The 114,278-nt window shown below is 72.1% G+C and carries 89 protein-coding genes, 2 tRNA genes, 1 other RNA gene and 3 pseudogenes (2 of these 95 running past the window's edge); 40 read left to right on the plus strand and 55 right to left on the minus strand.

The features are described 5' to 3' along the window. From IF04_RS0102755 to IF04_RS0102770, 4 genes are all read left to right on the plus strand, one after another. Positions 1–1,358, plus strand: partial view of an MFS transporter gene (locus IF04_RS0102755; RefSeq protein WP_169746105.1) — the 3' portion only. 112 nt of this gene lie to the left of the window's left edge; only the last 1,358 of its 1,470 coding nucleotides appear in the window; its start codon lies off the left edge, out of view; the stop codon is at positions 1,356–1,358. Positions 1,359–1,513: 155 nt separating this feature from the next. Next, on the plus strand, positions 1,514–2,182 hold the full coding sequence (locus IF04_RS0102760; RefSeq protein WP_030250225.1) for an HNH endonuclease signature motif containing protein: 669 nt from the start codon (positions 1,514–1,516) through the stop codon (positions 2,180–2,182). Further along, entirely contained in the window at positions 2,179–2,835 is a 657-nt protein-coding gene (locus IF04_RS0102765; RefSeq protein ID WP_030250227.1) for an HNH endonuclease signature motif containing protein, read from the plus strand. The genes IF04_RS0102760 and IF04_RS0102765 overlap by 4 nt, the downstream gene beginning before the upstream one ends. 39 nt (positions 2,836–2,874) lie before the next feature. Further along, positions 2,875–2,949: transfer RNA gene (locus IF04_RS0102770), tRNA-Leu, on the plus strand. 67 nt (positions 2,950–3,016) lie between these two features. On the opposite strand, the gene rdgB is transcribed toward IF04_RS0102770, so the two are convergent. The 5 genes from rdgB to IF04_RS0102795 all read right to left on the minus strand — a co-directional run bounded on the left by rdgB (position 3,017) and on the right by IF04_RS0102795 (position 5,707). After that, the gene (gene rdgB, locus IF04_RS0102775; RefSeq protein WP_030250229.1) at positions 3,017–3,625 is read right to left on the minus strand and encodes an RdgB/HAM1 family non-canonical purine NTP pyrophosphatase; all 609 of its coding nucleotides are present in this window, start codon (positions 3,623–3,625) and stop codon (positions 3,017–3,019) included. 215 nt (positions 3,626–3,840) lie between these two features. Beyond that, on the minus strand, positions 3,841–4,248 hold the full coding sequence (locus IF04_RS0102780; protein WP_030250231.1) for a hypothetical protein: 408 nt from the start codon (positions 4,246–4,248) through the stop codon (positions 3,841–3,843). 92 nt (positions 4,249–4,340) lie between these two features. Continuing rightward, a complete protein-coding gene (locus IF04_RS38060) occupies positions 4,341–4,502 on the minus strand; it encodes an SCO1431 family membrane protein (RefSeq protein ID WP_106975513.1) in 162 nt (53 codons plus the stop codon). 151 nt (positions 4,503–4,653) lie between these two features. Beyond that, complete coding sequence (gene rph, locus IF04_RS0102790; RefSeq protein WP_030250233.1) at positions 4,654–5,385, minus strand: ribonuclease PH; 732 nt, start codon at positions 5,383–5,385, stop codon at positions 4,654–4,656. Positions 5,386–5,473: 88 nt separating this feature from the next. Then, positions 5,474–5,707, minus strand: coding sequence for a PTS sugar transporter subunit IIB (locus IF04_RS0102795; RefSeq protein ID WP_030250235.1), 234 nt, complete (start codon positions 5,705–5,707; stop codon positions 5,474–5,476). Positions 5,708–5,933: 226 nt separating this feature from the next. Here IF04_RS0102795 and IF04_RS0102800 point away from each other — a divergent pair, with 226 nt between their 5' ends. Then, positions 5,934–7,244, plus strand: coding sequence for a PTS transporter subunit EIIC (locus tag IF04_RS0102800; protein ID WP_030250237.1), 1,311 nt, complete (start codon positions 5,934–5,936; stop codon positions 7,242–7,244). Between the two features lie 231 nt (positions 7,245–7,475). Further along, positions 7,476–8,729: a PTS transporter subunit EIIC gene (locus tag IF04_RS0102805; protein WP_030250239.1), complete on the plus strand. Its 1,254-nt coding sequence runs from the start codon at positions 7,476–7,478 to the stop codon at positions 8,727–8,729. 66 nt (positions 8,730–8,795) lie between these two features. Here the strand turns inward: IF04_RS0102805 and IF04_RS0102810 are convergent, their stop codons facing one another. Further along, a complete protein-coding gene (locus tag IF04_RS0102810; protein ID WP_030250241.1) occupies positions 8,796–9,548 on the minus strand; it encodes an MBL fold metallo-hydrolase in 753 nt (250 codons plus the stop codon). A gap of 234 nt (positions 9,549–9,782) precedes the next feature. On the opposite strand from IF04_RS0102810, the pseudogene IF04_RS39465 reads away from it, so the two are divergent. Then, positions 9,783–10,310, plus strand: a pseudogene (locus tag IF04_RS39465) (type II toxin-antitoxin system PemK/MazF family toxin). An 81-nt stretch (positions 10,311–10,391) separates the two neighbouring features. Here the strand turns inward: IF04_RS39465 and IF04_RS0102820 are convergent. The 7 genes from IF04_RS0102820 to clpS all read right to left on the minus strand — a co-directional run bounded on the left by IF04_RS0102820 (position 10,392) and on the right by clpS (position 15,338). Further along, positions 10,392–11,342: a PLP-dependent cysteine synthase family protein gene (locus IF04_RS0102820; protein ID WP_030250243.1), complete on the minus strand. Its 951-nt coding sequence runs from the start codon at positions 11,340–11,342 to the stop codon at positions 10,392–10,394. Beyond that, positions 11,342–11,620: a MoaD/ThiS family protein gene (locus tag IF04_RS0102825; RefSeq protein WP_030250245.1), complete on the minus strand. Its 279-nt coding sequence runs from the start codon at positions 11,618–11,620 to the stop codon at positions 11,342–11,344. Before IF04_RS0102825 ends, IF04_RS0102820 begins: the two co-directional genes overlap by 1 nt. Positions 11,621–11,794: 174 nt before the next feature. Then, positions 11,795–11,908: a putative leader peptide gene (locus tag IF04_RS40205; RefSeq protein WP_342668106.1), complete on the minus strand. Its 114-nt coding sequence runs from the start codon at positions 11,906–11,908 to the stop codon at positions 11,795–11,797. 149 nt (positions 11,909–12,057) lie between these two features. Further along, positions 12,058–12,492, minus strand: coding sequence for a M67 family metallopeptidase (locus tag IF04_RS0102835; RefSeq protein ID WP_030250248.1), 435 nt, complete (start codon positions 12,490–12,492; stop codon positions 12,058–12,060). A 94-nt stretch (positions 12,493–12,586) separates the two neighbouring features. After that, complete coding sequence (locus IF04_RS0102840) at positions 12,587–14,038, minus strand: amino acid permease (protein ID WP_030250250.1); 1,452 nt, start codon at positions 14,036–14,038, stop codon at positions 12,587–12,589. 386 nt (positions 14,039–14,424) lie between these two features. Then, positions 14,425–15,027, minus strand: a complete 603-nt coding sequence (locus IF04_RS0102845) for a DUF2017 domain-containing protein (protein WP_030250253.1) — start codon at positions 15,025–15,027, stop codon at positions 14,425–14,427. Continuing rightward, the gene (gene clpS / locus IF04_RS0102850; protein WP_030250256.1) at positions 15,027–15,338 is read right to left on the minus strand and encodes an ATP-dependent Clp protease adapter ClpS; all 312 of its coding nucleotides are present in this window, start codon (positions 15,336–15,338) and stop codon (positions 15,027–15,029) included. The genes IF04_RS0102845 and clpS overlap by 1 nt, the downstream gene beginning before the upstream one ends. A gap of 81 nt (positions 15,339–15,419) precedes the next feature. Here clpS and IF04_RS0102855 point away from each other — a divergent pair, with 81 nt between their 5' ends. After that, entirely contained in the window at positions 15,420–16,748 is a 1,329-nt protein-coding gene (locus IF04_RS0102855) for a nicotinate phosphoribosyltransferase (RefSeq protein WP_030250261.1), read from the plus strand. Positions 16,749–17,019: 271 nt separating this feature from the next. Continuing rightward, positions 17,020–17,616: an isochorismatase family protein gene (locus IF04_RS0102860; protein ID WP_030250268.1), complete on the plus strand. Its 597-nt coding sequence runs from the start codon at positions 17,020–17,022 to the stop codon at positions 17,614–17,616. A gap of 20 nt (positions 17,617–17,636) precedes the next feature. Here IF04_RS0102860 and IF04_RS0102865 read toward each other — a convergent pair whose 3' ends face one another. Next, positions 17,637–17,972 carry a hypothetical protein gene (locus IF04_RS0102865; RefSeq protein ID WP_037957981.1) on the minus strand — a complete coding sequence of 112 codons (336 nt, stop codon included), beginning with the start codon at positions 17,970–17,972 and terminating at the stop codon, positions 17,637–17,639. 192 nt (positions 17,973–18,164) lie between these two features. Next, positions 18,165–20,558 (minus strand): immune inhibitor A domain-containing protein, encoded by a 2,394-nt coding sequence (locus IF04_RS0102870; protein ID WP_030250274.1) that lies wholly within the window; start codon positions 20,556–20,558, stop codon positions 18,165–18,167. A gap of 347 nt (positions 20,559–20,905) precedes the next feature. On the opposite strand from IF04_RS0102870, the gene IF04_RS0102875 reads away from it, so the two are divergent. Beyond that, on the plus strand, positions 20,906–21,196 hold the full coding sequence (locus IF04_RS0102875) for a hypothetical protein (RefSeq protein WP_030250278.1): 291 nt from the start codon (positions 20,906–20,908) through the stop codon (positions 21,194–21,196). Positions 21,197–21,210: 14 nt separating this feature from the next. On the opposite strand, the gene IF04_RS0102880 is transcribed toward IF04_RS0102875, so the two are convergent. Further along, complete coding sequence (locus tag IF04_RS0102880) at positions 21,211–21,858, minus strand: RDD family protein (RefSeq protein ID WP_030250281.1); 648 nt, start codon at positions 21,856–21,858, stop codon at positions 21,211–21,213. A gap of 161 nt (positions 21,859–22,019) precedes the next feature. Continuing rightward, positions 22,020–23,573: an RDD family protein gene (locus tag IF04_RS0102885; RefSeq protein ID WP_030250284.1), complete on the minus strand. Its 1,554-nt coding sequence runs from the start codon at positions 23,571–23,573 to the stop codon at positions 22,020–22,022. 254 nt (positions 23,574–23,827) lie between these two features. Here IF04_RS0102885 and IF04_RS0102890 point away from each other — a divergent pair, with 254 nt between their 5' ends. Together IF04_RS0102890 and IF04_RS0102895 are read left to right on the plus strand one after the other, a co-directional pair. Next, positions 23,828–24,304: an SsgA family sporulation/cell division regulator gene (locus IF04_RS0102890; protein WP_030250286.1), complete on the plus strand. Its 477-nt coding sequence runs from the start codon at positions 23,828–23,830 to the stop codon at positions 24,302–24,304. A gap of 64 nt (positions 24,305–24,368) precedes the next feature. Next, positions 24,369–24,719 (plus strand): tetratricopeptide repeat protein, encoded by a 351-nt coding sequence (locus tag IF04_RS0102895; protein WP_030250289.1) that lies wholly within the window; start codon positions 24,369–24,371, stop codon positions 24,717–24,719. A gap of 138 nt (positions 24,720–24,857) precedes the next feature. Here IF04_RS0102895 and IF04_RS0102900 read toward each other — a convergent pair whose 3' ends face one another. The 4 genes from IF04_RS0102900 to hppD all read right to left on the minus strand — a co-directional run bounded on the left by IF04_RS0102900 (position 24,858) and on the right by hppD (position 29,386). Continuing rightward, positions 24,858–26,303, minus strand: a complete 1,446-nt coding sequence (locus IF04_RS0102900; protein WP_030250292.1) for a dihydrolipoyl dehydrogenase family protein — start codon at positions 26,301–26,303, stop codon at positions 24,858–24,860. Positions 26,304–26,427: 124 nt separating this feature from the next. Further along, positions 26,428–26,715: a ribosomal protein L7/L12 gene (locus IF04_RS0102905; protein ID WP_030250296.1), complete on the minus strand. Its 288-nt coding sequence runs from the start codon at positions 26,713–26,715 to the stop codon at positions 26,428–26,430. A 47-nt stretch (positions 26,716–26,762) separates the two neighbouring features. Continuing rightward, positions 26,763–28,127 carry an FAD-binding oxidoreductase gene (locus IF04_RS0102910; RefSeq protein WP_030250298.1) on the minus strand — a complete coding sequence of 455 codons (1,365 nt, stop codon included), beginning with the start codon at positions 28,125–28,127 and terminating at the stop codon, positions 26,763–26,765. A gap of 113 nt (positions 28,128–28,240) precedes the next feature. After that, the gene (gene hppD, locus IF04_RS0102915) at positions 28,241–29,386 is read right to left on the minus strand and encodes a 4-hydroxyphenylpyruvate dioxygenase (protein WP_030250301.1); all 1,146 of its coding nucleotides are present in this window, start codon (positions 29,384–29,386) and stop codon (positions 28,241–28,243) included. Between the two features lie 122 nt (positions 29,387–29,508). Between hppD and IF04_RS0102920 the strand changes: the two genes are divergently transcribed. The 5 genes from IF04_RS0102920 to IF04_RS0102940 are packed head-to-tail and all read left to right on the plus strand — an operon-like array spanning position 29,509 to position 33,752. After that, entirely contained in the window at positions 29,509–29,976 is a 468-nt protein-coding gene (locus tag IF04_RS0102920; protein ID WP_030250303.1) for an Lrp/AsnC family transcriptional regulator, read from the plus strand. A 15-nt stretch (positions 29,977–29,991) separates the two neighbouring features. Continuing rightward, positions 29,992–30,639 carry an ABC transporter permease gene (locus IF04_RS0102925; protein ID WP_030250305.1) on the plus strand — a complete coding sequence of 216 codons (648 nt, stop codon included), beginning with the start codon at positions 29,992–29,994 and terminating at the stop codon, positions 30,637–30,639. After that, positions 30,632–31,876, plus strand: coding sequence for an ABC transporter ATP-binding protein (locus IF04_RS0102930; RefSeq protein WP_030250308.1), 1,245 nt, complete (start codon positions 30,632–30,634; stop codon positions 31,874–31,876). The genes IF04_RS0102925 and IF04_RS0102930 overlap by 8 nt, the downstream gene beginning before the upstream one ends. Then, positions 31,873–32,748 carry an ABC transporter permease gene (locus tag IF04_RS0102935; RefSeq protein WP_030250310.1) on the plus strand — a complete coding sequence of 292 codons (876 nt, stop codon included), beginning with the start codon at positions 31,873–31,875 and terminating at the stop codon, positions 32,746–32,748. Before IF04_RS0102930 ends, IF04_RS0102935 begins: the two co-directional genes overlap by 4 nt. Continuing rightward, positions 32,748–33,752: a glycine betaine ABC transporter substrate-binding protein gene (locus IF04_RS0102940; protein ID WP_030250313.1), complete on the plus strand. Its 1,005-nt coding sequence runs from the start codon at positions 32,748–32,750 to the stop codon at positions 33,750–33,752. Before IF04_RS0102935 ends, IF04_RS0102940 begins: the two co-directional genes overlap by 1 nt. A gap of 36 nt (positions 33,753–33,788) precedes the next feature. Here the strand turns inward: IF04_RS0102940 and IF04_RS0102945 are convergent, their stop codons facing one another. The 4 genes from IF04_RS0102945 to IF04_RS0102960 form a co-directional block, all read right to left on the minus strand. Then, a complete protein-coding gene (locus IF04_RS0102945) occupies positions 33,789–34,568 on the minus strand; it encodes a YlbL family protein (RefSeq protein ID WP_030250315.1) in 780 nt (259 codons plus the stop codon). A gap of 23 nt (positions 34,569–34,591) precedes the next feature. Continuing rightward, on the minus strand, positions 34,592–35,233 hold the full coding sequence (locus tag IF04_RS0102950) for an IclR family transcriptional regulator (RefSeq protein WP_030250318.1): 642 nt from the start codon (positions 35,231–35,233) through the stop codon (positions 34,592–34,594). Positions 35,234–35,498: 265 nt separating this feature from the next. Further along, positions 35,499–37,274, minus strand: a complete 1,776-nt coding sequence (locus IF04_RS0102955) for a DEAD/DEAH box helicase (protein ID WP_030250321.1) — start codon at positions 37,272–37,274, stop codon at positions 35,499–35,501. Between the two features lie 125 nt (positions 37,275–37,399). After that, positions 37,400–38,929 (minus strand): MFS transporter, encoded by a 1,530-nt coding sequence (locus IF04_RS0102960; RefSeq protein WP_051830599.1) that lies wholly within the window; start codon positions 38,927–38,929, stop codon positions 37,400–37,402. A gap of 115 nt (positions 38,930–39,044) precedes the next feature. On the opposite strand from IF04_RS0102960, the gene IF04_RS0102965 reads away from it, so the two are divergent. From IF04_RS0102965 to IF04_RS0102975, 4 genes and pseudogenes are all read left to right on the plus strand, one after another. Next, complete coding sequence (locus tag IF04_RS0102965; RefSeq protein WP_030250326.1) at positions 39,045–39,929, plus strand: alpha/beta fold hydrolase; 885 nt, start codon at positions 39,045–39,047, stop codon at positions 39,927–39,929. Positions 39,930–40,028: 99 nt separating this feature from the next. Next, positions 40,029–40,100: transfer RNA gene (locus IF04_RS0102970), tRNA-Cys, on the plus strand. 81 nt (positions 40,101–40,181) lie between these two features. Further along, a pseudogene (locus IF04_RS39470) lies at positions 40,182–40,327 on the plus strand (DNA mismatch repair protein MutT); the annotation flags it as partial. Positions 40,328–40,410: 83 nt separating this feature from the next. Then, the gene (locus IF04_RS0102975) at positions 40,411–40,602 is read left to right on the plus strand and encodes a hypothetical protein (protein WP_030250329.1); all 192 of its coding nucleotides are present in this window, start codon (positions 40,411–40,413) and stop codon (positions 40,600–40,602) included. A 25-nt stretch (positions 40,603–40,627) separates the two neighbouring features. Here the strand turns inward: IF04_RS0102975 and IF04_RS0102980 are convergent, their stop codons facing one another. The 3 genes from IF04_RS0102980 to IF04_RS0102995 form a co-directional block, all read right to left on the minus strand. Beyond that, on the minus strand, positions 40,628–42,961 hold the full coding sequence (locus IF04_RS0102980; protein WP_030250332.1) for a xanthine dehydrogenase family protein molybdopterin-binding subunit: 2,334 nt from the start codon (positions 42,959–42,961) through the stop codon (positions 40,628–40,630). Continuing rightward, positions 42,958–46,272, minus strand: a complete 3,315-nt coding sequence (locus tag IF04_RS40310) for a (2Fe-2S)-binding protein (RefSeq protein ID WP_051830602.1) — start codon at positions 46,270–46,272, stop codon at positions 42,958–42,960. Before IF04_RS40310 ends, IF04_RS0102980 begins: the two co-directional genes overlap by 4 nt. A gap of 85 nt (positions 46,273–46,357) precedes the next feature. Further along, the gene (locus IF04_RS0102995) at positions 46,358–47,254 is read right to left on the minus strand and encodes an FAD binding domain-containing protein (protein ID WP_030250335.1); all 897 of its coding nucleotides are present in this window, start codon (positions 47,252–47,254) and stop codon (positions 46,358–46,360) included. Between the two features lie 837 nt (positions 47,255–48,091). Between IF04_RS0102995 and IF04_RS0103000 the strand changes: the two genes are divergently transcribed. Further along, positions 48,092–48,526: an SSI family serine proteinase inhibitor gene (locus IF04_RS0103000; RefSeq protein ID WP_051830604.1), complete on the plus strand. Its 435-nt coding sequence runs from the start codon at positions 48,092–48,094 to the stop codon at positions 48,524–48,526. A gap of 105 nt (positions 48,527–48,631) precedes the next feature. Here the strand turns inward: IF04_RS0103000 and IF04_RS0103005 are convergent, their stop codons facing one another. Together IF04_RS0103005 and IF04_RS0103010 are read right to left on the minus strand one after the other, a co-directional pair. Beyond that, on the minus strand, positions 48,632–48,934 hold the full coding sequence (locus IF04_RS0103005) for a DUF3039 domain-containing protein (protein WP_030250340.1): 303 nt from the start codon (positions 48,932–48,934) through the stop codon (positions 48,632–48,634). 52 nt (positions 48,935–48,986) lie between these two features. Next, positions 48,987–49,631 carry a YqgE/AlgH family protein gene (locus IF04_RS0103010; RefSeq protein ID WP_030250343.1) on the minus strand — a complete coding sequence of 215 codons (645 nt, stop codon included), beginning with the start codon at positions 49,629–49,631 and terminating at the stop codon, positions 48,987–48,989. 272 nt (positions 49,632–49,903) lie between these two features. On the opposite strand from IF04_RS0103010, the gene murA reads away from it, so the two are divergent. Further along, positions 49,904–51,241, plus strand: a complete 1,338-nt coding sequence (gene murA / locus IF04_RS0103015) for a UDP-N-acetylglucosamine 1-carboxyvinyltransferase (RefSeq protein WP_030250345.1) — start codon at positions 49,904–49,906, stop codon at positions 51,239–51,241. Positions 51,242–51,492: 251 nt separating this feature from the next. Here the strand turns inward: murA and IF04_RS0103020 are convergent, their stop codons facing one another. Together IF04_RS0103020 and IF04_RS0103025 are read right to left on the minus strand one after the other, a co-directional pair. Beyond that, positions 51,493–51,774, minus strand: coding sequence for an HU family DNA-binding protein (locus IF04_RS0103020; protein ID WP_003954777.1), 282 nt, complete (start codon positions 51,772–51,774; stop codon positions 51,493–51,495). A gap of 339 nt (positions 51,775–52,113) precedes the next feature. Continuing rightward, entirely contained in the window at positions 52,114–53,544 is a 1,431-nt protein-coding gene (locus tag IF04_RS0103025; protein WP_030250353.1) for an NAD-dependent malic enzyme, read from the minus strand. Positions 53,545–53,812: 268 nt separating this feature from the next. Here IF04_RS0103025 and IF04_RS0103030 point away from each other — a divergent pair, with 268 nt between their 5' ends. After that, positions 53,813–54,019 carry a cold-shock protein gene (locus IF04_RS0103030; protein WP_030250355.1) on the plus strand — a complete coding sequence of 69 codons (207 nt, stop codon included), beginning with the start codon at positions 53,813–53,815 and terminating at the stop codon, positions 54,017–54,019. Between the two features lie 226 nt (positions 54,020–54,245). On the opposite strand, the gene IF04_RS0103035 is transcribed toward IF04_RS0103030, so the two are convergent. The 7 genes from IF04_RS0103035 to IF04_RS0103065 form a co-directional block, all read right to left on the minus strand. Continuing rightward, positions 54,246–56,690, minus strand: coding sequence for a HelD family protein (locus IF04_RS0103035; protein ID WP_030250358.1), 2,445 nt, complete (start codon positions 56,688–56,690; stop codon positions 54,246–54,248). Between the two features lie 89 nt (positions 56,691–56,779). Next, positions 56,780–57,541 carry a zf-HC2 domain-containing protein gene (locus IF04_RS0103040; protein ID WP_030250361.1) on the minus strand — a complete coding sequence of 254 codons (762 nt, stop codon included), beginning with the start codon at positions 57,539–57,541 and terminating at the stop codon, positions 56,780–56,782. Beyond that, entirely contained in the window at positions 57,538–58,026 is a 489-nt protein-coding gene (locus tag IF04_RS0103045; protein ID WP_245654258.1) for a sigma-70 family RNA polymerase sigma factor, read from the minus strand. The genes IF04_RS0103040 and IF04_RS0103045 overlap by 4 nt, the downstream gene beginning before the upstream one ends. Positions 58,027–58,226: 200 nt before the next feature. Continuing rightward, positions 58,227–58,820 carry a CGNR zinc finger domain-containing protein gene (locus IF04_RS0103050; protein ID WP_037957989.1) on the minus strand — a complete coding sequence of 198 codons (594 nt, stop codon included), beginning with the start codon at positions 58,818–58,820 and terminating at the stop codon, positions 58,227–58,229. Positions 58,821–58,941: 121 nt separating this feature from the next. Next, the gene (locus IF04_RS0103055; protein ID WP_030250368.1) at positions 58,942–60,138 is read right to left on the minus strand and encodes a uroporphyrinogen-III synthase; all 1,197 of its coding nucleotides are present in this window, start codon (positions 60,136–60,138) and stop codon (positions 58,942–58,944) included. A gap of 215 nt (positions 60,139–60,353) precedes the next feature. After that, positions 60,354–61,715 (minus strand): nitrate/nitrite transporter, encoded by a 1,362-nt coding sequence (locus IF04_RS0103060; protein ID WP_030250371.1) that lies wholly within the window; start codon positions 61,713–61,715, stop codon positions 60,354–60,356. 146 nt (positions 61,716–61,861) lie between these two features. Further along, positions 61,862–62,830: a LysR family transcriptional regulator gene (locus tag IF04_RS0103065; protein ID WP_030250373.1), complete on the minus strand. Its 969-nt coding sequence runs from the start codon at positions 62,828–62,830 to the stop codon at positions 61,862–61,864. A 129-nt stretch (positions 62,831–62,959) separates the two neighbouring features. On the opposite strand from IF04_RS0103065, the gene IF04_RS0103070 reads away from it, so the two are divergent. After that, positions 62,960–64,228 (plus strand): MFS transporter, encoded by a 1,269-nt coding sequence (locus IF04_RS0103070; protein ID WP_030250375.1) that lies wholly within the window; start codon positions 62,960–62,962, stop codon positions 64,226–64,228. A gap of 71 nt (positions 64,229–64,299) precedes the next feature. Here IF04_RS0103070 and ssrA read toward each other — a convergent pair. The 5 genes from ssrA to ftsE all read right to left on the minus strand — a co-directional run bounded on the left by ssrA (position 64,300) and on the right by ftsE (position 68,268). Beyond that, positions 64,300–64,670, minus strand: a transfer-messenger RNA (tmRNA) gene (gene ssrA, locus IF04_RS36895). Positions 64,671–64,812: 142 nt separating this feature from the next. After that, positions 64,813–65,328, minus strand: a complete 516-nt coding sequence (gene smpB / locus IF04_RS0103075) for an SsrA-binding protein SmpB (protein WP_030250378.1) — start codon at positions 65,326–65,328, stop codon at positions 64,813–64,815. Positions 65,329–65,346: 18 nt separating this feature from the next. Continuing rightward, positions 65,347–66,567: a S41 family peptidase gene (locus IF04_RS0103080; RefSeq protein WP_030250380.1), complete on the minus strand. Its 1,221-nt coding sequence runs from the start codon at positions 66,565–66,567 to the stop codon at positions 65,347–65,349. Positions 66,568–66,634: 67 nt separating this feature from the next. Then, positions 66,635–67,546, minus strand: coding sequence for a permease-like cell division protein FtsX (ftsX, locus tag IF04_RS0103085; RefSeq protein WP_030250383.1), 912 nt, complete (start codon positions 67,544–67,546; stop codon positions 66,635–66,637). Between the two features lie 32 nt (positions 67,547–67,578). Beyond that, on the minus strand, positions 67,579–68,268 hold the full coding sequence (gene ftsE, locus IF04_RS0103090) for a cell division ATP-binding protein FtsE (RefSeq protein WP_030250386.1): 690 nt from the start codon (positions 68,266–68,268) through the stop codon (positions 67,579–67,581). Between the two features lie 306 nt (positions 68,269–68,574). Between ftsE and IF04_RS0103095 the strand changes: the two genes are divergently transcribed. Then, positions 68,575–68,775: a hypothetical protein gene (locus IF04_RS0103095; protein WP_030250388.1), complete on the plus strand. Its 201-nt coding sequence runs from the start codon at positions 68,575–68,577 to the stop codon at positions 68,773–68,775. Positions 68,776–68,873: 98 nt separating this feature from the next. On the opposite strand, the gene IF04_RS0103100 is transcribed toward IF04_RS0103095, so the two are convergent. From IF04_RS0103100 to IF04_RS0103115, 4 genes are all read right to left on the minus strand, one after another. Further along, positions 68,874–69,722 (minus strand): hypothetical protein, encoded by an 849-nt coding sequence (locus tag IF04_RS0103100; RefSeq protein WP_030250391.1) that lies wholly within the window; start codon positions 69,720–69,722, stop codon positions 68,874–68,876. Between the two features lie 310 nt (positions 69,723–70,032). Further along, positions 70,033–71,145: a peptide chain release factor 2 gene (gene prfB, locus IF04_RS0103105; protein WP_030250393.1), complete on the minus strand. Its 1,113-nt coding sequence runs from the start codon at positions 71,143–71,145 to the stop codon at positions 70,033–70,035. Between the two features lie 137 nt (positions 71,146–71,282). Then, positions 71,283–72,539 (minus strand): serine/threonine-protein kinase, encoded by a 1,257-nt coding sequence (locus IF04_RS0103110; protein WP_030250396.1) that lies wholly within the window; start codon positions 72,537–72,539, stop codon positions 71,283–71,285. Between the two features lie 251 nt (positions 72,540–72,790). Beyond that, on the minus strand, positions 72,791–74,512 hold the full coding sequence (locus tag IF04_RS0103115) for a serine/threonine-protein kinase (RefSeq protein ID WP_030250398.1): 1,722 nt from the start codon (positions 74,510–74,512) through the stop codon (positions 72,791–72,793). Positions 74,513–75,049: 537 nt separating this feature from the next. Between IF04_RS0103115 and IF04_RS0103120 the strand changes: the two genes are divergently transcribed. From IF04_RS0103120 to IF04_RS0103145, 6 genes are all read left to right on the plus strand, one after another. Beyond that, on the plus strand, positions 75,050–78,664 hold the full coding sequence (locus IF04_RS0103120; RefSeq protein ID WP_030250400.1) for an FHA domain-containing protein: 3,615 nt from the start codon (positions 75,050–75,052) through the stop codon (positions 78,662–78,664). A gap of 167 nt (positions 78,665–78,831) precedes the next feature. Beyond that, positions 78,832–80,175, plus strand: a complete 1,344-nt coding sequence (locus tag IF04_RS0103125; RefSeq protein ID WP_030250401.1) for an ABC transporter substrate-binding protein — start codon at positions 78,832–78,834, stop codon at positions 80,173–80,175. 4 nt (positions 80,176–80,179) lie between these two features. Then, positions 80,180–81,529, plus strand: a complete 1,350-nt coding sequence (locus IF04_RS0103130; RefSeq protein WP_078599739.1) for a carbohydrate ABC transporter permease — start codon at positions 80,180–80,182, stop codon at positions 81,527–81,529. Next, complete coding sequence (locus IF04_RS0103135; RefSeq protein WP_030250405.1) at positions 81,526–82,410, plus strand: carbohydrate ABC transporter permease; 885 nt, start codon at positions 81,526–81,528, stop codon at positions 82,408–82,410. The genes IF04_RS0103130 and IF04_RS0103135 overlap by 4 nt, the downstream gene beginning before the upstream one ends. Positions 82,411–82,571: 161 nt before the next feature. Continuing rightward, positions 82,572–84,929 (plus strand): bifunctional glycosyltransferase/CDP-glycerol:glycerophosphate glycerophosphotransferase, encoded by a 2,358-nt coding sequence (locus IF04_RS0103140; protein ID WP_051830606.1) that lies wholly within the window; start codon positions 82,572–82,574, stop codon positions 84,927–84,929. Next, positions 84,926–85,849, plus strand: coding sequence for a class I SAM-dependent methyltransferase (locus IF04_RS0103145; RefSeq protein WP_030250408.1), 924 nt, complete (start codon positions 84,926–84,928; stop codon positions 85,847–85,849). The genes IF04_RS0103140 and IF04_RS0103145 overlap by 4 nt, the downstream gene beginning before the upstream one ends. On the opposite strand, the gene IF04_RS0103150 is transcribed toward IF04_RS0103145, so the two are convergent. Further along, positions 85,846–88,161: a bifunctional glycosyltransferase/CDP-glycerol:glycerophosphate glycerophosphotransferase gene (locus tag IF04_RS0103150; protein WP_342668107.1), complete on the minus strand. Its 2,316-nt coding sequence runs from the start codon at positions 88,159–88,161 to the stop codon at positions 85,846–85,848. The genes IF04_RS0103145 and IF04_RS0103150 overlap by 4 nt on opposite strands. Before the next feature lie 169 nt (positions 88,162–88,330). Here IF04_RS0103150 and IF04_RS0103155 point away from each other — a divergent pair, with 169 nt between their 5' ends. Continuing rightward, positions 88,331–91,951 carry a bifunctional glycosyltransferase/CDP-glycerol:glycerophosphate glycerophosphotransferase gene (locus IF04_RS0103155; protein WP_030250411.1) on the plus strand — a complete coding sequence of 1,207 codons (3,621 nt, stop codon included), beginning with the start codon at positions 88,331–88,333 and terminating at the stop codon, positions 91,949–91,951. Positions 91,952–91,979: 28 nt separating this feature from the next. Here the strand turns inward: IF04_RS0103155 and IF04_RS0103160 are convergent, their stop codons facing one another. From IF04_RS0103160 to IF04_RS0103170, 3 genes are all read right to left on the minus strand, one after another. After that, the gene (locus tag IF04_RS0103160; RefSeq protein ID WP_037958179.1) at positions 91,980–92,990 is read right to left on the minus strand and encodes a class I SAM-dependent methyltransferase; all 1,011 of its coding nucleotides are present in this window, start codon (positions 92,988–92,990) and stop codon (positions 91,980–91,982) included. Between the two features lie 124 nt (positions 92,991–93,114). After that, complete coding sequence (locus IF04_RS0103165; protein ID WP_051830608.1) at positions 93,115–94,692, minus strand: glycosyltransferase family 39 protein; 1,578 nt, start codon at positions 94,690–94,692, stop codon at positions 93,115–93,117. Next, a complete protein-coding gene (locus IF04_RS0103170; protein ID WP_051830609.1) occupies positions 94,689–96,512 on the minus strand; it encodes a stealth family protein in 1,824 nt (607 codons plus the stop codon). The genes IF04_RS0103165 and IF04_RS0103170 overlap by 4 nt, the downstream gene beginning before the upstream one ends. Positions 96,513–96,762: 250 nt before the next feature. Between IF04_RS0103170 and IF04_RS0103175 the strand changes: the two genes are divergently transcribed. The 4 genes from IF04_RS0103175 (at position 96,763) to IF04_RS0103190 (ending at position 104,078) form a co-directional block, all read left to right on the plus strand. After that, positions 96,763–97,794 carry a hypothetical protein gene (locus IF04_RS0103175; protein ID WP_051830611.1) on the plus strand — a complete coding sequence of 344 codons (1,032 nt, stop codon included), beginning with the start codon at positions 96,763–96,765 and terminating at the stop codon, positions 97,792–97,794. Then, entirely contained in the window at positions 97,791–100,610 is a 2,820-nt protein-coding gene (locus IF04_RS0103180) for a stealth conserved region 3 domain-containing protein (RefSeq protein WP_030250421.1), read from the plus strand. Before IF04_RS0103175 ends, IF04_RS0103180 begins: the two co-directional genes overlap by 4 nt. 25 nt (positions 100,611–100,635) lie before the next feature. Then, positions 100,636–101,622 carry a UDP-glucose 4-epimerase GalE gene (gene galE / locus IF04_RS0103185; protein WP_030250424.1) on the plus strand — a complete coding sequence of 329 codons (987 nt, stop codon included), beginning with the start codon at positions 100,636–100,638 and terminating at the stop codon, positions 101,620–101,622. Between the two features lie 134 nt (positions 101,623–101,756). Then, positions 101,757–104,078: a bifunctional glycosyltransferase/CDP-glycerol:glycerophosphate glycerophosphotransferase gene (locus tag IF04_RS0103190; RefSeq protein WP_030250426.1), complete on the plus strand. Its 2,322-nt coding sequence runs from the start codon at positions 101,757–101,759 to the stop codon at positions 104,076–104,078. A 93-nt stretch (positions 104,079–104,171) separates the two neighbouring features. Here the strand turns inward: IF04_RS0103190 and IF04_RS0103195 are convergent, their stop codons facing one another. After that, positions 104,172–104,843 (minus strand): TetR/AcrR family transcriptional regulator, encoded by a 672-nt coding sequence (locus IF04_RS0103195; RefSeq protein ID WP_078599788.1) that lies wholly within the window; start codon positions 104,841–104,843, stop codon positions 104,172–104,174. Positions 104,844–105,003: 160 nt separating this feature from the next. On the opposite strand from IF04_RS0103195, the gene IF04_RS0103200 reads away from it, so the two are divergent. Both IF04_RS0103200 and IF04_RS35435 read left to right on the plus strand, forming a co-directional pair. Further along, the gene (locus IF04_RS0103200) at positions 105,004–105,915 is read left to right on the plus strand and encodes an ABC transporter permease (protein WP_030250431.1); all 912 of its coding nucleotides are present in this window, start codon (positions 105,004–105,006) and stop codon (positions 105,913–105,915) included. A gap of 61 nt (positions 105,916–105,976) precedes the next feature. Then, a pseudogene (locus IF04_RS35435) lies at positions 105,977–106,724 on the plus strand (ABC transporter ATP-binding protein). Between the two features lie 27 nt (positions 106,725–106,751). Here the strand turns inward: IF04_RS35435 and IF04_RS0103210 are convergent. Continuing rightward, a complete protein-coding gene (locus IF04_RS0103210) occupies positions 106,752–111,716 on the minus strand; it encodes an NAD-glutamate dehydrogenase (RefSeq protein WP_030250434.1) in 4,965 nt (1,654 codons plus the stop codon). A gap of 493 nt (positions 111,717–112,209) precedes the next feature. On the opposite strand from IF04_RS0103210, the gene IF04_RS0103215 reads away from it, so the two are divergent. Beyond that, positions 112,210–112,776 carry a DJ-1/PfpI family protein gene (locus tag IF04_RS0103215; protein ID WP_030250437.1) on the plus strand — a complete coding sequence of 189 codons (567 nt, stop codon included), beginning with the start codon at positions 112,210–112,212 and terminating at the stop codon, positions 112,774–112,776. Between the two features lie 51 nt (positions 112,777–112,827). Here the strand turns inward: IF04_RS0103215 and IF04_RS0103220 are convergent, their stop codons facing one another. After that, a protein-coding gene (locus tag IF04_RS0103220) for a helix-turn-helix transcriptional regulator (protein WP_342668108.1) crosses the window boundary here: on the minus strand, positions 112,828–114,278 show its 3' portion. It continues 913 nt past the right edge of the window; the window shows 1,451 of its 2,364 coding nt (coding positions 914–2,364); the start codon falls outside the window, past its right edge; the stop codon is at positions 112,828–112,830.

The following is a 114,278-nucleotide window of genomic DNA, read 5'->3' on the forward strand; positions in this document are numbered from 1 at the left end:
ATGCGATGGAGTGGTTCGACTTCGGCATCTACAGCTACCTCGCGGTCACGATCGGCCACGTCTTCTTCCCCAGCGGCAGCGACACGGCGAGCCTGCTCTCCTCGTTCGCGACGTTCGCCGTGGCCTTCCTCGTACGGCCCATCGGCGGCGCGTACTTCGGCCCGCTCGGCGACCGCATCGGCCGCAAGAAGGTCCTCGCCTTCACCATGATCATGATGGCCATCGGCACCTTCGCCATCGGCCTCATCCCGTCGTACGCCACCATCGGCGTCTGGGCGCCGGTCCTGCTGATCCTCTTCCGGCTGGTCCAGGGCTTCTCCACGGGCGGCGAGTACGGCGGCGCCTCGACCTTCATCGCCGAATACGCCCCCGACAAGAAGCGCGGTTACTTCGGCAGCTTCCTGGAGTTCGGCACCCTCGCCGGATACACCGGCGCGGCCGGCCTGGTCCTGCTCCTGAACACCCTCCTCGGCTCCGAGACCATGAGCGACTGGGGCTGGCGCCTGCCCTTCCTGGTCGCGGGCCCCCTCGGCATCGTCGGCCTCTACCTGCGGATGAAGCTCGACGAGACCCCGGCCTTCCAGAAGCTCGAGGCCAGCGAGACGCACAGCCCGACGGGCTCCCTCTCCGAGGAAGAGGCCGAGTTCTCCCACCTCTCCGAGAACGCCCCCAAGAAGAAGCTCGGCGAGATCTTCTCCCAGCAGTGGCCCGCGCTCATCCTGTGCATCTGCCTGGTCGGCGCGTACAACATCACCGACTACATGCTGCTGTCGTACATGCCGACGTACCTGACCGACACCCTCCACTACAAGGAGTCGCACGGCCTGCTGGTGCTGCTCGGCACCATGGTGGTCCTGATGCTGGTCATCAACTACGTCGGCCGCCTCAACGACCGCTTCGGCCGCAAGCCGCTGCTCATGACCGGCATGCTCGGCTTCTTCGTCCTCTCCATCCCGTCCTTCCTGCTGGTCAAGGACGGCAGCCTGCTGTTCGTCTGCGTCGGCATGCTGCTGATGGGCTTCTCCCTGGTCTGCCTGCTCGGCACGATGTCGGCGGCCCTCCCGGCCCTCTTCCCGACCAACGTCCGCTACGGCTCCCTCTCCATCGGCTACAACCTCTCCACGTCCCTCTTCGGCGGCACGACCCCCCTGGTCATCACCGCCCTGATGGGCGCCTTCAACGGCAACGAGATGGTCCCGGCGTACTACGCCATGGGCGCGGCCCTCATCGGCGTCATCGCCGTCCTCTTCATGAAGGAAACCGCCCAACAGCCCCTGGAAGGCTCCCCACCCTCCGTAGCCACCCACGAAGAAGCAGTCGAACTGGTCTCGGCCCAGTCGCCGGACCCGCGCTTCTGACCACGGGCCGCCGTCCCCGAATCCCCCGATCACCCGATCGGGGGATTCTTCATTCCCGCCCCTCACCCTCCGTAACTCTCGCTACTGTCCAGCCGTTGACCCGTTCGACACCAGAACAACCGGCCCCATCAGATGGCCGTCGAACGGGGGACCCCATGCCCGCCAGCCCATACACCCACGCCCGCCTCTCCGAGGCCGCCGCTTCCTCCCGCACCCTCTCGGAAGCCTTACTCCGCCTCGGCGTGGACCCGAAAAGCGGCTCCCGCCGCTACATCCACACCCGCATGAAGTCGATGGGCATCGACATCTCGCACTTCGAGCGGGAGGACACCACGCGCTGGACGAAAGACATCCTGGAGTCGGCCGTAGCCATCTCGACCAACATGTGCGAGGTCCTCCGCCACCTCGGCCTCGACGTCGTCGGCGGCCATCACACCCACATCAGCCGCCGGATACGGGCCTTGGGGATCGACACCTCGCACTTCGGCGCAAAGCCGCTCCCCGGGTCGGATGCACGCCGACGTCGCGCTCGGGAAGAACTGCTGCGGAAGCAGGATCCTGCCGACGCCCGCCGTATCCCGGCACAGCGGCTGAGGCGCGCCCTGCTGGCCCGCGGCGCGGACGAGTACTGCGCCGTGTGCGGCATCGGCCCGACCTGGCAGGGCGAACCGCTGCCGCTGGAGGTGGATCACATCAACAGCGACTGGCGCGACAACCGCCCGGAGAACCTGCGCTTCCTGTGCCCGAACTGCCACTCCACGACGGACTCCTACCGGGGCCGCAACAAGGGCCGTCGAGCTGCGGGCCACGAGGTGTCGGCATGAGTAGCGGAATCAAGTACACCCGAGAGCAGATGGCTCAAGCGGCAGAGTCCTGCGCGGACATCGACGAAGTCATCGCCTTTTTCGGCTCTCGCCCTTATAAACGACTCCGAAGCTACCTGGTACAGCGCTTCGCCCATTTCGACATCGATGTCTCGCACTTCCGTCGCCACGCGTACGGGAGGCACAGCGCTACCGCCCCCGACACGCTGCCGCAGGTCGTCTCCACCTCGCGTTCCCTGGCAGACGCTCTGCGCAGGCTCGGCCTGCCCGACAACGCCACCACACGGAGACTGCTCCGTCGGTGGATCGCCGAAGGGACACTCGACACCTCACATTTCCTGGGGCAGGCCCATCAGCGGGGCAAGCCAGACTTCTTCAGGCTCCGCGCCGACGAGATCCTGGTGAAGCGCAACGCGGGTCGGCGGACCAATACGCCTCTGCTGCGCCGCGCACTGCGGGAGATCGGCGTGGCTGAGCAGTGCGCCACATGCGGCTCCGGCCCTTCGTGGCACGGGCGGCCAATGACGCTGGAGATCGATCACATCAACGGCGACTGGAGCGACGACCGGCGCGAGAACCTACGACTGCTGTGCCCCAACTGCCACGCGATCACCAGTACCTGGTGCAGAGGCGGTCGTCGGCGATCAGCCTAGGCAAGCCTCGCTCAACCGGTACCATGGCGGCGTACGCACGCGCCCGTACGCCAATAGGTTTGAGCGGCGATCTTTAGGTGGTCGTGTTTGTCGGTTCGAGTCCGGCCGGGCGTACCTTCGCCGAAGGCCCGGCTCGCGCACCCCGCGAGCCGGGCCTTCCGCATTTCTTGGCTGCGGCGGCTCAGCCCAGCAGCTCCCGGACCACCGGCGCCAAGGCGCGGAAGGCCTTGCCTCGGTGGCTGATGGCGTTCTTTTCGTCCGCCGTCAGTTCCGCGCAGGTGCGGGTTTCGCCTTCGGGCTGGAGGATCGGGTCGTAGCCGAAGCCGCCGGTGCCGGCGGGGGTGTGGCGGAGGGTGCCCTCCAGCTTGCCTTCGACGACGCGTTCGGTGCCGTCGGGGAGGGCGAGGGCCGCGGCGCAGGCGAAGTGGGCGGCGCGGTGTTCGTCGGCGATGTCGGAGAGCTGGGCGAGGAGCAGGTCCAGGTTGGCCTGGTCGTCGCCGTGGCGGCCGGCCCAGCGGGCGGAGAAGATGCCGGGGGCGCCGCCGAGTACGTCCACGCAGAGGCCGGAGTCGTCGGCGACGGCGGGGTGGCCGGTGGCCTGGGCGAGGGCGTGGGCCTTCAGGAGGGCGTTCTCGGCGAAGGTGACGCCGGTTTCCTTGACGTCGGGGACGTCCGGGTAGGCGTCGGCGCCCACCAGCTCGATGTCGAGGTCTGCCGCCGCGAGGATGGCGCGGAGTTCGGTGATTTTGCCGGCGTTGCGGGTGGCGAGGATCAGGCGCTGGTGCTTCATGGTGAGCGATTATCCCGGTCCGGGACCACGGTCCTGGCGGGCCCCGCCGCCCAGCGCCCGGTCGGACCGCATGGCATGAGCGGCCCCCGCCCGGCGCCCGATGCGGCCTCGCTCGCCGATCGGCCGCGCCCGCCTCGTCCGGCGGGCGGCCGCCGCCCCCCGCTCGGTAGGGCGGCCGACCCCCCTTAGGCGGGCCGCCCCACGTGCCCCCGCACTCAGCCCGGAGTGCAGATCTTGGTCAGTTCCGAGGCGGCGGATTCGATGGGGGCGGTGTCGGGGGTCTGGCCCTTGTCGAGGGACTGCTGGGCGTCCTTGACGCCGCGGGAGAGGTCGTCGACGGCCTTGCCGATGTCGGCGTTGTCGCTCTGGTCGCCGAGCTCGTCGAGGTTCTTGTCGATCTTGTCGAGGGCCTGCTGGGCCTCCGCGGGGTTTTCGGCCCCGCCGGAGAACGCCTGCTGGAGCTCGTCGACGTTCTTTCCGACGGCGGTGGCGGTCTGTGCGCAGTCCATGGCCGTCTGGACGGCCCCGCAGCCGGTGAGGACGGGCACGGCCAGGGCGACGACCGCCACGGCTGAGGCGGTGATCATGGCCTTACGGCGGCGGGCGAAGCGGTACGCGGACATGGGCAGGGCCCTCCCTATGCAATGAACAGGTAAAGGAAGGAACGCATGGCGTCCGGTTTTGGTTGCCGACGCCGCCGGATTGCGGCGGAAGGTCAGGTAAGTCCGGTGATGAGGCCGGTCTGGGTCAGGAACATCGCGAGGACGACCACGAGGGTCCAGCCGAGGACGTGTTCCATCCAGGGCGAGTGGTCGTTGGGGCCGCCCGTGCGGGCGGCGGGTGCGTCGAGGGCGGCGGCAGCGGCTTCAGCAGGCATGACGGTGTGGTTCCTCGTCGTGGGGTGCTGGTGGACGCGCACCCGGGTACCTCGCGGTACGGGTGCACGTCCCACCTTGCGCCTGCGGCTCGTGCATTCCTAGAGATGCACGCCCCACGAGGGGAACGTCACAGATCGCCAACAGGGCTCGTCAGAGCGTCGCGGCCAGGGCCTCGCGCTGGGCCTTGTCCAGGTCCGTGCAACCGGTGACGGCCAGGTCGAGGAGGGCGTTGAGCTCGTCGCGGGCGAAGGGCTCTGCCTCGGCGGTGCCCTGGACCTCGACGAAGCGGCCGTCGCCGGTGCAGACGACGTTCATGTCGGTCTCGGCGCGGACGTCCTCCTCGTAGCAGAGGTCGAGGAGCGGCGTGCCGTCGACGATGCCGACGGAGACGGCGGAGACGGTGCCGGTGAGCGGCTTGCGGCCGGCCTTGATGAGCTTCTTGCCCTGGGCCCAGGTGACGGCGTCGGCGAGGGCGACGTAGGCGCCGGTGATCGCCGCGGTACGGGTACCGCCGTCGGCCTGGAGGACGTCGCAGTCCAGGACGATGGTGTTCTCGCCGAGGGCCTTGTAGTCGATGACGGCGCGGAGCGAGCGGCCGATGAGGCGGGAGATCTCGTGGGTACGGCCGCCGATCTTGCCGCGGACGGATTCGCGGTCGCCGCGGGTGTTGGTGGAGCGCGGGAGCATGGAGTACTCGGCGGTGACCCAGCCCTCGCCGCTGCCCTTGCGCCAGCGCGGTACGCCTTCGGTGACGGAGGCGGTGCAGAAGACCTTGGTGTCGCCGAAGGAGATGAGGACGGAGCCCTCGGCGTGCTTGCTCCATCCGCGCTGGATGGTGACGGGGCGGAGCTGTTCGGGGGTGCGGCCGTCGATTCGAGACATGGGGACGACCCTATCGGGAATGCCGAAGGCCCCGTTCCGGTGCGTACGCGCGCACGAAAGGGGCCTCGGTGGGAGCCGGGGGCTCAGCTCACATCATGTCTTCGATGTCCGCCGCGATCGGGTCCGCGTCGGTGCCGATGACGACCTGGATCGCGGTGCCCATCTTCACGACGCCGTGCGCGCCGGCGGCCTTGAGGGCGGCCTCGTCGACGAGGGAGGGGTCGACGACCTCGGTGCGGAGACGGGTGATGCAGCCCTCGACCTCTTCGATGTTGTCGAGGCCGCCGAGCCCGGCGACGATCTTCTCAGCCTTGCTGGCCATGTCCACTCCTGCTTGTCTCGGCCGTCGGCGGTTGTGCCGAAGGATTCCACACGGTAACGCACGTTCAGCCCTGTTGGACGGGCGTATGTCCGTTGCCTGGCGAATGATGGCGACCACCTGGAGTTGCCTCCGGGAGGCCCCGTAGCGCCACTACGAATGGTCTACACCACCAGTATGCGGCAAGCACGAGTCGGCCGTCGTGGGGCCGGCGGCCGGGAGGATGCGGATGAGTTCGGACGCGGCGGCGGCGCCGAGGAAGAAGTGGGGCGGCGGGCTGTTCCAGGGCCTGCAGAAGATGGGGCGCAGCCTGCAGCTGCCGATCGCGGTGCTGCCGGCGGCGGGCATCCTGAACCGGTTGGGGCAGCCGGATGTGTTCGGCGCGGATGGTGCGGGCTGGGACGACGTGGCGAAGGTGTTCGCGGGTGCCGGTCAGGCGCTGCTGGACTCCTCGCTGGGGCTGCCGCTGCTGTTCTGTGTGGGCGTCGCGATCGGCATGGCGAAGAAGGCGGACGGGTCGACGGCGCTGGCGGCCGTGACGGGCTTCCTCGTGTACTACTACGTGCTGCATCAGTTCCCGGTGGACTGTGCGAGCGGCGCGACGTTCGTGAGCGGCGGGCCGCTGGGGGGCGCGTGCGTGGCGAAGGACGGGACGGGGACGCCGGCCGGGTATCAGAATCCGGGGGTGTTCGGCGGCATCGTGATCGGGCTGCTGTCGGCGTGGTTCTGGCAGCGGTATCACCGTACGAAGCTGGTGGACTGGCTGGGCTTCTTCAACGGCCGCCGGCTGGTGCCGATCATCATGTCGTTCGTGGCGCTGCTCTTCGCGGTGGTGTGCCTGTTCGTGTGGCCGCCGATCGGTGACGCGCTGACGAGTTTCAGCAAGTGGATGGTGGATCTGGGGGCGACGGGTTCCGGGATCTTCGGTGTGGCGAACCGTGCGCTGCTGGTGATCGGCATGCATCAGTTCCTGAATACGTTCATGTGGTTCCAGTTCGGTGACTTCACGAAGCCGGACGGGACGGTCGTGCACGGTGACATCAACCGGTTCCTGGCGGGTGATCCGAGTGCGGGTCAGTTCACGTCGGGGTTCTTCCCGATCATGATGTTCGCGCTGCCGGCGGCGGCGCTGGCGATCACGCACTGCGCGAAGCGGCATCGCCGCAAGGAGATCGCGGGCATGATGCTGTCGGTCGGCCTGACGTCGTTCGTCACGGGGATCACCGAGCCGATCGAGTACTCGTTCCTCTTCGTGGCGCCGGTGCTGTATGTGCTGCACGCGCTGCTGACGGGTGTGTCGATGGCGGTGACCTGGGCGCTGGGGGTGCACGACGGGTTCAGTTTCTCGGCGGGTCTGATCGACTACGTCATCAACTGGAGTCTGGCGACCAAGCCGTGGCTGATCATTCCGATCGGGCTGTGTTTCGCCGTGGTCTATTACGCGATCTTCCGCTTCGTGATCACCAAGTTCGATCTGGCGACTCCGGGGCGCGAGCCGGAGGAAGTGGGCGAGGCGATGGAGCAGCAGAACGTGAAGTAGGCGCTCCCCTGCGGTGCAGCGGAACGTGAAGCGGAGACTCCCCTGCGTGGTCGGAAAACGGCTCCGGAACAATAGGTTCCGGAGCCGTTCCGCGTGCCGCCGTAACGATCGGGAGGAACGGATTCCTTTATGCGGTGACGACATGCTAAGTATGGTCTAAACCACTCAGTGGTGTAGACCATACAAGCGGGCTGCCCTTTTCCCCGAGCCCGCCTCACCAGGAGGAATCCGATGAGTACGGCCACCGCCGGCAAGGCGGCACCCGCGAAGAAGCGGGGAGCGGGTCTCTTGCAGGGCCTGCAGAAGATCGGTCGCAGCCTCCAGCTGCCGATCGCCGTCCTGCCCGCCGCGGGCATCCTCAACCGGCTCGGCCAGCCCGATGTCTTCGGCAAGGACGGCCTGGGCTGGATCGATGTGTCGAAGGTCTTCGCCGCGGCGGGCGGCGCGGTCTTCGACAACCTGCCGCTGCTGTTCTGCATAGGCGTGGCCATCGGCTTCGCCAAGAAGGCCGATGGCTCCACCGCGCTGGCCGCCCTGGTCGGCTTCCTGGTCTACAGCAACGTCCTCAAGGCCTTCCCCGTCGAGGAAGGCCACATCGACAAGGGCAAGTGGGTCGAGCCGGTCGTCAACAACCCCGGCGTGCTCGGCGGCATCATCATGGGCCTGCTCGCCGCGGTCCTGTGGCAGCGCTTCCACCGCACCAAGCTGGTGGACTGGCTGGGCTTCTTCAACGGCCGCCGACTGGTCCCGATCATCATGGCCTTCGTCGGCACCGCGGTCGGCGTGCTCTTCACCCTGATCTGGGAGCCCATCGGCGAGGCGATCTCCAGCTTCGGCGAGTGGATGACCGGTCTCGGCGCGGTCGGTGCGGGCCTCTTCGGCCTGATCAACCGTGCGCTGATCCCGATCGGCATGCACCAGTTCGTGAACACCGTCTCGTGGTTCCAGCTCGGTGACTTCACCGACGCGGCCGGCAAGGTCGTGCACGGCGACATCGGCCGCTTCTTCGCGGGCGACCCGAGCGCCGGCCAGTTCATGTCCGGCTTCTTCCCGATCATGATGTTCGGCCTGCCGGCCGCCGCGCTGGCCATCGCGCACACCGCGCGCCCGGAGCGCCGCAAGGCCGTCCTGGGCATGATGATCTCGCTCGGCCTGACCTCGTTCGTCTGCGGTATCACCGAGCCGATCGAGTTCACGTTCATGTTCATCGCGCCGGTGCTGTACGCGATCCACGCGGTGCTGACCGCCGTGTCGATGGCCGTCACCTGGGCGCTCGGCGTGCACGACGGCTTCACGTTCTCCGCGGGCTTCATCGACTACGTACTGAACTGGAACCTCGCCACCAAGCCGTGGCTGATCATCCCGATCGGTCTGGTCTTCGCGGTGATCTACTACGTGCTCTTCCGCTTCGCGATCACGAAGTTCAACCTCACCACCCCGGGCCGCGAGCCCGAGGAGGAGGTCGAGGACCTCACCAAGGCGTGAGCCCGCAGTACTCATGGGGAAGGCCCCGGAACCGGCGTACGGTTCCGGGGCCTTCCCCATGGCGCGTCAGATCTCGTACACGGCGCCCGCCTTGGCGACCTCCACCGGGCCGTCGAAGACCTCCTGCGCGTCGCGGAGGTTGATGCCGGGGTCGGTCCACGGGGGGATGTGGGTGAGCACCAGCCGGCCGGCCCGGGCGCGGGCCGCGTGCTGCCCCGCCTCGCGGCCGTTGAGGTGCAGGTCGGGGATGTCTTCCTTGCCGTGCGTGAAGGACGCCTCGCAGAGGAAGAAGTCGGTGCCCTCGGCGAGGGTGTCCAGCGCCTCGCAGACCCCGGTGTCGCCGGAGTACGTCAGCGACCGGCCGCCGTGCTCGATGCGGAAGCCGTACGCCTCGACGGGGTGGCTGACCTGCTCCGTACGGATCGTGAAGGGGCCCACGGTGAAGGTGCCGGCGGCCAGCGTGCGGAAGTCGAAGACCTCGCTCATGGCGTGGTCATGGGGCAGGTCGGCGTGGGCGGCGGTGAGGCGCCGCTCCGTGCCGGCCGGGCCGTAGACCGGCATCGGGGCGCAGCGGCCGCCGTCGGGCCGGTAGTAGCGCACGACGAAGTATCCGCAGAGGTCGATGCAGTGGTCGGCGTGCAGATGGGACAGGAGTACCGCGTCGAGGTCGTAGAGACCGCAGTGGCGCTGCAGCTCGCCGAGGGCACCGTTGCCCATGTCGATGAGCAGCCTGAAGCCGTCGGCCTCCAAGAGGTAGCTCGAACAGGCCGATTCCGTCGAAGGGAACGACCCCGAGCAACCGACGACAGTGAGCTTCATAGGGGCGTGAACCTCCGTGGGCGGGGGGCGGTGCGGCGGGTCCATGCGGGGCTTGGGCCGTGCTCGGCCGGTCCGTACCAGTCGTTGCAGTGCCCACGAGGGTAAGGCGCGAAAGGGCCGGTGGCTCCTCCAGCGGGGCGAGCTGTGGGCGGAATCACCAGTCCGGGTGGGCCTTTGGGGCGGGTGCGGACGGTCCGGGGTACGGTCCGGTGGACGACGATCGAGGAGGCGGGCATGGACACCTCATGGTGGCCGGCGGTGCTGGCCGTGGTGGTACTGGCGCTGGTCGCGGCGGTCGTCGACGGGCGGGCCCGTTCGGACCGCGGTCCGCGGCGCGGCGGCCGGCGGCCCGGTCGCGGCCCGGGCCGGGACGGCGGACGCGGTACCGGGCGTACCTCGCGGCGCCCCGGTGACCTGCCGGTACGTACACGGCCCGGCTAGCGCGGCGGCGCCGCTCCGGAACCCGGCGAGATCTGGTGGGCGAAGGTGCCGTTCGAGGACGTCTCCGCCGCGAAGGACCGGCCGTGCCTGGTACTGGCCGTACGGGGCGGGTCCGCGCTGGTCGCGAAGATCACCAGCCGGTACCACGACGAGCGGCCCGGGGTGATCCCGCTGCGGCCCGGGACGGTGGGCGACGCGCAGGGCCGGCCGAGCTTCCTGGAGACGGACGAACTGCGGGAGGTCGCGGTGGCCGACTTCCGGCGCCGCGCGGGCACGGCGGACCCGCTGCTGTGGGACCAGGTCCGGCATCTGGCCCGGTAGGCGCCCCGATACGGCCCCGGACAGCGTGAAGGCGCCCGGCCGTACGGGCCGGGCGCCTTCACGAAGCGGTCGCGAACGGGCTCACGCCCACAGCTGGCCGTGCAGCGTCTCGATGGCCGCTTCGGTGCTCTCCGCGGTGTAGACGCCGGTGGAGAGGTACTTCCAGCCGCCGTCGGCGACGACGAACACCACGTCGGCGCTCTCGCCCGCCTTGAGGGCCTTCTTCGCGACGCCGATCGCGGCGTGCAGCGCGGCGCCGGTGGAGACGCCCGCGAAGATGCCTTCCTCGGCGAGGAGTTCACGGGTGCGGCGCACCGCGTCCGCCGAGCCGACGGAGTAACGGGTGGTCAGCACGGACTCGTCGTAGAGCTCCGGGATGAAGCCCTCGTCGAGGTTGCGCAGGCCGTAGACGACGTCGTCGTAGCGCGGCTCGGCAGCCACGATCTGTACGCCGGGGACCTGCTCGCGCAGGTAGCGGCCGACGCCCATGAGAGTGCCGGTGGTGCCCAGGCCCGCCACGAAGTGCGTGACGGAGGGCAGGTCGGCGAGGATCTCCGGGCCGGTGGTGGCGTAGTGCGCACCCGCGTTGTCCGGGTTGCCGTACTGGTACAGCATCACCCAGTCGGGGTGCTCGGCCGAGAGCTCCTTGGCGACCCGTACGGCGGTGTTGGAGCCGCCCGCCGCGGGGCTGGAGATGATCTCCGCGCCCCACATGGCGAGCAGCTCGCGGCGCTCCTGGGAGGTGTTCTCCGGCATGACGCACACGATGCGGTAGCCCTTGAGCTTGGCCGCCATGGCGAGCGAGATGCCGGTGTTGCCGCTGGTGGGCTCCAGGATCGTGCAGCCGGGGGTGAGCCGGCCGTCCTTCTCCGCCTGCTCGATCATGTGCAGCGCGGGGCGGTCCTTGACGGAGCCGGTGGGATTGCGGTCCTCCAGCTTGGCCCAGATCCGTACGTCGTCGGCGGGCGACAGCCGCGGCAGACGCACCAGGGGGGTGTTGCCGACCGCGGCGAGCGGGCTGTCGTACCGCATCAGCGAGAGCCACCGGCGACGGCGGGAAGGATCGTCACGCTGTCGCCGTCGGCGACCTTCGTGGTGATGCCGTCGAGGAAGCGGACGTCCTCGTCGTTCAGGTAGACGTTGACGAAGCGCCGCAGCTGCCCGCCCTCGACCAGGCGCTCCTTGATGCCGGCGTGCCGGGTCTCCAGGTCGTCGAAGAGCTCGCCGAGGGTGTCGCCGCTGCCTTCCACGGCCTTCTGGCCGTCGGTGTGGGTGCGCAGGATGGTCGGGATTCGGACCTCGATGGCCATGAGGATGCTCCTGTTTCGGCTGGCTGGGACGCTTCCCGGAAAGGGCCGGAGAGCGAGTCTGGAGTGCGCCGCTGCGGGGCGCGTCGGGCGAGGCGTCCTGGGACGCGGGCGGGTATGCGTTCAGCCCGCCGGCCGTCTCGGCCGGGCGCCTGTCGTGCGGGTAGGCGGAACCGGTCAGCCGGCTGCGCGGCGCGGACACATCGCGCTGGCGAGGCGGCACAGGTCGACGTGCAGCCGCGCAACGAGCAGCAAGCTCGGCGTCTTCTCGCTCACGTCGTGGTCAACCATGCGGTCATCGTATCGATTCCCGGTCCGGGTACTGGAACCCGGTCTCGGGATGCGGACGGGCGGTGCACACCATGTGGGATGGGGCCAATCGGGACGCCCCGGCGGGCCGTGCGCCGCCGGGGCCGAGCACGGGCAAGAAGTGACGGGCGTCACGCGTACGCGTCGACGACCTCGACCTCTTCTTCGGTGATCACACCGTCCACGATCCGGTAGGAGCGGAACTGGAACGGGCCCGCGTCGTCGGTGTCCGCGGTGGAGACCAGGACATAGTGCGCGTTCGGCTCGTTCGCGTACGAGACGTCCGTACGGGACGGGTACGCCTCGGTCGCGGTGTGCGAGTGGTAGATCACGACGGGCTCCTCGTCCCGGTCGTCCAGCTCGCGATAGAGCTTGAGCAGGTCGGTGGAGTCGAATTCGTAGAACGTGGGCGAGCGCGCCGCGTTCAGCATCGGAATGAACCGCTCGGGGCGGCCGTCGGCGGGCGCCGGCGTCGGGCCCGCCAGGACCCCGCACGCCTCGTCGGGGTGGTCCTTGCGGGCGTGCTCGACGATCTGGTCGTAGAGAGCCCGGGTGATGGTCAGCATGCCGACCAGAATAAGCATCGGGCCCGTACGTACCACCAAGTGATACGTACGGGCCCGGATGCTGGACAGCGGGCGCGGCAGTCGCCGCGTCGGGTCAGTCCTTCTTCGTGGTGTCGACGGGGCCGCGGGCCGCGAAGACGTTCGGGTCCCGGCGCTTGATGACCAGGTAACCGATGCCCATGATCGCGGCCCAGATGGGCGCCGCGTACAGCGAGATCCGGGTGTCCGGGTCGATGCCCATCATCACGATGACCATGGCGATGAAGGCCAGCGCGAAGATCGAGGTGTACGGCGCGCCGGGGGCCTTGAACTCCGACTGCGGCAGCAGGCCGCGCTTGGCCTTGGCCCGGTAGCGCAGCTGCGAGAGCAGGATGACGATCCAGGCCCACATGCCGGAGATGGTGGCGAAGGAGACGACGTAGTTGAACGCCTCACCCGGCCACTGGTAGTTGATCCAGACGCCGACCATCATCATGGCCACCGAGACCGCGGTGCCGCGGGTGGGCAGACCGTTCTTGCTGAGGTAGGTGAAGACCTTCGGCCCCTGCCCGTTGAGCGAGAGGTCGCGCAGCATCCGGCCCGTGGAGTACATGCCGGAGTTGCAGGAGGACAGCGCCGCGGTGAGCACGACGAAGTTCACGATGCCGGCGCCGGCCGGCAGGCCGATCTTGGCGAAGGCCGCGACGAACGGGCTGACGCCCGGCTCGAAGATGGACCAGGGAACGACCGACAGGATGATGATCAGCGAGCCGATGTAGAAGAGGCCGATCCGCCACGGCACGGTGTTGATGGCCTTGGGCAGGACCTTCTTCGGGTCGGTGGCCTCGCCCGCGGTGACGCCGACCAGCTCGACGGCGAGGAAGGCGAACATCACGATCTGCAGCGTCATCAGCGTGCCGCCGATGCCCTTGGGGAAGAACCCGCCCTCGGACCAGAGAAGCGTGAAGGAAGCGGTGTCGCCGGCATCGGAGAAGCCGAGGATGATCACGCCGAGGCCGATCAGGATCATGCCGACGATGGCGGTGACCTTGACCATGGAGAACCAGAACTCCAGCTCACCGAAGAGCTTGACGGAGATCAGGTTGATGCCGAAGAGCGCGATGGTGAAGACCAGGGCCGACAGCCATTGCGGGATGCCGTCGTTCCAGTAATGGACGTATGTCGCGGCCGCCGTGACTTCCGTGATGCCGGTGACGACCCAGAAGAGCCAGTACGTCCAGCCGGTCACAAAGCCCATGAAGGGGCCGAGGAACTCACGGGCGTACTCCGAGAAGGAGCCGGACACCGGGCGGTACATGAGCAGCTCGCCCAGGGCCCGCATGATGAAGAAGATGACGAGCCCGACGATGGCGTAGGCCAGGATGATGCTCGGCCCGGCCTTCGAGATCGCTTTGCCCGCCCCGAGGAACAGGCCCGTTCCGATGGCGCCACCAATGGCGATCATCTGGATCTGCCGGTTTCCCAGACCGCGCTGATAGCCCTCTTCCGGGGCAGATCCCGCGGCGTCGGTGACGCCGTGCTGATTGTCGACCTGCGCTGAGGTCATGTGTGGTGCGCCTTTCTCCATTCCGACCCGGTCTGTTCCGGATCGGGTCCCGATCCCCCCGGATGGAGTCCTGCATCGCCAACGGTCGGCCGGCGCAGCGCTCCCGCGGCGACAGGGGTGGCGTCACCTACGGCAGGTCGAGAGTTTTTACCACGACCACTTGGGATGTACTACCGGGACACCGTAGGGCACGACAGGGAAAAGAGGACAAAATTCAAAAGGCGCAGGAAGGCCGGGCGCAGCAGTAATGCGATCGTTATCCGGATTTGATCGTCCGTTGAGCGGACGCATCCCTGTACGTAATCGGGCGTACCGTCCGGGTCACAAAGCCGCCGGTCCGGGCCATGATCGCGGGGCGGCCGCCGATCCGGAAACCGGCCCGGCTCTCACTCCGGCATCAGCGTTTCGATCAGGCTCTCCTGGAGCCCGCCCAGCCAGAGGTACGCCATCGCCATCGGCTTGCGCGGGTCCTCGTCCGGCAGGCCGAGCAGCTCGCTGCCGTCGTCCTCGTCGCTGACCTCCAGCCGGGTGCCGATCGCCAGCCGCAGGTCGTTCAGCGCGCCCAGCCACTGCTGGGACTCGTCCGGCTTGAGCCGCAGCACCGCGCCCTCGGAGTCCTTGCCGCCCTCGGCGGACAGCGCGTCCAGGGAGCGGACCACCGCGAGCGCGTCCTCGCGCTTGCGGGTCCGCAGGTCGTTCTCCGTGAAGCGGCGGAACTCCGCCGAGGCCGCGCGCGCATCGTCGTCCGGCACGTGGTCCGGGCCGCCGTAGGCGTCGGGGAAGAGCCGGGCCAGCGCCGGGTCGGACGGCGGCTCGCTGGGCCCCTCGGCGAAGAGCGCGTCCAGCGGGTCCTCGCCCTCGGCGGGCTCGTCACCGGGACCCACCAGCTCCATGAGCTGGACGGCCAGGCTGCGCAGGATGGAGATCTCGACCTCGTCGAAGGCGGCCGCCGCGCCGCCGCCGGGCAGGGCTTCGAAGTGGCCGGCCATCAGCGGTCCTGCGTGAGGGTCGCCCAGAGGCCGTAGCCGTGCATCGCCTGCACGTCGCGCTCCATTTCTTCGCGGGTACCGCTGGACACGATCGCGCGGCCCTTCCGGTGGACGTCGAGCATGAGCTTGCGTGCCTTCTCCTTGGAGTACCCGAAGTACGCCTGGAACACGTAGGTCACGTAACTCATGAGATTGACGGGGTCATTGTGGACGACGGTGACCCAGGGGACGTCGGGCTCGGGCGCCTCGAAAGGCGCCTCGGTCGTTTCAGGACGTTCGATCTCCGTCGGTGCGACACTCACGGATCCCATGCTGCCACCCAGGAGGGGCGCGCGCACAAACGACCCGGGGAAATCGTCAATGTGACGAGTAAGGGAGGTAGCATCTTTCCTATGAACACAGCAGACCTGGGGCTGCCGGTGGCCGTGCCGTCGACTGCGCTCTTCACCGACCAGTACGAACTCACCATGGTGCAGGCCGCGCTGCGGTCCGGCACCGCCGACCGGCGCTCGGTCTTCGAGGTCTTCACCCGGCGGCTGCCCGAGGGCCGCCGGTACGGCGTGGTCGCGGGCACCGGACGGCTGCTGGACGCGGTGGAGAACTTCCGCTTCGACGCCACGATCCTGGACTTCCTCACCGAGCGCGGCATCCTCGACGACACCACCCGCGCGTGGCTCGCCGACTACCGCTTCAGCGGCGACATCTGGGGTTATCCGGAGGGCGAGGTCTACTTCCCCGGCTCCCCCATCCTGCGCGTCGAGGGCACCTTCGCCGAGGCGGTGCTGCTGGAGACGGTGATCCTCTCGATCCTCAACCACGACTCGGCGGTGGCGGCGGCCGCCTCCCGGATGTCCGTCGCGGCCGGCGACCGCCCGCTGATCGAGATGGGCGCCCGGCGCACCCACGAGCTGGCCGCGGTGGCCGCCTCCCGGGCCGCGTACGTGGGCGGCTTCCACACCACCTCCGACCTCGCGGCCGGCTTCCGGTACAACATCCCGACGGCCGGGACGAGCGCGCATTCCTTCACCCTGCTGCACGACAACGAGCGGGACGCGTTCACCGCGCAGGTCGACAGCCTCGGTGCAGGAACGACTCTGCTGGTGGACACCTACGACGTGGCGGAGGCGGTCCGTACCGCCGTGGAGGTGGCCGGGCCCGGCCTCGGCGCCGTCCGCATCGACTCCGGCGACCTGCTGCTGCTCGCCCACCGGGTGCGCCAGCAGCTGGACGAGCTGGGCGCGCGCGACACCAGGATCGTGGTTACCAGCGACCTGGACGAGTACGCCATCGCCTCGCTGGCCGCCGCGCCCGTGGACGCGTACGGCGTCGGTACCCAGCTCGTCACCGGCAGCGGCCACCCCACCTGCTCGATGGTCTACAAGCTGGTCGCGCGCGCCGACAGCGACGGCGACGGCGCGCCGCTGCGGCCGGTCGCGAAGAAGTCCATGGGCGGCAAGGCGTCCCACGGGGGCCGCAAGTGGGCCGCGCGGCGCCCGGACGCGGACGGCGTGGCGGAGGCCGAGGTCATCGGCACGGGGCCGGTGCCGGCCGAGCTCGCCGACCGGCAGCTCATGGTGCCGCTGGTGCGCGGCGGCGAGGTGATCGCCCGCGAGCCGCTGGACGCGGCGCGCGAGCGGCACATCGCGGCCCGCGCCGGGCTCCCGATGTCCGCGATGCAGCTCTCGCGCGGCGAGGCCGTGCTGCCCACGGAGTACGTCTGAGGGGCCACGGCCACGCCTCTGCGAGGGGCATGCACCCCGGTACCTCGGTACGTGGGTGTCCTCGTGCGGCCGAACGGGTGGCGCGGTACGGACGGGACTTCTCCGTGCGCCGTGCCGTGCCCCCTGGCCTGCCGCGGCGTGTCCCGAACCGCCGTACGGCGCCCACTCCCGCAGCGCCGGGCGAGTGGCTACCCTCGGTCACATCGGCGTTTGCCGTAGCCCCCACAGCCGCCACACCCTCCCCCCATTTCCCATCCGGAAGGCACGCACCATGCACCGGGCATTGATCGTCGTGGACGTCCAGAACGACTTCTGTGAGGGCGGCAGCCTCGCGGTAGCGGGCGGCTGTGACATCGCCGCAGCCATCACCGACCTGGTGGGCGAGGCGGCGGGCAGCGGATACCAGTACGTGGTCGCCACGCGCGATCACCACATCGACCCCGGCGACCACTTCTCGGTCCGGCCGGACTACCAGCACAGCTGGCCCGCGCACTGCGTGGCCGGCACCGAGGGCAGCGGCTTCCACCCCAATTTCGCGCCCGCGATCGTCTCAGGTGCGATCGACGCGGTCTTCTCCAAGGGCGAGCACGCCGCGGCGTCCAGCGGCTTCGAGGGCGTGGACGAGCACGGCGCCTCGATGGCGGAGTGGCTGCGCGCGCACGACGTGACCGAGGTCGACATCGCCGGCATCGCCACGGACCACTGCGTGCGGGCCACGGCGCTGGACGCGCTGCGCGAGGGGTTCCGCACCCGGGTCCTGCTGGACCTGACGGCGGGCGTGGCCGCGCACACGACGGAGGCGGCGGTCGCGGAGCTGCGGGAGGCGGGGGCCGAGCTGACGGGTAAGCCGGTGGTCAGCGCGGGCTGAGCCACCGGCGGCCGAGCACGTCAGCGCGGGCTGAGCTGCTCCGGTACGGACGGGCGCAGCAGCGCCCGTATCGGGTGCCAGGACTCCGTGTCGTCCTCCGGGGCGCCGCGCCAGACCAGCCCGTCGGGGTGGTGGAGTACGGCCGTGACCTCGTCCGGGGTGGGCGGCTCGGTGTTGCCGCGCAGGTAGACGGCGCGCAGTCCGAGGTTGCGCAGTCTGGTCAGGGCGCGCGAGCGGTTCGCGGCGTGGACGAGGACGCGTACGCGGTGGCCGCTGCCGCCCGGTCTGGGCAGCGAGAGGGCCACCACCACGCTTCCGCCCGGAAGCCTGATGAAGCCGGAGCCGGTCAGGGTCATGTTTCCCCCGTGCATGGTCGGTGCAGCGGTCGGTGCATGGTCGTGCGGCCGGCGCACGCTGGGTCGGGGCATGCGTCGGGAACCCCTCGTGAGACTACGTGTCAGCAAGAAGGCCGCAGGAGGCATCTAAACGCGATCGGCCGCCGCCCGCTAGGGGGCGGCGGCCGATACGTATCTGACCTGCGGCTTTACTTACTGCTTCGCCGCGGGCCCGACCTGGAGGACCACCGTGGAGCCATCGTGGGCCTCCTTCGCGATCTTGATCCGGGTGTTGGTGTCAGGGACGATCACGCCACCGGTCGGGTTGGTCTTGTCGTAGTAGACCCCGTTGCGGTCGTCGAAGACGGTCACGCCCTTCTGCGACGCGATCTTCGCGGCCTTGCCGTCCTTGTGCAGCGTGAGCGCGTCGGTACGGGCACGGGTGAAGGTCGAGTCGTAGGTCTGGAAGCGGTTGCGCATGAGCTTGCCGTCCGCCCACTTCGTGGCCTTCGGGTGCGCGTCGACCGGGAGGATCTGACCGGTGCCCGGGTGCTCACCGACGTTGTTGTCCGGCTGCGAGGTGTCCCAGAGCCAGATCAGCACGCCGTTCTGGAAGGGGAAGTGCTCGACCCAGTTCGGCCGGGTGGAGGGCCACCCGAAGTTGTACGGGCCGGTCTTCAGGGTCTTGTCGTACGAGACGTACTGGCGGTTCTCCGCGAGGTAGTACTGCGGGTAGTCCTTGGTGAAGGACTCGCCGATGCGCGAGAAGCCCTTGGCGGTCCAGCCGGCGTCGTCGCCCTCGGCACCGTCGGTGAAGAGCGGCTTGCCGTCGGCCACGATGCTCAAGCCGTCCGCCGCGAAGCCCTTCTGGGCCACGCCGCCGTCGGTCTGGTAGCGGAACCGCAGGTCGATCTTCTTGCCCGCGTACGCGTCCAGCGGGTAGACGAGGTCCTGGTACGCCTCGACGGTGCCGGTCAGCGCGGGCTTGTCGCCGGCGTCGCGCGGGATGGCCCGGCCGTTCGCGGTGCCGTCCACCGGCGTCCAGTTGGCGCCGCCGTCCGTGGAGACCTCGGCGTACAGGTAGTCGTACTCCGCCTCGATGTCCCACCAGCCCTTGAGGTTCAGGGACGCCTTGGTCGCTCCGGTGAGGTCGACGGACCGGGTGAGGGTGTTCTTCAGGTCGTCGCCCATGCCGCTCCACCACTGCTTGGCGCCCTCGGCGGGCTTCACGACCGAGGTGGTGACGGCCTTCTTCGGCAGCTCGACGACGAGCGCCTGCTTGTGCTTGGTGTTGTACTCCGCGACGCCCAGCTTGTGCGTGGAGGCCGTCGACGCCTTCGCGGTGTCGTAGTTGAGCCAGCCGAGCTGCAGCTTGTCCCAGGCGTTCATGTCACCGGGCAGATCGCCGATGGAGTCCTTGCCCTCGCCGAGCCAGGAGCCGGAGGACATCAGCGACCAGAAGTCCACGGAGGACTCGCCGGTGCCACTGGTGTCGTACTCGTCCGGCAGGCCCAGGTCGTGGCCGTACTCATGGGCGAAGACGCCGAGGCCGCCGTTCTCCGGCTGCATCGTGTAGTCGCCGACCCAGATGCCGGTGTCGCCGATCTGCGCGCCGCCGGCCCTGTTCTCCCCCGGGCCGGTCCGGCCGGCGTCCGTGCCGTACGCGTACCAGCGGTGCGCCCAGATGGCGTCGGTGCCCTGCGCGCCGCCGCCCGCGGACTCGTCCTCGCCGGCGTGCACGATCTGGAAGTGGTCGATGTAGCCGTCCGGCTCATTGAAGTTGCCGTCGGCGTCGTAGTCGTAACGGTCCCACTGGTCGTACTTGGCAAGGTCCGTCTTGATCTGCGCGTCCGTGCGGCCCTGGGCCTTCTGGCCCTTCGCCCACTGGTTCACGCCGTCGCGGATCAGGTCCCAGGCGTTGGAACAGTTGGTCTGGCCGCAGTAGTTGGAGCCGTAGCGGGCCTCGTTCCAGTCGACCTTGACCCAGTCGGATACCTCGCCCTCGACCGAGTAGCGGCCCGAGGACTGCTTCTCGTAGTACTTCGCCAGGGACTCCTTCTTCTTGTCGTGCGAGAAGTAGAGGTCCTGGTAGTGCTGCTGGTTGAAGTCGGGCTGCCAGTCCGTGCTGTTGTCCGTCGCACGGTCCGGCTCGGCTATCTCGTTGTGCGCGGGGCCGGCGTCGCCGCCGTACTTCTTCACCGGCGGCTTGGGGCCGTCGCCGTCCGGGTCGTACATCGTGGTGTCGTCGACCTTGGTGCCGAACTCCACCAGGATCGTGAAGATCTTGTCGGTCTTCTCCCGGCCCAGCTCGACGTACTTGCCCTTGTCCAGCTTCACGACCTGCGAGCCGCCGCGCTCGGTGGTCTCGGCGTCGCCGGATATGACCTGCCGGAGCGCTTCCTCGCGCTGCGCGTCCTGGCGGTCGCTGAAGGGGCCCTTGAGGTCGTGGTCCACCGACCGCTCGGCGGGCGCCGGGTCGTTGGACGGGCTCGCGGCCGGGTTACGGCCGTCGGCCTGTGCGGCCCCGGACGCGAAAACGGCCGCCCCGATCGCGGCGGTTGCCGTGGCCAGGGCGGCCGATCTGAACAGCAATCTCTGGGATCTCACGTTGCGCTGTCCTCCCCTGTGACGAACGGTCGTTGGAGGCATTGCACCGGAACGCCGGGGGAAAAGACAGACCTTGTTTTGAACACATCAGCGAAGTACGTTACTCGGCTCACGATGTACGGGTATCGGACGAGTATCGGATGATGTCCGGACCGCACGGAGCACCCAACGGGCGCGCCGCGGGGGGCGGTTCGCCGGGCACATGAATCGGTGCGCCCCCCATGCACCGGGCCAGTGGGTCAACTCACGCTTACCGGACGTTCCGCTCGGGCAGTAAGGACCGTAGAGTCTTTTGGCGGCGCGCCAAGTCGACTGACACCCCTGATGCTTCCGAGGACGGACCCGCCATGCCTCGACCGACTGCCGCACAGCTCGTCTACGGTTCGGCCACCGTCGTGCTCTCCACCCTCGCCATGCTGCTGCTCTCGCAGACCAGGACGGGCATCGCGGTCGCGGTCATCGCCATCGCCGGGCTCGGGCTCGGCCTCCTCGTCGCGGTCACGGCGCCGCTGCCGCGCTTCGCGCGCGCCCGCCGGACGCGCGTCGCCGCCCCACAGGTACGGCCCGAGGGCTTCGTGGGACGGCGTACGTCGCCGACCCGGCCTGCCGAGGCCCGGGTCGGCGAACACTCCCGTTAGCGGCTGCTTTCGCGTCAGCCGGCCGACACCACCACCGTGCGGGCCGCCTTGTCGTGCAGACACTGCTGGTACGGCTTGTCCCAGGTGCACCACAGGACGTTGACCAGCCAGAAGATGGCGCCGCAGCAGGGGATGACCTCCGGCAGCGTGTAGACAGCGGCGCGCACCCAGCCCGCCTGGGCGGTGGGGATCGCCCCGTTCTCCAGCATCGCCACCCTGATCTTCATGGCCATCTTGCCGACGGTCTGGCCGCGGGTGGTGAGCATCAGGCCCTCGTAGATCAGATAGGCCAGCATCGTGACGCCGGAGACCACGGTCTGCTTGCCGCTGTCATCGGTGGTGCCGGGGTAGTCCACGCCGCCGACGATGAACCACATGATCAGGCCGACCGGCACGCCGATGAGGATGCCGTCGATGATCCGCGCGAGCAGCCGCCGGCCACGGCCGGCGAGCGGCGGCATCCCGGCGAGCGGATCGGGGGCGCCGTACGGGCCCTGGGGGCCGCCTTGATAGGGGCCTTGGGGTCCGCCGTACGGACCCTGGGGCGCGCCGCCGTACGGGTCGCCGCTGTCGGGCGGCGGCTCCTGCGGGTGCTGCGGCTTCTTGAGGAACGGGTCCTCCGGCGGCTCACCGGATCCGGGCCTCGGCTGGTCGGTACTCATGGCCCGAGTCGACCGCGTACCACCGGTCGCCGCATCCGGCGTGCGCCGTTCGGAGGAAGTGCGGCGCCCCGGAGCGTGGCGCGCGCCGTGCGCGGGCGCGCCCCGGCACTCCGGGGCGCGCGCCTGCGAGCCGGCTCAGCGAACCGGCTCGCAGGACCGGCTCAGCCCTCGGCCACGAACGTGCGGGCCGCCTTGTCGTGCCAGCACTGCCGCCAGGGCCGGTCGATCAGGCACCACACGGCGTTCACCACGCCGATGACCAGCGCGCCGAGCAGGCCGTACACCAGCCAGCGCTTGGCCGCCGCGCCGAACCCCGGGGTGTCGTGCCCCTCGATGTCCAGCACCTGCACGCCGCAGACCTTCTTGCCCAGCGTGTGTCCCCACTTGGCGGTGGGCAGCGCTTCGACGAGCAGCCCGACGACCAGCAGCACCGCGATCACGATGGCCAGATAGCCGCCGGTCGTGCCGTCCAGGAGGTAGACCGTGGTCTGCACGCCGGACTGCTTCGCGGCCTCGACCTTGGCCCCGATGTGGTCGGCCGCCGCGCTCCACAGCGGCACGACGACCCCCGCGAGCAGCACGCACAGCACGAGCGTGTCGATCAGCCGGGCGGCGAGCCGGCGGCCGAGCGGCGCGGGCCGCCCCTGGGCCTGCGCGGCCGCGAAGGGGTTGTCGACCGGCGGCTTGAAGGGGATGACGCCCTCGGGCGCGCTGCCCTGTTGCGGGGCCGACGGGCTCGACTGCTGGGGGTAGCCGTAGCCTCCGGGACCGCCCTGCTGCGGGCCCACGGGGGCCTGCTGGGGGTAGCCGTACCCGCTCTGCTGGGGAGCCGCGGGGCCGGGCTGCGGGTAGCCGTAACCGTCCTGCCGGCCGGCCTGCTGCGGGTAGCCGTAACCGCCCTGGCCGGGGACGGAGGGACCGGACGGGCCGGTCTGCTGCGGGTAGCCGTAGCCGGGGGCGGACTGCGGCGGGGTGGCCGGCGGCTGCTGGGCCGCGGGGCCGGCCGTCGGCGCCGACCGGTCGCGGCCCGGCTGTGCGCCGCCGCGGTCGATCCGGATCGCCATCGTGCCGTCGGCGACGGGCGTGCCGGGGCCCACCGCGCGGATGGCCATGGTGCCGTCCTTGGGGGCATCGGCGGCGCCTTCCTTGCGCGGGCGTTCCTGACCGGAACCTTCCTGCGCGTCGCCCCACGGCTGGGCCTCGGCCGGTGCGCCCGGCGTCGCGCCCTCGCGCTGCGGCGGGACCGAGCCCCAGGACACCATCTGGTCCTGCTCGCCGCCGAAGCCGGCCTGGTGGGAGGCGTCGGCCTGCCAGGAGGCGCCCGCGTCGGGGCCCGTGCCGTGCAGCCGCTGCGGGTCGTCCCACGCGGTGGCGGCGGACGGCACGTCCATCTCGCCGCGGTCGCGCACCGCGAGGCCGGCGCCGTCGGGGGCCTCCCCGTCGACCTGTCCGGAGTTCTCTTCCTCGTCGAAGAAGACCGGGCCGGTCTCCTCGGCGGACGGCTGCCCGGCGGCGGACGACGCTGCCGGACCCGGCTCGGCCGCGGCACCCGCCGGCGGGGCCGGCATCTCCTCGCCGTCGGCCGGCGCCGGCCGGCTGGTGCCGGGCACCCAGGAGGCGCCGTTCCAGTACCGGATGTAGCCGGGGATGGACGGATCCGGGTAGTACCCAGGCGTGGGGCTGCCGCCGGCGGATCCTGACGAAGGCGCGCTCATGTCCAAATCCCGTATCTGTGTTCAGGCCGTGGAGGGGCTGACGATGGTGGAGCTAGTGCAGTCTGCCGCAACGCAGCGACCACATCTATCAGACGGGGGGTGATCGCCGGGTATGTCCGGGCGCCGGACCCCTCGGAAGGGGGTTTTGAAAAAAGTTGTACGAAGTCGCGTAATGGTCCGGGAGCTACGGCCTCTATCCCTGTGCGGGCGGTGTTCACGGGGTGCCCGCACCGGAACGTAGAGAGGCGTGACTCATGCACACCGTGGTGGAACGAGAGCTGGAACTGGGTCTGGTGCTGTCGCCGGAGCGCAGCGTCGCGGTGCCGGCCCGGCTGACCTACCGCACCGACGACCCCTATGCCGTCCACGTCGCCTTCCACATCGGCTCCGATTCCCCCGTCAACTGGACGTTCGCCCGCGAGTTGCTCGTGGAGGGCGTCTTCCGGCCGTGCGGCCACGGTGACGTGCGGGTGTGGCCGACCAAGCTCGACGGCCGCAGCCTGGTCTGCATGGCGCTGAGCTCGCCGGACGGTGACGCGCTGCTGGAGGCGCCGGCCACCGCGGTCTCGGCGTGGCTGGAGCGCACGCTGCGGCTGGTGCCGCCGGGCACCGAGGAGGACCACCTCGGGATCGACAAAGGGCTGAGCGAGCTGCTGGCGCCGGCCGCGCGCGACGAGCTGTGGCTGCGCGACCCGTGGCCGTCGGACGAGTCGCCGGAGAGCGGCGCGTAGTACGTGCGGAGCCGCCCCGGTGGCGTAGTGGAATGTTCAACCACTTCGGCGCGTTGCCGACACCATGACCGAGACCTACTACACGCACGGCTCCCCCGCCGAGCGCTGGGACCGTGCGGGCCTCTTCTTCGACGCCAAGGACTACACGACCGCGGCGCACATCCTCGAGGGCCTCGTCGACGAGGTGCCCGAGCTCGTCGCGCCGCGGCTGCTCCTCGCCCGTGCCTACTACCACTCCGCGCGGCTCTGGCGCGCGGAGGCGGAGCTGCGCGCGGTCCTGGAACGCGACCCCGTCGAGAGCTACGCCCAGCTGATGCTCGGGCGCACGCTCCAGCGGCAGGGCCGCGAGGCCGAGGCCGCGCCTTACCTGCGGATCGCCGCGGCGATGACGGGCGGCGACCCGGACGCCGTCTGACCGGCGGGTGACGCCCCCGCCGTCGGAGCGACGATGGTGCCCCGCGCGCGGCGCCGTCGTGGTTGCTCGCGCAGTTCCCCGCGCCCCTGAAGCAGCGCCCTGCGGGCGCATGCTTCCCCTCGGCCGGAACGGGCTCTGTCAGCCCCGGTACGTCTCCAGCAGTCGCAGCCACACCTCGCTGATCGTCGGGTAGGCGGGGACGGCGTGCCAGAGGCGGGAGACGGGGACCTCGCCGGCCACCGCGACCGTCGCGGAGTGCAGCAGTTCGCCGATGCCCGGGCCGACGAAGGTGGCGCCGAGCAGCACCTCGCGGTCCAGGTCGACGACCATCCGGGCGCGGCCGCGGTACCCGTCCGCGTACAGGCTCGCGCCCGCCACGCCGCCCAGGTCGACGTCGACGCTGCGGACGCGGCGGCCCGCGCGCTCGGCCTCCTCCGCGGTCAGCCCGACCGAGGCCGCCTCGGGGTCGGTGAAGACCACCTGCGGGACGGCGGCGGTGTCGGCGGTCGCGGCGTGCGCGCCCCACGGGTCGGTCTCCAGGAGGGGTACGCCCTGGGCGCGCGCCGCGATGGCCGCGCCCGCGATGCGGGCCTGGTACTTGCCCTGATGGGTGAGGAGGGCACGGTGGTTCACGTCCCCGACCGCGTACAGCCAGCCGCCGTCGACCGCCGTCACCCGGCAGCTCTCGTCCACCTCCAGCCAGCTCCCCGGCTCCAGGCCCACCGTCTCCAGCCCGAGATCGTCGGTGCGCGGCGCGCGTCCCGTGGCGAAGAGCACCTCGTCCGCCTCGATCCGCTCGCCGCCGCTGACGGTGAGGGTGACCGGGCCGTCCGGGTCGGGGCGGTGCACCTCCTCGACGGAGGTGCCCGTACGGATGTCGGCGCCGCCCTCCTTCAGGGCCTCGGCCACCAGCTCACCGGCGAACGCCTCCATCCGCTCCAGCAGGCCGGAGCCCCGTACGAGCATCGTGATCCGGGAGCCCAGCGCCTGGAAGGCGGTGGCCATCTCCACGGCGACCACGCCGCCGCCGACCACCGCGAGCCGCTCCGGCACCGACTGCGCGCTGGTCGCCTCGCGGCTGGTCCAGGGCTTGGCGGTGTCCAGGCCCGGCAGACCGGGGAGCGCCGCGCGGCTGCCCGTACAGACCGCGACGGCGTGCCGGGCGGTGAGTTCGGTGCCGTCGTCGACGATCACCCGCTTGGGCCCGGCCAGCCGGCCCCGGCCGCGCACGAGGTCGATGCCCGCCGAGTCCAGCCATTCGACCTGGCCGTCGTCCTTCCAGTTTGAGGTGAAGGCGTCGCGGTGGGCGAAGACGGCGCGGGCGTCGAGCGGCCCGGCCACGGCGTCCTGCAGGCCGGGCACCCGGCGGGCGTCGGCGCGGGCGGTGACCGGCCGCAGCAGCGCCTTGGACGGCATGCACGCCCAGTACGAGCATTCGCCGCCGACCAGCTCGTTCTCCACGATGACGGCGCTCAGGCCGAGGGCGTGCGCGCGGTCGGCGACGTTCTCCCCGACCGGGCCCGCGCCCAGCACCACGACGTCGTACTCCCTGCTCTTCGCTGCGGGTTCTGCGGTCTGTGCCATCGGCGCTCTCGCTCCCTGCGTCGGGCTGTTCCTGCGGTGTTTCCGGCGGTGTTTCCGGCGATGGACGGTCGTCGGGCCCATCCTCCGCCCGCGGGCCCGCCGGGGCCACAGGGCGACCGGCCGGTCAGCGTATTCGCGCCTCCACCGCTTCCTTGGCCTCGGCCAGCCCGGCGCCCGTCAGCTGCCTGTACCGCTTGATCGCCTCGATCTTGCGGTCACGGCGGAGCAGGTCGTCGACCTCGGCCAGCTCGGGGCGGTCGTCGGCGATGCCGTGGTGCGCCAGGAGGAGGTCCAGGCGGCGCTCGGTCTCCCGCAGGCGCCGTTCCAGGCGCTTGGTGCGGCTGTCGGAGAAGCTGCCGAGCAGCAGAAGCACGACGATGACCAGCGTCGCCGACGTCAATGCGTTGTCCATGGCAGGACTGTACGGGCTGCCACTGACAACGGCCCCAACTCCCCTGCTCAGAAGACCTTTCCGGGGTTCAACAGCCCGAGCGGGTCGAAGACCTGCTTGATGCCGCGGTGCAATTCCAGCGAGACCGGACCCAGTTCGCGGGCCAGCCAGTCCTTCTTCAGTATGCCCACGCCGTGTTCGCCGGTGATCGTGCCGCCCAGCTCCAGGCCGAGCCCCATGATCTCGTCGAAGGACTCGCGGGCCCGCCGGGACTCGTCGGGGTCGGCCGCGTCGAAGCAGACGGTGGGGTGGGTGTTGCCGTCGCCCGCGTGCGCGCAGACGCCGATGGTCAGGTCGTACTTCTCGGCGATGGCGGCACAGCCGTTGAGCAGGTCGGCGAGGCGGGAGCGGGGCACGCAGACATCGTCGATCATGGTGGCCGTCTTCACCGCTTCGAGGGCGGTGAGGGTGAGCCGGCGGGCCTGGAGCAGCAGGTCGGACTCGGCGGCGGTCTCGGCGGGGACGACCTCGGTGGCGCCCGCGGCCTCGCACAGCGCGCCGACGGCGGCCAGGTCGGCGGACGGGTCCGGGCTGTCGAAGGCCGCGAGCAGCAGCGCCTCGGTGGAGTCCGGCAGACCCATGTTGGCCATCGCGTTGACCGCGCGGATGCTCGTACGGTCCATCAGCTCCAGCAGCGAGGGGGCGTGGCCGCGGGCCATGATCTCGCAGACGGCCGCGCACGCGGCGTCCGTGGAGGGGAACTCCGCCGCCAGCGCGAGCTGCTGCGGCGGCTCGGGCCGCAGTCCGAGGACGGCGCGCACGACGACGCCGAGGCTGCCCTCGGAGCCGACGAAGAGCCGGGTGAGGTCGTAGCCGGCCACGCCCTTGGCGGTGCGCCGGCCGGTCTGCAGCAGCCGGCCGTCCGCGAGCACGACGTCCAGGCCGAGCACGTACTCGGCGGTGACGCCGTACTTCACGCAGCACAGGCCGCCGGACGCGGTGCCGATGTTGCCGCCGATGGAGCACATCTCCCAGCTGGAGGGGTCCGGCGGGTAGTACAGCCCGTGTTCGTTCACGGCCCGGGAGAGGGTGGCGTTGATGACGCCGGGCTCGACGACCGCGATCCGGTCGACGGGGTTGATCTCCAGGATGCGGTCCATCTTGGTGAGCGAGAGGACGATGCAGCCGTCGGAGGCGTTGGCGGCGCCGGACAGGCCGGTGCGGGAGCCCTGCGGGACGACGGGTACGCGCAGCGCGGTGGCGGTGCGCATGACGTGCTGGACCTGCTCGACGGTGCGCGGCAGGACGACGACGGCGGGGGTGCCCGCTTCGCAGAAGCTGGCCATGTCGTTGGCGTAGGAGCCGGTGACGTCAGGGTCGGTGAGGACGGCCTCTTCGGGGAGTCCGGCGCGCAGTTGTGCGATGAGGTCCATGGCGCCACCTTGGCATCCGTGCGGCCTACACGGAAGATCGCGGAGGAGGGTTTACGCCGGGATTCCGGGGGCCGTTCCGGGCCCGGAGGACGTCCGGGCCCGGCGGCGTGCGGTCACAGGTTCCCGCGCTTCTCCTGCTCGCGCTCGATCGCCTCGAAGAGGGCCTTGAAGTTGCCCTTGCCGAAGCCCATCGAGCCGTGCCGCTCGATCATCTCGAAGAAGACGGTCGGGCGGTCCTGGACCGGCTTGGTGAAGATCTGCAGCAGGTACCCGTCCTCGTCACGGTCGACGAGGATCTTCAGCTCGCGCAGCGTCTCCACGGGGACGCGGGTCTCGCCCGCCCAGTCGCCGAGGGTGTCGTAGTACGAGTCGGGGGTGTTCAGGAACTCCACGCCGGCGGCGCGCATCGCCCGGACCGTGGCGACGATGTCGTTGGTGGCGAGCGCGATGTGCTGGACGCCGGCGCCGCCGTAGAACTCCAGGTACTCGTCGATCTGCGACTTCTTCTTCGCGATCGCGGGCTCGTTGATCGGGAACTTGACCTTGCGGGTGCCGTCCGCGACGACCTTGGACATCAGCGCGGAGTACTCGGTGGCGATGTCGTCGCCGACGAACTCCTTCATGTTCGTGAAGCCCATGACCTTGTTGTAGAAGGCCACCCACTCGTTCATCCTGCCGAGTTCGACGTTGCCGACGCAGTGGTCGATGGCCTGGAAGAACCGTTTCGCCGGGGGCTCGACGATCGGGTCGGCCGCGACGAAGCCCGGCAGGTACGGGCCGTCGTAGCCGGACCGCTCGACCAGGGTGTGCCGGGTCTTGCCGTACGTCGCGATGACCGCGCGCACGACCGTGCCGTGCTCGTCCTTGGCCTCGTACGGCTCCTCGATGCCGCGCGCGCCGTGCTCGACCGCGTAGGCGTACGCGGCGCGGGCGTCGGGGACCTCGATGGCCAGGTCGATCACGCCGTCACCGTGCGCGGCGACGTGGTCGGCGAGGAAGCGGCCCCACTCGGTCGAGGGCTTGATGACGGAGGTGAAGACGAAGCGGGCGCCGCCGGACTCCAGGACGTAGGAGGCGGTCTCGCGGCTGCCGTTCTCCGGCCCTGAGTACGCGACGCGCTTCATGCCGAAGGCCGTGGAGTAGTAGTGCGCGGCCTGCTTGGCGTTGCCGACGGCGAAGACGACGGCGTCCATCCCCTTCACCGGGAAGGGGTCCGCCTGCGCTGCCGTACCGGGTGAATGATCGATGGTCTCAGTCATGGCGGCAGATTCCCTCCGAACCACAAGGTGCGCAACAGTTTGCGTTTCGTCTGCGCATATTGATCAGCGACCGGCCAGTACTCTCGGGCGATCTGTACAGCATGACCACCGGAAGGGGCCCTATGGCGATCGATCATCTGGACGGCCGGCTGATCCAGCTCCTCGCGGAGGAGCCGCGGATCGGCGTACTGGAGGCGTCCCGCCGGCTCGGCGTCGCGCGCGGCACGGTGCAGGCGCGGCTGGACCGTCTTCAGTCCAGTGGAGTGATTCGCGGCTTCGGGCCCGACGTGGATCCGGCGGCGCTGGGCTATCCGGTGACCGCTTTTGCCACCTTGGAGATCAAACAGGGCCAAGGGGCGGACGTTCGTAATCATTTGGCAACCGTCCCTGAGGTCCTTGAGCTGCATACAACGACTGGACATGGGGACATGCTCTGCAGATTGGTTGCACGTTCCAACGCCGATCTGCAACGTGTCATCGACCGGGTTGTCGGCTTTGATGGCATCATGCGCGCCTCGACCGCGATTGTCATGGAAAATCCGGTACGGCTGCGCATCATCCCCCTGGTGCAACAGGCGTCGGGGGACTGACCGAGGAGACGCCGAGTGAGCTTCTGGGAGTACGTCGCCGGCCGGCACACCCAGCTGCTGATCGACACATATCAGCACGCCAGCGCGGTGTTCCAGTGCATGGTCCTCGCCACCCTCATCGGGGTGCTCATCGGCGTCCTCACCTACCGCAGCGAGTGGGTGGGCAACCTCGCCACCACCGCGACCGCCACGATCCTGACCATCCCCTCGCTGGCCATGATCGGCCTGCTCATCCCGATCGTCGGCCTGGGCGTCGCGCCCACGGTCGTCGCCCTCACCCTGTACGGGCTGCTGCCGATCGTCCGTAACGCCGTCGTCGGCCTGCGCGGGGTGGACCCCACGCTGGTCGACGCGGCGAAGGGCATCGGCATGTCCCGGGCCGCCCGGCTGTTCAAGGTCGAACTGCCGCTCGCCTGGCCGCCCATCCTGACCGGCATCCGGGTCGCCACCCAGATGCTGATGGGCATCGCCGCGATCGCCGCGTTCGCCTCCGGCCCCGGCCTCGGCAACGAGATCTTCCGCGGCATCGCCTCCCTGGGCAGCGCCAACGCGCTGAACCAGGTCCTCGCGGGGACCCTCGGCATCGTGGTACTCGCGCTCCTCTTCGACGCCGCTTACGTCCTCATCGGACGCCTGACCATCCCGAGGGGGATCCGTGCCTGAGCAGACCACAACGGGCGCCGCCATCCAGCTGGAAGACCTCACCAAGCGCTATCCGGGCAGTGCGGTCCCGGCGGTGGACGACGTCACCATGGACATCAAGGCCGGCGAGATCGTGATCCTCGTCGGGCCGTCCGGGTGCGGCAAGTCCACCACCCTGAAGATGATCAACCGGCTGATCGAGCCCACCTCGGGCCGCATCAGAATCGGCGACGAGGACGTCACCGACATGGACCCGGTCCGGCTGCGCCGCAAGGTCGGCTACGCCATCCAGTCCTCCGGCCTCTTCCCGCACATGACGGTCGCCCAGAACATCGCGCTGGTGCCGAAGATGGTCGGCTGGTCCCGGGCGAAGATCAAGAACCGGGTCGAGGAGATGCTGGACCTGGTCGGCCTGGACCCCCGCGAGTTCCACGGCCGCTACCCGCGCCAGCTCTCCGGCGGCCAGCAGCAGCGCGTCGGCGTCGCCCGCGCGCTCGCCGCCGACCCGCCCGTACTCCTGATGGACGAGCCGTTCGGCGCGGTCGACCCGATCACCCGCGACCACCTCCAGGACGAGCTGATCCGGCTCCAGCACGAGCTGCACAAGACGATCGTCTTCGTCACCCACGACTTCGACGAGGCCATCAAGCTCGGCGACCGGATCGCCGTACTGCGCGAGCGCTCGCACATCGCCCAGTTCGACACCCCCGAGGCCATCCTCACCAACCCCACCGACGACTTCGTGTCCGGCTTCGTGGGCGCGGGCGCGGCCCTGAAGCGGCTGAACCTCACCCGCGTCCGCGACGTGGAGATCGTCGACTTCCCCACCGCCACCATCGAGGACCCGCTGCAGTCCATCTTCGACAAGCTGCGCGACGGCGCCAGCAACGAACTGCTGCTGCTGGACCGGCACAACCGGCCGTACAAGTGGCTGCGCCGCGGCGACCTCACGCTGGCCAAGGGCTCGCTCGCCCGGGCCGGCACGCTGGTGCACGACACGGTCACCCGGGACGCCACGCTGCGGGACGCGCTGGAGGCGGTACTCACCGACAACACCGGCCGGGTCGCGGTCACCGGGCGGCGCGGCGAGTACACCGGCGTCGTCGACATGGAGACGCTGATGAACAACGTCCACGAGCTGCTGGACGCCGACCGGCTGGACGCCATCGAGCACCGGCACGAGCTGGAGGAACAGCGCGCCCACCAGACCCACCGGGAGCAGGAGGGCACCGACAGCGCCCACGGGGCCTCGGCATGAGCCCCCGCGAGGAGCGGACCCCGCGGGACACCCGGCCGCCGGGCGAGCACGAGGTCATGGGGCTGGCCTTCCGGGACGAGGTGCGCGGCGGCGAGCGCGAGGAGGAGCCGCCGGCGCCGCCCGCACAGGAGCGGCGCCGGATCACCTGGCAGAAGGCCACGTTCCTGCCGTTCGTCCTGCTCGCCGCGCTGCTCGCCACCTGGCTGTGGTTCCGCGGCGCGCACCTGGACTCCATCGCCCACCAGGCCGTCGACGACGGAAAGGTGTGGCTGGCGCTGCGCCAGCACATCTGGCTGACCGCGGTCTCCACCTTCTTCGTACTGATCATCGCCATCCCGCTGGGCATCGCGCTGACCCGGGCGAAGCTGCGCAAGGCGACCCCCGCGGCGATGGGGCTGGCCAACCTGGGCCAGGCCATCCCGGCCCTCGGCCTGCTGGTGCTGCTGGTCATCTGGCTCGGCGTCGGTCCCAAGGCCGCGATCATCGGCATGATCATCTATGCCGTGCTGCCCGTACTGGCCAACACCATCGCCGGGCTGCAGGCCATCGATCCCACCCTCACCGAGGCGGCGCGGGGCGTCGGCATGTCGCCGCTGGGCGTGCTCACCAAGGTCGAACTGCCGCTGGCGGTACCGCTGATCCTGGCGGGCATCCGCAACGCGCTGGTACTGAACGTCGGCACCGCCACCCTCGCCACGTTCGGCGGCGGCGGGGGCCTGGGCGACCTGATCTCGGCCGGCATCGTCACCCAGCGCATGCCGGTGCTCGTCCTGGGTTCCGTACTGACCATTGCGCTGGCCCTGCTGGTCGACTGGCTGGCATCGCTCGTCGAAGTGCTGCTGCGGCCGCGCGGCCTGGAGGGGACGACCTGATGGGGAACCGGCGTACGTACCGGAGCACCGCCCTCGCGGCGGCCGGGGCGCTCCTCGCGACGCTCGCGCTGGGCGGCTGCGGCCTGGTCAGCGGCAGCCCGATGACGGACGAGGTCAAGCCCGGCAAGGACGCGGGCTATCAGGGGCAGCCGCTGAAGGGCGCGCAACTGACCGTGACCTCGAAGGAGTTCACCGAGCAGATCGTGCTCGGCCAGATCATGGGGCTGGCCCTGAAGGCGGCGGGCGCCACGGTCGTGGACAAGACCAACATCCAGGGCTCGATCGGCGCCCGCGAGGCGGTGACCTCCGGCACGGCCGACGGCAGTTACGAGTACACGGGCACGAGCTGGATCACCTACCTCGGCAACACCGAGCCCATCCCCGACGAGCGCAAGCAGTGGGAGGCGGTCAAGGCCGCCGACAAGAAGAAGAACCTGGTCTGGCTGCCGTACTCGGAGCTGAACAACACCTACGCGCTGGCGCTGCAGCCGTCCGACCAGAAGAAGTACGGCGTCTCGACCCTCTCGGACCTGGCCGGGCTGCTGAAGCGGAACCCGGACGCGGTCACGCTGTGCGTGGAGAACGAGTTCGCGACCCGTAACGACGGCCTGCCCGGCATGGTCAAGAAGTACGGCCTGAAGATCCCGTCCGGGAACGTCAAGCGGATGTCGGCCGGGGTCATCTACACCCAGGTCAAGAAGGGCGGCACCTGCACCTTCGGCGAGGTCTACACGACCGACGGGCGCATCGAGGCGATGGGCCTGAAGACGCTCGCGGACGACAAGCACTTCTTCCCGAACTACAACGCGGCGCCGCAGATGTACGCGCCGACGATGAAGAAGTACCCGGCCATCGCGGACGTGCTCGCGCCGATCACCAAGGCACTGAACAACAAGACGGCACAGCGGCTCAACGGCAAGGTCGACGTGGCCGGCGAGGACCCGCACGAGGTCGCGAAGGACTGGCTGGTGCAGGAGGGCTTCATCAAGGAGGGGACGGGCTGAGAGCTGTGACGGTACGAGGTGCCCGGCGCCGCGCTGTCAGCAGCCGGGCACCTTGCCGCCGGAGTTCAGCGCCTTCAGCGCGTCCACCGCGCCGGTCAGCGTGGTGACCGGGATCAGCCGCATGTCCTTCGCGAGGTTGGCGCGGGCGTCGGAGCACTCGGCGCGCGGCACGAGGAAGTACTTCGCGCCCTCGCGGTGCGCGGCCTGTGTCTTCAGCGCCACGCCACCGACCGGGCCGACCTTGCCGTCGGCGGTGATCGTGCCGGTACCGGCGATGGACCGGCCGCCGGTCAGGTCGTGGCCCGCGCCGTCCCCGTCGATCGTGTCGATGATCCCCAGCGTGAACATCAGGCCCGCGCTCGGGCCGCCCACGTCCGCCAGCTTCAGGTCGACCTGTACGTCCTTCGGGGAGCGGTGCAGATAGCGCAGGGCCGCGTCCACCGCCGCGTCCTGCGACTGCTTCATCTGCGCGGCGTTGTGCTTCGCGACCTCTTCGGTGCTGTCGCCGACCGGGTAGACCGCGTCGCGCGGCATCACGGCCTCGTCGCGGCGGAACCAGCCCTTGAGCACGTCCGTGACGTGCGCCGAGACCTGGGGGCCGGTGGCGACGATGGCCGTCATCCGCAGCTCGCCGCTGGTCTTCCGGGCCTTGGCGCCGTGCACGGTGATGACCGGTTCGCCCTTGTGCTTGCCGAGCACGTTCGCGGCCGGCCCCGGATAGGCGATCGAGAACGGCAGCGGCACGAAGGCGGCGACGGCGAGGAGCGCGATGACGAGGGCGGAGCAGACCGCCAGGGCGCGGGCGCGAGAAGACACCCCGCCACCCTAGATGACCACCGTCACCGCAGTGCCTCCGCCACCTCCTTGGCCGCCTCCACGACGCGGGCGCCGACCCGCTCCGGTACGACGTCGGCGAGGAGTACCACGCCGACGCTGCCCTCGATGCCGCTCACCCCGAGCAGCGGCGCCGCGGCGCCGCTCGCGCCGGCCTCCAGCTCGCCGTGGGTCAGCGCGAGCCCGTCGCCCTCCGTGCAGCCCTGCCGGGCGGCCAGGATGGCGCGGCCCGCGGCCCCGCGGTCCAGCGGGTGCCGGAACCCGGCCCGGTACGCCACGTGGTAGTCCGTCCAGGTCGGCTCGACGACGGCGACGGCCAGCGCTTCCATACCGTCGACGAGCGTGAGGTGGGCCGTGGCACCGAGATCCTCGGCCAGCGAGCGCAGCGCGGGCAGCGCGGCCTCGCGGACCAGGGGGTGCACCTGGCGGCCCAGGCGCAGTACGCCCAGCCCCACCCTGGCGCGGCCACCGATGTCGCGGCGGACCAGCGCATGCTGCTCCAGGGTGGCCAGCAGCCGGTAGACGACGGTCCTGTTGACGCCGAGCTTGTTGGAGAGCTCGGTGACGGTCAGGCCGTGATCGGTATCGGCGAGCAGCTTGAGGACACGCAGCCCTCGGTCCAGCGTCTGGGAGGTCTCCGCGGTCACGACGCCCCCTCCTCGGGTGAGTGGCGGCTCTAGGGGGAGGTCGCGCTGCCGGTCCCACGGCAGCGCTGACGAGGCCGCCGGTTCGGCACCGGCTGCGCTCCGCGGCGGCACTGCCACGGGGCGTGTTCGTGACGGGGACAGTAGCGATCCAGTCCGGTCAGCGGAAGAGTCCGTCCAGAATCCGGTCTCAGCTGACCGCTCTATCCCGATTGATCCCGCCGTGGGGGCGCCTCGATCCCGGGCTCGGGGCGCCCCGCGCCGGCCGTCACCGCATCCGCGTGGCCCACTCCTGGACCTTCTTGATCCGCTCCCGGATCTGCCCGGCGGTGGCCTCCGCGCTCGGCGGTCCGCCGCACACCCGGCGCAGCTCGTTGTGGATCACCCCGTGCGGCTTGCCGCTCTGGTGCACGTACGCGCTGACCAGCGTGTTGAGCTGCTTCCGCAGCTCCAGCAGCTCCTTGTGGGTGACCACGGGGCGCCGCTCGGCGGGCAGCTCCAGCAGGTCCGCCTCCTCGGCGGGCCGCTTCTTGCTGTGCGCGATCTGCCGGGCCTGCCGCTTCTGCAGCAGCATCTGCACCTGGTCCGGCTCCAGCAGCCCGGGGATGCCGAGGTAGTCCTGCTCCTCTTCACTCCCCGCGTGCGCCTGCATGCCGAACTCGGCGCTGTTGTACAGCACCCGGTCGAAGACCGCGTCGGACTCCAGCGCCTCGAAGGAGAACTGCTCCTGCTCGCCGGTGTCCTCGTCCTGCTCCTTGTTCGCCTCGTCCATCTCCTTCTCGGACTCGGCGTACGGGTCTTCCTCGCTGTCCTTCTTCGGCTTATCGAGCACGTGATCGCGCTCGACCTCCATCTCGTTCGCGAAGCCGAGCAGCATGGGCACGGTCGGCAGGAACACCGAGGCCGTCTCGCCGCGCCGCCGCGACCGTACGAAACGGCCCACGGCCTGCGCGAAGAACAGCGGCGTGGAGATCGTCGTGGCGTACACGCCGACCGCCAGCCGCGGCACGTCGACGCCCTCCGACACCATCCGCACCGCGACCATCCACCGGTCGTCGGAGTGCGAGAAGTCATCAATGCGCTTCGAGGCGCCGGTGTCGTCGGAGAGGACCAGCGTCGCCTTGTTCCCCGTTATCTCCCGGATCAGCTTCGCGTACGCCCGCGCCTGCTCCTGGTCGGAAGCGATCACGAGCGCGCCCGCGTCCGGGATGGACTTCCGTACCTCCGTCAGCCGCTGGTCCGCCGCGCGCAGCACGTTCGGCATCCACTCGCCGCGCGGGTCCAGCGCGGTGCGCCACGCCTGCGAGACGGCGTCCTTGGTCATCGGCTCGCCCAGCCGCGCCGCGATCTCGTCACCGGCCTTGGTCCGCCAGCGCATGTTGCCGCTGTAGGACATGAAGATGACGGGGCGGACGACGCCGTCGGCCAGCGCGTTCCCGTAGCCGTAGGTGTAATCCGCCGAGCTGCGCCGGATGCCGTCGTTCCCCTCCTCGTACGTCACGAAGGGGATCGGGTTGGTGTCCGACCGGAAGGGCGTACCGGTCAGCGCGAGCCGCCGCGTCGCCGGCTCGAACGCCTCCTGACATGCCTCGCCCCACGACCGGGAGTCACCGGCATGGTGAATCTCATCGAGAATCACCAGCGTCTTGCGCTGCTCGACGCGGTTGCGGTGCAGCATCGGCCGGACGCCCACGCCCGCGTACGTCACGGCCACGCCGTGGTACTCGCGGCTCAGCGGCCCGGCGCTGTACTCGGGGTCCAGCTTGATGCCCAGCCGGGCGGCCGCCTCCGCCCACTGCTTCTTCAGGTGCTCGGTGGGCGCCACCACGGTCACCTGCTGCACGACGTGGTGGTGCAGCAGCCACGAGGCGAGGGTGAGCGCGAAGGTCGTCTTGCCCGCGCCGGGGGTCGCGACCGCGAGGAAGTCCCGCGGCTGGGTCTCGATGTACTTGTCCATCGCGCCCTGCTGCCAGGCGCGCAGCTTGTTCGCGGTACCCCAGGGGGCCCGTCCCGGGAAGGCCGGGGACAGGTGCTGGTTGTTCATGGCGCTGGTGGTAGTACTCACGGTCTCCGTCGGCTGGCTCGGCGATCGGCAACCGCGTCAGCGTACCCGTGCCGTCTCGCCCGTCGCGGAATTCCGGCCGGGCGGCGGAGCGGGTGCGACTCAGCTCACACCGCCGGCTCCGTTGCCGGTCCCGGTTCCGGCCGCGTGTCCGGCGCGGGTCGCAGCCGGGTCGCCACGTACGCGCCGACCAGCGCGACCAGGGACATCGCGGCGAAGACGGCGGCGAAGGCGGCCGGATGCGCGGCCGGATGCACGGCGGCGGACGCACCGGCGTGCGCGCCGGATTGAGCGGTGGCGACCGCGCCGCCGCCGAAGGCGATGAAGAGGATGCCGCTGAGGCCGACGAAGGTGATGTTGCCCAGCGCGTCGGAGACCTGGAGCGAGGCGGAGTTGCGGCCCGCGTCCTCCGGCCGCGAGAGCTTGAGCAGCAGCACACTCCCGCTGGAGATCGTCAGCCCCATCCCGAACCCGGCGATGACCCAGGCACCCGCCACGACGGCCGCCGGGACGGTCTCGACGAGCGCCAGCGGTACCAGGGCGACCGCCAGGGCCATCAGCAGCATCCCGAGGCACATCAGCCGCTCCCGGTACGGCTCCAGCCGCGGACGGCTCTGCGTGTACGAGCCGAGCGCCCAGGTCAGCCCGCCGCCGGTGAGCGAGAGCCCGGCGAGCGTCGGGCTCAGCCCCCGCTGGGTCACCAGCATCAGCGGCACAAAGCTCTCCGCGGCGAGCAGCGCGCCCGCCGCGAGCCCGCGGATGAGGACGACGGAGGGCAGCCCGCGAGCGGCCCGGAACGTGCCCTTCGGAAGCAGCCGCAGCACGGACGGTACGAGCAGCGCGAGCCCGGCGGCAGCGGGCAGCAGCGCGAGCGGCCGCAGGTCCTGCCCGGCGTACTGCAGCAGCCCGGCACCGACGGCGACCGCGAGGGCGAGGAGGATACGGCGACGGTCGAGCGCCGCGACACCATCCGCCGTGCGGGGCAGCTTGCGCAGCGCCGGAAGCATGACGGCGAGCGGCAGCAGAATGAGCACAGGTATGGACAGAAAAACCCAACGCCACCCCACATGCTCGGTGGCCGTCCCCGAGACCACCGGCCCGACGATCACCGGCAACACCCAGGCCGCCGAGAACGACGCGAGCACGGCCGGTCGCAGCCGTTCCGGATACGCCCGGCTCACCACCACGTACAGCGCGACGATCACCAGCCCGCCGCCCAGCCCCTGCACCGCGCGCCCCGCCACGAACGTCCACATCGTCGGCGCGGCCCCCGCCAGCAGCAGCCCGCCCCCGAAGGTGAAGATGCCGCTGAACAGCGGCGCGAGCGGCCCGTTCCGGTCGCACCACGCACCCGACAGCGCCATCGAGAACAGACTCGCCGTGAAGTACGCGGAGAAGGCGAACGCGTACAGCTCGATCCCGTCCAGCGCCCGCGCGGCCACCGGCATCGCCGTGTTCACCGCGCTCGCCTCGAACGCGATCAGCGAGACGACGGAGATGATGCCGAGGGTGAGGGCGCGATGGGTACGGCCCAGCACGCCGCCTTCAGCCGGCGCGGGGTCCGACGGCACATCCGGGGAGTCCGACGGCACATCGGAGGCGGCGAGGTCACTGTCACGCGGCTCGGCGGTGGTCATCCCGCCACAGTAAGGGCCACCGACTGCCGACGCCCCTGTCATTCGCCCGATTCCCGCTCCGCCGCTGGACCTACGACATGCCGGTACGGGCCTCCCGATCCGGCACACTTCCCCCATGCCCCACTACCACTCGTACGACGGCACGGAACTGCACTACCGCGTGCTCGGCCCGGAGGAGTCCGAGTCCGGGCTTCCTCCCCTGATCTGCCTGGCCGGCGGCCCCGCCCGGGACGCCGGCTACCTCGGCGACCTGGGCGGCCTCGACGCCGCCCGGCAGCTGATCGTCCCGGACAGCCGCGGCACCGGCGACTCCCCGCCCGCCGAGGACCCCGCCGCGTACGCCTTCCCCCGCCTCGCCGAGGACCTGGAAGCGCTCCGCACCCACCTCGACCTGGAGCGCTTCGCCCTCCTCGCCCACAGCGCCGCAGCAGCCACCGCACAGGCATACGCGGCCACTCACCCCGACCGCCTGACGCGCCTCGTCCTGATCTCCCCCGGCTCCCGCCTCCAGGGCGAACTCCCCGACGACGCCCGCGAGATCTTCGAGTCGCGCGCCCACGAGGACTGGTGGCCGGACGCCTCCGTCGCCGTCCAGCGCCTCGCGGAGACCGGCGACATGGACGAGGTACGCGAACTCCTCCAACGCGCCGCCCCACTGGCCTACGCCCACTGGGACGAGCCCCAGCGCGCCCACGCCGCCACCGAGAGCACCCAGCTCAACCCCGTCCCCCGCGCCGGCTTCTGGCAGTCCATCGACGACCACACCCGCGAAACCCTGCTCACAGCCCTCCACGAAGTCACCTGCCCGGTCCTGGTCATCACCGGCGACCGCGACGCCCTCTCCGGCATGCGCGCCGGCGAACTGGTGGCCGCCTCGTTCCCCCACGCCCACCTCCGCCCCCTCCACCTGGTCGGCCACTACCCCTGGGTCGACGACCCGCCCCGCTTCCGCGCCCTGGTCGAAGGCTTCCTGCGAACGGGCGAGGCCCCGGCCTCGTGAACGCGGTGTTGCACCGCATGAAGGCCATATGGCACCACGCCCCGAACCCTTGCCCCCTCCCCCACCCCCCGGCCTAAGGTCAAGACATCGCTTCACCCCGGCCGTGTGCCCGAGTGGCTCAGGGGCTCGCCTGCAAAGCGAGTTACGCGGGTTCAATTCCCGCCACGGCCTCTTTCCCCGGGCAGCTACCCCTTCGGTAGCTGCCCGGACCCTTACCAAGGGAACGGCAGCTCCCGCCCGTGCTGCTCGCGCATCCGGACGTATACCGATCCGCGGCATGTGATCGCGTACAGCGATGGGGAGGTGCGGCGGCAGATTGCGGGGCCGGCCATGCACCATACGCAGCGGCTTCGGGTGGGCCACTATCTGGAGCAGCGGGGGCACCGTATCTGGGGTGAGCTCGAGTGCTCGGACATGATCGGGGGCGGGACGCGGTACCCAGCGGTTGGACGTTCTGTTTGCCGGTGGGAAGGAGTCCGCGATGGGTGAGACGTATGGGCCCGGTGGGTCCAGTAGTGATGCCGTCGAAGGTGTCGACGAGGACGATCTGGAGAGGCCGGAGAAGGATCGGCGGGAGGTGGAGGTCGCTCAGGAGGCCATTGGGGAGGATCCGCGTCATCCGGCGGGCCAAGAGGCCGCCGGGCCCGCCGAGGGCGAGGCGGAGGCCGGTTAGGCGCTCCGCCTCGGGGTGACCGCGGTCAGGTCAGTGGCGTGAGGGCCGCTGCCTGGGGGCGGATGGGGAGGCGGCCTATGGGGCGGCCGGTGGCGGCGCGGACGGCGGAGGCCACCGCGGCCGGGGCGGCGACCACGGGGGCCGCGGAGACCGGCTTGGCGCCGAAGGGGGCGACCACGTCGCGTTCCTCGACGAGTTTGACGATGCGGATGTCGGGGGCGTCGAGGGACGTGGGGAGCGGGTAGCCCGTCAGGTCGGGGTGGCGGACGAGGCCCCGGGTGGTGCGGAGGTTCTCCATGAGGGCCGCGCCCAGGCCCTGCGTGACGCCCGCTTCGATGCGGGCGCGGAGCTGGGCGGGGTTGAGGACCCGGCCGACGTCCTGGGCGACGGACATCTCGACGACGCGGATCGTGCCGAGCTCGATGTCGACATCGGCGACGCAGCGGATCGCGCAGAAGGCCAGGCCCACGAAGGCGTCGCCCTGCCCCGTGTCGTCGAGCGGCTCGGTCGGGTGCGGGCGGCACTGGGCGGTGGCCCAGAGCTCCTTGCCGTTCAGCGCCTCGGCGACCGTGGTGCTCAGTACGCCGTCGTACGAGGTGATCTTGCCGTCGGTGATCTGGAGCAGCTCGGTGGACATGCCGAACTTGTGGGCGAGGGGCTGGAGGAGCTGGGTGCGGACCATCTTGGCCGCGCGTTCCACGGCCCCGCCGGACACCCATGTATGACGGCTGTGGCAGGCGGCGCCGGCCGGCGGCTGGTCGGTGTCGACCGCCGCGACGTGCACCTCCTCGACGCCCAGGGTCTCCTGGACGATCTGGCGGGCGAGCGTGGAGAAGCCCGAACTGGTCTCCACCGCCGCGCAGATGACCGTCGCCACCGAGCCGTTGACCTTGACCGTGGCCGTGGAGACCTCGTCCGCGCCCTCCGCGCCGAGCATGTGGACCATGCCGACGCCGTACCCGACGCCACGCCGCACCGCGGACGGATCGCCCGCGCCCTCCGGACCGCCCGGCAGCAGCCACTCCTCCTGCGGCGCGTCCTTCGGCAGGTCGGGCAGCGGCGCTTCCTGCACGGCGCGCAGCAGTTCGGCGACCGGGGCCGGACAGGTGACGGTCTGGGACGTGGGGAGGATGTCGCCGGTGGCCATGGCGTTGCGCAGCCGGATCTCGGCGGGCTCCAGGCCCAGCTTCGCCGCCAGTTTGTCCATCTGGCCCTCGTACGCGGCACACACCTGCATCGCGCCCTCGCCGCGCAGATGCCCGGCCGGCGGGTTGTTCGTCCGTACCGCCCAGCCCTCCACGAAGGCGTGCGGCACGACGTACGGCCCGCAGGCGAAGGACACCGCGGCGGCCAGCGCGTCGGCCGAGGTGTCGGCGTACGCGCCCGCGTCCATCAGGATCTGCGCCTCGACCTTCACCAATGTGCCCTCGGAGTCGGCGTGGTGCCGGTACCGGAGGATCGTCGGGTGCCGGTGGGCGTGCGAGAGGAAGGACTCCTCGCGGGTGGCGGCGAGCTTGACCGGGCAGCCGGTACGCAACGCCAGCAGGCCGAGCGGGAGTTGGATGCCCGGGTCCTCGCGGTCGGCGGTCGCGCCCGGCACGCCCGTCACCACGACCTTGACCTTGTCCTGCGGCAGCCCGAAGCAGGCGGCGGCGAGGTCGCGGTCGGTGTGCGGGTCGGTGGCGGCGGTGTAGATCTCCACGCCGCCGTCGGGGCGCGGCACGGCCAGCCCGGCCTCGGCACCGATCGGCGCCGGGTCCTGGCGGCCGATCCGGTACAGCCCCTCGACGACGACGTCACCGGCCGCCTCCGGATCGCCGAAGCGCAGCGGGATGTGCCGTACGAGGTTGCCGTCCGGGTGCAACGGCTCGGCCTCGAAAGCGAGTTGGGGGTCGGTGACCGGTTCCAGCACCTCGTACTCGACGGCGATGGCGGCGGCCGCCAACCGGGCCGTGTCGGGGTGATCGGCGGCGATCGCGGCGATCGGCTCGCCGTGGTGGCGCACCTCGTCCTTGGCGAAGACCGGCCGGTCGGGGGTGCCGCGCCCGTGCCCGGCGTCCCCGGGGACGTCCTCGTGCGTGACGACGGCCCGTACGCCGGGCATCTCGGCGGCCTGCTTGGTGTCGATCGACAGGATGCGGGCGCGGGGGTGCGGGGACCGCAGGATCGCGGCCCACAGCAGGCCCTCGGCCCACAAGTCGGCGGCGTACGGGAAGGTGCCCTGGGTCTTGGCGGGGGCGTCGGCGGACGGCAGCGAGACGCCCAGGCCGTGCGGCAGCGGCTCGGCCTCGGCGGCCGGGGCGCTGCCGGGGGCGGGGCTGACGGTGACAGAGCCGGCGCCCTCGTGCGTGCCGGTCATGCGCGGCCTCCCGATTGCGGGTCGGCCCCCGGACCCTGGGTGTTCGGGTGGTGGGGGTGGTCTGGCTGGTGGGGCTGGTGGCTCTGGTGGTGCGAGTGGGGGTCGGCGTGCGGGTCGGTGCGCAGGCCGGACTGCGCACCGGGGTCCAGGTCCCCCAGGTCCTCGATCAACGCGTTCTGGCCGTACGAGTCGTGCCCGTGCTCGGGGGCGAGGGCGTCGCGACCGTACGAGTCGTGCTCGGAGGCGAGCGCGTCACGGCCGTACGAGTCGTGGTGCCCGGCGAGGGCGTCCTGACCGTAGGAGCCGTGCTCGGCCAGGGCGTCGCGGCCGTACGAGTCGTGGCCGGCGTACGGGTCGCCGTTGTAGGCGGGATCGGCGTACGGGTCGGGGGCCGCCGTGCCGTACGGGTCCGGGGCGGCGCCGTGCGGCTCGCCGCCGTAGGGGTCGCCGCCGTACGGATCGCCGGTGTACTCGGGAGCGGTGTACTGGTCGGGACCGGGAGCGGCGTACTCGTCGGGGGCGGTGTACTCGTCGGGAGTGGCGTACGGGTCGGGAGCGGGGGCGCCGCCATCGGGGTACGTGCCGTCGGAGTACTGACCGTCATCGGGGTACTGACCGTCACCGGAGTACTGACCGTCACCGGAGTACGGGCCTGCGGGGTCCGTGTGGCCGGCGGCGTGCGGATCCCCGGCGTAAGGCTGCTCGTACGCGGCCGGGTCGGCCGGGCCTGCCTGGTGCGGGATGCGGGCGGCCGGCTCGTGCTGGTCCTGCACCTGGTCCGGAGCCTGCGCCTCGCCCTGGCCCTGCGCCTGGTCGTGCTGCCGGTTGTGCTCCTGGTCGCGGTCGTCGGCGGCGGCCTGGGCGGCCTCGGTACGGGAACGGGCGACCTCCTGCACGGCGTCCAGGACGCCGCGGTACCCGGAGCAGCGGCAGAGGTTGCCGCACAGGGCCTGACGGGCCTGCAGCTCGGTGGGGGCGTGGTTGCCCTCCAGGAGGTCGTGCACGGTCATGGCCATGCCCGGTACGCAGAAGCCGCACTGCACCGCACCGGAGGCGGCCAGCGCACGCTGCACATCGGAAGGCGCGCCGTCCTTGGCCAGGCCCTCGACAGTACGGACCTCACTGCCGGCCGTGGTCGCGCCGGGCACCAGGCAGGACGCCACGAGGCGGCCGTCGACCTGTACGGAGCAGGCCCCGCACTCGCCCTGGGAGCAGCCGTCCTTGGCTCCCGCGAGGCCGAGCCGCTCGCGCAGCACGTAGAGCAGGGACTCGCCGATCCAGGCGTCCGTGACGGGGCGGTCGACGCCGTTCACGGTGAGGACGTAGGAAGCACGGGGGTGTTCGAGGTCGGCGTGCGGGGCCGGGTCCACGGGGGCAGCGGCGGGCGCCGCCTCCGCGGATTCCTCGGACACCTCGGACGCCACGGATGCTTCGGGCTTCTTGAGCTCGTCCGGGCCCTCGGGGTCGTCGGACTTCTCGGGGGCTTCGGGAGCTTCGGCCACGGCGGGCGCGGCGGGGGCCTCTTCGGGCTCCTCGGAGGCAGGGGCTTCTTCGGGCTCCTCGGCAGCGGGCGCCTCGGGCGCCGTCGCTTCGGGGGCTGCGGGCACGTCGGCGTCAGCGTCGACGTCGACGTTGACCTCGGCGTCCGTACTGGTGTCCGTGTCGGTGGCGGTACCGGGCTCGGCAGCCGTGTCGGTCTCCGCGCTCTCCGCGGCGGGCTCGGCGTCCTCCGCCGGGGCCGGGGAGTCGGCCTCGGCGGGCTCCGCCGGCACCTCGACCTCGACCTCGGCCTCGGCGTCTACCTCAGCCTCGGCAGCGGGAGCTGCCTCCTCAGGGGTACTCGCCTCCTCAGGCGCACTTGCCTCTTCGGAGGCAGCAACCGCAGGAGCGCTCACCTCGGGTGCCTGCGACTCTTCGGCAGGCGCCACCTCGGGCGCCACCTCGGGCACCGACTCGGCCGCAGCCTCAGGCGCGGGCTCGGCCATCGGCTCGGCAGCCGCCGCAGCCGCCGCCCGCTCCTCCTCCGCCTGCGCCGCCTCCGGGAGCGGCTTCGGCGTGGCCCTCGTACCCGACACGAGGGCGTCGGCCAGTGCGATGCCGTCCGCGATGCCGCCGCCACCCGGCGTGCTGAACAGGCTCTGGTACGACGGGGGTTGGCTGCTCTGGCCGGGGCTCGGCCACTGCTCACCCTGGACCGGGGGCACGCCGTGACCCGTGAAACCGGGGTGCGGGGCGTGCAGGTCGCCGGGCAGCGGCCACTGCACGCCCGTACCGGGCGCGCCCGGCGCGTCGCTCACCCCGGGCGCGCCCGACGGCGCCATGCCCTGCGCGGCGGGATGCGGCCCCACGTGGTACGGACCGACGTGCTGCGGAAGCATCTCCCCCGCGTGGAAGTCCCAGTGACCGGTGGCCTCCGGCGCCTCGGCCGCAGGCTGCTGAGCCTGCTGCGACTGCTGGGCCTGATGCGACTGTTGGGCCTGCTCGGCTTCGTACACCGGGTAACCGCCGTGCGGACCCTGGCGGTCGTCGCCGACCAGGTACTCGCCGGACTCCTCCAGCACCTCGTCACCGGCGGTGGGGATCGTCCACCGGCCCGCGCCGGGCGCGCCCGCGACCGGCCACTCCACGGTGTCCGGCCCGTCGCTGTCCTTGTTGTCCGCGGCGCCACCCTGCTCCGCGGCACCGCCATGCGCCGCGGAGCCACCGTGCTCAGCACCGCCGTACGGCATCGCCGCCGGCGCGCCCGCCGCCGGGTCCATGAACGGCATGGTCCACTGGCCGGTCGCCGCGGGGTCCATGCCCGCGCCGGCCACCGGGGCAGCGGCGTACGGCGAAGCCCCCGCACCGGCACCGGCGTCCGCGACACCCGCCGCGTCCCCCGCGGCCGCGTCACCGGCACCCGGCACCGAGCCGTGGCCCGCGCCCGGGAAGTGGTCCGGCGGGATGTACCCGTGGCCAGGGGCCGCGAGCGGGTCGGCACCGGGCTCGCCCTCCGGGCCGGAACCCGCGCCGTACCCGCCGTACGCGTCCCCGGCACCGTCGGCGCCCGGCGCGCCCTGGCCACCCGCCGCTCCGAGCGCACCCTGCGGACCGTGCGCGCCCGGCGTCCCGTAAATGGCCGCGCCGTACGCGCCGGAGGCGTAGCCGCCCGCGCCGTAGGCGCCCGCCCCGTACGCCCCGTTCAGCCCGTACGACTCCAGGTCATCGGGCAGCTGGACGAAGGCCGTGGCCTCCTGGTCGTACTCGCCCTGCGGCAGCGGCTCCCAGCCCTGTCCGTGCTGGGGCTGACGCGGGGTGTCCCCGTCACTCATGCGCCGGCCTCGCTTCGCTCGGCTCGCTCTGCGGGCACGCATGCCACATGCGCGCGCCTCTTGTCGGTTCGCTCGCTGCGCTCACTCACGAGAGCGCCCTCCCAAGTGCTCGGCGCGCCAGTGCTGCCACCGTACGGCGCAAGTGCAGGGCGGCGGGGGGCAGCGGGACCGCCTCCGTACCGTCCTCCGGCGGCGCGGGGTCCGGGATGCAGGCGGCGGCCACGTAGTCCCCGAAGGCGGTCAGCGCTTCGGGTGCCAGGCCGCGGTCGTTGTCCCAGTCGATGAGCGAGGCCACCCACTGCTCGGCGTCCAGCGGGCGCAGCGGCATCATCGCGACCGCGCCGACCGCGCAGCGCACGCCCCGGCGTGCGGGATCCAGTACCAGCGCGACGGATGCGGCCGCGCGCCCCGGCCCCGTCCGCCCGGTGGCCTTGAGGAACGTCTGCGGCGCATGCAGCAGCGGCACCCGCACAAAGCCGACGATCTCGCCGGGGCGCAGCATCTCCATGCCCGCGAGCAGGTGGCTGACCGGGACCTCGCGGCGGGCGCCGCCCGGGCCCGCGATGATCACGGTGGCTTCGAGGGCCGCCAGTACCGGCAGGGTGTCGCCGGTCGGCGCGGCCGTGACGATGTTGCCGCCGAGCGTCCCGGCATTGCGGATCTGCGGCGGCCCGGCGGCGCGCGCGGCCGCGGCGAGGCCCGGAATCAGGGCCGCGAAGTCGGGGCGCCCCATACGGGCGAGGGTGAGGCCGGCGCCGAGCAGCGCGTGGCCGTCCTGGTACTGCCAGCCGCGGATCTCGCTGATGCGGTTCAGGCCCACCAGCGCCGCCGGGCGCAGCAGCCCGGAGTTCACAGCGGCCATCAGATCGGTGCCGCCGGCCACAGGCACGGCGGCGGGCATGGCGGCCAGCGCCGCCACGGCCTCGTCGAGCGAGGCCGGCAACGTCACGGAATGCGACGCCTGCGGTGCGTGCGTGGTCAACCCAGCTGCCCCTTCCCCGGTGTCCCGGCTGTGCTGTTCCGCCTCGCCGTACGGTACGTGCTCACAGCCCGGACGTGGCAACTCTGGCACATCTTCGCAGGCCCGCGACGCGAGGGTCCATGAAGGCAGGTTCCGTCACCGACCTGCGGGTTGGCGCTGGTTGGTCCTGGCACGTCCCGGACCTCCGAAGAGAGCGTATTGACACCTTTCTCAAGCACTGTGCGTTACCGCACGTACCGCACATGCCGTGCGCTTGACGCCACTTGACGTCTTATGACTGCCCGCAGGCAGGTTCTGTGCGGGTGTTCGACATGCCGGGTCGACATACCGGGTCGGTGTACCGGAAAACCGGGCCGGCGCACCGGACCGGCATGCCGGCGCCACGGCGTGGGTACACGGTGCCAGGGTCCCGGCCACGCCGCGCCCGCCTTTCGGGGGGCTCACACGTTTGGGGGCGGTCCGTCGATCGGGCGTCCGAGGGCCGCCGCGCGCCGACCTCCCGTAACTCCTCGCCGCGCAGGCACGGTTACCCGCAGCAGCGACAGACGCCGGGGCCGGCCGCCCGACACGCCACCTGCGGACCACAATCAGCCGCGCGACACCCCGACAGGGCTATCCATAAGGCGAGATGTCCGTCTCACCCAACTTGCAGAGCCTGTGTCATGACCCCGGCCGGGCGCCCGCCGCCTGGCACGCACTCTCGCGGCGTTGCCAAACGGCCCTAGTAGCTCCGCTACGAGGACCCTCCGGCGCCTTGCGATAGCACGCACCAGACGACGTTCGCTGATCCGACCGGGGGCATGACACAGGCTCTCAGCCCATCGTAAGGAATCCGCCATGCGCAAGAGACGCGTCCGCGCCGCCCTGCTCTCCGTCGCCGCCCTCGGTCTGCTGCCCCTGTCGGCAGCCGCGGCGCCGGCCGCCGCCGCACCCCAGCGGGCGCCGATCGGCGAGGCCAGCATCGTCATCCACCAGGGCACGAGCACCGGCGGCCGGGTGATCGCCGCCGCGAACCTGCGCTGCTACCCCACCGGGGGCACCCACCCGCGCCCCTACTCGGCCTGCCGGGCCCTGACGCGCGCGGACGGCGACTTCCGGGCGCTGGAGCCGCTCCGCCGCTCCTGCCCGATGGTCTACCGGCCGGTGACGGTCGTCGCGAAGAGCTTCTGGCGGGGCAGCGCCTCGTTCGTCGTGCGCGACTACCCCAACCTGTGCGTGGCCGCCGCCGACAGCGCCGGCGTCTTCGACCTCAGCCGGCGCACGTACGGCTGACGCGGGGATCCGGCGCGGATACGGCCGGCCTGAGCAGCGCAACGCCCGGCCGGCTCCCCATGGGAGCGGGCCGGGCGTCACTGCACGGAGGACCGGGGCCGGGGCCTACTTCTTGCCGCCGCCCTTGCCGTCCTTGCCGCCCTTGTCCTTGTCGCCACCGGCGCCCATGGACTCGTAGATCTCCTTGCACATGGGACAGACCGGGTACTTCTTCGGGTCGCGGCCCGGGACCCAGACCTTGCCGCAGAGCGCGACGACGGGCGTGCCGTCCAGCGCGCTCGCCATGATCTTGTCCTTCTGGACGTAATGGGCGAAGCGCTCGTGGTCACCGTCGCCGTTCGACACCTGCGGCGTCGGCTCCACGAGGGTGCCTGTACCTGCCCCGCGCTCGGGCTCAAGAGTGCTCATAACTGCCAAGGGTACTCACGCGCGCGCCGAACCGGGCCCGGCGGCCCGCGGATCAGTTCAGCGAAGGATCATCCGGATACGTCGCCACCATCGCCAGTTCGTTGCGCTGACGGCGGAGGACGGCGCGCCAGAGGTGCTCGGGGGACGGGGAGGAGACGTCACCCGGCTCGGATTCGACGACGTACCAGGCGCCTTCGACCAGCTCCTCCTCCAGCTGGCCCGGGCCCCAGCCCGCGTATCCGGCGAAGATGCGCAGCGAGCCGAGCTCGGCGGAGAGCAGCTCGGGCGGGGCCTCCAGGTCGACCAGGCCGATCGCGCCGTGGACGCGGCGCCAGCCCAGGGGGCCGTCGCCGTCCGTGTCGGCCCCGTCGGCCCCGTCGGTCACGTCGGCCGCGTCGCCGTCCGCCGCCGGCGCTCCGGCGTGCTCGCCCGCCTCGCCCGGGACCACCGCGACGCCCAGCGCGGAGTCCAGGGAGACCGGGCCGCCCTGGAAGACCACGCCCGGCTCGCCGGCCAGCTCGGCCCAGGGCTGCAGGATGTCCGCCACGCCGACGGGCGTGGGGCGGTTCAGTACGACGCCGAGCGAGCCCTCCTCGTCGTGGTCGAGGAGCAGCACCACGGCCCGGTCGAAGTTCGGGTCGGCGAGCGCCGGCGTCGCGACGAGCAGCCGGCCGGTGAGCGAGGACACCTCGGTCATGGCGACATGATCCCGCACTTCGGCCCGGCGCGGGGCGCCAATGGCCGCACCCGTATGCACGTACTCCGGCCGGACTGCACCCGGAGGGGACGCAGTGCGACCCACCCGGCATCCGGGCTCTCTCTCACATCACGGTGCGTTCCGCCCGATAAACCGTACGTGTTGTGACAAAGCTATTACACGTGCCAGGGCCACTCGACCCTACGGACTACCCCCGCACCGCCCTTACCATTTCAGCTTGGTCCCTGTCCGTCTCCAGGAACGCGAGATCCATGACCGACGACGTTTTGCTTGTCCACGGCGGCACACCGCTGGAGGGCGAGATCAAGGTCCGCGGCGCGAAGAACCTCGTGCCCAAGGCCATGGTCGCCGCGCTGCTCGGCAGTGAGCCGAGCCGGCTGCGCAATGTGCCCGACATCCGCGACGTGCGCGTCGTGCGCGGCCTGCTGCAGCTGCACGGCGTGACCGTCCGCCCGGGCGATGAGTCCGGGGAACTGATCCTCGACCCGTCGCACGTGGAGAGCGCCAACGTCGCGGACATCGACGCGCACGCGGGGTCCTCGCGGATCCCGATCCTCTTCTGCGGCCCGCTGCTGCACCGCCTCGGCCACGCCTTCATCCCGGGCCTGGGCGGCTGCGACATCGGCGGCCGACCGGTCGACTTCCACTTCGACGTGCTGCGCCAGTTCGGCGCGACGATCGAGAAGCGGGCCGACGGCCAGTACCTGGAGGCCCCGCAGCGGCTGCGCGGCACCAAGATCCGGCTGCCGTACCCGTCCGTCGGCTCGACCGAGCAGGTGCTGCTGACCGCCGTACTGGCGGAGGGCGTCACCGAGCTGTCGAACGCCGCCGTGGAGCCCGAGATCGAGGACCTCATCTGCGTGCTGCAGAAGATGGGCGCGATCATCTCCATGGACACCGACCGGACCATCCGGATCACCGGTGTCGACAAGCTCGGCGGCTACAACCACCGCGCGCTCCCGGACCGCCTGGAGGCGGCCTCCTGGGCGTCCGCGGCGCTGGCCACCGAGGGCGAGGTCTACGTACGCGGTGCCTCGCAGCGCGAGATGATGACCTTCCTGAACACCTACCGCCGGGTCGGTGGCGCCTTCGAGGTCGACGACGACGGCATCCGCTTCTGGCACCCGGGCGGCCCGCTGAACGCCATCGCCCTGGAGACCGACGTACACCCCGGTTTCCAGACCGACTGGCAGCAGCCCCTGGTGGTCGCGCTGACCCAGGCGTCCGGCCTGTCGATCGTCCACGAGACGGTGTACGAGTCGCGCCTCGGCTTCACCTCCGCGCTGAACCAGATGGGCGCGCACATCCAGCTGTACCGCGAGTGCCTGGGCGGCTCGGCCTGCCGCTTCGGCCAGCGCAACTTCCTGCACTCGGCGGTCGTCAGCGGCCCCACCAAGCTGCAGGGCGCCGACCTGGTCATCCCCGACCTGCGCGGCGGCTTCTCGTACCTGATCGCGGCGCTGGCGGCCCAGGGCACGTCCCGCGTCCACGGCATCGACCTGATCAACCGCGGCTACGAGAACTTCATGGACAAGCTGGTCTCGCTGGGCGCGAAGGTCGAACTGCCGAACGGCTCACTGAGCAGCTGATCGCCGCGTGGAGCCGGTGAACGGCTCCAGCGACGGCTGAAGCGCCTGAACGCCGAAGGGCGGGCACCCTGGCCGGGGTGCCCGCCCTTCGGCGTTCTCAGGGCCGTACACGGGCCCTGCTGCGGTACGTACCAGCGTCCGGCGCGCACCGCGGCGGACCGTACCTATGCGAAAGGCAGCCATCCGGCCGGGATGGCTGCCTCTCCTGGGATGCGGTCCGTGCTCCGTCGTCCCGGGAGCACGGTGCCGGATCACTTGCCCTTGGCGGCTTCCTTGAGCTTGGAGCCCGCGGAGACCTTCACGCTGTAGCCGGCCGGGATCTGGATGGGGTCGCCGGTCTGCGGGTTGCGCGCGGTGCGAGCGGCACGGTGGGTGCGCTCGAAGGTGAGGAAGCCGGGGATGGTGACCTTCTCGTCGCCCTTGGCAACGATCTCACCGACGGTCTCGGCGAGCGCGGCCAGAACGGCGTCGGCGTCCTTGCGGGTCACCTCGGCACGGTCGGCCAGAGCGGCCACCAGCTCACTGCGGTTCATGTATTACTCCCGTGTTCTTCTTGCCAATGGGCGTGCCACGCGGCGGAGCCGCATCAGGCACAGCGAAGCCGATGCTGCCAGGGCCCTCGGACAGTCCCCGGACCCGGGTCTGTGGTTCAGACCCTCGCGCCCGGTAACGCATCCTGCCCCCACCTGCGGCGGTAAAGCCAATCCGGCGCCCTGGAGGGTCACACGAAGAGCGCCATCGCTCCGAAAAGGTGACGCTCCGGTGACGCTCCGCACCATGTCCCGGGCCCGATCACCGAGTGGCGGCCAGCCATGCGCTGCCCGCCACCCTATGGGGGCCCTGAGGGCCCCGTGTCACGCGACGCGCCGTACTCAGGCCGTCGTGCCCGTCACAGCCGCACCGGCGGCGTGCGCGGCGTCCCGGACGGCTCCGGCGACGGCGCCGGCGACCTTGTCGTTGAAAACGCTGGGGATGATGTAGTTCGCGTTCAGCTCGTCCTCCAGGACGACGTCCGCGAGCGCGCCGGCCGCGGCCAGCATCATCTCCTCGTTGACCGTACGCGACTGCGCGTCCAGCAGACCGCGGAAGACGCCCGGGAAGACCAGCACATTGTTGATCTGGTTCGGGAAGTCCGAGCGGCCCGTGGCCACGACGGCGGCGGTCTGCCGGGCCTCGCCCGGGTCGACCTCCGGGTCGGGGTTGGCGAGTGCGAAGACGATCGCACCGTCGGCCATCCGGGACACGTCGTCGGCGTCCAGGACGTTCGGCGCCGAGACGCCGACGAAGACGTCCGCGCCGACCACGGCCTGCTTGAGGGTGCCGGTGATGCCCTCGGGGTTGGTGTTGTCCGCGATCCAGCGCAGCGGCGAGTCGGGGTCGGCGTCGACCAGGTCCTCGCGGTCCGCGTGCACGACACCGTGGATGTCCGCGACGACGGCGTGCTTGACGCCGGCCGCGAGCAGCAGCTTGAGGATGGCCGTACCGGCGGCGCCCGCGCCGGACATCACGACGCGCACGTCGCCGATGTCCTTGCCGACCACGCGCAGCGCGTTGGTCAGGGCCGCGAGGACGACGATGGCGGTGCCGTGCTGGTCGTCGTGGAAGACCGGGATGTCCAGGGCCTCGCGCAGCCGCGCCTCGATCTCGAAGCAGCGGGGCGCGGAGATGTCCTCCAGGTTGATGCCCGCGAAGCCGGGGGCGATGGCCTTGACGATCTCCACGATCGCGTCGGAGTCCTGGGTGTCCAGGCAGATCGGCCAGGCGTCGATGCCGGCGAAGCGCTTGAAGAGGGCCGCCTTGCCCTCCATGACGGGCAGCGCGGCCTTGGGGCCGATGTTGCCGAGGCCGAGGACGGCGGAGCCGTCGGTGACCACCGCGACGCTGTTGCGCTTGATGGTCAGGCGGCGGGCGTCCTCGGGGTTGTCGGCGATGGCCTGGCAGACGCGGGCGACGCCGGGCGTGTAGACCATCGAGAGGTCGTCACGGTTGCGGATGGGGTGCTTCGACGACATCTCGATCTTGCCGCCGAGGTGCATCAGGAACGTACGGTCGGAGACCTTGCCGAGCGACACGCCCTCGATCTCGCGCAGCTTCTGGACGATCTCGTCCGCGTGCGCGGTGGACGTCGCGGCGATGGTGACGTCGATCCGGAGTTTCTCGTGGCCGGAAGCGGTCACGTCGAGGCCGGTGACCGACCCGCCGGAGGACTCCACGGCCGTGGTGAGCTGGCTGACGGCGGTGCCGCTCGCGGGAACTTCCAGTCGCACCGTCATCGAATACGAGACGCTAGGCGCCGTTGCCATGGCCGACTTCCTCTGCTTTCCCTTGTTTCCCATGCGCTGCCCCAGGAGTCCGAATCTCCTGCGCATCGTCTGATCGTCCCACCTACCGGCCGGTACACGGTAACCAGCCACAAGTTTCGGAAAGGCACTTCCACCATACGAGAGCTAGTCAGCTCGGCGGAACCCCCCACTCCTTTGCCTGAAAAACGGCCTGAATGGGGAGGAAATCTGCCGTACCGCCCTTAGTATCTGGCGCGCAGCACCCCAAAGACACGCAAGGACGGGCAATATGGCTCAGGGCACCGTGAAGTGGTTCAACTCCGAGAAGGGTTACGGATTCATCGCGCAGGAGGACGGAGGACCGGACGTCTTCGTCCACTACAGCTCGATCAGTGGCGACGGCTTCCGCAATCTGGAGGACACCCAGCGGGTGGAGTTCGAGATCGCCCAGGGCCGCAAGGGACCGCAGGCGGAACAGGTCCGCGTCATCGGATGAACGCAGCGGAGGCGTCACGGGAGCTCCCGTGACGCCTCCTGATGAAGTTGAGTGACACCGACCCGCCATGCTCGCCTCGCGGCAAGTGGTCGCTCGTAGCGACGATGGTTGGGCCCGGGGGCTTGGATCGGGCCGGTGCCACCTACAGGCTAACAAACCAACCCCATATGCGATTCCCGTCGCGGGGGATGTCTTCAGTAGCCCCGTCCACGGCCGCCCGTACCGCTCAGTCCCGCAGCAGGTCCGGCACCCCGTCCGCGTCCGGCTCGTCGCGGGCCCCGGAGACCACCGTCAGCCGCTGCGTGGCCCGGGTCAGCGCCACGTACAGCACGCGCAGCCCGGCCGGCGACTCGTCCGCGATCTCGGCGGGCGAGACCACCAGCGTCGCGTCGTACTCCAGGCCCTTGGCCTCCAGCGAGCCCAGTGCCACCACGCGGTCGCCCAGGTCCGCGAGCCAGCCGCGGGCCTCCTCGCGCCGGTCCATCGCGACGACCACGCCGACCGTGCCGTCCACCTCGGCCAGCAGCCGGCGCGCCTCCTCCCGTACGGAATCGCCCAGCCGGTCCCCCGCCACGGCGAACCGCGGCCGCAGGCCCGTGGAGCGCACCGCCTCCGGCGCGATCATGCCCGGCATGGCCAGCGCCAGCACCCGGGACGCCAGCTCGGCGACCTCGGCCGGGTTGCGGTAGTTCACGGTGAGGGTGAAGCGGCGGCGCGGGCGGGTGCCCAGCGCCTCGTCCCGTGCCTCGCCCGCCTCGTCCGGGTCCGACCACGAGGACTGCGCCGGGTCGCCCACCACGGTCCACGTGGCGTGCCGGCCGCGGCGCCCGACCATCCGCCACTGCATGGGCGTGAGGTCCTGCGCCTCGTCGACGATGACGTGCGCATAGTCCGTACGCTCCTCCGCGAGCCGCTCGCGGCGGCTGCGCCCCGAGGAATTACGGTCCGCAAAGGTGGTCAGCTCCTCCAGGCCGGTGAGCTGGTCCAGCGGGTCGGCCTCGCGGGGCCGGGCCGGGCGTGCCGGGGCGCCGAGGATGAGCTGCAGCTCGTCCAGGAGCGCGACGTCGTGGACGGACAGCGGGCCCTGGCCCCGCGCGTCCAGCCGGCTCAGCGAGCGGGCCAGCTTCCGTACCTCGCGGTTCTGCAGCACCCGGCGCGACCAGCGGCCCAGCAGCTTCTCGTCGGTCATGGCGGCCAGCACCCGGCGCGGGGTCAGCTCCGGCCACCAGGCGTCCAGGAAGTCGGCGAAGTCCTGCTCGGTGGTGATGTCCTCGTCGAAGCCGGAGCGCGCCTCTGCGGCCAGCTCCGGATCGCTGTAGCGGCGGTCCCCGCCGGTCTTCGCCCACAGCGCGTCCAGGATCAGCCGGCGGGCGCGCGGGCGCAGCAGGTTGACCGGCGCGGTGCCGCCGAGCACGGCCTGCCGGATGCGGCGCAGCTCGGCGGCGTCCAGCTCGATGCGGGCCCCGAAGGCGACGACGCGGAGGCGGTCGGTGGGTACGGCCGGGGCGGTGTCCTCCGTGTCCCCCTCGTCGTCAAAGGCGCCGAAGGCGAGCTGGCCGTCCGGCTCCGCGGCCGGAGCGGCGCCGGCGGACAGCTCCAGGGCGCCCCTGGCCGCCTTGCGCAGTACCTTCACCATCCGCGAGGAGCCCTTGATACGGGCCACCTCGGGCGGGTCGTAGGCCGTGGCCTCCGCGCCCTCCACGAGGGAGCCCAGCGCGCGGATGGCGACCTGGCCCTCCTCGCCGAGCGAGGGCAGCACGCCCTCGGTGTAGGCGACCAGCAGCGGGGTGGGCGAGACGATGAGGATGCCGCCCGCGTAGCGGCGCCGGTCCTGGTAGAGCAGGTAGGCGGCGCGGTGCAGGGCGACCGCGGTCTTGCCCGTACCGGGGCCGCCCTCGACCTCGGTGACGGAGGCGGCGGGCGCCCGGATCACCATGTCCTGCTCGGCCTGGATGGAGGCGACGATGTCGCGCATGGAGTGGCTGCGGGCCCGGCCGAGGGCCGCCATCAGCGCGCCGTCGCCGATCGCCGGGAGCTCCTGGCCGTCCAGGGTGGCGGTGACCTCCGGGCGCATCAGGTCGTCCTCGACGCCCAGGACGCGGCGGCCCTTGGAGCGGATGACGCGGCGGCGCACGACGCGGCCCGGGGAGACCGGCGTGGCCCGGTAGAACGGCGCGGCGGCCGGTGCCCGCCAGTCGATGACCAGCGGCGAGTAGTCCGCGTCCAGCACGCCGAGGCGGCCGATGTGCAGCGTCTCGGCGATCTCCGCGCGGTTGTCCTCGCTGATCGCGCCGTCGGCGGGCTCGACGGAGGTGTACGCGCCGTCCGGGCCCCGCTTGCCGTCCTTGCCCAGGAGCAGGTCGATGCGGCCGAAGAGGAAGTCCTCGTACTCGGAGTTGAGGCGGTGCAGATGGACACCGGCCTGGAAGACCTGCGCGTCCCGCTCGGCGAGCGCGCCGGGCGTGCCGACCTGGCCGCGCTTGGCAGCGTCGGCCATCAGGAACTGCGCCTCGTCGATCTTCTCCTCGAGGCGCCGGTACACCCGGTCCAGGTGCGACTGCTCGCCCGCGATCTCGCGGTCGCGTACGGAGTCGCCGTCGCTTTCGGGTACTACGGAATCCGGCGCGTGCGTGGAGTTCTCCGGCGCGTGCGTGGCGTTCTGCGCGGCCACCCAGGCCCCCTTCTGCTGTGCGTAGGGCAGCCGTCAACCGTACGCGAAGCAGGTCGCGGGCGCACCTGTGAGGCACGCGAAAGAGCCGGTCACACGTCGACGGCGGCCAGCCGCTCGCCGTCCAGGGTGCGGATTTCGAAGCGGTCGATCTCGGCGCGGTGCATGGCGGCGCCGCCATTGGTGTACAGCGGCTGCCTGCTCCACTTCGTACTGCCGCCCTCGATGCCGTACCCGCCGTAGGGCACCGCCCAGGTGGTGACCGTCTGCCGTTCGCCGTCCTTGCCGATCGCGATGAGGGAGCAGCTCAGCGGGCCCTTGACGTTGCCGAGGCGGAGGGCGACGGAGGTGCCCCAGGGCCGGTCGGCCATCGTCACGCCCGCGGTGACCTTGGTGACCGGGTCGACCGCGGTGTGCTTGCGGCCACCGCTGTCGTACATCTGCTCGGCCGGGCTCGCGATCTGCCGCGGCGGCCGAGGCTCGTCCCCGGTGACGGCCAGGGTGGCGAGCGGCCCGCCGACGATCAGCGCGGCGGCCGCCGCGACGAGCGCGAGGCGGCGGCCGCGGCGGCGCCGCCGGGCCGCGGTGACCTCGCCCAGCAGACCGCTCAGGACGCGCCGGGAGGGCGTCGGGGCGAGCGTGGCCTCGGACGGCGGGCCGCCCGTACCGTCGTCGGCGAGGTCCGCCAGCACCGGCCCCATGCCCAGCAGGCCGTCCAGCTCGGCGGCGCAGCGGTCGCAGCCCGCGAGGTGCTCCTCGAAACGGGCGGCGTCGGCGGCGTCCAGGACGCCGAGTGCGTAGGCGCCGACATCGGTGTGGTCCGCCGGCTCGGCGGGCGGATGGGGCCGGTTCACGCCGTCACTCCTCGTTCTTCCAGCGAGAGCTTCAAGGAGCGCAGCGCGTAGAAGACCCGCGACCGTACGGTCCCGGGCGGTACCCGCAGCACCTCCGCCGCCTCATTGACCGTACGTCCCCTGAAGTACGTCTCGATCAGGGCCTCCCGGTGCGCCGGGCTGAGGTCGGCCAGCGCCTCGGAGATCGTCATCAGGCGCAGCGCGCGGTCGATCTCGTCGGCGGCGGGCAGCGTCTCCAGGGGCGCGGCGTCCACCTCCTGGGGGCGGGCCTGGCGGCTGCGGTGCCCGTCGATGACGATCCGGCGGGCCACGGTGACCAGCCAGGGGCGGACGGAGCCGGTCGCGCGCTGGAGCTGGTCGGCGTTGCGCCAGGCGCGCAGCAGGGTCTCCTGTACGACGTCCTCGGCGCGGTGCCGGTCGCCGGCCACGAGCCGCAGGACGAATGCGAGGAGCGGTCCCGCGTGCTCCTCGTACAGGGCCCGCATGAGCTCTTCGTCGGGCGTCGTCCGGTCGGCCACGACGGCATCCTTGCGCAACGCCACTCCCCGGTCGACAGTACGGACAGCCCTTTCATGCGGGCCGGCCCAGGGGAGTACGGACGCGGGGGCTCCGGTGTTCAGCGGGTGACGAATCCGGTGTTCAGCGAGTGGCGGCTCCGGTGTTCAGCGAGTGGCGGCTCCGGTGTTCAGCCCGTGACGCGGGAGGCGGGGCCGAGGGTGGCGCGGCGGCGGTGGCGGGCCACCCGCTCGCGGTTGCCGCACACCTCGCTGGAGCACCAGCGCCGCCGGCGCCCGCGCGAGGTGTCCAGGTAGATCCGCGAGCACGCCTCGCCCTCGCACTGCCGCAGCCGGCCGCGGGCCACCGCGTCGGTCAGCAGCCCGACGGCGTCCCGGGCGACCGCGGACATCAGCCCGGCACAGTCCGGCGGGCGCGCCGGGCGGCGCTCCAGTACGCCGTCCACGCCGCGTACGGCTCGCTCGGGCGGGGGCGGGGCCTCGGCGGTGGCGTTGAGCAGCGCCAGGTCGCGGTCGGCCGCCCGGCCGCGGATCTCGTCGTGCACGATGCGCCGCAGCAGTTCGCGCAGCGCCCGGAAGCGCGCGACCCAGCTGCCGTCGACGGCGTCGAGCGCGGTACTGCGCGGGACGACGCCCGCGCCGATGAGCCAGGCCCGCAAGTGGTCGGGGCCGAGGAGCCGTTCGGCCGGCGGCTCGCCGGCCGTGGCCACCAGGTCCAGGCAGATCCGCCCGCAGTCGAACCGCAGGTCGTAAGGGGCCGCCATGTGCCTGTCACTCCTTCGGGGACAACGTCTCCCTCCAGAGTGCCCGGCCCGGCGCCCGGCCGGAAGCCTCGGTACCGTCCTCGCGCGCGGGCATTCTCCGGCCGGCGGGCGGCCAACGCCCTTACGCGTCCGCGTACTTCGTCTCCGCGTGCGGATCGAGGGACAGCCGGTAGCCGCGCTTGACCACCGTCTGGATCAGCTTCGGCGCGCCCAGCGCGACCCGCAGCCGGGCCATCGCGGTCTCCACCGCGTGCTCGTCGCGGCCCGCGCCGGGCAGCGCCCGCAGCAGCTCGCCGCGCGAGACCACCCAGCCGGGCCGCTTGGCCAGCGCGCGCAGCAGCGACATCCCGGCGGGCGGCACGGGCCGCAGCTCGCCGTCGATGAGGACCGCGTGCCCGCGGATCTCCACGCGGCGCCCGGCGACCGGCAACGGGCGGACGCGGCCGGGCAGTTCGTGGCAGAGGAGCTGCACGAGCGGGCCCAGCCGGAAGCGCTCCGGCTGGACCGTGGCGATCTCGTGGTTCTCCAGGGGCAGCGCGGTCACCGGGCCGACGCACGCGGGCAGTACGTCGTGCCGCAGCGCGTCCAGCACCTCGCCCTGGACGCCCCGCTCCTCGGCGCGGCGCAGCAGCGAAGCGGCGGCCGGGGCGCTGGTGAACGTCACGGCGTCCACCGTGCGCGCGAGGATGCCGTCCAGGAGGCGGTCGACCGGGCCGATGTCCTCCGGCGGCATCCAGCGGTAGACCGGGACGCCGACCACCTCTGCGCCCGCGGCGCGCAGCGACTCCACGAAGCCGGGCAACGGCTCGCCGTGCAGCTGGACCGCGAGCCGCTTGCCGGCCACGCCCTCCTCCAGCAGCCGGTCCAGCACCTCGGCCATGGACTCCGAGGCGGGCGACCACTCCTCGGTGAGGCCCGCCGCGCGGATCGCGCCGCGCACCTTCGGGCCGCGGGCGAGCAGCTGGACGCCGCCCAGCCGCTCCAGCAGCGCCGTGCCCAGGCCCCAGCCCTCGGCGGCCTCCACCCAGCCGCGGAAGCCGATGGCGGTGGTGGCCACGACGATGTCCGGCGCGTCGTCGATGAGCTGCTTGGTGGCGGCCAGCAGCTCGGCGTCGTCGGTGAGCGGCACGATGCGCAGCGCGGGCGCGTGCACGACCTCGGCGCCACGGCGCTCCAGCAGCGTGCCGAGCTCGGCGGCGCGGCGGGCCGCGGTCACCCCGACCGTGAACCCGGCCAGCGGCAGCCCGCCGCCCCGCTCGCCGCCCTGCTGACGCGGCCCGCTCTCGTCCCGCAGTTCGTTTCGCTGTCCGTCGTGCATAGTGGCTCTCGTCCCGCTTCGCAGTGTTGTGCGCCGGCTCAACGGCGGCCTGGCCTCACCGGGCCGGCCGCCCGTCCCGGGGCGGACCGGCAGACCGGACTTGCTGCTGATGCTGCCAAGGGTCCGTGACGACCCGGGTTCACCGTTATTTCCCCAGTGTTACGCCCGAGAGGCCCCGGACGTTCCCGCCGGGGCCACTCCTCGGGTGCGGCGGATCACACCTCCGCGTATGCCGGGCGCTGCGCCTCTTCGGTGCGCGCGTGCGGCTCCGGTGCCGGGCGCCGGAGGTATACGGCCCAGGTCACGGCCAGGCACAGGGCGTAGAAGACGAGGAAGGACACGAAGGCGGGGGTACCGGAGCCCGCGGTCATGAACGCCTGCCGGAACGCCAGGTTGATGGCCAGCCCGCCGAGCGCGCCGACCGCGCCGATCAGCCCCATCGAGGCCCCCGAGAGCCGCCGCCCGTACGAAGCGGCCGCCTCACCGGTCAGCCCCTTGCGTACCGCCTTCGCCTGGAAGATCCCCGGAATCATCTTGAACGTCGACCCGTTGCCCAGCCCGCTCAGCACGAACAGCGCGATGAACCCGACGAGAAAGACCGGCAGCGACTTCTGCGCCGACGCGTAGATCACGACGAGGGTCGCGGCACCCATCGCGGCGTAGTTCCACAGGCTGATGCGCGCGCCACCGAAGCGGTCGGCGAGCTTGCCGCCCACGGGCCGGATCAGCGAGCCGAGCAGCGGCCCGATGAACGTGAGCGAGGCCGCCTGCAGCGGCGTCTGCGCGAACTGGTTCTGCAGGACGAGCCCGAAGGCGAAGCTGTACCCGATGAACGACCCGAACGTCCCGATGTACAGCACCGACATGATCCAGGTGTGCGGGTCGCGGGCCGCGTCCTTGGCGGCACCCGTGTCGTTCTTCACCGGCGCGAGATTGTCCATGAACAGCGCGCAGAGCACCGCGGAGACCACCGCGAGCGGGATGTAGATCCCCAGCACGATGTGCGGCGAGGCGGCGCCCGCCGTCCCGATGACCAGCAGCCCCACCAGCTGAATCACCGGTACACCGATGTTCCCGCCGCCGGCGTTCAGCCCGAGCGCCCAGCCCTTCTTCCGGAGCGGGTAGAAGGAGTTGATGTTGGTCATCGACGAGGCGAAGTTCCCCCCGCCGACCCCCGTGAGCGCTGCCACCAGGATGAACGTGAGGTACGACGTCCCCGGCTCCATCACCATCCACGCGGCGATGGTCGGCACCAGCAGCATCAGCGCGCTGATGATCGTCCAGTTCCGGCCCCCGAACTTCGCCACCGCGAAGGTGTACGGCACCCGCAGCACGCCGCCGACCAGCGTCGGCACGGCCACCAGGAAGAACTTGTCCGCCGGGTCCAGCCCGTACTCGGGCCCCATGAACAGGACCATCACCGACCACAGGCTCCACACCGAGAACCCGATGTGCTCGGACAGCACGGAGAACCACAGGTTCCGCCGCGCGATCCGCTCCCCCTTGGCCGCCCAGAACGCCTCGTCCTCGGGGTCCCACTCCTCGATCCACCGCTTGCCCTTGCGTGCCGCTGTCATCGCGCCTCCCAGCTCTCGGGTCTCCCGGTCCGAAGCTAGGGACGGCGCGTTTCGCCGCGGTGCCGCCAGGTGTCACCGACGCAATATCGCGCTCACCCGGGGCCGCGGGGCACGGTGAGTGCCGGCCGGAGCACGCTGCGCGGCGCTCACGCCGCCATCAGCCGGGCGTCCTCGGGCGGCAGCCAGGCGCCCTCGGGGCGAGCCAGCCATCCGCCCTCCTTGCCCAGCTCGCGCGCCGCGGCCAGCAGCGCGTCCAGCCCCGGGTGGCGCAGCCCCCGGCGCCAGACCACCGACACCGGGGACAGCGGTACGGGGTCCACGAGGGGCCGCAGCACCATCCCGGGCGCTTCGATGAACTCGACGCTGGCCAGTACGGACCAGCCGCGCTTCCGTACGACGCGGAGGAATTCGGCCGGGCCGTCGATCTCCGGGTACGGCGCGGCCGCCTGAATGCCGCGCCCTTCGAAAAGGCGCGCCGCCAGGGCGGTCCACTCCGCGGTGTGCGCGTTGCCCGCCCCCGTGTACAGCGTCTCCCCCGCGAGCGCGTCCACGGGCACGGCCGCGCGGGCGGCCAGCGGGTGCTCCGCGGGCAGCAGGACGGCCATCGGCTCGTACCGCACCGGGTGGTGGGCCAGCCGGGTCCGCACTCCCCGCGGCAGCCCCGCGATCCGCCCGAAGGACACGTCCAGGCCGCCCGCCAGCAGCCCTTCGGCGGCGCCGGTCAGGCCGCTGTGGAAGCGCGCGACGAACTCCAGGCCGGGCGCCGCCGCCCGGGCCCGCTCCAGTACCCGGTGCGCGGTGCCCACGGGCGCGCCGACGTCGACGAGCAGCGGGCGCTCGTGCCCCGCGCCTTCGTGGAACGCCGCGGACAGCTCGTCGTGCGCGGCCAGCACGCGCTGCGCATACGGGAGCAGCCGCTCGCCTTCGGGGGTGAGGCGCACCTGGCGGGTGGTGCGCAGGAACAGCACGGTGCCGAGGTCCCGCTCCAGGCGGCGGATGTCCCGGCTGAGGGCCTGCTGGGCGACGTACAGACGGGCGGCGGCACGGGTGAAGTGCAGCTCGTCGGCGACGGCCGTGAAGGCCCGCAGCAGTCGCGGCTCTATGTCGTGGGGCACGCGCCCATGGTGACAAAGGTGAAGTGGCGGGACGGCGGCCCGGGGGACAACGGATTGACAACGGGAAGCGGTGAATGCGTGGGGAACAGGTGTTGGACGGTCCGGGGCCGCTGGCCCGACCGTAAAGGGGTGATCCTCTTCCTCGCCGCCCGGCCCGTGACCGCCCCGCCCGTTCCCGCCCGCCCCCGGCGCCCGGTACGCCTGCCGTTCCTCCGCCCGTACGCCCGGATCTTCGCCGTGCCCGGCACCCGGGCCTTCACCGCGGCCAACCTGATGGCGCGGCTCCCCATGGGGATGTTCAGCGTCAGCGCGGTACTGATGATCGCCGGGTCGCGCGGCTCGTACGCGCTGGCCGGGGCCGTGACCGCCATGGGGCTCGCCGCGACCGCCGTCGTCGCGCCGTGGACCGCGCGGCTGGTCGACCGGTACGGGCAGGCCAGGGTCGCGCCGCCCGCCACGCTGCTCGCGGTGGCCGGCTCGCTCGCCCTCGTGCTGTGCGTACGGCTCGACGCGCCCGCCTGGACACTCTTCGCCGCGTACCTCTGCACGGCCACCACGCCCAACACCGGCGGCATGTCCCGCGCCCGCTGGGCGCATCTCTTCCGCACCGACCCGCGCGCCCTGCACACCGCCAACTCCTTCGAACAGGCGGCGGACGAGGTGTGCTTCATGCTCGGCCCGGTGCTCGCGGCCTTCCTGTGCACGGCGCTGTTCCCGGAGGCGGGCACGCTCACCGGGGCCGTGCTGCTGCTGACCGGGGTACTGCTGTTCGCCTCGCAGCGCCGTACGGAGCCGCCGCCCGCGGCCCGTAAGGACAGCGCCCGCTCTCCGTTGCGCCGCCCCGGTCTGCCGCCGCTCCTGCTGACCTTCCTCTGCACGGGCGCGGTGTTCGGCTCCCTGGAGGTCGTCACGATCGGCTTCGCCGACGGGCACGGGGTGCGGGCGGCGGCGGGCGGCATCCTGGCGCTGCAGGCGGCCGGGTCGTGCGCCGCGGGCCTGCTGTACGGGCTGCTGCCGCCCGCCGGGCGGCCCTCGGCGCGCTTCACGGGCTGTGTGGCGGCCATTGCGGTCCTGATGCTGCTGCCGCTCCTCGGGGCGGCGAGCGGCAGCCTCGCGGTGCTGGCGGGCGTCCTGCTCGTCGCCGGGATGGCGACCGCGCCGACCATGGTCACCGGCATGGGCCGGGTACAGGCCCTGACGCCCGCCGGCCAGGTCAACGAGGGCCTGACGCTCGCCGTGACCGCGCTGCTGGCCGGCATCGCGGCCGGCTCGGCGGCGGGCGGCTGGGCCACGGACCAGCTGGGCCCGGACGGCTCCGGATACGCGGTGCCGGCAGCCGCCGCGGCGCTCGCGCTGGGCGTGACGCTCCTGGGGCGGCGGCCATGGGCCCGGAAATGACAGAAGCCCCGCTGCCTGACGGCGGCGGGGCTCCTGCCCACATGGGATGTCCGGAGGCCGGGGCCTCCGTTCGGTGGAGATGGCGGGAATCGAACCCGCGTCCAACGGTGCAGAATCAGGGCTTCTCCGAGCGCAGTCCGCTGCGATTTTCTCAGCCCCGGAGATCACGCGGACAAGTCTCCGACGGGCTCAGTCACTGTTTGATGTCTCCACAGAACCCCGTGACCGGGCTCAGTGGATAAGACCCCTAGCTGATGCCAGGATCCGGGTCGGGATCATCCCCGGGCTGACACTTCGCAGGTCGCTACTTAGGCAGCGAGGGCGAAGGAATCGCGCTTGGTGTTGGCGATTATTGGTTGCGACATATGGTTAACGAGATCATTGCCGCTTCCTCGGCTCGCTTCCCCTGCTTCGACATCCGCTGTCGAAACCGATCATCCCCATGTTGATTTTTCAAATGTGAACCGCCGCTTGCGCGGAGTCCGTGCACCCCGTCCTGCGAGGTACATGTGCCATCGTACGGGAACAACGTGGCACCGTGCCAGCATATTCCCAGGGGGCGTTCGCCGGGGCTTCCGCGCAGGTCAGGCCCGCTGCCGCCGGCGCACCGCCGAGATCGCCCGGTCTGCCTCGCGACGGTCCTGCTGCTCGCGCAGGGTCTGCCGCTTGTCGTACTCCTTCTTGCCCTTGGCCAGCGCGATCTCGACCTTCGCGCGCCCCTTCAGGAAGTACAGCTGGAGCGGGACGATCGTGTGGCCCGTCTCCTGGGACTTCGAGGCCAGCTTGTCGATCTCCTCGCGGTGCAGCAGCAGCTTCCGCTTGCGGCGCGCCGCGTGGTTCGTCCACGTGCCCTGCGCGTACTCGGGGATGTGCACGTTGTGCAGCCACGCCTCGCCGCCGTCGATCTGCACGAAGCCGTCCACGAGCGAAGCCCGCCCCTGCCGCAGCGACTTCACCTCCGTGCCCGAGAGCACGAGGCCGCACTCGTAGGTGTCGATGATGAGGTAGTCGTGCCGCGCCTTCTTGTGCTGCGCAATGAGCTTGCGCCCGGCCTCCGCGGCCTGCCGCTTCGCCTTCGTCTTCGCGTTCGCCTTAGCCATAGTGCGGCCATTTTCGCACTACGACCCGCCTCCGAGGCCACTCATTACTGTCCTGGCCCGGCTCTCCGCCCGGTCGTCGGCGGGGATGTCGGGGGTGATGCCGCGGCCGTCGACGCCGCGGCCGGACGGCGTGCGGTAGTGGCCGACGGTCAGCTCGGCGACCGAGCCGTCCGGGAGCTTGCTGGGCATCTGGACCGAGCCCTTGCCGAAGGTCGGCGAGCCGATCACCACCGCCCGGCCGCGGTCCTGCAGCGCCCCCGCCAGCAGCTCGCCCGCGCTCATCGTGCCGCCGTCGACCAGCACGACCAGCGGCGCCTTCGTGGCCCGGCCGCGGTCGGCGTACAGCGCGCGCTGGCTGCCGCGTACGTCGTACGTGGCGACCAGGCCGCCGTCGAGGAACGCGGCGGCCGCGGTGACCGCCTCCCCGACCAGGCCGCCGGTGTTGCCGCGCAGGTCCAGCAGGACGCCGCCGGGCGGCGCCGAGCGGACCGCCTCGCGCACCTCCTCGCCGGTGCCCTTGGCGAACGCCTCGACCTTGATCCGGGTCATGCCCCCGGGCGCGGCCGGGCGCTCGACCGTGACGTTCGCCGTGCGCAGCCGGGCGCGGTGCAGCGTCGCGGACCAGTGCAGGTCCGCGCGCTGAAGCTTCAGTGCGACGGGCGTACCGGGGGCCGTGGCGGCCCGGGTACGGGGTCCGGCACCGGCGTCGCCGCGCAGCCGGGCCACGACCTCGGTGACCGGACGGTGCCGGGTGGGGTGGCCGTCGACGGCGAGCAGCGCGTCACCGGGCGCGATGCCGGCCCGCGCGGCGGGACTGTCGGGACGGACGCGGGAGACCCGGACGTGACCGCCCTCGGCCTGGCGCAGCCACAGGCCGACGCCGACGTACTCGCCGTCGAGCTGCTGTCTGAAGTCCTCGTACTCGCCCGCGGTGTAGACCGTCGACCAGCGGTCGCCGCTGCGGCTGACCACGTCTGCGGCGGCCTGGCTGCCGGACTTGCCCGCCTTGAGCGCCTCGTTGGCGGCTTCCTCGACGGCCTCGCGGTCCGCCGTGCCGTCCGCGGCCGAGCGGCCGTCGGCGACGGTACGTACCGGTATCCGGTGCTCCGCCCCTTCTCGGCCTTCGCCGCTCCACGTGCCGGCGGCCGCGCCCGTGCCGAGCACGCTCGCGAAGACCAACGTCAGGGCCGCCCCGCGGCGGATGCGGCGGGGCCGGACAAAGTGCAATCGGCCCGACATGCCGGTGAGTCTAGGCCAGAAAGAAGCGCCGTACGGGCAGTTGCCCGTACGGCGCTCTTGGCATAACTCACACCTTCAGATACTTGCGGAGCGCGAAAAACGCGGCGAGCGCCGGCATCAGAAGACCGATGAGCAGGACCAATGGGAGCACCGCCACCACGGAGTCCCAGCCGATGAAGTTGATCACCTGGATCTTCTCCGCCAGCCAGTTGTTCACGAGGATGAACTTGCCGCCGACGATCAGGACACACGCGAACGCGGCGCCGATCAGGCCGGCGATGGCGGCCTCCAGGATGAACGGCATCTGGATGTAGAAGCTGGACGCGCCCACCAGCCGCATGATCCCGGTCTCCCGCCGCCTGCTGAACGCCGACACCCGTACGGTGTTGACGATCAGCAACAGCGCAACGACCAGCATCAGCCCCATCACGCACAGCGCGGCGATATTCATGCCGTTGAGCAGGTTGAACAGCGGCTCCACGGTGTCCCGTTGGTCCTGGACCTCCTGGACGCCGGGCCGCTCGCTGAAGGCCGATTTGATGACCGCGAACTTGGTCGGGTCCTTCAGCTTGACCCGGAAGGACTCCGGCAGCTGGTCGGGGGTGACGAGGCCCGCGACGGGCGTGTCGCCGAACTGCTCCTTGTAGTGCTTGTACGCCTGGTCACTGGACTCGTACTGCACCTTCTCGACGATCGGCAGCCGGTCGAGCTCGGCGCGGATGTCGTTCTTCTGCTGCGTGGTGGCCGCGCCCTTGGCGCAGTTGGCGCCGGAGTCGGCGTCGTTCTTGTTGCAGAAGAAGATGGAGACGTTGACCTTGTCGTACCAGTAGCCCTTCATCGTGCTGACCTGGTCGCGCATCAGCAGCGAGGCGCCGAAGAGGCCGAGCGAGAGAGCCACGGAGACGATGACGGCGAAGGTCATCGTGAGGTTTCGGCGGAGACCGACGCCGATCTCCGACAGGACGAACTGGGCGCGCATGGCGTCCTTTCAGTACTGGGGGCCGTACACGCTTAGTGCTGGTAGCCGTACACGCCGCGCGACTGGTCGCGTACGAGCCGGCCCTTTTCTAGTTCCATGACCCGCTTGCGCATCTGGTCGACGATCTGCTGGTCGTGGGTCGCCATGACCACCGTCGTGCCGGTGCGGTTGATCCGGTCCAGCAGCTTCATGATGCCGACGGAGGTCTGCGGGTCGAGGTTGCCGGTCGGCTCGTCGGCGATCAGCAGCATCGGGCGGTTGACGAACGCCCGGGCGATCGCGACGCGCTGCTGCTCACCGCCGGACAGCTCGCCCGGCATCCGGTCCTCCTTGCCGCCCAGGCCGACGAGGTCGAGCACCTCGGGGACGGTCTTGCGGATCTGGCCGCGCGGCTTGCCGATGACCTCCAGGGCGAACGCGACGTTCTGCCCGACGGTCTTGTTCGGGAGCAGCCGGAAGTCCTGGAAGACCGTGCCCACCTGGCGCCGCATCTGCGGGACCTTCCAGTTGGACAGCTTCCCGAGATCCTTGCCCAGTACGTGCACCGCACCGTGGCTGGCCCGCTCCTCGCGCAGGAGCAGCCGCAGGAAGGTGGACTTGCCGGAGCCCGAGGAGCCCACCAGGAAGACGAACTCGCCTCGTTCGATCTCGAGCGAGACGTCCCTGAGCGCAGGGCGGTTCTGCTTCGGGTAGGTCTTGGAGACGTTGTCGAATCGGATCACTGATGCACCACGGTCGACCTGGGTAGGGGCACGGGTTGCCGAGTTGCGGCTCCCGTCGGTGAGCGTGACCATACGCGAAGCACGAGCCGCGGCGCAGTCGGCGTCCGGTCTTGGTGCGTTTATTCACGGCACCTACGGGGACAAAACGAGCACATTCCGGCTCCGGCCGAGGGCCCGCGGACGGCCGGAAAATGCCGTGCGCTGCAAGGATTCCGGTAAGCGCGCCGAGGGACCGGCGAGCTGGCACAGTAGAAGAGGGAACCAATGCGCCGGCCCGCGCGTTGGAGCTGGTGAGAAGGAGGTCGCATGACGTACGACCGACTGGTGTGCGCCAACTGCGCGGCCCCCGTGAGCGAGGGCCGCTGCCCGGTGTGCCGGGCCAGCAGGGAGCGGCTGCAGCAGCAGAGCGGCCTGACCGGGCTCTTCGCGCAGATCCCCCCGGCGGCCCTCGTGGTGCTGCTGGTGGCGCTGGTCGCGGTGGGCCTGCTGCTGGACCGGGTGAGCTGAAGCCCGATCGATCCTTTCGACGACGCACCAGGGCCCGGCGCGGAATCCGCGCCGGGCCCTCTGCCGTGCTGTGTTACTCGCTACGGCGCGCGACGGCCTCAGGCCGCGGCGGCGCCGCCCTTGTTGATCAGGCGCGGCATCATGCGGAAGCCGATGCCACCGGCGATCATCGTCGCCGCACCGATCAGCAGGAAGGTCGTACCGGACGAACCGGTTTCGGCCAGCTCGCCACCGGCCTGCTGCTGACCGCCCTGGGGCGTGTCCTGGGCCTGACCGGGCGTGTTGGCGATGTCTTCCTTGGAGTCGCCAGGCTGCTCGATCGGCTTGGTGCCCTCGTTGTCGGTACCGGTGCCGTCGTCACCACCGCTGACGTCGCCGCCGGTGCTGCCACCGTCGCCGCCACCGATGCCGTTGTCGCCACCGTTGCCGCCATCGCCGCCACCGATGCTGTCGTCGCCACCGTTGCCGCCGTCGCCGCCACCGATGCCGTTGTCGCCACCGTTGCCGCCGTCGCCGCCACCGATGCCGTTGTCGCCACCGTTGCCGCCGTCGCCACCGCCGATGCCGTTACCGCCACCGATGCTGTCGTCGCCGCCGTTGCCACCGCCGATGCCGTTGTCGCCGCCGTTCTGGCCGCCGTTGTCGTCACCGCCGATCACGCCGCCGTCGTCCTCGCCGCCGTCGCCGCCACCGCTGATGAGGCCGCCGGTCTCGTCGCCGCCGGTCTCGCCGCCGTCGTCGCCGCCGACCGCGCCGCCGTTGTCCTCGCCGCCGTCACCGCCGCCGAAGAGGCCGCCGAAGATGCCGACGCCGTCGTCGTCGCTCGTGGCGGTGGGCTGGCCCGACTCGGTCGCCGAAGCGGCGCCCGTCACGGTCAGCGACGCGCCCAGCGCTATCACCGCACCGGCTGCAACGCGCGCTACGCGCACCCGCGTCTTCTTGGTCATCTGGTTGCTACCCCCAGTAGCTCATGTGTCATTGGGGCATTTCTGTGCGGGGCGACGGCCGATGGGGGTATGCGACTCGCGGCCCGCTGCGCGGGCGGTTCGCTCGATTCCCCGTTTCACACGCGCCCCAGACATACGCATGCCGCGCACTACCCTTCCCAGATCCCAACGGACCGTCAAGGTCAAATAAAGAGCGGATGACCGGATTGCGGGGCTTTATGGGGCTCGGCGGCGTACGACTGTAACCAAATCACCACAACAAAAAGCAACCGCCGCCCCGGAGGCGACGGTTGCTGCGGGAGTACCCGGCTTACTTCTCCTGCTCCTGCTGCTTGCGCCAGCGGATGCCGGCCTCCAGGAAGCCGTCGATGTCGCCGTCCAGCACCGCCTGCGGGTTGCCGACCTCGAACTCCGTCCGCAGGTCCTTGACCATCTGGTACGGGTGCAGGACGTACGACCGCATCTGGTTGCCCCAGGAGTTGCCGCCGTCGCCCTTGAGGGCGTCCATCTTGGCCTGCTCCTCCTGGCGGCGCCGCTCCAGCAGCTTCGCCTGGAGGACGTTCATGGCGGTGGCCTTGTTCTGGATCTGCGAGCGCTCGTTCTGGCAGGAGACCACGATGCCGGTCGGGATGTGCGTCAGCCGGACCGCGGAGTCGGTCGTGTTGACGCCCTGGCCGCCGGGGCCCGAGGAGCGGTACACGTCCACGCGCAGGTCGGACTCGTCGATCTCGATGTGGTCGGTCTGCTCGACGACGGGCAGCACCTCGACGCCGGCGAACGACGTCTGGCGGCGGCCCTGGTTGTCGAACGGGGAGATCCGGACCAGGCGGTGCGTGCCCTGCTCCACGGAGAGCGTGCCGTAGGCGTACGGCACGTTGACGGCGAAGGTGGTCGACTTGATGCCGGCCTCTTCGGCGTACGAGGTCTCGTACAGCTCCGTCTTGTAGCCGTGCCGCTCGGCCCAGCGCAGGTACATGCGCTGCAGCTTCTCGGCGAAGTCGGCGGCGTCGACGCCGCCCGCCTCGGCGCGGATGTTCACGACGGCCTCGCGGGAGTCGTACTCGCCGGAGAGGAGCGTGCGCACCTCCAGCTCGTCGACCGCCTTGCGGACCGCGGTCAGCTCGGCCTCCGCCTCGGCCTGGGTGTCCTCGTCGGCCTCGTCGGCGGCCAGCTCGAACAGCACCTCGAGGTCGTCGACGCGGCCTCGCAGCTCCTCGGCCTTGCGCAGCTGCCCCTGGAGGTAGGACAGCCGACTGGTGACCTTCTGGGCGTTCTCCACGTCGTCCCAGAGGTCGGGGGCCGCTGCCTGCTCCTCGAGCGCAGCGATATCGGCCCTCATCTTGTCGAGGTCCAGGACGGCCTCGATCGACCCCATGGTCGAGGAGAGGGACTTCAGCTCTTCGGATACATCGACGACTGCCACGACTCCAGCCTAACGGCTGGGTGGGCCGACATGAGCCGTGGCCGTCTCCGGACGTTCTGGTGGGCCCCGGCCGGTGGCCACCCGCGGCGCCGTCGGCGTTGCTCGCGCAGTTCCCCGCGCCCCTTACGGGGCGCTGACTACGGCACGTCCGGAGCTGTCTGCTCCGTGCCCGGGCGGGCGTCGTCCGGGGCGTCGTCGCTCGAGGCGAGCCAGGTGCCGAGGCCCGCGGCGGCCACCAGGCCGGCTGCTGCGATGCCCAGTCGGGCCCGGCGCTTGCGTACGCGGTGGCGGGCCGAGCCTGCCCGGCGCTCGCCCGCAGCGCGGGGCGTGCGGGCCGTGCCGTGTGCCCCACCGGCCAGCTCGTCCGGGCCCGGGACGCGCATGCTCGTGTGGGTGTCCCGGTTGGAGTCCGGGGCCGCGCCGTGGACCAGCGGCACCGCGCCGCGGACCCGGCCGCCGTCCTCGGGCGCCGCCGGGTGGTACGGGCCGTCCTCCCGGACCGCGTCCTGGCCCGCCGCCTCGTCCGCCTCCTCCTCGCTCTCCGGCTCGTCGATGTCCAGCGGCGGGATGCCGGCCAGCGAGGGCTGGATCTCCCGCAGCCGGGCCGCCAGCTCGGGGGCGCGGAGCCGGGAGGCGGGAGCCTTGGCCAGGCACTGGACGAGGAGCTGCCACAGTTCGTCCGGGATGCCGGGCAGCGGCGCGACCCGCTCGGTGACGTGCCGGCGCAGCACCGCGCCGGGGTGCCCGCCGCCGAAGGGGGTGAAGCCGGCGAGCAGCTCGTACAGGACCGTGGCCAGCGCGTACACGTCCACGGACGCGCGGGGCGGGAGGCCCTCGATGATCTCGGGGGCGAGGTAGTCGGGGGTGCCGATGACCCGGGTGGAGCGGGTGCGGCGCGGCGAGTCGACCAGGCGGGCGATGCCGAAGTCGGTGAGGAGGGCCGGGTGGGCGCCGCCCGGGCCGAGCGGGCCCTCCATGTCCAGCAGGACGTTCTCGGGCTTCACGTCGCGGTGCACGATGCGCGCGGCGTGCGCGGCGGCCAGGCCCTCGGCGACGTCGGCCACGATGGCGACCGCGGCCTCCGGGGCCAGCCGGCGCTGGGCGTCCAGGCGGGTGCGCAGGTCGGTACCGCGTACGAGGTCCATCACCAGGGCGAGGTCGTTGCCGTCCACGACCAGGTCGCGGACGCCGACCACGCGCGGGTGATCGAGGCTGAGCAGGGCGGCGCGCTCCTGTACGAAGCGGCCGACGAGCTCCTGGTCGGAGGCGAGGTCCTCGCGCAGCAGCTTGATCGCCACGGCGCCTTCGGGGCCCTCGCCCAGCCACACCGTGCCGGCGCTGCCGCGACCGAGGATCTGGTGGGCGGTGTACCGGCTGCCGATCTTCCGTGCCAAGACTGCTCCGACGGGTCTTGTCCGACAGGTGACGGCCCGCGGCGCGGATGCGCGGGGGCCGCGGCCCGGGGCGCGGGGCGCCCGGGGCCGATGCTGGCGACAAAACTACGCGGACGGCGGCGCTTTCGGCGCCCCGGACGCCGTCAAGCGCCACTTCTCCGCCGGAAAATCTGCCGGGATGTCGACAAATCTCCAGGGCCGCCCGCCCGGAGGGCGGATGGCGGGCCGGCGGGTCCGAGTGCGGCGGGCGGCTACTGGCCCACCGACTTCTTGGCCTCGCCGATCGTGGACATCCAGTCCGAGACGTCGGTCCACCACTGGCTCATCTGGTTCCAGAAGCTGCGGCCCTGGCCGATCCAGTCCTGGAGCGGGGTCAGCTCCCAGATGAGCCAGCAGCCGACCACGATCAGCAGGATCATGATCAGACAGCCCTTGAGGCAGCCGAGGCCCGGGATGCGCACCGGGTTGGCGCTGCGCCGGCGCGGCTCGCGCTCGCGGCGGCGCGGCTCCGGGGCCGGCGGCCGCTGCGGCTCGTACCGCTGCGGCGGTGGCTGCCGGCGCTGCGGCTGCTGCTGGTACGGCGGCGGCTGCTGCCGGCCGTACTGCTGCTGCGGGGGCTGCTGCGGCTGCTGCTGGTAGGGCGGGGGCTGCGCGGGCCGCCGCTGGGGACGGTGGCGCAGCGGGTCGTCCTCCGGGCTGAGGTACTGGACCTGGGTCTGCTCGTTCCGGTCCCGTGCGGCGCGGAGCTGGTTCTCCCAGGGGTGCGGCCCGTCGGGCTGCTGCGGGTCGCCGCCGGGCGGGCCCGGCGGTACGGGCGGCATGGCGCGGGTCGCGTCGGCGCTGCCCGGGGGCTGCCCGGAGTCGGCGCCGAAACCGGCGGCCGCGGCACCGGCCGCCCCACCGGCCGCGCCCGCGGCGGCCGCTCCCGTGGTCGGCATGACGTTCGTCGCGGCCGACGGGTCGTACTGGCCGCCGCCGGCCCCGGTGGAGGGCAGTACCTGCGTGGGGTCCGCGTCACCGCCGCCGCCGGCGCCGGTGTCGGGGACCGGCGCGGGCGCCGGGTCGGGCGCGAGCAGCGCGGCGACGCCGAGCGCGGCCTCGGCCTCGGCGGGCGAGGCGTGCACGCCGATGCCGGCCGCGACCACGCGCAGCGCGCGGGCGAGGTTCTCGGCGCTGGGCCGCTCCTCCGGACGCTTGCGCAGACAGCGCTCTATGACGGTCCACAGCGGCTCGGGGACGCTGCCGGGGCGCTGCGGGTCCTCGCTGAGGTGGCGGTGCAGCACTTCGAGGGCGGTCGCGCCGGCGAACGGCGGACGGCCCGTGACCAGCTCGTACAGCAGGATGCCCGCGCCGTAGATGTCGACGGCGGAGGTCTGCGGACGGCCCTCGGCGGACTCCGGCGCGACGTACGCGGGCGTGCCGACGAACTCCTGCGTGCGGGTCAGGCCCGGGGAGTCCGCGAGGCGGGCGATGCCGAAGTCGGTCAGCATCGGGTGCATCTCGGCGGCGCCCTCGGCCCCGGCGAGCAGTACGTTCGCGGGCTTGAGGTCGCGGTGCACGACGCCGTCGGCGTGGCTGGCGGCCAGCGCGTCGGCGATCTGCGCGGTCAGCAGCGCGGCCGCGACCGGGCTGAACGGACCGTTCTGGCGCAGGTATTTGTGCAGGTCGGGGCCGTCGACCAGGTCCATGACCAGGGCGAGCAGGTCGCCCTCGACGACCAGGTCGCGGGTCCGGACGATGTTCGGGTGGGTGAGCCGCAGCAGGACGGAGCGCTCGCGCAGGAAGCGCATCACCACGTCCGGGTCGTGCGCCAGCTCCTCCTTGAGGACCTTGATCGCGACCGTCTCGCCGGGCTCTCCGGTCACGGCTGCCTCGGCGCCTGCCGCCTCCCGCTGGCTGGCACGCCAGACGGTGCCCGTGGCGCCGCGTCCGAGCGGCTCCTCGAGCAGGTACTTGCTGCCTACCGGCCGCACGTCATGCGCTCCCTGGTCGTCACTGAGCAGCTGCCTGATCTGCGCTGTCTGTCGGGCTCTGAGGGTGGTGAGGCCGCTCGGTCTTACGGACGGCCCCTTCCGCCCCACCATAGTGCCGTGTTTCCCGGCGGCGGCCGGGCGGATCCCGTGGTCCGGGGCGCTGCCGGCCGGCCGGTCCGGTCGGGACCCGGCGGGGCTCCCCGGGAAGACGTCGCTCACGTACGGATGGTTGCCCTCCACGCCGATCGCTGACCGGTCACGCGGCGATCTTTGGCCGATCACGGTTCGCAAGCAGCCACTTTTGCATACATCGGTGACCGAACAAGATCACTGAACGACAGTCGCCACGCGTCTTGTCGGTGGCAGGTGCGAGGATGCTCTCCAGCACGGCAGCGGTGGGGACGGGGGCGCTGCGCCGCGGCGTGCGGCGTGCGCATGCACGCGGACTTGGACTTGTACGTGCCGACGTGTCCGGGCGCGGTGGGGGGAGGTACTGGGCCCCGCCGCATTGCCGGGCGGAAGGGACCGTTGACGGCGATGCAGATCCGGCTGACCGTCCTCGGGCCGCGCAGCGGCCACCCCACTCGGGCCTGCGACGTGCTCGTGACGGCCCCTGCCGGTACGGCGCTCGCGGCGGTGGCCAGCAGCCTCGCGGCGGCCGTCGCGGGCGCCGGCGCGGACGTCGGCGGTGGCGGCGCCGGCAGCGGCCCCGTCGTGCTCTACGCGGGGCAGGAGCGCCTGGACGTCCAGCGTGCCGCGCTCGGCGAGCCGCCCCTCATAGACGGCGCCGTCCTCTCCCTCCAGGGCCCGGGCCCGGCCCCGGCGCACGGGCTGCCGGCCGGTCCCGCCCGGCTGCGGGTCGTCTCGGGCCCGGACGCGGGCGGCGTTCATCTGCTGCACGGCGGCCAGATCCGCATCGGCCGCTCCACGGACGCGGACGTGCCGCTGGACGATCCCGACGTCTCCCGGATGCACTGCGCGGTCACGGTGGCGGCGGACGGCGCGGTGACCGTGGCCGACCTGCGCTCGACGAACGGCACGGCCGTCGACGGCGCCGACCTCGACGACCGCCCGGTGCCGCTGCCGCCCGGCGCGCTGCTGCGGATCGGCGAGTCGGCGCTCCGCCTGCAGCCCTCCCCCGGCGCCCCCGACCCCGTCCTCGCGGCCACCCCGGACGGCGAGGGCCAGCTCCGGGTGCACCCGGCGGGCGCCGGCGCCCCGGCGCGCGAGGACGGCGCGGGCCCGGATCGCCCCGCGCACGGCCACGACCCGGCGCCGGGCGGCACCGGTCCGTACGGCGCGGCGGGCCACGGCACGGAGCCGTCGGCGGCGGCCCCTTCCTCCAGTTCCTCCAGTTCCTCCAGTTCCTCCAGAGCAGGAGCCCACGACGCGCCCGCCGCGGGACCGTACGCCGCGGGCACCCCCGGCGCCGAGGCGTATGCCGCGGGCGCGCGGTCGGCGGAGACGTACGCCCTCGATGACCGGGCCCCGAGGCGCGCCGCGGAGAGCTCGCGCACCACGACCGGTCACCATGAGCAGCAGCACGGATCGCCGTACGCGGAGGTTCCGTACCACCCAGAAAAGCCGTACGCCCACCCCGCTCACCCCGCCGACGGCAGGGACAGCGGGGACAGCGCTCCCGCTTCCGGGCGCCGGGGCACCCCCCTCCGCGGGACCCCCGCCCCCGACCCCCGTTCGGCCGCCACCCACGGCGGCCGGCAGAGCCTGGCGCCTCCGGGGCCGCCCTCGTACGCGGAGGCGGACGACGCCGGCTCCCGCAAGCCCGGCCGCCGCGGCGGCTGGGGCGCGTGGGCGCGGCGGCTGGCCGGCGGGCGCGGCGCCGCCGAGGACGCGGCGGACGCGGAGGCCGCGCGGCAGGCGGCCGGGTACGGCCCCGGTGCGCAGGCCCCGGCCGGTGCGGCCCCCGGCGCCCTGTCCGGCGACGCCCGTACCCCGGCCGCGTACGGCCGCTGGCCGGACGCCGCCACGATCCTGCTGACCGCGCTCGGCCCCGGCCCCCGGCTGTGGGAGCGCGAGGCCGGGCATCCGGACGCGCTGGCCGTCCGGCTCGGCACCGCCGACCGCGACGGCGGTCGCAGCGCCGTGCCGGTGACCGTCGCGCTGCGCTCGGCCGGGTCGCTGGGCCTGGCCGGGCCGCGCCCCCGGCTCGCCGGGCTGGCCCGGGCCGCGGTCGCCCAGCTCGCGGCGCTGCACGCGCCGGGCACGCTGGAGATCGTGCTGCTCGCCGCCGACCGCGCGCGCGGCACGGCGCAGCGCCTGGAGGAGTGGTCCTGGCTCGGCTGGCTGCCGCATGTGCGCCCGGCGCACGCCCAGGACTGCCGGCTGCTGCTGGCGTACGACAAGGAGCAGGCGGCCGCGCGGACGGCCGAGCTGGTCCGCCGCCTGGACGACGGGCCGCTCGGCCCCGGCTGGGCGAGCGCCGACCGGTCGGCGGTGGCCACCGCGGCGGCCCGGCATCAGGGCCCGTACACCCTCGTGATCGCCGACGGCGACCCCGGCACGTCCGGGCTGCGGGAGACCGTGGCCCGGCTGGCGGCGGGCGGCCCGTCGGCAGGCATCCATGTGCTCGCGCTGGCCGAGACGCCGGCCGCCTCGCCCCTGTATCCGCTCACGGCGACGTACGAAGCGGCCCGTGCCGCGTCCCCGGCCTTCGGGGAGTGCGGGGCGGTCGCGGTGCTCAGCGGCGACGTGGCCACGGCGCTGCGCGTCGTACAGCCCGCTGCCCCACTGGCCCCGGCCGGCAGCATCGCCGTGAACGGCGTGCCGCAGAACGGCTCCGGGCCGTACGCCGCGGGGGCGAACGGCACGGTCGCGACGGTGGACGCGGTCTCCCTGCCGTGGGCCGAGCGGTTCGCGCGCGCCCTGGCGCCGCTGCGCGAGGCCGAGACGGTACGGGCCGGCCGCAGCACGCGCAGCGCCGCCGTGCCGCTGCCCGACAGCGCCCGACTGCTGGACGAGCTGGGGCTGGCCCGGGCCACGCCTGCGTCCCTGATGGCCCGCTGGGCGGCCGCGGCGGACAGCGAGGAGCCCGCGGCCGCCGCGGTCCTGGGCGCGGGCCCGCACGGCCCGGTGACCGCCGACCCGGCCGCCGACGGCTGCCACTTCCTGCTGGAGGGCGGCCCGGGCACGGGCAAGACCGAGCTGCTGCGCTCGATCGCCGCCTCGCTAGCCGCCGCCGACCGCCCGGACCTGCTCTCGCTGGTCCTGGTCGACGGCGCGGGCACGGAGCGCGGCGACGGCCTGCGGCTGTGCACGGACCTGCCGCACGTCACCGCGCATCTGGCCGCCTCCGACCCGGTACGGATGCGGGAGTTCGCGCAGGCGCTGGTCTCGGAGCTGAAGCGGCGCGCCGAGATACTGGGCGGCACGGGCTTCGCGGAGTGGCGCGCCAAGCATGTGGCGGCGCCCCGGGTGGTCGCCCCGCGCCGGTCCGTCGAGGGCCGTACGGCAGCGGCCGCGGGCGCCGCCGCCGAGGTCCCCGGCTCCGCGGCGCCCGGTATGCAGGAGTCCGGCCTGCTCGACACCCCGGCGACGAACACGCTGCGGCTGCGCCCCCGGGAACGTACGCAGGGCACGCCCGGTGCCGAGGGGGCCGAGCGTCCGGCAGCGGCGGGCGAGGGGCTGGCGGCCGTGTCGCCGATGACCCGGCTCTTCGTGATCGTCGACGACTTCGACGCGCTGGTCGCGCCGGCGCTGGGCAGTACGGGACGGCCCGCCGCCGGGTCGGTCGTGCGGGCGCTGGAGGCGGTCGCCCGGGAAGGCGCCGCGCTCGGCGTGCATCTGATCGCCTCGACCGGCCATCCGGACCGTACGGCGGCCACCGCCACCGCCGAGCGGGCCGGGCTGCGCGCGCGGCTGGGCACGGAGGGCGACCCGGGCGAGGAGCCGCTGCCCGTCGGGCGCGGGCGGCTGTACCGAGCGGCCGACGGCTCCGCCACGCCCTTCCAGGCCGGCCGGGTGACGGGCCGGATACCCCGGACGTCGACCCTGCGGCCGACGGTCGTGCCCCTGGAGTGGCACCGCATGGGCGATCCGCCGGCCCGCCGTCCGCTGCGCGAGCTGGGGAACGGCCCGACCGACCTGGCCCTGCTGGCCAGCGCGCTGCAGAAGGCCGCCCGGTCCCTGCCGTGACCCGCGTACAACGCCGTGACATACAACGAATGGGGCGCTGTACGGACAAGTTGGGTTACCCACCGCGATAACGTCCCGGTCACGACGGGGAGTTGCGGTCGAACGCGCTATTGCTCGGACCTCCCGGCGCCGGTAGGACTGTCGCACGGCCAACGGGAGGGCGACGGATGCGTCACGCAACGCTTCGTACGGCAACGGCACTTGTCGCGGTGGGTGCACTGGCACTGACCGGCTGCGGCGGCGACAGCGGCAGCAAGAACGACGAGGGCGGGGGCGGCACCGACAGCGCGCCCACCGTCCGGCTGCCGAAGCTGAACGGGCAGACGCTCCAGGTGACGGCCGTGTGGACCGGTCCTGAGCGGGAGAACTTCACCAAGGTCCTGGACGAGTTCGAGAAGCGGACCGGCGCCAAGGTCGACTTCGTGCCCAGCGGCGACGACATGGCCGGCTTCATCGGCTCCAAGGTTGCCGGCGGCGGCGCGCCGGACGTCGCGATGCTCCAGCAGGTCGGCGTGCTCCAGGAGTTCGCCAAGAAGGGCTGGCTCAAGCCGCTCGGCCCGGCCGCGGACAAGGAGCTGAGCAAGAACTTCTCCAAGGGCTGGCAGGATCTCGGCAGTTACGGCGGCAAGAGCTACGGCGTGTACTTCAAGGCCAGCAACAAGTCGCTGGTCTGGTACAACACCCAGGCGTTCGAGAACGCGGGAGTGTCCGAGCCCAAGGACTGGAAGGGCTTCCTGAAGACCGCCAGGACGCTCGCGGACTCCGGCGTGGAGCCGGTCTCGGTCGGCGGCGCGGACGGCTGGACGCTCACCGACTGGTTCGAGAACGTCTACCTCTCGCAGGCCGGCCCGGAGAAGTACGACCAGCTCGCCAAGCACGAGATCAAGTGGACCGATCCGTCGGTGAAGCAGGCGCTGACCACGCTCGGCTCGCTCTTCGGCGCCAAGGGACTGCTCGCGGGCGGCAACGGCGGGGCGCTGCAGACGGCGTTCCCACAGTCGGTGACGCAGACGTTCAAGGACGAGCCGAAGGCCGCGATGGTCTCCTCGGCCGACTTCGCCGCCGCCAACATCGGCCAGACCAAGGCGAAGATCGGTACGGACGCCAAGGTCTTCCCGTTCCCGGCGGTCGGCGAGGAGTCGCCGGTGGTGACCGGTGGCGACGTGGCGGTGGCGCTGAAGGACAACAAGGCGTCGCAGGCGCTGCTGACCTTCCTGGCCTCCCCGGACGCCGCCCGGATCTGGGCGGGGCAGGGCGGCTTCGTCTCCGCGAACAAGAAGCTGGACCCGGCCGTCTACCCGAACGCCGTGTTCCGGGAGATCGGCAAGGCGCTGGTCGCGGCCGGTGACGACTTCCGCTTCGACATGTCCGACCAGGCCCCGGCGTCCTTCGGCGGCAAGCCGGGGCAGGGCGAGTGGAAGGCCCTGCAGGACTTCCTGAAGAACCCGAAGGACGTCGCGGGGACCCAGGCGCAGCTGGAGAAGGACGCCGCCAAGTCGTTCGGGAACTGACGCCATGACTTCCGGAGGGACCGCGGCCGCCGCGCAGGCGTCCCGCAAGGGCGCGAAGAAGCCCGGCAAGAGCGTGATGGGGACACGCCCGTGGATCGCGGGCGCGTTCCTCCTCCCGGCGCTGCTGCTGCTCGGCGCGCTGGTGGTCTATCCGATCGGGTACTCGGTCTGGCGCAGCCTCTTCGACGCGCCGGGCAGCGGCTTCGTGGGGCTGGACAACTACGCCGAGCTGTTCTCCGACGACCGCATCCGCACGGCGCTGAAGAACAACATCATCTGGGTGGTGGTCGCGCCGACCGTGGCCACCGCGCTCGGCCTGATCTTCGCCGTGCTGACCGAGCGAGTGCGCTGGGGCACGGCCTTCAAGCTGGTCGTCTTCATGCCGATGGCGATCTCCATGCTGGCCGCCGGCATCATCTTCCGGCTGGTGTACGAGCAGGACCCGGAGCGCGGGGTCGCCAACGCAGTGTGGGTGAGCGTGCACGACACCTTCGCCGAGCCCGCGCCGTATCCGGGGGCCAATCCACGGCCGAACTCCGACCTCAAGGCCACCGGCGGCGGTGCGTTCACCACGAAGGCGGCGGCGAAGACCGGTACCGCGGTGAGCCTGCCACTGGTGGCCGTACAGCCGGGCGACCTCAAGGGCGCGCAGCGGGCCGTGGCGGCGGAGCCGCGCCCCGGACAGATCACCGGCACCGCGTGGCTGGACTTCACACGCGGGGGCGGCGGCACCCCGAACAGGATCGACAAGCAGGAGAAGGCCCTCGCGGGCCTGAAGATCGAGGCGGTGAAGGACGGCAAGGTCGTCGCCACCGCGACCACCGACGCGGACGGGACGTACGCGCTGCCCGCCCACGCCGAGGGGGCGCACCTGCGGCTCCCCGCGTCGAACTTCGCCGAGGCGTACAACGGCGTCGACTGGCTCGGCCCGGCGCTGGTCACGCCCGCGATCATCGGCAGTTACGTGTGGATGTGGGCGGGCTTCGCGATGGTGCTGATCGCGGCGGGGCTGGCGAGCGTGCCGCGGGAGCTGCTGGAGGCGGCCCGGGTGGACGGTGCGAACGAGTGGCAGGTCTTCCGCCGGGTGACGGTGCCGCTGCTGGCGCCGGTCCTGGTGGTCGTCCTCGTGACGCTGATGATCAACGTGCTGAAGATCTTCGACCTCGTGTACATCATCGCGCCGGGCGCCAGCCAGGACGAGGCGAACGTGCTCGCCCTCCAGCTGTACCAGTCGTCCTTCGGCACGGACGTGAACCAGGGCATCGGCTCCGCGATCGCGGTGTTCCTGCTGCTGCTCGTCCTGCCGGTGATGATCGTCAATCTCCGGCGCCTGCGGAAGGAGCGGCAGCGATGACGGCGGTGGCCGACGGGGCGGTACGCGCCCGGCAGTCCCTGGCCGCGCGGATCGCGGCCCGTACCGGCGGCGGCGCGCTGCGGGTCTTCCTGATCCTGGTCGGGCTGTTCTGGCTGATGCCGACGGTCGGGCTGCTGATCTCCTCGCTGCGCGACCCGGCGGACGTCGCGGAGAGCGGCTGGTGGGAGGTGTTCGTCAAGCCGGCGCAGCTGACCTGGTCCGGGTACGGCAATCTGCTGGGCAACGCCAAGATCATGGACTCGCTGTGGACCACCGCGCTGATCACGGTGCCGGCGACGGTGCTGGTGGTGGTCATCGGGTCGCTGGCGGGCTATGCGTTCGCCTGGATGGACTTCCCCGGGCGGGACACCTGGTTCATGGTCGTGGTGGGGCTGCTGGTCGTCCCGGTACAGGTCGCGCTGATCCCGGTCGCGAAGCTCTTCGGCGCGGTCGGGCTCTTCGAGACGACGGCCGGCGTGGTGCTCTTCCATACGGCGTTCGGCCTGCCCTTCGCCGTCTTCCTCCTCCGGAACTTCTTCGCCGAGATCCCGCGCGAGCTGCTGGAGGCCGCCCGGCTGGACGGGGCGAGCGAACTGCGGCTGTTCACCCGGGTGGTCATGCCGCTGGGCGGCCCGGCCATCGCCTCGCTGGGCATCTTCCAGTTCCTGTGGGTGTGGAACGACATGCTGATCGCGCTGATCTTCGCGGACAGCGGCAACCCGCCGATCACCGTGGCGCTCCAGCAGGAGGTGCGCCAGTTCGGCAACAACATCGACGTACTGGCGCCCGGCGCCTTCGTCTCGATGATCATCCCCCTGGTGGTCTTCTTCGCCTTCCAGCGGCAGTTCGTGTCCGGCGTGATGGCGGGCGCGGTGAAGTGATGGCGGGCGCGGTGAAGTAGAGCCGGCGGCGGCTCACTCGAACGGGTGCGAGTCCTCTGCCACCCGGGCGTAACCGGCCGCCGCGCCGCATGACGGCGCGGCGGGGCCGGGAACGATCGCTGACCGACAGCGCAGCCGGCCGCCGACTCATGGAAGTGCCCTTGCCACGGTTCAGCGTCATCGTTCCCGCTTATCAGGTCCAGGCGTATCTGCCGGAATGCCTGGAGTCCGTCCTGGCCCAGGACTGGCCGGACTTCGAGCTGATCGCGGTCGACGACGGGTCACCGGACGGCTGCGGCGCGCTCATCGCCGACGCGGCCCGCCGCGACCACCGGGTACGGCCCGTGCACCTGCCGGCCAACACCGGCCTCGGCCCCGCCCGCAACGCCGGCCTCGCCCACGCGAGCGGCGACTACCTGCTCTTCCTGGACGGCGACGACACCCTCACGCCCGGCGCCCTGCGGGCCGTCGCCGACCGGCTGGCCGCGACCGGCGACCCGGACGTGCTGGTCTACGACTACGCCCGCACCACCTGGTCCGGCACCGCGGCCCGCAACCAGTACGCCCAGCTGCTCGCCGAGGACGGCCCGGACGTCTTCCGCCTCGCCGACCGGCCCGCCCTGCTGCGGCTGCTGATGGTCGTGTGGAACAAGGCATACCGCAGGGACTTCGTGCAGCGGCAGGGGCTCGCCTTCCCGCCGGGCTACTACGAGGACACGCCCTGGACGTTCCCGGCGCTGGCGACCGCCGAGTCGATCGCGGTACTGGACCGGGTCTGCGTGCACTACCGGCAGCGCCGCCGGGGCAACATCCTCGGCACCACGGGACGCGGCCACTTCGACATCTTCGACCAGTACGACCGGGTGTTCGCCTTCCTCGACTCCCGCCCGGAGCTGGCCCGTTGGCGACCGCTGATGGTCCGCCGGATGACCGACCACCTCACGGCCGTCTACACGGCGCGGGGGCGGCTGCCGCGCGACAGCCGCGCCGAGTTCTTCCGGCGGGCCGCCGCGCACTGCCGCCGGTACCGCTGCGCCGCCCCCGCCCCCGCCGCTGTCGACGGCGCTGTGGACAGCGCCCCGCCGCGGCTCGCCGTCCGGGTCCGGCACGGCCTGGTACGGCTCGGCTGGCACCGCCCGTTCCGGCTGCTGGCGGGCGCGCAGCGGCTGCGCCGGGCCGCCGCGCGCCACGCCCGGTGGCTGCTGCGGCGGACGCGGCGCGCCGCGCTCGGCCTCCACTACCGGCTCCAGCGGCGGCTGCCGGTACGCCCCGACCACGCGGTCTTCACCGCGCACTGGCACCGGGGCTACGCCGGCGATCCCGCCGCCATCGAGGCCAAGCTGCGCGAGCTGTGCCCGGGGATGCGGACGGCGTGGGTGGCGGCGCCCGGGTACGAGGACACCGTGCCCGGGGGCGTGCGGTGGCTGCGGCCCGGCACCGCCGCGTACTGGACCGCGCTGGCCCGCTCGAAGTACCTGGTCAACAACGTGCACTTCGACGGGCGGCTGGCCAAGCGGCCGGGCCAGGTGCTGCTCCAGACGCACCGCGGCACCCCGCTCAAGCACATGGGCCTGGACCTCCAGGAGCGCCCGGCCGCGGCCCGCGACACCGACTTCGCGCGGCTGCTGCGCGGCGTGGACAGCTGGGACTACAGCCTCTCCGCCAACCGTCACGCCACCCTGACCTGGGAGCGGGTCTACCCCGCCGACTACACGACCCTGGAGTACGGGCAGCCGCGCACCGACCGGTTCCTGCGCGCCACCGCCCAGGACGTACTGCGCATCCGTACCGAGCTGGGCATTCCGCCGTCCGCCACCGCGATCCTGTACGCGCCGACCCACCGCGACTACCGGCGCTCCCGGCGTCCCGCGCTGGACCCGCACCGGCTGCTGCGGGAGCTCGGCCCCGGCTTCGTGGTGCTGGTGCGGCCGCACTTCTCCTCGCTGGAGGGCCCTGCGTACGCCGCGGACGTGCCGTGGGGGCCGTCCGGGGACGGGGTGATCGACGTGAGCGGCCACCCGTGCGTGGAGGACCTCTGCCTGGCCTCGGACGCGCTGGTCACCGACTACTCCTCGCTCATGTTCGACTACGTGAACCTCGACCGGCCGGTGGTGGTCCTCACCGACGACTGGGAGGCGTACCGGGCGGCCCGCGGCACCTATTTCGATCTGCTCCGGCACCCGCCGGGCCCGGTGGCGCGCAGCGAGGAGGAGCTCATCGACATCTTCGCGAGTCCCGCATGGCACGGTCCCCGTTCGGCCGCTCTGCGGGCCACTTTCCGTTCACTTTTCTGCCCCTACGATGACGGCCACGCCGCGGAACGCGTGGTACGCCGTGTGTTCCTCGGCGACGAGGGGTCGCCGCCCGATGCCGTACCCCTCCATGAGCGCCGCCCCGCGCCCTCGCCCGAGCGGGCCCGCCGTCTCGCGGTGCCGCAGCCGGTGCCCGGGCCCACAACAGCACACGCGTCGCATGTCGCCATCGATTCCCCCGACCGTCTGGAGACGGACCGCACATGACTGCCCTCACCGCAGACCACAGTGCCGAGCAGCTCCCGCGACCCACCCGCCTGTCCGAGGTCAAGGGCTGGTTCTTCACCGCCGACCAGCTCATGTTCGACTGGTTCCTGGCCCGCCAGGAACGCCTCAAGGAACCGGGCGACCTGCTGGAGCTCGGCGCGTACATGGGGAAGAGCGCCATCTTCATGGGCGCCCGGCTGCGTGCCGGTGACCGCTTCACGGTCTGTGACCTCTTCGACTCCCCCGCCGAGGACGCCTCCAACTCCAAGGAGATGGCGAAGTCCTACGCCACGCTCACCCGCCGCGCCTTCGAGGCCAACTACCTCGCCTTCCACGACGAGCTGCCGCACCTCGTGCAGGGCCTGTCCTCCGTGATCCGCGCGCACGTCGAGGACGACAGCTGCCGCTTCGCGCACATCGACGCCTCACACCTGTACGAGCATGTACACGGCGACATCCTGGCCGTACGGGAGCTGCTGCGCCCGCACGGCGTGGTCGTACTGGACGACTACCGCGCCGAGCACTGCCCCGGCGTGGCCGCGGCCACCTGGCAGGCGGTGACCAGCGGCGGGCTGAAGCCGCTGTGCATCACCGGCACGAAGTTCTATGGCACCTGGGGTGACGCGGAGCCGGTGCGCGGCGAGCTGCTGGAGTGGCTGCGCTCGCGCGAGGACCTGTGGCACGAGGTGCAGTCGGTTGCGGGGCAACCGTTGATCCGACTGTCGGCGAAGGGGGCCAAGGAGCCGGTGCACCCGGTGTCGCGGCATCGGGTGCGGCCTGGGGTGGCGCGGGGTGGGGTTCCGCATGCCGCGGGGCGCGGCGGGCGGCAGGGGCGGAGCGCGCTTCGGCGGGTTGCGGTCAACGTGCTGCCGCCTGTTGTTACCAAGGCGATCGTCGCGGCCCGTAACCGGGGACGCTAGGCGCCGTAGGGACTGGGCTCGTCGCCCGGCTGCCGCGCCGTGTCGGTTGCTCGCGCAGTTCCCCGCGCCCCTTGCGGGGCGCGGGACCTCACGCCCCCGTCGAGCTCTGCCTCCGGCGGGGCCGGGGCGACGGTGCGTTCGGCCATGGGTACCACCGGTAGGAGTGTCTCCTCGCCGAGGAAGACCCGGCGGACTACCCGTTCCGCGGCCAGGCCGTCGTCGTATGGGCAGAAGCGGTCCCGGAAGGCGGTCCGCAGCTCCGTGGAGCGGTCGTCCGACCAGCGGCCCGAGCGGAAGACCTCGGCGATGGCCTGCTCGTCGGCGGCGATGTGGCCCGGGGTGTCGCCGGGCTCGCCGGAGAGCAGGTCGAAGTAGACGCCGCGGGCGTGCCGGTATGCCTCCCAGTCCGAGGAGTGCACGACGACCGGCCGGTCGAGGGCCGCGTAGTCGAACATCAGCGACGAGAAGTCGCAGAGCAGCGCGTCGGAGGCCAGGGCCAGGTCCTCCACGGACGGGTGCCGGGAGACGTCCAGGATGCGGCCCGCCTCCTCCAGCGCGGCGAGCCGCGAGTCCGCGCCGTAGAAGTAGTGGGTGCGGACCAGGAGTTGGTGGCCCTCGCCGAGGGCTTCGGCGAGGCGCTCCAGGTCCAGCGGCGGGTTGAAGCCGCGCTCGTAGTCGCGGTGGGTGGGCGCGTAGAGGATCGCGGTGGTGCCGGGCGCGATGCCCAGCCCGGTGCGGATCCTGCGCACGTCCTCCGCGGTGGCGGTGAAGTACCGGTCGTTGCGCGGGTAGCCGGTGGGCAGCGTCTCGTAGTCGCTGGGGTAGACGCGCTGCCACACCTCGGTGGAGTGCGGGTTCGAGGACAGGCAGTAGTCCCACTGGTCGGCGTGGTCGAGCATCCGCATGAAGCTGACGCCCTGGGCGGCGGCCGGGTGCCGGCGCAGGTCCATGCCCATCTTCTTCAGCGGGGTGCCGTGGTGGGTCTGGACGTAGACCTGCTCGGGGCGCTTGTGGACGGTGCCGGGGAAGTTGGCGTTGTTGACGAGGTACTTGGCGCGGGCCATGACCTCCCAGTACCGGCGCGAGTTCACCAGTACGGTCTCGATGCCCGGCGGCACGTCCTCGCGGTGCCGCCGGTCCACCAGCCACACGCCGCGCAGGTGCGGCGCCAGCTCGCGGGCCTTCGCGTGGATCGCGGCGGGACTGCAGAGCACGCCGCGGTTCCAGTAGGCGGCGTAGACGACGAGGTTCTCGTCGACCGGGCGGCGCAGCTGGAGGCCGTAGTAGCGGCGGTAGACGCTGCGCGCGGTGCGGTGCCGGCGGGCGCGCAGTGTCTTGGCGGTGCGGTGCCGCAGCGTCCCGGCGCGCTTCAGGGAGCGGTAGACGGCGTAGGAGTTCAGATGCGCGGGCAGCTCGGCGCCGGCCGGGCGGTGCCGGCGCAGCAGGCGGGCCAGCTCCCGGTGGAAGTCGGGCCGGTCCCCGGCGCGTACCCGGCCGTCGTCCTCCATGATCCGCAGCAGCCGGCCGGTGGCGTGCGCGAACAGGACGCCGCGGGCCGCCTCGGTGCCGCCGCCCAGCCCGGTCCCGGTCAGCGCGCGGAACAGCGCGTCGTACCGGCCGATGACCGCGAAGTGGTGCCGTCCGGGGACGGTGGAGGCGCTGCCCCGGCGGCGCTTGCGCCAGGTCACGCACACCTGGTCCAGGCAGGCGATGCGGGCGGCTGCCAGCAGTACTCCGAAGACCACGGGCACGTCGTCGTACGGGCCGTCGGCGAACGCGAAGCGGTGCGCCTCCCACAGGTCGCGGCGGACCGCGCGGTTCCACGGCGCGGGCAGCACGGAGAGGCACTCGGGCACGTCCTCGGCGGTGAAGACCGTGTCGGCGTGGGCTTCCAGGAACTCCCGGTCGGTGCTGGGGTGCCGCTTCTCCCAGACGTCGATCCGGTCGTGGTCGAAGAGCAGCACATCGGGCTCGCCCGCCGCCCGCAGCCGCGCGTCGATGGCGGCCAGCGCGCCGGGCGCGAGGAAGTCGTCGCCGTCGAGGAAGAGGAGGTACTCGCCGGTGGCGCGGCGGACGCCGGCGTTGCGGGCCGGGCCCACCCCGCCCGGGCTCTCCAGGTGCAGTGCGACGACCCGGTGGTCGGCCGCCGCGTACGCGTCGATGATCGCCCCGTCGCCGCCGTCCGAGCAGTCGTCGACGGCGATCAGCTCCACCCCTTCGAAGGACTGCGTGAGCACGGAGTCCAGGCAGTGGCGCAGGAAACCCTGCACGCCGCGGGCGGGGACGATGACGCTGAAGCGGGGCATGGCCATCCAGGGGTCGGTACGCACGGTGCAGCAGCAGCGTAGGCGGACGCTCACGCTCCGTCCGGTTCTTCCGTGGGGGCCGGTCACTCGAACAGCGCAGCAAATGTGACGGGTGAGTCCGCACGGGGTTGGACTGGTGTCCCGTGCGTCCCCTGGAAAAGGTCTGGTCTGCTCCATGGATCCCCGGCTCACCGTCGTCATCCCGATCTACAACGTGGAGGAGTACCTCCCCGAGTGCCTCGCGTCCGTGGCCGCCCAGACCCTGCGGGAGCTGGACGTGGTGATGGTCGACGACGGCTCCACCGACTCCGGGCCACAACTGGCCCGGGAGTTCGCCGCGCGCGACCCGCGCTTCCGGCTGGTGACGCAGGAGAACGGGGGGCTGGGGCACGCCCGCAACACCGGTGCCCGGCACGCCGATCCGCGCACCGGCTACCTCACCTTCATGGACAGCGACGACGTGCTGCCGCCGCGCGCGTACGAGGGCCTGGTCGCCCTGCTGGACAAGTCCGGCTCGGACTTCGCGACCGGCAACGTCTACCGGCTGACCACCGAGGGCCGCAGCCAGGCGTGGCAGCACAAGACCATGACGCGCACGGTCCTGGGCACCCACATCAGCCGGGACCTGACCCTGCTGGCCGACCGGGTCGCCTGGAACAAGGTCTTCCGCCGCTCCTTCTGGGACCGCCACCGGCTGGCCTTCCCCGAGGGCGTGCTCTACGAGGACACCCCGCTCACCATCCCCGCGCACTTCCTCGCCGAGGCCGTCGACGTCCTGCACGAGCACGTCTACTACTGGCGCATCCGCGAGGGCTCGATCACCCGCCGCCGCACCGACGTGAAGGGCGTACGGGACCGGCTCGCCGCCGTCGACGGCGTCAGCCGCTTCCTCGCCGACCCGGACCGCACCCGCTGGACCCGGCACAAGCGCGACTACGACCGCTCCGTCCTCCTCGACGACCTGCAGTACTTCATCGACGCGCTGCCCATGGCGGGCGAGGAGTACCACCGGGTCTTCATGACCGGCGCCCGGGACTTCCTCAGCCGCATCGACCCCACGCTCTACGCCGAACTCCCCGTCGAGCAGCGCATCAAGTGGACGCTGATCCGGGAGGGCCGCCTCGACGACCTGCTGCGGCTGCTGGAGTACCAGCAGCGGAACAACTCCGGCTTCCACGTGGCGGGCCCGCCGCTGCGCAAGCGCGCGGTGCTCGCCGTCGGCGGCGGCCGGCCGATCCCGCTGCCGCCCGAGGTCACCCGGCTCACCGCCCAGGACCTGCCGGTACGGGCGCGGCTGCGGGAGGCGGTGTGGCGCGACGGCAAGCTGGTGCTGCGCGGCTACGCCTACATCCGCAACATCGCGGCACCCGGCCGGCTGCGCTGCCTGAAGGCGGCGGTGCTGATGTCGGGCAGGCGGCGGATCGTGCTGCCGGTACGGTCCGTGCCCGCGCCGGACGCCACCCACAACTCCCGCCAGGAACAGCACTGTTACGACTGGTCCGGCTTCGAGATCACGGTCGATCCCCAGCGGCTGGCCAAGGGCGGCCGGTTCCGGCCCGGCCAGTGGAAGGCGGGCATCGTGGTCGCCGGGGCCGGCGTGGTGCGGCCCGCCGCGCTGCGCGCCCTGGACACCGGCTCCGGCGCGCACCCGCTGCCGCACGAAGTGGCCGACGGGATGCGGGTGGTGCCCTGGTACAAGGACGGGCGGCTGCATCTGTCGGTGGAGCGGACCGTGCGGCGGCTGGCCGGGCAGCGCACGGTGGGCGATGACGCGGCCGAGCTGACCGTGGACGACGCCTCGGCCAACGCGCCGGTCGCGCTGCGGCTGACCCGCCGCGGCACGGACGCATGCCTCGAACGGCCGCTCACGGAGGCGGACATCGCCGCCGAGGGCACCGGCCACCGCCTCACGCTGCGCATCGACCCGGCCGAGCTGGCCGAGCCGGCCACGGGCGAGACCGCCCCGGGTGCCGGGCAGGAGGCCGCCGCCACCTGGGACCCCGTACTGGTCTACGCGGACGGCCGGACGGCCCGGATCGCGGCCGACCCCACTGCCCCGGCCTGGCGGGGGGTCGACAGCGGCGGCCGGGAGCTGGTGGTCACCGCCACCGCGGCCGGCAACCTCGTCCTGCACCTCCGCGCCCCCGAGCCGTTCGCCGACCATCTGGCGTGGCGGCCCGACGGGTCGCTGGAGGTGGCCGGGCGGCTGCCGGGCGCGGCCGGGGAGGCGCCGCTCGCGGCCGTGCTGCGGCACAGCCGGTACGCCGCCGAGGCGGTCTTCCCCGCCACCCGGGACGGCGAGCGGTTCACGGCCGTACTGCAGCCCGCCGCGGTCCCCTCCTGCGGCGGGCAGCGGCCGCTGCGCGAGGGCCGCTGGTACCTCTTCCTGCGCGCGGCGGACAGCGCCGGTACGGTCGGGCCGGGCGCCGAGTACGACGCGGGCGCGGCGGACGACGCGGCCGCCGGAGCGGTCGCCCCGCACACCGGCCACCGGCACGACGCCGGTGACCTGCCCGTACGGTTGTGCCCCACGCTCTTCGCCGGGCTGCCCGCGGCCAGTCCCGCGGCGCCCCGGCCGCTCACCGTGGACCGCCGCTTCCACGACCGGCTCTTCGTCGAGGCGGGCCCCGCGGTGCCGGACACGGACCGCGGCCCGTACCGGCAGCGGCTGCTGCGCGAGGAGCACTACCCGCGGCGCCGCTCCCGCCCGCTGCGCGAGACGGTCCTCTTCAGCAGCTTCGACGGGCGCTGCGGCGGCGACTCGCCGCGCGCCGTGCAGCGGGAGCTGGCGCGCCGCGATCCGGCCGCCGAGCACCTGTGGGTGGTCCGCGACGCCCACGCGCACGTCCCCGAGGGCACCCGCCCAGTGCTGCTGGGCAGTACCGAGTGGCACGAGGCGCTGGCCCGCAGCCGCCGCATCGTCACCAACACCCACCTCCCGGAGTGGTTCGTCCGCCGCCCGGGCCAGCGGGTCCTGCAGACCTGGCACGGCACCCCGGTCAAGCGCATCGGCACCGACCTGGCCGGCACGCTCTGCGCCGACCTGGTCCACCTGTGGCCGCAGCCGCGCCGCGGCCACCAGTGGAGCGTGCTGCTCTCCCCCAACGCGCACAGCACGTCCCTGCTGGGCCGGACCCTGGGGTACGAAGGAGAGATCCACGAGACCGGTCTGCCGCGCACCGATGTCCTGGTCGCCGACGTCGCCGCCGATCTCGACAAGCCGGCCCGGCGGGTACGCGAGCGCCTCGGCATCCCCGCGGACAAGAAGGTGGTGCTGTACGCGCCGACGCAGCGGGACGACAAGGCGTACGACGCGGACCACTACCGGCTGCATCTGCCGCTGGACGTGGCGCACGCCAGGGCGGCGCTCGGCGACGACCACGTCCTGCTGCTGCGCAGCCATCCGCTGGTGGCCGACCGGGTGCCGGGCGGGGCCGACGGCTTCGTGCGGGACGTGACCGACTTCCCGGACGCGATGGAGCTGCTGCTGGCCGCCGACGTGCTGGTGACGGACTACTCCTCGCTGGCGGTGGACTTCGCCAACACCGGGCGCCCGATGCTGTTCCTGACGCCGGATCTGGAGCACTTCCGGGACACCGTGCGCGGCTTCACCTTCGACTTCGAGGCGGAGGTGCCGGGGCCGCTGCTGAGGGACACCGGGGAGCTGGTGGACGCGCTGCGCGACCTGGACGGGGTCGCGCGGCGCAGCGCGGACGCGTACGCGCGCTTCCGCGCGGCGTACTGCGCGCGGGACGACGGGCGGGCCACGGCCCGGGCCGCCGACCTGCTGGCCTGAGGCCGCGGCCCGGGTTCAGCAGCGGGGATCAGCGGCTCCGCAGCCGCCGGAGGCCCTTGGTGACGACGGGCGGCAGCAGCAGGAGGGCTGCCCGCCGGGCGCGGGCCTTCGGGCGGCGGGCGGCGGCCCGGCGCTGCGCCGCCTCGGCCGCCGCCCCGGCCTCGCCCGCGGCGGCCGCGGCCCGCGCGTCGCTCTCCTCTCGCCGCCGCCGGATCTCCTCTGCCGCACGTTCTTCGGCCCGCAGCGCCTCGTAGTACCGGGACCGCGGCGGCTCGGGCATGGCCGGTCCGCGCTCGCCGACCAGCCGCAGCACCCGGTGCCCGGCGATGGTCTGGAGGTCGGCGTGGCAGTCGGCGCGGCCCACGATCTCCAGGATCAGCGCCTCCTGCCAGGGCGCCGGGTCGCCCCAGGTGCCGTAGAACTTGCAGCGGCTCAGGCAGATGGGCCGCAGCCCCTCGGTGAACAGCGCTTCCCAGGTGGCGGCCGAGACGCCCGGCGTGTGCTCGGAGCGGTAGTCGTCCAGTACCACCACTCCTTCGGGTGACAGCACGCGGCGCGCGGCCGTGATGTCACCGCGTACGTGGTCGTACAGGTGCGAGGCGTCGACGTGCACGAAGCGGCAGCTGCCCGGGGCGACCTTCTCGGGGACGAGCGAAGTGGGGCCCTGGATGATCGTGGGCAGCTCGTCGTGGAAGGCGAGGTAATTCGCCTCGAAGGCGCGGCGGCTGAGCGTCGCGTACGAGCGCTGCATTTCCTCGTCGTTGGCCGCGTCCCCGGCCGGGGAATCGAAGAGGTCGCAGACCGTGAATTCCTCCCCCGAGTCGAGGTAACGGCCCAGGAAAGCGGCGCTCTTCCCCAGGTACGCGCCCATTTCCAGCAGGTCGCCGCGCACGCCGGAACGGGCCTGATGGGTCAGCAGCCAGTCGAAGAGCACCTGGTCCTGGTCGAAGAACCAGCCCTTGACGTCCGCGAGCGTGCCGGGGCGCGGCAGCCCCGTTCCGGCGGGCGCGGCGACGGTCTCGGTGTGCAGTGGGGTCATGTCCGGCCTCTCGACGGAAATCGCGGCGGCAGACATTAACCGCCGGGTGGCCGGAATTCCGGAATGCGGCGGGTGGTCGGCGCGTAAGAAGTACTCCTGTTCTGCTGTGCTCGGTTCCGCGTGCTCAGTTCCGCCGCACGAAGAGGGCGATATTTCCGCCGGGCCCGTCCAGCCAGTACCGCTGTACGAACAGCGCGTGCAGCAGCCGCCATTTGGCCATTTCCCGGTCGTTGTGGCGGAACCACCGGGTGCGGTCCACGCCGTCGGCGGCGACCAGCCAGACCCGGCCGGTGCGGGCCAGCCGCGCGCGGATCTCCCGCAGCGGCGCGTCCCGCCCGTAGAGCGTGCCCGACTCCGCGCCCGAGACGCCGAGCGTGAGGTCCGTGAGCCCGGCGAACCGCTCCGGGTGGGCGAGCCCTACCCGGCGTTCGTAGGTGGGCACGAAGAAGACGCCGTCCCCGGGGGCGGCGTGGCGCGCGACGGCCGCCGCCACGGCCGCGAGGTCGTCCGGGCGGCCGGTCCGCAGCCGTTCGCGCTGCTGGGCGGGGAGCTGGCACAGAAACGCCACCACGACCGCGGCCGCGCCCGCCGCCGCCACCACGCGCGGCGGCAGCCGCCGGGACCGCCGTACGGCCGCCGCGACCACCAGCCGCTCGGCTCCGGCCGCCGCGGCCAGCGCCACGCCCGGCAGCGAGAAGAGCAGATAGCGGTCGAGGAAGACCGGGTGCCACTGGGAGACCACGAAGAGCAGGGCGGCCGGCAGCAGGGCGAGTGGCAGCGCGACGGCGGACAGGCCGAGCGGGCCGCGGCGCGGCAGCGGGCGCCGGGCTGCCACCGCCAGCAGGAGGCACACCACCACGACGACCGGCACGGACGGCCCGGCGAACGACCGCAGCAGCAGCCAGGCGGCGCGCAGCCCTGGCGGGTAGAGCCAGTTCAGCTGGTGGCTCTGGCCACGGGACAGCGCCACGAGAGGCAGCAGCGCGAGGGCCACCGCGCAGGCCGCGGCCGCCCAGCGCCACCACACAGCCCGCGGCACCCGTGAGACCAGCAGCGTCAGCGCGTGCGCGGCCAGCACCAGCACGGCGCACTCGTGGAGCAGCGCGGTGAGCGCCGTGACCGCCGCGTACGCCGTCCAGTTCCGGGCCCGGCCGCGCCGTACGGCACTCGTCAGCAGCAGCGTGGACAGCGCGGCGCCGGCCGTGACCAGCGCGTAGGAGCGGGCCTCCTGCGCGTAGTGGCTCACCGTGGGGAAAGCGGCGAAGAGCAGCCCGGCCCACAGGCCGACGCGCGGCGCGGCCAGCCGGCTGCCGGTCAGCGCCACCAGCCCGGCCGCGGCCGTCGCGCCGAGCACGGAGGGCAGCCGCAGCGCCGTCTCGCCGCCGCCCAGCAGCGCGCGGACGCCGTGCATCAGGGCGTAGTACAGGCCGTGCACCGCGTCGGCGGTGCCGAGCAGATGCCAGAGCTGGGGCAGCGAGCGGCCCGCGACCTGCGCGGTGGCCGCCTCGTCCCGCCACAGCGTCCCGCGGTCCAGTCCCCACAGGCCCAGCGCGAGCATGACGGCGCACGGGATCAGCACCGCGATCAGGGTGGCGCGGCGCCGCGCGCGCGGACCGCCGCGCGCGGTCAGCGGGGCGCGGCCGCCCGGCACCGCGGACGGCGGCCGCTCCTCCTGGGGGTCGGCGACACCCGGCCCGCTCATGGCTCCGGCAGCTCGTACGGGCTCGGCAGCGGGAAGTACGCCTCCAGGAACGGCCGCAGCAGCGCGAGCTGGTCCGCCAGGTCGGTCTCCTCCGACTGGGTGTCATTGAGGCAGAAGACGTCCCGGTCGCGGCGGGCGAGCAGCCGGTCCAGCCGGTCGGCGGCGTTGGGCCGGGAGAGGTCGAGGTAGGAGTAGGCGATGTCGGCGGGCAGCGCACGGCCGGTGTGGAAGGCGTAGTAGTGGTGCAGCGAGGACGGGATGGAGATGTCGTCCATGCTGCGGAAGCGGTGCGAGGCGGTCGCCCGGTGCTCGGCGGTGAATTCCCGTTCTATCTCCGTGAGCACGCTGCGCCGCAGGGCGTGCGGGACGTGCTTCATCTTCTGCACCGGTGTGGTGCCGAAGCGGGCCTCGATGAGCGCGCGGTTGTTCTTGCCCGCGACGGACACCGGGACGTCGTCGTCGCCGGGCGGGCCGAGCGGCACCAGCGCGGGCGAGGGGAAGTACTTCGTCAGCCCGTTGGCCAGGAAGAAGTCGTGCGGTGACGCCTCGCGGCCGAGGAAGACGTCGTCGTTGAAGTAGAGGAAGTGCTCCGAGAGGCCCTCGATGTGGTGCAGCTGGCTCTCGATGGCGTGCGAGTTGAAGGTCGGCAGCGCGCTCTGGTCGGTGAATATCTCGCGGTGGCTGACGACCTTCACGCGCGGGTGCGCGGTGTTCAGCCAGGGCGGTACCTGGTCGTCGGTGACGAGGTAGATGTCGCGCACCCAGGGCGCGTACATGTCCAGCGAGCGCAGCGAATAGCGCAGCTCGTCGCGGTTGGCGTAGCGCGCCGCGTTGGCCGCCTCGTCGTGGTACGCCTGTCCGGTGTACGCGGCGCGGCGCTCCAGCCAGGCCGGGTCGGCGCCGTCCACCCAGGTGTAGACGACGTCGACGGGGAAGGTGAGGTCGCCGGGGAGCGGGACGGTGAAGTCGCGGTAGGTGGCCACCCGGGGGGCGCGGTCGTCGCCCGAGCCGTTGGGGCAGGTGAAGAGCGCGGCGGGGACGCTGATCCGGTGCCCTTCCGCCGGTACCCACTCGGTGACGGCGTTCCGCCGCGGGGCGATCAGCCGGTCCCCCTCGCGCGGCCAGAACTCCACGTCGCAGCCGTACGCCTCGTCCAGCACGAGCGACCGGCCGGGGTCGGTACGGAACCAGGTGACCCGGAACAGCCCGGCCCGCGCGGCCCGGTGCCAGCCGCCGGAGTCGTAGCCGGGCACGGTGTGCCGGACCTCGTTGCCCGGGGCCAGCAGGGAGACGTAGCCGGGCAGCGCGCGGCACCGGGCGGCCAGCGCGGCGAGCGCGCGCGGACCGTCCTCCGCGGCCACCGCGACCACGCCCCGGCCGCGCTCCTTGCCGCGAACGCAGAAGTGGCCGACGCCGGCCTGCTCCAGGGTCTCGGCGACGGTGACGAGGTTGTCGCGGCGCGCCCGGGCGGGTGAAAGGTCGTGCTGCACAAGGGCGATACGTGGGTGCCCGTCGGCCATCGTGACGGCCCGGCCGGGCCCGGCGGCGAGGGCGCGGTGGCACAGCGCCACGCCCCGGGTGCGCAGCCCGGACAGGTGCCGGGCCGTCGCCAGCCAGCTGACCTGCTGCTTGATGCGGCGGCGCAGCTCCGGGGTGGAGCGGGTCGCGATGGCCCGCCGCAGGTGTTCCGGTACCGCCTTGCGGTAGACCGACACCAGGGTCGACGCCTCCGGGTTGATCCGCCGCACCGTCCCCGCGGCGCGGCGGGCACCCGGATGCCGTACGGGCCTGCGGCGTGGCTCGGCGGTCCGCTGTCCCATCTGTGCACTCACTCCGGTCTCCCCCTTCGCCTCTCCCCGCGGTCCGGTCATTTACCCCTATGGGCGTTTGATGCAACTATGACGCCGTACGTCCGGGTACACATCCCCTGCGCACCCGGACCCCGTGGGTGTTCACACGCCCACGGGGGAGGCTCACGTAAGGGATGACTCGCCAGGGCGCGAGAAGGATGCCCTGCCACGTGCCCAGCGGGCGCCGCCCCGCGTCCCACGGAAGGGAGCACCGGCCGCCATGGACCAGGCCCTGCTGTCGCGAGCGGTGAAAGCCGGCCGCCGTGCCCGCCGCGCGGCGGCCGGCGTACGCCGCCGCATCGAGCGCGTCGACACCGTCCCGGTGCTCGCCGCACGGCTGCGCCCGCGGCCCGTGCTGCGCCCCGTCCACCTGTCCGTACTGGGCGGCCGCACCCTGAACGTGGCGGTGCGTTACCCCCGCCGCGCCCACGGGATCGGCACCGCGCTGCTCCATCTGGACCACCGCGGCCACCGCCGGACCGCCGCGCTGACCCCCGAGGCCCAGCCCGACGGCACCCTGCTGCTCACCGCCACGGCCCCGCTGCACTTCGCCCCGCACGGCGAGCCCGCCGAGTACGCCGAGCCCGGCGCCCTCGCGCTGGGCCCCGGCCTCTGGCGGCTGTCGCTGGCCGTGACGGACACGGCGGGCCGGGAGATCGTGGCCGGCCTCGGCGCGGCCCCGCCCCGCACCGCCGGCGGCCCGACCCTCCCGCACTCCCCCGACCCCGGCAGCGGAGCCCTCTTCCGCCCAGTGCGTTCCGCCGACGGACACGCGCTGCTCAAGGTGTCGGCCCCCGCCCCGCAGGCCGAACTGGTCGCGCTCGGACTGCGCTGGGACCGCGTCACCGTGCAGGTCCGGCTGGTCGGCCCGCTGCCCCGGCACGCCGTCTGGACGGCCGAGGCGGTCCGGCAGGGCGCCGGTTCCACCGTGCTGCCGATGCCGCTGGAGCAGCACTCGGGCCACCTCACGGCCGACCTGCCGCTGCCCGCGATGGCCGCCGACGGACACGTCCAGCACACCTGGGAAGTACGGCTGCGGTCCGGGCGGACCCGGCTGAAGGTCGGCCGCCGGCTGACCGACGTACGCCGCCCGAAGCGGGTCTTCCGTACGCCCTACCGCTCGATAGCGCTCGCGGACGGCCGGCTGCTGCGGGTGCACGCCCACTTCTCCGCCGCCGGGACCCTCGCCGTCAGCTGCGCCGCGTACGCACCACCCGCCCGCGCCCACGAGACCTCGGAGGACCGGCCATGAGGATCACGTTCCTGCTCACCCTCGGCGACGAGATGGGCGGCACGGAAATGGCCGCGTACACCCAGGCGGCCCACCTCGCGGCGCGCCACGACGTCGAGGTGCTGAGCGTCTTCCGCACCCACGCCGAGCCGTTCTTCCCCGCCGCCCGGGACGTCCGGCGCCGCTATCTGGTCGACCGGACCGGGCCGTACGAGCGGCCGGTGCGGGCCAGCGCTCTGGACGAGGCGGCCTGCCGCACGCTGGCCGCCCTCCCCAGTGAGCTGATCAAGCCGGCCTGGGAGCACACGTTCAACCGGCTCTCGGACATCGAGCTGGGCGCCGCCATCGCGGGGCTGGACACCGACGTCCTGGTCACAACGACGCCCGCGCTCATGGCGGCGGCCGCGGAGCTCGTGCAGGGCCGGGTGATCACCGTGCACCAGGAGCACCGCGCCTCGCAGCTGCGCGGGGTCAGCGGCGAGCCGCTGCTGATGTACGCGCCGCGCATCGACGCGCTGGTCTCGCTGACCGAGCGCACCGAGGAGTGGTTCCGCGAGTCCCTCGGCCCGGCAGCGCCCGAGCTCGCCACCATCCCCAACGCGCTGCCCGACGGCTACCGTCCGCGCTCCGACCTCACGGGCCGGCTCGTCGTGGCCGCCGCCCGGCTGACGCCCGAGAAGCAGCTCGACCACGCCGTACGGGCCTTCGCGCAGGCCGCGGAGGACCACCCGGACTGGCGGCTGCGGATCTTCGGTGACGGCCCGCAGGCGGTGCGGCTGCGCCAGCTCATCGACGGCCTCGCCCTGCACGACCGGGTGGAACTGCTCGGCCGGACGCCGGACATGGCGGCGGAGTGGGCGAAGGCGAGCCTGTGCCTGCTGCCGTCGCGCAACGAGGCGTTCGGGCTGGTGCTGGTCGAGGCGTTCGCGGCGGGGGTGCCGGCGATCGCGTACGACATCGTCACCGGCCCCGCCGAGATCATCCGGCACGGCGTGGACGGGCTGCTCGTGCCGCCCGCCGACGTCGACGCGCTGGCCGCGGCGCTCGGTGAACTGATGGGTGATCAGGAGCGGCTGCGGGCGTACGGGAACGCCGCGCGCGCCGGCGTGTACGAGCGCTTCTCCGGCGAGCGCGTCACCGCCGAGTGGGAGCGGCTGTTCGAGAAGCTGGTGGCCCGCCGCGACGGCCCGGACCGGCTCGCGGCCCGCGCCGACCGCACCGCGCTGCGCATCGCGGCCGGCGGCGGCCGGGCGTTCAGCGTGGCGGCCCCGCACGGCGGCCCGCTCGCCGCCTCCGCCGACACGCAGAAGGCCCGCGAAGTACTGCTCAAGGCCCAGGACCGGACGGGCCGGCTGGTGCGCTCCGCCGGGCGCCTCGCCGAGCTGCGCGACGACCTCACCGCGCCGCAGGCCGCCGACCGCAACCTGGAGCTGGCCACCGACGCGCTCACGGCACACGGCATCGGCTACGTCCTGCTGCGCGACGACGCGCTCGCGCACCGGGTCGCGGTGGCCGTGGAGGACCGGGAGCGGGCGCTGGCCGCGCTCGCCGAGGAGCTGGCCGGCGAGCCGGTGTACGGCGAGCTGGTCTCGCCGCGCGGCCACGCGCCGGGCGCGCTGCTGGCCGAGCGGCTGCGGGAGGCCGGCGAGGTCGCGGGGGTGCGCGTCTTCAAGCCGGTGACCAGCGAGAGCCGCACGCTGCGGTACGGCCCCGGATTCGGCTGCACCGTGGAGTTCTGGGCCGAGGACGAGGACGGCTGGCGGGAGGCCCCGCGCGGCACGACCCTCCTCGGGCCGCGGCTGCCCAGCCTGGAGCCGACGGCCAAGTGGCGGGTCGCGGACCGGGACCACCCCACGCTCGCCGCCTTCACCGACACCCTGATGTGGGACATCGACTTCCCCGTCGACGTCGTCTACACCTGGGTCGACGACTCCGATCCCGACTGGCGGGAGCGGCGGGACGCGGCCCTGCGGGCGGCCGGCTTCGCCACGGACGGCGTGGACAGCAGCGACGCGCGCTTCCGCAGCCGCGACGAACTGCGGCACTCGCTCCGCTCGCTGGCGATGTACGCGCCCTGGGTCCGCACCGTTCACCTCGTCACCGACGACCAGGTGCCCGACTGGCTGGACATCGCGCACCCGGGCCTGAAGGTGATCGACCACCGCGAGCTGTTCGCCGACCCGTCCCTGCTGCCGACCTTCAACTCGCACGCCATCGAGAGCCAGTTGCACCGCATCGAGGGCCTGTCCGAGCAGTTCCTGTACATCAACGACGATGTGTTCTTCGGCCGCCCGGTGCCGCCGTCGGCGTTCTTCCACAGCAACGGCACCGCGCACTTCTTCCGCTCGCCCACCGCCGTACCGCCCGGCGAGGTCACCGAGGACGACGAGGGCTACTTCGCCGCCGCCAAGAACAACCGGGCGCTGCTGAAGCGGGAGTTCGGCCGGGTCGCCACGCACGGCTTCCTGCACGCCCCGCACCCGCTGCGGCGCAGCGTCCTCGCGGAGCTCGCCGACCGCTTCCCCGAGGAGGTGGCGGCGACGGCGGGGAGCCGCTTCCGGGCCCGTACCGATCTCTCCATCGCTTCGTCCCTGCACCACTACTACGGATACCTGACCGGGAAGTCGACGCCCGCGACCATTTCCTGCTCCTTCGCGAACGCCGGCCGCTACGACCACCACACTGTCCTCAGCCGCCTGCTCGCCACGCGCAGCCACAGCGTCTTCTGCATCGGGGACTCCGCCGACGCCGAGGTGCCGGCCGCCGAGCAGGACCGGGTGGTGCGGGCCTTCCTGGGCGCGTACTTCCCCGTACCGTCGCCGTACGAGCGCGGCTGAGCCGAGCAGAAGGAGCAGGAGCGAGATGACCTGGCTGATCACTGGTGGCGCGGGCTACATCGGCGCGCACGTGGTGCGCGCGATGACCGGCGCGGGCGAGCGTGCGGTGGTCCTGGACGATCTGTCCACGGGCGTGGCGGAGCGGGTGCCCGAGGGCGTGCCGCTCGTCGTCGGGTCGACGCTGGACCGCGGGCTGCTGGACCGCACGATCAGCGAGCACGAGGTCAGCGGGGTGGTGCACCTGGCGGCGAAGAAGCAGGTCGCCGAGTCGGTGGAGCTGCCGCTGCTGTACTACCGGGAGAACGTGCAGGGGCTGCGGACGCTGCTGGAGGCGGTGGCGGCGGGCGGCGTCGGCCGCTTCGTCTTCTCCTCCTCCGCCGCGGTCTACGGGATGCCCGACGTGGACCTGGTCACTGAGGAGACACCGTGCGTGCCGATGAGCCCGTACGGCGAGACCAAGCTGGCGGGCGAGTGGCTGACCCGGGCGGCGGGCCGCGCGCACGGCATCTCCACCGCCTGCCTGCGCTACTTCAACGTCGCGGGCGCCGCCGCCCCGGAGCTCGCCGACACCGGCGTCTTCAACATCGTCCCGATGGTCTTCGAGAAGCTCACCGAGGGCGCGGCGCCGCGGATCTTCGGTGCCGACTACGACACCCCGGACGGCACCTGCATCCGGGACTACATCCACGTCGAGGACCTGGCGGACGCGCACCTCGCGGCCGCGCGCAAGCTGGCCGAGCGCGGCCCGGTCCGCGACCTGACGCTCAACATCGGGCGGGGCGAGGGCGTGTCCGTCCGCGAGATGGTCGACCTCATCACGGAGGTCACCGGATACGGGGACCTGGCGGCGGAGGTCACGGCGCGGCGGCCCGGCGACCCGGCGCGGGTGGTCGCGGCTGCCGACCGGATCACGGCGGAGCTGGGCTGGAAGGCCCGGCACGACGTGCGCGACATGATCGCTTCGGCCTGGGCGGGCTGGCTGCTGCAGCACCCGGAAGCCCGCCGCGACTGAACAAAGTCCGTACTTTTCCCATACCGCCGGACAACCATCTCCTCGTCACACCCGTCTCACAGGTAGCGGACAGCCCTCTCATTCCGGGCAATCCGCTATCTGTGCCCGGTCCGATACGAGGAGTAGTTACCGCAATGCCCAGCTCCACCGCTGTGCCGCGCTTCAGCATCGTCGTGCCCGTCTTCAAGGTGCAGGGCTACCTCCGCGCCTGCCTGGACTCCGTCCTGGCGCAGACGTACGGCGACTTCGAGGTCGTCGCGGTGGACGACCGCTCGCCCGACGGCTCCGGGGCGATCCTGGACGAGTACGCGGCCCGGGACCCGCGCGTGATCCCGCTGCACCTCGCCGAGAACAAGGGCATCGGCAACGCCCGCAACGAGGGCGTGGCGCGCGCCCGCGGCGACTACCTCCTCTTCCTCGACAGCGACGACACCCTGCTGCCCGACGCGCTGGAGTCCATAGCCGGCCGGCTGACCGAGACCGAGGACCCCGACGTCCTGGTCTACGACTACGCGCGCACCTTCTGGTGGGGCGAGGCCAAGCGCAACCGCGACGCCGAGGTGCTCTCCGCACCCGGCCCCGAGGTCGGCACCATCGACGACCGCCCCGAACTGCTGCGCCTGTTCACCGTCGTGTGGAACAAGGCGTACCGCCGCGACTTCTACCTCGCCGGCGGTTTCAGCTTCCCCGACGGCTTCTACGAGGACGCGGTCGTCGTCTACGAATCGCTCTTCAGCGCCGAGCGCATCGCGCTGCTGGACCAGGTCTGCGTGCACTACCGGCAGCGCCGCCAGGGCAACGCGCTGCGCACCCCCAGCCGGGAGCACTTCGCCGCCTTCGACCAGTACGAGCGGCTGTTCGCGTTCATCGAGGAGCGGCCCGGCCTGCACCAGTGGCGCGCCTTCCTCTTCGAGCACATGATCGACCACTATCTCTTCATCCTGGCCCGCCCCGACCGGGTGCCCGCCGCGGCCCGCGCGGAGTTCTTCCGCCGCGCCGCCCGGCACTACCGCCGCTACCTGCCCGCCGACTTCCTCCGGCCCAAGGGCGTGATGGGCGTCCAGTACGACGCGCTCGCGCGCGGCTCGTTCCCGGCCTACACCGCGCTGAAGCTGGCCGCGCGGGGCCGCAAGAAGGCGGCCGGGCGGCTGAAGAAGGTCAAGCACACCCTCGGCAAGCAGGCGTACGCGCGCCTCTACCAGCTCCAGTTGCACCGCCCGCTCGACCCGCACCTCGCCGTCTACGCCGCGTACTGGAACCGCACCCCCGCCTGCAATCCGCTCGCGATCTACGAGAAGGCCAAGGAGCTGGCGCCGCGGGTGCACGGCGTCTGGGTGATCAGGAAGGGCATGGAGGACACCCTCCCCGAGGGCGTCGACCACGTGATCGTGGGCTCCCCGCGCTACTGGGAGGTGATGGCCCGCGCCAAGTACCTGATCAACAACGTCAACTTCGCCGACGGGATCGTCAAGCGCCCCGGCCAGATCCACCTCCAGACCCACCACGGCACCCCGCTCAAGCGGATGGGCATCGACCAGCAGCAGTACCCGGCCGCCGCCAAGGGCATGAGCATGCGCAAGCTCCTGCAGCGCGCCGACCGCTGGGACTTCAGCGTCTCGTCCAACCAGCACACCACCGAGCAGTGGGAGCGTGTCTACCCCTGCGCCTTCCAGTCGCTGGACACCGGTTACCCGCGCAACGACGTGTACTACCGCGCCACGGCGGCCGACGTCCTGGACATCCGCGCGCGCCTGGGCATCGCCCCCGGCCGCACCGCCGTCCTGTACGCGCCCACCGTCCGCGACTACCAGACCGGCTATGTGCCCCGGATGGACCTGGAGCGCGTCACCCGCGAGCTGGGCCCCGACGTCGTCCTGCTGGTCCGCACGCACTACTTCTACGGCGCGAACCCCCGGCTGGCCGAGCTCCAGGAGCAGGGCGCGCTGATCGACGTCTCCCGCCACCCGTCGGTCGAGGAGCTGTGCCTGGCCGCCGACGCGCTGATCACGGACTACTCGTCGATCATGTTCGACTACGCCAACCTGGATCGGCCGATCATCACGTACGCCGACGACTGGGACGTGTACGTGAAGTCCCGCGGCGTCACCTTCGACCTGCTCTCCGGCGAGCCGGGCGACACCCCCGGCATCGTCGCCACCACGGAGGACGAGCTGATCGCCGCCTTCCGGGACGGCGCCTGGGACGGCGAGGAGGCCGCGACCCGCCGCGCCGCCTTCCGCGCCCGCTTCTGCCAGTGGGACGACGGCCACGCGGCGGAACGCGTGGTCCGCCGGGTCTTCCTGGACCAGGAGGCAACACCGGAGGTCGTACCGCTCGCCGAGCGCACGGTGGCGCCGACGCCGGTGGCGGCGGCCGCCGCTACGCCAGTGACCTCCCTGCCGGTGCAGACGGCAACCGGGGACCCCGCCGCAGCCGACCTGCACTTGGCAGGCTGACCGCGCCCCATCAGGGGCGCGGGGAACTGCGCGACCAGCCACGCACGGTCCGCAGCCGACAACCGCGCCCCAGCGGAGCGCCAACGCGGAGCGCTAACGCGCTCCAAGCGCGCTCGCCACCGCCGCCGCGAGCTCGTCCAGATACCCGGCCGGAAGATCCCCGCGGAGCACCACCACCCGCCAGTACAGCGGCCCGGTAATCAGATCCAACGCCAGCCGTACATCCACGTCCGGCGACAGCTCCCCGCGCGACACCGCCCGCGCGACCATCGCCCGAGTCATCGACTCCTGGGAGTCATGCAACGCCGTCCGCAACGCCTCGGCGATCTCCGGGCTGCGCGCAGCCTCCGCCAGCAGATCCGGAATGATCTGCGCCGCCATCGGATGCCGCAGCGCCCGAGAGGCGACTTCCAGGAGCATCCGCACATCCCCGCGGAGCGACCCCGTGTCCGGCACCGGCATCCCCTCGGCGGCCAGCGCGGTCACCACGTCCAGGACGAGGTGCAGCTTGGAGCGCCAGCGCCGGTAGACCGCGGTCTTGCCGACGCCCGCCCGGCGCGCGATGCCCTCGATCGACATCCGCCCGAACCCGACCGCCGCCAGCTCCGCGAAGACCGCGGCACGAATCGCGGCGGTCTTCTCCTCGCGCAGCACGGCGGCGCCGGCCGGCGCCCGGCGGGGCGACGGCGCGGTCCGGCCCGGCGACGCGGGCCGTTCACCCGTCGCCGGGGAGGCCGCTTCCGACGGTGCTGGGTCCTTTGCCATGCAAGGGAGCATAGCGTCGCGACGCAACGGTTGCGTTTCGACGTCCCGGCACCCTACTCTCGGGTTGCGACGATACGGAGCCGTCTCGTCGTGAGTTTCTCAGCCTCGCGGGCGCCGCCGGCGCCCTGCCGCGCCCGCGTCCACGCACGAAAGCGGACTGATGTCTCAGACCCTCACGCGTCCGGCCCCCGCCGCCCCGCCGGACCCCGGCCCGCGCGCCCTCGCCGAGAAGTACGGCCTCACGGTCAGCGGCCGCCGCCCCTCGCTCCCGGAGTACGTCCGGCAGCTCTGGCGGCGGCGCCACTTCATCTCCGCCTTCTCCAGCGCCAAGCTGACCGCCCAGTACAGCCAGGCCAAGCTGGGCCAGCTCTGGCAGGTGGCCACCCCGCTACTGAACGCGCTGGTCTACTACTTGATCTTCGGCCTGCTGCTCGGCACCCACCGGCACGTGCCGGACTACATCCCGTTCCTGGTCACCGGCGTCTTCATCTTCACGTTCACGCAGAGCTCGGTGCTCGCGGGGACCCGGGCGATCTCCGGCAATCTCGGCCTGGTGCGGGCGCTGCACTTCCCGCGCGCCTGCCTGCCGATCTCCTTCTGCCTGATGCAGCTCAAGCAGCTGATGTTCTCCATGGGCGTGCTCGTGGTGATCCTGCTGGCGTTCCGGCAGGTCCCCGGCTGTTCCTGGCTGCTCGCGATCCCCGCGCTGTGCCTGCAGTTCGTCTTCAACACCGGCCTCGCGATGATCATGGCGCGGCTCGGCAGCAAGACCCCCGACCTGGCCCAGCTCATGCCGTTCATCCTGCGCACCTGGATGTATGCCTCCGGCGTCATGTACAGCTTGAGTGTGGTGACCGCGGGCAAGGACATCCCCGGCTTCGTGCACTTCCTGCTGGACATCAACCCGGCCGCGGTCTACATCGACCTGATGCGCTTCGCGCTGATCGACTCCTTCACCGCCGCACAGCTGCCCCCGCACGTGTGGGCCTGCGCGCTGGGCTGGGCGGTCGTGATGGGCGCGGCGGGCTTTGTGTACTTCTGGAAGGCGGAGGAGCGGTACGGCCGTGGCTGAGCAGCAGAACACCGAACTGGAGCAGCCCGCGGTGGAGCAGGCCGCGGCCACCGAGGAGCGCATTCCGACCGTCATCGCCGATGACCTGCACATCGTGTACCGGGTCTACGGCTCGGGCGCGGGCCGCGGCAGCGCCACCGCGGCGCTGAACCGGATCATCCGCCGCAAGCCCTCCACGGGCGTGCGGGAGGTGCACGCGGTCAAGGGCGTGTCCTTCACCGCCTACCGGGGTGAGTCGATCGGCCTGATCGGCACCAATGGCTCGGGCAAGTCCACGCTGCTCAAGGCGGTGGCGGGCCTGCTGCCGGCCGAGCGCGGACACGTCTACACCCACGGCCAGCCCTCCCTGCTGGGCGTCAACGCCGCCCTGATGAACGACCTGACCGGCGAGCGCAACGTCATCCTCGGCGGCCTGGCCATGGGCATGACCCGCGAACAGGTCCGCGAGCGCTACCAGCAGATCGTCGACTTCTCCGGCATCAACGAAAAGGGCGACTTCATCAGCCTGCCGATGCGCACCTACTCCTCCGGCATGGCCGCCCGGCTGCGGTTCTCCATCGCCGCCGCCAAGGACCACGACGTCCTGGGCACTGGCCACCGGTGACCGGAAGTTCCAGAAGCGGTCGGAAGCCCGTATCCGGGAGCTGCGCAAGGAGGCCGGCACGGTCTTCCTGGTCAGCCACAACAACAAGTCCATCCGGGACACGTGTGACCGGGTGCTGTGGCTGGAGAAGCGTCCTCAAGGAGTACGAGGCGTTCACCAAGAAGTGAGCCGCACGCACGGACATGGGGAAGGCCCCGGAGCATGATGCTCCGGGGCCTTCCCCATGTTCGGCTCAGCTGTGCTGGCGCAGCAGCGTCCGCATCGTGCGCATCGCGACCGACAGGTTGGCCAGGTCGAAGGAGTCCGAGCCCTGGATCTCCTCCAGCGTGGCGCGGGCGCGGCCCAGGATCGCGGCGTTCTTCTCCTCCCACGCCTTGAAGCGCTGCTCCGGCGTGGCCGTGCCGTTGCCCGCCGAGAGAACGTCCGCGGTCAGCGCGGCGTGCGCGGCGAACAGGTCCTCACGGATCGAGGCGCGGGCCATGGACTGCCAGCGGTCGGCGCGCGGCAGCTCCAGGATGCGGTCCAGGAGCTGGTTGATCCGCAGCCGGTCGCCCAGGTCGTAGTAGACCTCGGCGACGTCCAGCGGCTCCTTGCCGGTGCGGTCGGCGATGGCCACGATGTCCAGCGCCGGGAAGGCCGAGGAGAAGCCGGCCACGCGGTGCGCCAGCGCCTCCGGCACGCCCGCCTCGGTGAGCTGCCCGTAGATCGACTCGTACCACTCCATGTCGCTGCCGCGCAGCAGCTTGGGCAGCTCGGCCCAGACCTCGCCGACCCGGTCACGGAAGAAGTCGATGGTGCCGGACAGCTCCAGCGGCTGCGGACGGTTGTTGAGCAGCCAGCGGGTGCCGCGCTCGACCAGCCGCCGGGAGTGCAGCCGGATGCGGGTCTGCACCTCGGCGGGCACCTTGTTGTCCAGCGCCTCGACGTCGTCCCAGACCTGGCTCAGGTCGAAGATCGCGCGGGCCGCGGTGTGCGCCCGGACGACCTCCTCCAGGGACGCCCCGGTCTCCTCCACCATGCGGTGCAGGAAGCTCGTACCACCGGTGTTGACGGTGTCGTTGACCATCACCGTCGTGGTGATCTCGCGGTGCAGGGCGTGGTTGTCCACCTGCTCGGCGAACCGCTCGCGCAGCGCGCTCGGGAAGTACGCGTGCAGCAGGTGCTTGAAGTACGGGTCGTCCGGCAGGCTCGTCTGGATCAGCGCGTCGGCCACCGTGATCTTGGTGTACGCGAGCAGGACGGCGGTCTCCGGCTGGGTCAGGCCGCTGCTGTTGGCCAGCCGCTCGCGGATCTGCCGCTCGGACGGCAGGAACTCCAGCGCCCGGTCGAGCTGCCCGTCGCGCACCAGGCGGCGCATGAACCGCTGCTGGGCGTGGAGCATGTTGGAGGACTGGGCGAGGGCCAGCGAAAGGGCGGTGTTCTGCGCGTAGTTGTTGCGCAGCACCAGCGCGCCGACCTCGTCGGTCATCTCGGCGAGCAGCTTGTTGCGCTGCTTGACCGTCATGTCCCCGTCGGTCACCACGGAGTTCAGCAGGATCTTGATGTTCACCTCGTGGTCGGAGGTGTCCACGCCGGCGCTGTTGTCGATCGCGTCGGTGTTGATCCGGCCGCCGTTCATGGCGAACTCGATCCGGCCCAGCTGGGTCAGGCCCAGGTTGCCGCCCTCGCCGACGACCTTGACCCGCAGGTCCTGGCCGTCGACCCGGATGGCGTCGTTGGACTTGTCGCCGACGTCCGCGTTCGACTCGGCCGAGGACTTCACGTACGTACCGATGCCGCCGTTCCACAGCAGGTCCACCGGGGCCTGCAGGATCGCCTTCATCAGCTCGGCCGGGGTCATCTTCGTGATGCCCGCCTCGATGCCGAGGGCGGCGCGCACGTGCTGGTTGACCGGGATCGACTTCGCGGACCGCGAGTGGATGCCGCCGCCCTGCGACAGCAGCGACGTGTCGTAGTCCTCCCAGGAGGAGCGGGGCAGCTCGAACAGCCGGCGGCGCTCGGCGTACGAGGTCGCCGCGTCCGGGTTCGGGTCGAGGAAGATGTGCCGGTGGTCGAACGCGGCGACCAGGCGGATGTGCTCGGAGAGCAGCATGCCGTTGCCGAACACGTCACCGGACATGTCACCGACGCCGACGACGGTGAAGTCCTCGGACTGGGTGTCCACGCCCAGCTCGCGGAAGTGCCGCTTGACCGACTCCCACGCGCCGCGGGCCGTGATGCCCATGCCCTTGTGGTCGTAGCCCGCCGAGCCGCCGGAGGCGAAGGCGTCGCCCAGCCAGAAGCCGTAGGACTCGGCGACCTCGTTGGCGATGTCGGAGAACTTCGCGGTGCCCTTGTCGGCCGCGACGACGAGGTAGGTGTCGTCCTCGTCGTGCCGGACGACGTCCTCCGGGTGCACGACCTCGCCGCCGACGAGGTTGTCGGTGATGTCCAGCAGACCGGAGATGAAGGTCTTGTACGAGGCGATGCCCTCGGCCATCCAGGCGTCGCGGTCGACCGCCGGGTCCGGCAGCTGCTTGCCGACGAAGCCGCCCTTCGCGCCGACCGGCACGATGACGGTGTTCTTGACCATCTGCGCCTTGACCAGGCCGAGGATCTCCGTACGGAAGTCCTCCCGCCGGTCCGACCAGCGCAGACCGCCGCGCGCGACCTTGCCGAAGCGCAGGTGCACGCCCTCGACGCGCGGCGAGTACACCCAGATCTCGTACGCCGGGCGGGGCGCCGGCAGGTCGGGGATCGCCTGCGGGTCCAGCTTCAGCGACAGGTAGGCGTGCGGCTCGCCGTTGCCGTCCTTCTGGAAGTGGTTGGTGCGCAGCGTCGCCTTGATGACGGTGAGGAACGAGCGCAGGATGCGGTCCTCGTCCAGCGAGGCGACCTGGTCCAGCGCGCCGTCCAGCTCCTCCAGCAGCCCGTCGATCAGCTCCGTGCCGGCCCGCTGCCGGCGCGGGGCCATCCGCGCCTCGAAGAGGCTGACCAGCAGCCGGGTGGTGTGGACGTTGTGGGAGAGGGTGTCCTCCATGTACGTCTGGCTGAAGGTGGAGCCGGCCTGCCGCAGGTACTTCGCGTACGCGCGGAGCACCATCGCCTGCCGCCAGTCCAGGCCCGCGCCCAGCACCAGCTTGTTGAAGTTGTCGCTCTCCGCGCGGCCCGTCCACACCGCCGTGAAGGCGTCCTGGAAGCGCTCGCGGTAGTCGTCGCCGTTCGGCCGCTCCGGCATCCGCAGGCCGAAGTCGTAGATCCACGCGGCGGACCGGTCCGCGCAGCGCAGCTCGTGCGGCCGCTCGTCGACGACCTCCACGCCCAGGCGGTTGAGCAGCGGCAGCACCTTCGAGAGCGAGACCGGCTCACCGGTGCGGTAGATCTTGAAGCGGCGCTCGCCGGGGCCCGCGCCGACCGGCTCGTACAGGCTGACCTCGAAGTCGCGGCCCTCTTCGGCGGTCCACAGCTTCTCCAGGTGCTGGAGGTCGGCGACCGCGGCGCGCGGGGAGTTGTCGGCCTTGTAGCCCTCGGGGAACGCCTGGGCGTACCGGCGCAGCAGCTCGGCCGCGCGCTCCTCGCCGCACTCGGCGTTCAGCGCCTCGGCGAAGCCGTCGGCCCAGGAGCGGGCGGCCTCCACCAGCCGCGCCTCGATGCGGTCGACATCGGCGTCGGTCAGGTCGGGCAGCGTGGCGCCCGGCTCGACCCGGATGACGAAGTGCAGCCGGGAGAGGATCGACTCGGTGTTCCAGGCGGTGAAGTCGACGTTGGTGCCGCCCAGCTCCTCCTTGAGGATCTCGATCAGACGCAGCCGGACGCCGGTGGTGTAACGGTCCCGCGGGAGGTAGACCAGCGCGGAGTAGTAGCGCCCGTACTCGTCCTGGCGCAGGTACAGCCGCAGCCGGCGGCGCTCCTGGAGGTAGAGCACGCTGGTGGCGATGGCGCGGAGCTGGTCGACCGGGGTCTGGAACAGCTCGTCGCGCGGGTAGGTCTCCAGGATCTGGAGCAGGTCGCGGCCGTCGTGGCTGTTGGGCGAGAAGCCGGCGCCCTCCAGGACCTCGGTGACCTTGCGGCGGATGACCGGCACCCGGCGCACGGACTCGGTGTACGCGGCGGAGGAGAACAGGCCCAGGAAGCGCCGCTCACCCACGACGTTGCCCTGCGCGTCGAACTTCTTCACGCCGACGTAGTCGAGGTAGCTCGGCCGGTGCACGGTCGCGCGGCTGTTCGCCTTGGTGAGGATCAGCAGCTTGTGCTCGCGGGCCTTCTTGCGGGCGTCCTTCGGAAGCCGGTTGAAGGACGGGGAGACGGGGTGGCCCTCGTCGTCCTCGTGGTGCTTGGGGTCCGAGCGGAGGATGCCGAGGCCGGTGCCGGGCACGGCGGTGAGCACGTCCTCCTCGCCGTCGGCCTCGCTCGGCGCCGAGGTCAGCTCGTACTCGCGGTAGCCGAGGAAGGTGAAGTGGTCGTCGGACAGCCAGCGCAGCAGCTCGCGGGCCTCGTCCACCTCACGGTCGCGCAGGTCGTCGGCGGTGGGCTCGGTGGGCAGCTCGTCCGCGATGCGCAGCGCGGCGTCGCGCATCTTCTCCCAGTCCTCGACGGCCTCGCGCACGTCGTTGAGGACCCGCAGCAGATCGGCGGTGATCTGCTTCAGGTCCGACCGGTCGGTCTCCCGGTCGATCTCCACATGGATCCAGGACTCGACCAGCGCGTCGTGCGGCAGCTCGGCGTCCTTGGCCTTGCCGGGGGTGCCGTGCGCCTCGTCCTCGGCGTCCAGGATCTCGATCAGCTTGCCGGTGACGTCACGCCGGACGACGACCTGCGGGTGGATCACGACGTGGATGCCGCGCCCCTGCCGCGACAGCTCATTCGTCACCGAGTCGACGAGGAAGGGCATGTCATCGGTCACGACCTCGACGACCGAGTGGCTGCAGGTCCAGCCGTTCTCCTCGACGGTCGGCGTGTGGACTCTGACGTTCGCCGTGCCCTGCGGCCGGACGCCCGCCAGCCGGTAGTGCGAGAGTGCCGCGCCGAGGACGTCCTCCGGTTCGCGCCCGGTGAGGTCCTCCGGGGCGGTGTGCAGGTAGTAGCGCTGGAGGTATCCACTGAGGGTGTCCGGGTCGAGACCCGGTACCGGTGACTGCCCTCCCGCCGGTCCGCTCTCAGCGACCCTGGCGGCCTTCGTGAGCAGCTCGGTCTTGGCTTCGTCCAGCTTGGTCTGCATGTCCTCTGGCTCCTGTCGCGCGCCGTTGCGTGACGTTGTGGAAATAAGCGGATACGGCACAACGCCGGACCGACGCGTAAGGGACCCCCGGGACGGGCCCGGGAGCATCTCCGGTCGGAATCGACGCTATGCCGCGATGAGGGGCGACCGGGGCGGAATTGGCCAGATTTGGCATTCCTGGCACCAGGTCGTAACAAGAATGATCAACGGCCGCCCGGGCACCGTGGTGTCCCGGGCGCGAAGCAGGGGCCTCGACGCCCCCGCGGGTTATCGCGCTGATCACGCTGCCAGGCTATCGCTCCTGACGGGGGAGTCGTCATGGGCCTTGTGTGTACAAAACCACACCAGTTTCTTTGCCGGTATGGACAGAGACGTACCTCGTCCGATCACACTCGGGCGTCCGCAGCGGGCCGCAGGGGGTCTTGGCAACCGCTCGGAACCGGAGGACCTTGAGCGGGACGGAGTCGGCAGCGAGCCCGCGCGGAGGTACGCCATGGCAGCCAAGATCCTGATCGTGACCGGGGACGCGGCCGAGTCCCTGGAGGTCCTGTACCCCTACCAGCGCCTGCGCGAGGAGGGCTACGACGTCCACATCGCCGCCCCGGCCCGCAAGACCCTCCGCTTCGTCGTCCACGACTTCGAACCCGGCTTCGACACCTACACCGAGAAGCCCGGCTACACCTGGCCGGCCGACCTGGCCTTCTCCGAAGTCGACCCCGGCGCTTACGCCGCTCTGGTGATCCCCGGCGGCCGGGCCCCCGAGTACCTGCGCAACGACGCCGAACTGCGCAAGGTGATCAAGGCGTTCTTCGACGCCGACAAGCCGGTCGCCCAGATCTGCCACGGCCCCCTGCTGACCGCCGCGATCGGCCGCCTGAACGGCCGCCGGGTCACCTGCTATCCCGCCCTGGAGATGGACATGCAGGCAGCGGGCGCCGGCTTCCGCGACGCCGAGGTCGTCGTCGACGGCACCCTGGTCTCCTCCCGCGCCTGGCCGGACCACTCCGGCTGGATGCGCGAATTCCTGAAGGTACTGCGCGCGAAGGCGCCGGCGATGTGACGCCCGGCCGCCCTGCGGGGGCACGTCCGGGCCCCCGCGGGGCGGCCGCCGTCAGGCGTCGGCGCTGCGGTCCGCGATCTCCGTACGGGAGCTGATGCCGAGCTTGCTGAGGATGTGCTCGACATGCGCGTCCGCCGTGCGCTTGGAGATCACCAGCCGTTCGGCGATCTCCCGGTTCGACAGCCCGTCGGCGACCAGCGCGGCCACCTCCCGCTCCCGGCGGGTCAGCACCTCACCGCCCGGCACGCCGCCGGCGGCCGCCCGCGGCGACGGCACCGCGGGCGTCTCCGCGTCGGCGAGGATCAGCTCCACGGCCCGGTCCAGGGGCAGCCGCATCCCCTGCTCGAAGAGGCGGTCGTACCGGCAGTCGCTGAGGGCCTGGCGGGCCGCGTCCGCCGCCCGGTCGTGGGCCGCCAGCCAGGCGCGGATGCCGAACATCGTGGCGCCCACGCTGCGCCACACGCCCTGCGCCACCCCCAGCACCCACGCGGCCCGCGCGTACCGCTCGTCCTCCGCGGCGTCCCAGGCCAGCACCTCGGCGCAGTACGCGACGCCGTACCGCTCGTGCAGCTCGCTCTTCAGCCGCAGCGCGGCCCGGGTCAGCCGCGCGCCCTCCGGCCGCTGCCCCTGCCGCCACAGCGCGAATCCCTGAACGGACAGCACGACGGACCGCAGCATCCGCTCCTCCGGGGCGTCGAGGTGGCCCAGCGCCACCTCGCAGAGCCGCCGGGCACCCTCGGTGTCACCGACGGTGACGCGCAGGAACGCCTCGTGATAGTGGACAATCACGGCACCGAGCCGGTCGTCCGCGGCGATCATCTCGGCCCGCACCGGAGCCAGCAGCCCGGCCGAGCGCTCGATCTCCCCGAGCATGCCGCGCGCCAGCCCCATGAAGCCGTCCGCCCAGCGCCGCACCGCCGCGTCCCCGAGCCGCTCCGCCAGCTCCCGGGCCTGCCCGCACTCCCGCAGAATGCCCTGCGGATCGCCCTGCCACAGACAGAGCATCCCGGACGCCAGCAGGCCGGCCGCCCGCTCCGGCCGCTCCTCGGGTACCAGCTCCAGCGCCTTGCCGATCCAGTGCCGTCCCTCCTTCTGCAGCCCCGCCGTCCGCCAGAACGGCCAGAGCCGCGCGGCCAGCTCCAGCCCCGCCACCGGGTCGCCGTCCGCCGTCAGCGCGTGCCCCAGGGCGGCCCGCAGATTGGCCTGCTCCCGCAGCAGCGCCTCGTACAGCGCGAGCTGCTCGTCCGTGAGGAAGCGCGCAAGGAACCGGTCGCCCAGCCGCCGGTAGTACGCGAAGTGCCGCTCCCGGAACTCCTTGGCCTCCCCGGCCTTCTCCAGCCACTCGGCACCGTACTCACGGATCGTGTCCAGCAGCCGGTACCGGCAGCCGTCCCGGGCCTCCTCGCCGTCCCCGTTCCCGTCCTCGGTGCGCAGCACCACCGACTTGTCGACCAGCCCGATGAGGTGCTCCACCACCTCCCCGGCCGGCAGGTCACCGCCCG

Source organism: Streptomyces violens, from assembly GCF_000717745.1.
Classification (GTDB): Bacteria; Actinomycetota; Actinomycetes; order Streptomycetales; family Streptomycetaceae; genus Streptomyces; species Streptomyces violens.

Excerpts from the sequence above, each read along its gene's own strand:
- IF04_RS0102980 (WP_030250332.1), bottom strand. The coding sequence starts at position 42,961 with ATGACCGGCACGCACGAGGGCGCCGGCTCTGTCACCGTCAGCCCCGCC.
- smpB (WP_030250378.1), bottom strand. The coding sequence starts at position 65,328 with ATGGCTAAGGCGAACGCGAAGACGAAGGCGAAGCGGCAGGCCGCGGAG.
- IF04_RS40310 (WP_051830602.1), bottom strand. The coding sequence starts at position 46,272 with ATGAGTGACGGGGACACCCCGCGTCAGCCCCAGCACGGACAGGGCTGG.
- IF04_RS0103125 (WP_030250401.1), top strand. The coding sequence starts at position 78,832 with ATGCGTCACGCAACGCTTCGTACGGCAACGGCACTTGTCGCGGTGGGT.
- murA (WP_030250345.1), top strand. The coding sequence starts at position 49,904 with ATGACCGACGACGTTTTGCTTGTCCACGGCGGCACACCGCTGGAGGGC.
- IF04_RS0103025 (WP_030250353.1), bottom strand. The coding sequence starts at position 53,544 with ATGGCAACGGCGCCTAGCGTCTCGTATTCGATGACGGTGCGACTGGAA.
- IF04_RS0102810 (WP_030250241.1), bottom strand. The coding sequence starts at position 9,548 with ATGAAGCTCACTGTCGTCGGTTGCTCGGGGTCGTTCCCTTCGACGGAA.
- IF04_RS0102905 (WP_030250296.1), bottom strand. The coding sequence starts at position 26,715 with ATGGACAACGCATTGACGTCGGCGACGCTGGTCATCGTCGTGCTTCTG.
- IF04_RS0103120 (WP_030250400.1), top strand. The coding sequence starts at position 75,050 with ATGCAGATCCGGCTGACCGTCCTCGGGCCGCGCAGCGGCCACCCCACT.
- IF04_RS0102940 (WP_030250313.1), top strand. The coding sequence starts at position 32,748 with ATGGGGAACCGGCGTACGTACCGGAGCACCGCCCTCGCGGCGGCCGGG.
- IF04_RS0102845 (WP_030250253.1), bottom strand. The coding sequence starts at position 15,027 with ATGGCCGGCCACTTCGAAGCCCTGCCCGGCGGCGGCGCGGCGGCCGCC.
- hppD (WP_030250301.1), bottom strand. The coding sequence starts at position 29,386 with ATGACTGAGACCATCGATCATTCACCCGGTACGGCAGCGCAGGCGGAC.
- IF04_RS0103080 (WP_030250380.1), bottom strand. The coding sequence starts at position 66,567 with ATGTCGGGCCGATTGCACTTTGTCCGGCCCCGCCGCATCCGCCGCGGG.
- IF04_RS0103160 (WP_037958179.1), bottom strand. The coding sequence starts at position 92,990 with ATGACCCCACTGCACACCGAGACCGTCGCCGCGCCCGCCGGAACGGGG.
- IF04_RS0103095 (WP_030250388.1), top strand. The coding sequence starts at position 68,575 with ATGACGTACGACCGACTGGTGTGCGCCAACTGCGCGGCCCCCGTGAGC.
- IF04_RS0103165 (WP_051830608.1), bottom strand. The coding sequence starts at position 94,692 with ATGAGCGGGCCGGGTGTCGCCGACCCCCAGGAGGAGCGGCCGCCGTCC.
- IF04_RS0103060 (WP_030250371.1), bottom strand. The coding sequence starts at position 61,715 with ATGACAGCGGCACGCAAGGGCAAGCGGTGGATCGAGGAGTGGGACCCC.
- IF04_RS0103055 (WP_030250368.1), bottom strand. The coding sequence starts at position 60,138 with ATGCACGACGGACAGCGAAACGAACTGCGGGACGAGAGCGGGCCGCGT.
- IF04_RS40205 (WP_342668106.1), bottom strand. The coding sequence starts at position 11,908 with ATGGTTGACCACGACGTGAGCGAGAAGACGCCGAGCTTGCTGCTCGTT.
- IF04_RS0102960 (WP_051830599.1), bottom strand. The coding sequence starts at position 38,929 with ATGACCACCGCCGAGCCGCGTGACAGTGACCTCGCCGCCTCCGATGTG.
- IF04_RS0102820 (WP_030250243.1), bottom strand. The coding sequence starts at position 11,342 with ATGCGGTACGACAGCCCGCTCGCCGCGGTCGGCAACACCCCCCTGGTG.
- IF04_RS0102760 (WP_030250225.1), top strand. The coding sequence starts at position 1,514 with ATGCCCGCCAGCCCATACACCCACGCCCGCCTCTCCGAGGCCGCCGCT.
- IF04_RS0102860 (WP_030250268.1), top strand. The coding sequence starts at position 17,020 with ATGCACCGGGCATTGATCGTCGTGGACGTCCAGAACGACTTCTGTGAG.
- IF04_RS0103030 (WP_030250355.1), top strand. The coding sequence starts at position 53,813 with ATGGCTCAGGGCACCGTGAAGTGGTTCAACTCCGAGAAGGGTTACGGA.
- IF04_RS0102975 (WP_030250329.1), top strand. The coding sequence starts at position 40,411 with ATGGGTGAGACGTATGGGCCCGGTGGGTCCAGTAGTGATGCCGTCGAA.
- IF04_RS0103210 (WP_030250434.1), bottom strand. The coding sequence starts at position 111,716 with ATGCAGACCAAGCTGGACGAAGCCAAGACCGAGCTGCTCACGAAGGCC.
- IF04_RS0103135 (WP_030250405.1), top strand. The coding sequence starts at position 81,526 with ATGACGGCGGTGGCCGACGGGGCGGTACGCGCCCGGCAGTCCCTGGCC.
- IF04_RS0102965 (WP_030250326.1), top strand. The coding sequence starts at position 39,045 with ATGCCCCACTACCACTCGTACGACGGCACGGAACTGCACTACCGCGTG.
- IF04_RS0103190 (WP_030250426.1), top strand. The coding sequence starts at position 101,757 with ATGCCCAGCTCCACCGCTGTGCCGCGCTTCAGCATCGTCGTGCCCGTC.
- IF04_RS0103010 (WP_030250343.1), bottom strand. The coding sequence starts at position 49,631 with ATGACCGAGGTGTCCTCGCTCACCGGCCGGCTGCTCGTCGCGACGCCG.
- galE (WP_030250424.1), top strand. The coding sequence starts at position 100,636 with ATGACCTGGCTGATCACTGGTGGCGCGGGCTACATCGGCGCGCACGTG.
- IF04_RS0102920 (WP_030250303.1), top strand. The coding sequence starts at position 29,509 with ATGGCGATCGATCATCTGGACGGCCGGCTGATCCAGCTCCTCGCGGAG.
- IF04_RS0103215 (WP_030250437.1), top strand. The coding sequence starts at position 112,210 with ATGGCAGCCAAGATCCTGATCGTGACCGGGGACGCGGCCGAGTCCCTG.
- IF04_RS0103170 (WP_051830609.1), bottom strand. The coding sequence starts at position 96,512 with ATGGGACAGCGGACCGCCGAGCCACGCCGCAGGCCCGTACGGCATCCG.
- IF04_RS0103020 (WP_003954777.1), bottom strand. The coding sequence starts at position 51,774 with ATGAACCGCAGTGAGCTGGTGGCCGCTCTGGCCGACCGTGCCGAGGTG.
- IF04_RS0102835 (WP_030250248.1), bottom strand. The coding sequence starts at position 12,492 with ATGCTGACCATCACCCGGGCTCTCTACGACCAGATCGTCGAGCACGCC.
- IF04_RS0102900 (WP_030250292.1), bottom strand. The coding sequence starts at position 26,303 with ATGGCACAGACCGCAGAACCCGCAGCGAAGAGCAGGGAGTACGACGTC.
- IF04_RS0102890 (WP_030250286.1), top strand. The coding sequence starts at position 23,828 with ATGCACACCGTGGTGGAACGAGAGCTGGAACTGGGTCTGGTGCTGTCG.
- IF04_RS0102910 (WP_030250298.1), bottom strand. The coding sequence starts at position 28,127 with ATGGACCTCATCGCACAACTGCGCGCCGGACTCCCCGAAGAGGCCGTC.
- IF04_RS0103100 (WP_030250391.1), bottom strand. The coding sequence starts at position 69,722 with ATGACCAAGAAGACGCGGGTGCGCGTAGCGCGCGTTGCAGCCGGTGCG.
- rdgB (WP_030250229.1), bottom strand. The coding sequence starts at position 3,625 with ATGAAGCACCAGCGCCTGATCCTCGCCACCCGCAACGCCGGCAAAATC.
- IF04_RS0102840 (WP_030250250.1), bottom strand. The coding sequence starts at position 14,038 with ATGACCTCAGCGCAGGTCGACAATCAGCACGGCGTCACCGACGCCGCG.
- IF04_RS0102885 (WP_030250284.1), bottom strand. The coding sequence starts at position 23,573 with ATGAGCGCGCCTTCGTCAGGATCCGCCGGCGGCAGCCCCACGCCTGGG.
- IF04_RS0103005 (WP_030250340.1), bottom strand. The coding sequence starts at position 48,934 with ATGAGCACTCTTGAGCCCGAGCGCGGGGCAGGTACAGGCACCCTCGTG.
- IF04_RS0102825 (WP_030250245.1), bottom strand. The coding sequence starts at position 11,620 with ATGGCCATCGAGGTCCGAATCCCGACCATCCTGCGCACCCACACCGAC.
- ftsX (WP_030250383.1), bottom strand. The coding sequence starts at position 67,546 with ATGCGCGCCCAGTTCGTCCTGTCGGAGATCGGCGTCGGTCTCCGCCGA.
- IF04_RS0102765 (WP_030250227.1), top strand. The coding sequence starts at position 2,179 with ATGAGTAGCGGAATCAAGTACACCCGAGAGCAGATGGCTCAAGCGGCA.
- IF04_RS0102880 (WP_030250281.1), bottom strand. The coding sequence starts at position 21,858 with ATGAGTACCGACCAGCCGAGGCCCGGATCCGGTGAGCCGCCGGAGGAC.
- IF04_RS0102780 (WP_030250231.1), bottom strand. The coding sequence starts at position 4,248 with ATGTCCGCGTACCGCTTCGCCCGCCGCCGTAAGGCCATGATCACCGCC.
- IF04_RS0103150 (WP_342668107.1), bottom strand. The coding sequence starts at position 88,161 with ATGGCCATGCCCCGCTTCAGCGTCATCGTCCCCGCCCGCGGCGTGCAG.
- IF04_RS0102955 (WP_030250321.1), bottom strand. The coding sequence starts at position 37,274 with ATGAACAACCAGCACCTGTCCCCGGCCTTCCCGGGACGGGCCCCCTGG.
- clpS (WP_030250256.1), bottom strand. The coding sequence starts at position 15,338 with ATGGGATCCGTGAGTGTCGCACCGACGGAGATCGAACGTCCTGAAACG.
- IF04_RS0103145 (WP_030250408.1), top strand. The coding sequence starts at position 84,926 with ATGACTGCCCTCACCGCAGACCACAGTGCCGAGCAGCTCCCGCGACCC.
- IF04_RS0102875 (WP_030250278.1), top strand. The coding sequence starts at position 20,906 with ATGCCTCGACCGACTGCCGCACAGCTCGTCTACGGTTCGGCCACCGTC.
- IF04_RS0103155 (WP_030250411.1), top strand. The coding sequence starts at position 88,331 with ATGGATCCCCGGCTCACCGTCGTCATCCCGATCTACAACGTGGAGGAG.
- IF04_RS0103050 (WP_037957989.1), bottom strand. The coding sequence starts at position 58,820 with ATGGCGGCCCCTTACGACCTGCGGTTCGACTGCGGGCGGATCTGCCTG.
- rph (WP_030250233.1), bottom strand. The coding sequence starts at position 5,385 with ATGTCTCGAATCGACGGCCGCACCCCCGAACAGCTCCGCCCCGTCACC.
- IF04_RS0103195 (WP_078599788.1), bottom strand. The coding sequence starts at position 104,843 with ATGGCAAAGGACCCAGCACCGTCGGAAGCGGCCTCCCCGGCGACGGGT.
- IF04_RS0103200 (WP_030250431.1), top strand. The coding sequence starts at position 105,004 with ATGTCTCAGACCCTCACGCGTCCGGCCCCCGCCGCCCCGCCGGACCCC.
- IF04_RS0102795 (WP_030250235.1), bottom strand. The coding sequence starts at position 5,707 with ATGGCCAGCAAGGCTGAGAAGATCGTCGCCGGGCTCGGCGGCCTCGAC.
- IF04_RS0103180 (WP_030250421.1), top strand. The coding sequence starts at position 97,791 with ATGAGGATCACGTTCCTGCTCACCCTCGGCGACGAGATGGGCGGCACG.
- IF04_RS0103000 (WP_051830604.1), top strand. The coding sequence starts at position 48,092 with ATGCGCAAGAGACGCGTCCGCGCCGCCCTGCTCTCCGTCGCCGCCCTC.
- IF04_RS0102895 (WP_030250289.1), top strand. The coding sequence starts at position 24,369 with ATGACCGAGACCTACTACACGCACGGCTCCCCCGCCGAGCGCTGGGAC.
- IF04_RS0102805 (WP_030250239.1), top strand. The coding sequence starts at position 7,476 with ATGAGTACGGCCACCGCCGGCAAGGCGGCACCCGCGAAGAAGCGGGGA.
- IF04_RS0102935 (WP_030250310.1), top strand. The coding sequence starts at position 31,873 with ATGAGCCCCCGCGAGGAGCGGACCCCGCGGGACACCCGGCCGCCGGGC.
- IF04_RS0103045 (WP_245654258.1), bottom strand. The coding sequence starts at position 58,026 with ATGCGGGCCCTGTACGAGGAGCACGCGGGACCGCTCCTCGCATTCGTC.
- IF04_RS0103130 (WP_078599739.1), top strand. The coding sequence starts at position 80,180 with ATGACTTCCGGAGGGACCGCGGCCGCCGCGCAGGCGTCCCGCAAGGGC.
- IF04_RS0102855 (WP_030250261.1), top strand. The coding sequence starts at position 15,420 with ATGAACACAGCAGACCTGGGGCTGCCGGTGGCCGTGCCGTCGACTGCG.
- IF04_RS38060 (WP_106975513.1), bottom strand. The coding sequence starts at position 4,502 with ATGCCTGCTGAAGCCGCTGCCGCCGCCCTCGACGCACCCGCCGCCCGC.
- IF04_RS0102865 (WP_037957981.1), bottom strand. The coding sequence starts at position 17,972 with ATGACCCTGACCGGCTCCGGCTTCATCAGGCTTCCGGGCGGAAGCGTG.
- IF04_RS0102800 (WP_030250237.1), top strand. The coding sequence starts at position 5,934 with ATGAGTTCGGACGCGGCGGCGGCGCCGAGGAAGAAGTGGGGCGGCGGG.
- IF04_RS0103175 (WP_051830611.1), top strand. The coding sequence starts at position 96,763 with ATGGACCAGGCCCTGCTGTCGCGAGCGGTGAAAGCCGGCCGCCGTGCC.